Here is a 115,343-nt window from a genome sequence, read left to right on the forward strand (position 1 = left end):
GGGGTGCCCATTTCCTGGACGGCGCGCCTGGTTTCCTGGACGGGGGTGCCCATTTCCTGGACGACGCACCTGGGTTCCTGGACGGGGGTGCCCATTTCCTGGACGGCGCGCCTGGTTTCCTGGACGGGGGTGCCCATTTCCTGGACGACGCACCTGGGTTCCTGGACGGGGGTGCCCATTTCCTGGACGACGCGCCTGGGTTCCTGGACGGGGGTGCCCATTTCCTGGACGACGCGCCTGGGTTCCTGGACGACGCCGTGAACGTCCTGGACAGTATGACGCCCTCGCCGCCGCCGCATTCTTGCTCTCCTCGGGGCTCCCGGTCGAGCGCTCTTGCCGCTCGTCATTTCCGTCTGTTAGCCAGAAGGCTTGGGGAGAGGCCCTCTCCCCAGGAACAATCCCTCGGCACATCAGGAGATTCCGATGCCCAAAGCAAGGACCGATCTGGACCTGTGGATGAACGAGGCGCTCGCCTCTCCGGATACCAACGAACTCTCCCTCTCCGTGCCCCTTCATGTGCTGTTCGGTGAAGCGGTCGACGTCGCGAGGTTCCACAAGAGCTACTGGAAACCGGAGGTGAAGGACGGGAAGGTGGTGCGCCGCGGCCTCGAGATGGCGGCGAGCAAGAAGAAGAACGGGAACGCCCTGACCGCGAAGACCGGCGAGGAGATCCTCTCGCTCCAGCGCGCTGGCGTGGAGGCGGGCACGCTCTATCTGCTCGCCGTAGACCCGAAGAAGGCGAGCCCCTTCGAGCGCGGGCAGGTCGTCCTCGACGAGATCACCGCGACGCTCGAGTGGCTGTTCGATGATGGCGTCGAGGACGCGAACGACGCGAGGCTCACCAAGCTCGGACAGGCCCACGCGGGTGACCCCGCCACCGCCGACGCGCTCGCGCTGGCCCTGGACGACTATGCCGCCCTCGCAGCGCCCCACCGCGAGGCGATGGACGGCCTCGGCGGGTTCGACGTGGCCATGCTCGACGAGGCCAAGGAGCTCGCGGCCGCGCTCCGGGCGCGCCCCACCGAGAGCGCCGGGCTCGGCGAGAAGGCGCGCGAGGCGCTCATCCTCCGCAACAAGGTGATCGGGCTCCTGAACGCGCGAATGGCGACGGTGCGCGCGGCGGCGCGGTTCGTGTTCCGGGACCGGCCGGACATCGTGCGCGAGGTGACCAGCGCCTATGGGCGGCGGCGCCGGGCCGAGTCTGCGCGCCGGGCGAAGAAGAAGGCCGACGCGCCGCTGCCCCTTGTAAGCCCGATCTGAAGCGGCCGTAGCCCGCCGTCCCGCCCCGCGTTTCGTCCGCCTATCCCTCCTGCGGGAAGTTGCCCCCCGGTTTGCTGGTGAGCGTTCCGGGTCTGCTGGCGGGCCGCCCCTGGGGTCGCGGGGAAGCGGCTCCGGCCTGTCGGCGCGTTCCGCTCGGCGGCCGGGAAGCATGGCTCGACTCCAGTCAAGCCGCCGCGGCGCGCAGGGCGTCCTCTTCGTTCTGTCGAGAGCGTCTCGACGAGCCAAGGGGCGCAGGCCGATGAGCTGCTCGAAGCCTCCCACCCCAGAAAGACCGCATCTCCGCCGAACGCAGGTGTCCGGACGGCGCTTGACGTGCGCGACAGCTCCATGCGCTCCTTCCCGCGAGGGGAGGCCGCGATGGCGCTGTTGCTGCGAGGTGTCGTGCGGGCGTTGGTCCCGCTCTTGATGTTCTTGAGCTGCGTGCTGGCGGAGGCGGGGTGTACGTGTACACCGGAGCTGCCGCCGGTTCGTCCTCACAGCACCATCGCCTGCCGGACGCGCGATCCGAGCGACCCGCCAAGGGCCGGTCGCGCACCGGGGGTCAAGACCGTCGCTGCCGGCGCCATGGCGGGGACGTTCTCGATCACGAGCACGGGAGAGGCGACGTACGTCATGCCGCTCGTCTCGGTCCCGGGACGCGCGGGGGTGGAGCCGCGGCTCGCGCTCCAATTCGACAGCGCCGCCGGCGAAGGCGCCCTCGGGGCGGGGTTCTCCATCGCCGGGCTGTCGGCGATCACGCGGTGTCCGAAAAGCCTGGCCCAAGACGGGGAGATCCGCGGCGTCCGGTACGATGAGGAGGACGCGCTCTGCCTCGACAACAAGCGACTTGTCGCGGTGAAGCGAGCGCCCGGGACCATCGAGTACAGGACGTTTCCCGACACGAGGGTCAAGGTGGTCGGGCACTACGCTGCGGAAGGGGACGCGCCCGCGGAGGCGCTGTTCTTCGAGGCGATGATGCCGTCCGGGCTCGTCATCGAGTACGGCAGCGGCGACAGCGGCAAGCCGCTGGCGCTGGGCGGCGCCCCGCGCGCGTGGCTCGCCACCAGGGCGCGCGACGGGCGCGGCAATGCCATGACGTACGACTACTGCCTCGCCAACGCCGAGGAGGGCTTCACGGCGGAGTACGCGCTCGATGAGATCCGGTACACGAGCTTCGAGGGCGAGCCGGAGATCGAGCCCTCGCGGGCAGTGCGGTTTGTGTATGCGACGAAGGAGCCGGCCGAGGTCCGGGCGCATTACGCCGGCGGCATGGATCTCCAGAGCGCGCTGCGCCTCGACGAGATCCAGATGCTCGGGCCGGACAACACGCTTGTGCGGCGCTACGGGTTCACGTACGAGGTGAGCGAAACGACGCGGCGGACGCTCCTGACCGAAGTCGAGGAATGCGCGGGCGACGGCGTGTGCAAGCCCCCCACGCGATTTCAGTACAGCCGTGGCGAGGTGGGGTTTCAGCAGATCGCGACGGACGTCGCCAGGCCGACCTCGAAAAAGGCGAGCCCGATGCTCCTCGACATCGACGGCGACGGGCTCGACGACCTCGTGCTCCCGGACACGGTCGCGGGGCTGAGCACGCCCCGAAACCCCATCACCGGCTGGCTCGTCGCGCGCAATCGAGGGCCGGGCGCGGCGGTGCCGTACCCGGAGCCCGCGACCCTGGCGCTCTTCGAGGACTGGCCCGTTGTCGATCCTTCGTTCGAGGCCGCGGATCCGGCTTTCCTTCAGCCCGAGCTCGGGACGAGTATCGATTACAACCAGGATGGCAGGACAGATATCCTGCTGCACGACGTTCACGACGCCACCGACACCTGGCATGTGCTCCTGGCCCGGCCGGACCGCACCTTCGAGGTCCACGATACCGGTATCCGGCGGCCGTTCCCGCTCGGCGTCCGTCCCACGCCGCCGGGATTGAGCCTGCCCGAGGGCGCGATGCACCTCGCCGACGTGGACGGCGACGGCGTGCCCGATCTGATCCAGTGTGATGATCACAGCCGCGAGCTGACCCTGAACCCCTTCGAGGCGACGTGGCTCGTCCACCGCTGGAAGCCCGAGCGCGACGGGACGCCGGCGGGGTTCGACCGCGCGGGGGAGTCGCTCGAGCCGCTCAACGGGTTTCCCTGCGAGATGGAGATCCAGACGCTCGACCTCAACGCGGACAGCCAGGTCGATCTCGTCGTGGCGACCGTGCTGACGTTCAGCGATGGCGCGATGCTCCCCGCGTCGACGTGGGCCGCGCTCACCCGCCGGCACGACGGGAGCTGGGAAGTATTCGACACAAAGCTCCCTCAGATCGGGGGGCGCGTCGTATTTCTCGACGTGAACGGCGACGGCTTGCCCGACGCCGTGCAATCCGGCTTCAGCTACCACGGGCTCCGCACGTACCTCAACACGGGGGCGACCTTCGCCACGCCGGGGGTCGAGAGCCTCGGCCAGGTGGGCTTCATCGTGAGCCTTGACCCGGAGGACCTCGGTGACAGCCTCGCCCTTGACCCGGCGGAGCTCGGCGCACAGGACACGTTCTTCCAGCTCGCGACACCCCTGGACTACAACAACGATGGAATGCAGGATTTGCTGATGCCGGTGCCGCCGGGCATGCTGCCGGGCTCATCCCTCGCGCTGCCGTCCTGGGCCATCCTGCAGGCCACGGGCGCGCGCGACGGGCCGACGTTCGCGCTCGTCGATCCGAAGATCCCGTTCGAGGCGGCGGTCGGGGAGGCCGTCACCTTGGCCGAGCCGCACGGGCCGAGGGTCGGGGACATCAACGGCGACGGGGCCCAGGATGTGGTGCTGCCGATCGACGGCGTATTCACGATCTTCCAGAGCCGCGCGGCCGATCAGGACCTCCTCGTCGCCGTGTCCGACGGGATGAACGCGCACGAGCCGACCGAGGCGGGCTTCGTGCCGAACGTGAGCGTCGCGTATGGCCACCTCACCGACGCTTCGGTCACGAACGACACCGCCGCGGGAGATCCGGAGCGGGAGGGCATGCTCTACCTCTCTCGCGACGACGCGGCGAACGACTGCGCTTACCCCCGCCGCTGCGCGGTGGGGCCTCGGCGGGTCGTCAGCGGCTACGCCGTCAACAACGGCGCGGACCGGCCGCGGCGCTTCGAGGTGCGCTACCGCGACGGGCGCTACCACCGCCTCGGGCGGGGGTTTCTGGGGTTCGGGGAGCGTGTGGTCATCGATCTCGACACCCGCGCCGGGACGGCCGAGCGGTACGACAATGTCACGTTCGACGAGGAGCTCGAGGTCTTCCCGTTCGCCGGGCAGGTGAAGCAGCAACGGCGCTGGGCTCCGGGGCTGCCGGGCCAGCCGAGGCCGGACCGGATCGAGCTCTCGTTCCTCGACGTCGAGCGGACGCTCGTTCCGACGAGCGAGGGCGCGAGCTATTTCACGCTCCCGACCGAGCGCCGGATCCGGCAGGCGCAAGGGGTCTATCCGCCGGAGAGCGGCGCGGCGCCCACCGTGGAGGCGTACGTCGAGCTGGTCGACCGCGGCGGAGGCGGCGCGACGCTGCTGCGCGATTCGGTCGCGAGGGTGACCGAGTTCGATGCGTTCGGCAATGTGATCACCGAGGAGGTGTCGACCCGCGATGTCGACCTGACGCTCGACATCACGCGCACCTACAAGAACGACACAGAGCGCTGGGTGCTCGGCCAGCTGGCGACGGAGCAGGCGTGCAGCGCGGCCGCGGGGCGCTCGCAGTGTCGCCTGCTCACGCGCACGACGACGGACTATGGCGAGATTGACACCGAGTCCACGGACAGCGACGAAGGCATCCCGGATACGAAGCTCGATGTCGTGTACACGCGGGACGACTTCGGGAACGTCACGGGGGTGACGGTCGACGACGCGTTTGGCCACCACCGGGCGTGGAGCACGACGTACGACCCCGAGGGGATCTTCCCCGAGACGCACGTCAACGCGGCCGGCCATACCACGCGCGTGGAGCTCGATGAGGGGCTCGGCGTGCTCGTCGAGCGGGTCGATCCGAACGGGCTCGTGACCGAGTGGAGATACGACGGCTTCGGCCGCCTCGGGCTCGAGATTCGGCCCGATGGGACGCAGACGACGATCGAGCTGTCGCGCACAAAGGACGGCGGCTCGGACCAGGACGGTTGGCGCGTGACGCAGCGGACCACGACGCCCGGCGGCGTCGACGATACGGTCGAATACGACAGCCTGGGCCGTCCGATCCGGTGGTTGTGGCACGGACCTTCCGTGGAGGGCACCAGGGACGAGCTTCCGCGCTTGATGCAAGAGATCGCGTACGACGCGCGTGGTGAGCACATCGCGCGGCGCTCGGTGCCGGCTCGCGAGGGGACGCCGGAAGACGAGCTCCTGGTCGACGCCTACGAGCACGACGCGGCGGGGCGCGAGGTGCGGCACACGACGCCGTGGAACGCGGTCGTGGAGACCGACTACGACGCCTTGCGCGTCGAGGTCACCGATGCGCTCGGTCACGTGACCGCGGTCGAGAAGGACCCGCTGGGACGGCCGGTGGCCGTCACCGACGCGGCGCTGGGCGTCACGCGTTATGGGTACGGTCCATTCGGCGCGCTGCACGCCGTCACCGATCCGGGCGGCGCGGTTACGACCACGACCCACGACGCGTTCGGCCGCGTCCGCAAACGCGAGGATCCGGATCGGGGCACGACGGTGTCCACGAACGATGGCTTCGGGGAGCTCGTCACTTCGACGGACGCGCTCGGGCGGGTGATGACGCTCAGCTACGACGCGCTCGGCCGCACCACCTCGCGCCTGGACGAGGATGGCACCGAGCAGCGGACGACCACGTGGACGTGGGATACGGCGGCCCACGGCATCGGCAAGCTCGAGGCGCTCGAGAGCCCAGACGGAGCAAAGACGTACACCTACAACGAGGAGAGCAAGCTCGAGACGGTGACGCTCCGCATCGACGGGGAGGGCGCGCCCCTGGAGAGCAGGCTCGACTATGACGACCTGGGTCGCATCGCGACGATCACGTACCCCACGCCGGCCGGCGCGGCGCCGTTCGTCGTGGCTCACGACCGCGACGCTCATGGCCACGTGCTCGCGGTACGCGACGCCGCGACGCGCTCCCCCTACTGGCGCCTGACCGATGTGGACGACGCGGGACGCTTCCGCGAGGAGGCGTTCGGCAACGGCACCGTCACGGAGCGGAGCTACTTCGCCGACAAGCAACGCCTGGAGAGCCTCGTCACCCGGCGCGGCACGGGCGAGGTGCAAGACCTGTCGTACGACTACGACGCGCGGCTGAGCCTCACGCTCCGGACCGATGCGCTGCAGCCACAGCATCGGACCGAGCGCTTCCGCCATGACGCGCTCGATCGGCTGACCTGCGCGTACTTCAGCGAGACCGAGAGCGCGTCGGTGCCGTGCGCGCTCCGCTACGAGGTCGCGCCCGATGGCAATCTCACCTTCAAGTCCGACGTCGGCACGCTCTCCTACGACGACCCGCTGCACCCGCACGCCGTCACCGGCGCAGGCACGGACCGCTTCAGCTACGACGCCGTCGGCAACCAGATCGCGCGTCCGGGCGGCGTGACGGTGCGCTACACGCCGTTCGACCTGCCGGCGACGATCACGCAGGGCGCGAGCACCGTCTCGTTCGCCTACGACGGCGACCAGCAACGGATCCGCAAGACCACGCCGGACGAGGAGACGCTCTACTTCGGCGATCTGTACGAGCGGGTCACAGACGCGGCGACGGGAAGCGCCGAGCATCGGTACCACGTCCACTCGCCGGAGCGGCTTGTGGCGATCGTGACCCGAGGAGGCACAGGCGAAGGCACGCGCTACGTGCACGTCGACCACCTCGGCTCGGTCGATGCGCTCACCGGCGAGGACGGCGCCGTCGTCGAGCGGCGGAGCTACGATCCGTTCGGCCGGCGGAGAGACCCGGTGTGGGGGGAGCCCGTGCCGGCGTCGTTCTCCAGCGAGACGACGCGGGGGTTTACCGGGCACGAGGGCGATGACGAGCTCGGGCTCGTCAACATGAAGGGGAGGATGTTTGATCCGAGGATCGGGCGGTTCTTGACGACCGATCCGATCGTGCAAGCGCCGCTCTCTGGTCAGAGCTGGAACCCGTACAGCTATGTGCGCAACAGCCCGCTCAACTACGTGGATCCGAGCGGGTTTCAGGGAGAGCCGGAGCCGCCGCCGCTCCTGCCGATCTACTCGAAGGAGCACAAGCGCGAAAACCTCGTAGATATCCGCTACCAGCCGCGGGAGGGGAAGCAGCGCCAGGAAAAGCCGATCGAGGCCGCGGAGGTCGGCGCGACGACGGCGCCTGTCGACGTGGGCACGACCGGAACTTCGTCGGGCTACGTGCCGCAGCCGGTGACCGTCTCGCCGGAGCACGCCGGCGCCGGTGGCCCGGGCACCATCGTGGGCCAGACCTTGCTGGGCGCCGCGGAGGGCACGGGCGACCTCGGCTTCGGCATCGCACGGTCGCTGGTGCTCAATGCGCTGACGTTCGGGATCTACGGCGGATACGAACTGGGCGGCGCGCTCTGGCAGGGCTACGAGCAGGACGGGATCCTCGGCGCGCTCAACGCCGTGAACCCGCTCTTCCACATCGGGCAGGGCGCGGCGGACACGGCGCTCGCGATCGACCGAGGCGACTACCGGGCAGCGGGCGCGGCGGGGACGAGGTCGGTGATCCTCGCGGCGGCCACCGTCTTCGGGATGGGGAGGGGCCTTGGGGCGGCGGCGGAGGAGTCGGCGGTAGCAGGAGCCGCAAGGGGAGCGGCGCTGCGGCCATACGGAGGCCCTGGTGGTGGGCACCATGTTCCGGCCAAGAACGCGTTCGCAGGAGCACCTGGGTATGACGCGAATGCGGCGCTGGCAATTCCAAATGCGGAACTGACTCGACTCGGCGTGTCACACAGCGCGGTAACCGGCGCACAAATGACTGGCTACAGGGCCTTCGCGCGAACCGGTGCTCCGTTGACGTGGGAGACGGTAAGAACCATAGAAACAAACGCGCTCGTGCGTGGCGGAATGGCGCCAGACGTGGCACAGTCCGCCGTAAACACAGCAGTCAAGGCGCTACAAGAGGCCGGGGTCGCCAGGCCGACTCGCGTCCCCTGGGGAGGCTAAAATGTCGAATCCTGAAATCGAAGAGTTTGCTAAAACTTTAGTACGCCAAGTCAGAGACTCAGCGGTACGCAACTGCGACAGCATGCTTCGCCCCGACACCAGATCGCCAGTTGCAAAGAGATGGGCAGAGGCCAGAAAACATGGCACGTCACCAGACGTGGTGATTCCAGACGCCATCGATGAGACGATTTTCTGTCTTTTACAGGCAATCGATCAAGGGATCCTTCGGGTAAAATTCGTGACCAGCAGCGGGAAAGAAGTCGATCTGACGCAGGAAGGACTTGGCGAGCTGTCCGGCTGGTACATGGGCAGCGGTGGTTGGCGAGCGATGTACTCCCAGGAACGCTTCGTCGACGATTTCGCTGACCTTGACCAATGAGGCTTCCCGGGCTGTGAGAGGACACCCCTCGACCAGATTAGGCTCCGGAGATGCATCATGGGCGGGCACCTGCGCGGATTGAACAACGGTATATGACGCATGGCAAGCTCGAGACGGTGACGCTCCGCATCGGCGGGGAGCGCGCGGCCCTGGAGAGCAGGCTCGACTATGACGAGCTCGGCCGCGTCGAGACGATCACCTACCCCACGCCGGCCGGCGCGGCGCCGTTCGTCGTGGCTCACGAGCACGACGCGCATGGCCACGTGCTCGCCGTGCGCGACGCCGCGACGCGCTCCGCCTACTGGCGCCTGACCGGATGTGGACGACGCGGGACGCTTCCGCGAGGAGGCGTTCGGCAACGGCGCCGTCACGGAGCGGAGCTACTTCGCCGACAAGCAACGCCTGGAAAGCCTCGTCACCCGGCGCGGCACGGCCGAGGTGCAAGACCTGTCGTACGACTATGACGCGCGGCGGAGCCTCACGCTCCGGACCGATGCGCTCCAGCCGACGCACCGGACCGAGCGCTTCCGCCATGACGCGCTCGAGCGGCTGACCTGCGCGTACTTCAGCGCCACCGACAGCGCGTCGGTGCCGTGCGCGCTCCGCTACGAGGTCGCGCCCGACGGCAATCTCACCTTCAAGTCGGATGTCGGCACGCTCTCCTACGACGACCCGCTGCACCCGCACGCCGTCACCGGCGCAGGCACGGACCGCTTCAGCTACGACGCCGTCGGCAACCAGATCGCGCGTCCGGGCGGCGTGACGGTGCGCTACACGCCGTTCGACCTGCCGGCGACCATCACGCAGGGCGCGAGCACCGTCTCGTTCGCCTACGACGGCGACCAGCAGCGGATCCGCAAGACCACGCCGGACCAGGAGACGCTCTACTTCGGCGATCTGTACGAGCGGGTCACTGACGCGGCGACGGGAAGCGCCGAGCACCGGTACCACGTCCACTCCCCGGAGCGGCTGGTGGCCATCGTGACCCGAGGAGGCGCCGGGGATGGCACGCGCTACGTCCACGTCGACCACCTCGGCTCGGTCGACGCGCTCACCGGCGAGGACGGCGCCGTGCTCGAGCGGCGGAGCTACGATCCGTTCGGCCAGCGGGGAGACCCGGTGTGGGGGGAGCCCGTGCCGGCGTCGTTCTCCAGCGAGACGACGCGGGGGTTCACAGGGCACGAGGGCGACGAGGAGCTCGGCCTCGTCAACATGAAGGGGAGGATGTTTGACCCCGGGATCGGTCGGTTCTTGACGACCGATCCGATCGTGCGGGCACCGCTCTTCGGTCAGAGCTGGAACCCGTACAGCTACGTGAGCCATCGCCCGCTGAGCTACGTGGATCCGAGCGGGTTCCAGGAAGAGCTCCAAGCGCCTGTGGTGTCCCTAGCTCCAGGGGTGCTCGGGGATGACGGAGCCACTCCCTCCCGGTATCGAGATCAGGTCAGCATCATCGGCCCTCCGCCCCCGTGGCGCTCTCGCGAGCCTGCGAAGGCCCCGGAGGCCGCGGAGGTCGGCGCGACGACGGCGCCTGTCGACGTGGGCACGACCGGCACCTCGTCGGGCTACGTGCCGCAGCCGGTGACCGTCTCGCCGGAGCACGCCGGCGCCGGCGGCCCGGGCACCGTCGTGGGCCAGACCTTGCTGGGCGCCGCGGAGGGCACGGGCGACCTCGGCTTCGGCATCGCGCGGTCGCTGGTGCTCAATGCGCTGACGTTCGGGATCTACGGCGGATACGAGCTCGGCGGCGCGCTCTGGCAGGGCTACGAGCAGGACGGGCTCCTCGGCGCGCTCAACGCCGTGAACCCGCTCTTCCACATCGGGCAGGGCGCCGCGGACACGGCGCTCGCGATCGACCGGGGCGACTACCGGGCAGCGGGCGCGGCGGGGACAAAGTCGGTGATCCTCGCGGCGGCCACCGTCTTCGGCACGGGAAGAGGGTTGGGGGCGGCGGCGGAGAGGGCGGCGGCGGGAGTGGCAGGCGGGGGAGTGCGGGCGTACTCGGTCGCATACGAGACAACCATCCCCAAGTTCGGCGCCGGCACTCGACCGGCGCACTTCAAGGCAGCAAACGAAGCGCTCCTCGCCGATATGCGGGCGAGCCCGGAGCTGACCCAGGCCATGCGAGGGTTGAGTATCGAAGTGCCCGCTTCTGCTTCCGGTGCCGCCCAGGGCCTCTCTCCGTCTGGTTGGACATGGCACCACGTGCCCGAGAGTCCTGGTGTGCTACAGCTGGTCCCGCGTGGGCAGCACACGGCGGGAAGCGGCTTCTGCGAACTCATGCATCCCGAAAGCCGAGGCGGGTTCTTTCTCTGGGGAAAGGAATTCTAACATGGCGAAGCTACTGGACCTGATCGACAAGATCGATCAGATGGATCGTGAGGACGTGATCTGCGTGAAGCCGGAATGGCGCCCTGACTCAGAAGCGAGTGTCTTTCGGCTTACCGAGGACTACCGCGTTCCCGACGAAGCAAGGGCCCTCGGCTATGAGTACTTCCTTGAGGTTGATACTATTCGACAGATCCTCGAAGAGTTCCGCAGTCGTCCAGAGGCTTCGCTCAACGAAAAGTGCGAGCGGATCATTCATTACGCAACATACGATGCATAGACGCTTGCGTCGAGGTCACCGATGCGCTGGATCACGTGACTGTGGTCGAGAAGGATGCGCCGGGACGACTGGTGGCCGTCTCCGCCCGTCTCGACGAACGACGGCTTCGGCGAGCTGATCTCGTCGACCGACGCGCTCGGCCGAGGAATGACGCTGAGCTATGAAGCCGCAGAAGATTCCCAGGGGGCCGAGGGCGGCGTCCGAGGCGTCTGAGCAGCGCTGCGCATCCGACGGATCCCTTGCCCTGGGCCAAAGCACGGAGGTCGCGACCCTCGTGGCCCCGAGCATGAAACTGCTGCAACCCAGGCCGATGGGGCTCCACGGCTGCTGAGTCGCCGTGATGGGCTCGCCGCTCTCCTCCGCAACAGGGCGCGCCGCCGCCCTCGTGGTGAAGTTGACGTGCGGTACGCGAGCAGCTTCAAGGACCGATGTGCGGTCGCGCGGCGGCAAGCCCGCTTCCGAGAGCGTCGCCGAAGAAAATCAACGGGCGGGAGATCGCGTTCTTGCTCTGGAAGTTGACCGAAAGAGCGCACGGGCCCGGCAAGCGGCTGCGCGCGGGCCCTCCTTGACGGTCGTCCCATCCTCCTCCACCCTCGTGGCGGATGTTCCGCGTCCGGCGACCCCACCGTAACCGCAGCGCCATCCTTCGCTGGATCTGCGCCGCGCTCTCGGTGTTCCTCGTCGTCGGCCTCCTGGCCCAGGGACATACCCTCCAGGCGCTCGGCGTGGCGATCGCTTGCGAGCACCCGATGCTCGAGTCGTCCTCCGCCCATGACGCGGATGACGGGCATCCGGACAGCTCGCACGACGACTGTCCGCCCAGCTGCAACGACTGCGCTTGTGGCCGCATCCCCATGACGCTGTCCCTGGAGGAGGTGCTGCCCTACCACCTCCTCGAGGCGTACGAGATCGCCGCATCGACGCCGCCGGAAATGCCAGGGCGCTGCCCCACCTGCCGCCTCGAACGGCCACCCCGACGCCCGCGCGCTTGAGGCGCCCGCGTCAGGCATCGCATCCACGAGCACGGCAGCCGCGCTCGGGCGCGTGAGCGCCCCCGCGCCACGCCGCCCCGCGCTCGGCCCCCTCGCGCGATCCTGACCGGGCACAACCGCGGTTCTTCGCGCGAGCGCTCCACGCGCTCGAGGGCTGCCCGTCCATGCTCCGTCCCTGCGTGCGCCGTCCGTTCGTCGCCTCCTCGATCGCCCTTTGCCTCCTGCTCCTCCTGCTGCTCGCGCCTGCGGCGGTGTACGCCGCGGAGCCGCCCCTCACCCGCGCCCGCGTCGCCGACCTCGCCCGCGCAGCGCCGAGCGCGCGCGTGGCCACGGCCGAGGCCGGCGTCGCCCGCGCCGCGACCTCGGCGGCCGGCGTGCTCTCGCTCGAGAACCCCGTGCTCACCGGGATGGGCGGCGTCCGGCTCAACCCCGACGGGAGCAAGCCGGCCGCCGCCGAGGCGTCCCTCGAGTGGCCGATCGAGCTCGGCGGTCAACGAGGCGGGCGCATCACCGCGGCGAAGGCCGAGCAGCGCGCCGCCGAGATCCACGCAGAAGACGGCCGGCGCCGCGTCCTGCTCGCCGCCCTGCTCCAGCACGCCCTCGTGCTCCGGGACGAGCGGCACGTGCAGCTCGCCCGCGCGCGCGTCGCCCTCGCAGAGCGGCTCCACGCCGCGGCGGAGCGCCAGCGCAGGGCGGGCGAGGTGCCGGAGGTCGACGTCGCCCTGGCGCTGCTCCAGAAAGGACGCGACGTCGCAGCGGCGAAGGCGGCGGAAGGCACGCGGGACGCCGACAGGGCCGCGCTCCTCGCCCTGCTCGGCCTCACCTCGCCGGGAGCGCAGAGCCTCCCGGTGGAGGGGCCGCTCGTGCCTCCCGGCGAGCCGCCGGCGCTCGCGTCGAGCCTCGGCGAGGTCGAGCGGCGCCCCGATGTCGGCGCCGCCGAGGCGACGGTCGGTGCCGCGCGCGCCAAGGCGGAGCGAGAGCGCTCGGCCAGGTGGCCGACCGTCAGCGTCATCGCCCAGGTCGAGCACGACGACGGCGCGAACATCGGCATGCTCGGCCTCGCGGTCCCGCTACCGATCCTCAACGCCAACCGGGCCGGCGCCGCGACGGCCGCCGCGGAGATCGATGTCGCCCGGGCGCGCGCCGACGCCGCGCGGGCCGGCGCCGTGGGCCAGATTCACCAGCTGTACGCGCGCTACCGGGCGACGAAGGAGGCCCTCCAGGCCCTCGCACCGACCGCCACCCTCATGGAGCAGGCGGCCGCGATCTCGGCGCGAGGGTACGAGCTCGGCGAGAAGGATCTCGCGAGCGTCCTCCTGGTGCGCCGCGAGGTCATCGAGACCGAGGCGGCGCTGCTGGAAGCCGAGCACGCCCATGCGGCGGCCAAGATCGAGCTCCTGGTCGCGGCGGGGAGGGGGCTCCGATGAGCGCTCCCCGGCGGAAGATCGAGCTCTCGCCGAAGGCCCTCGCCGTGATCGCTGCCGCGGTGCTGGCGCTCGTCGTCGCGGCCGTCGCCCTCACGGTGCTCATCGAGCATCGACGCCACGGGCACGACCCCGAGGCCGGCCACGGCGACGAGGACGGGCACCACCACGGCAAGGGCGAGAGAGCGCACGCGCACGACGAGGGCAAGGAGCACGCGCACGACGAGGGCAAGGAGCACGCGCACGATGAGGGCAAGGAGCACGCGCACGAGGCCGGGGAAGCGCGCGCCCACGGCAGCGGCAGGGTCGAGCTCTCGCCCGCGATGATCCAGAACGCCGGGCTGGAGATCCTCACCGCCGGACCGGGCAAGGTCGCCGTGACGGTCACGCTGCCCGGCGAGGTGGCGCTCAACGCCGAGGCCATCGCGCACGTCACGCCGCGGGTGCCGGGGACGGCGCGGGAGGTGAAGAAGCAGCTCGGCGACAGGGTGAAGCGCGGAGAGGTGCTCGCCGTGCTCGACAGCCGCGAGCTGGCCGAGCTCCAGCGCGAGCTCCTGGCGGCCAAGGAGCGCCTCTCCCTCGCCGAGGCGAGCTTCACGCGTCACGAGGCGCTCTGGAAGGAGCGAATCTCGGCCGAAAAGGAGTACCTGGCGGCCAAGCAGGCGGTCGCCGAGGCGCGGATCGAGCACCGGAGCGCCGCCCAGAAGCTCAACGCCACCGCAGGCTCCGGCGCGACCCGGGGCACCGGCTACGCGCTGGTCGCCCCGATGGACGGCACCATCATCGAGAAGCACATCGCCATCGGCGAGGTCCTCAAGGAGGACACCCAGGTCTTCGTCATCGCCGACCTGTCCACGATCTGGGTCAACGTCACCGTCTACGCCAAGGATCTCAGCCGCGTGCAGGTCGGCCAGACGGCCTGGGTCAAGGCCGAGGGGATCGAGCACGCCGCGCAGGGCACGCTGGCGTACCTGGGGCAGGTCGTCGACGAGCAGAACCGCTCCGCCGTGGCCCGCGTCGTCCTCCAGAGCCCGGGCGCAGCCTGGCGCCCCGGGCTCTTCGCCACCGCCGACATCGCCGTCGAGGAGGTGGCCGCGCCGGTGGTCGTCTCGGACGAGGCCATCCAGCGGATCGAGGGCAGGGAAGCCGTCTTCGTCGAGGAGGGCGGCGGCTTCGAGGTCCGCCCGGTGAAGGTCGGACGCCGGGGCATGAGCCCGCCGGGGTTCGGGGCGAAGGGCGCCGACAGGCGACCCGGAGCCCCGAGCGTCGAACACGCGCCGGTCGTCGAGATCCTGGCGGGGGTCGCCGCCGGCGAGCGCTACGCGGGCAAGAACAGCTTCATTCTCAAGGCGGAGCTCGGCAAGTCCGAAGCCGGCCACCAGCACTGAGGAGCGCGCCGGCCCCATGCTCACCTTGCTCTCACGGCTCCTTGCGCTCTCGGTGCGCCATCGCTTCCTCGTCGTCGCCCTCACGATCGCGGTCGGCGCGCTCGGGGCCTACAACTTCACGCGCCTGCCGATCGACGCGGTCCCGGACATCACCAACGTCCAGGTGCAGATCAACACCTCGGTGAAGGCGCTCTCCCCCGTGGAGGTCGAGCGTCAGATCACCTTTCCCATCGAGTGGGCCATGGGCGGGATCCCGGGCGTCCAGCAGGTGCGCTCGCTCTCCCGCTACGGGCTCTCCCAGGTGACGGTGATCTTCGAGGACGACACCGACATCTACTGGGCCAGGCAGCTCGTGGCCGAGCGCCTCGGCGCCGCGAAGGAGAGCCTGCCGCCGGGGCTCGGCGAGCCGCAGCTCGGCCCGATCGCGACCGGCCTCGGCGAGATCTACATGTGGACGCTCGAGGCCGCGCCGGACGCCCGGCGGCCCGACGGGCAGCCGTACGACCTGACCGATCTACGCACGATCCAGGACTGGATCGTGCGGCCCCAGATCCGGACCGTGCCAGGGGTCACCGAGGTCAACTCGATCGGCGGCTATGAGCGGCTCTACCAGGTCTCGCCGGACCCGGCGAAGCTCGTCGGCTACGGGCTCTCGTTCCGCGATGTGCTCGAGGCGCTCGCGGCCAACAACGCCAACGCGGGCGGCGGGTACATCGAGCACAAGGGCGAGCAGTACCTCGTCCGCGCCACGGGCCTCGTGCAGAGCGAGGACGACATCCGGGGCATCATCGTCGGCGACCACGGCGAGGTGCCGATCCGGATCGAGGACATCGCCGAGGTCGGCGTCGGCCGGGAGCTGCGCACGGGGGCGGCGACCGAGGACGGCGAGGAAGCGGTCATCGGCACGGCCATCATGCTCGTCGGGGAGAACGGACGCGCCGTCTCCAGGCGCGTGGACGAGCAGATGAAGGCGGTCAACAAGTCACTGCCCGAGGGCGTGACGGTCAAGACCATCTACGACCGCACCTACCTCGTCGACGCCACCCTGAGCACCGTGCGAGACAGCCTGCTCGAAGGGGCCGCGCTGGTCGTCGTGGTGCTCTTTCTCCTGCTCGGGAACCTCCGGGCCGCGCTGATCGCCGCGCTGGCGATCCCGTTCTCGATGCTGATCGCCGTCACCGGCATGGTCGAGGGCAAGATCAGCGGCAACCTGATGAGCCTCGGCGCCATCGACTTCGGGCTCATCGTCGACGGCTCGGTGATCATCGTCGAGAACTGCGTGCGGCGCTTCGCCGAGGAGCAGCGCCGGCTCGGGCGCACGCTCACCCGGGACGAGCGGCTCGGCCTCGCCTACGACGCGTCCCAGGAGGTCCGCCAGGCGACGATCTTCGGTGAGCTCATCATCGCGATCGTCTACCTGCCCATCCTCACGCTGACGGGCATCGAGGGGAAGATGTTCCGGCCCATGGCGCAGACCGTCGTCCTGGCGCTCGCGGGGGCGACGATCCTGTCGATGACGTTCGTCCCGGCGCTCGTGGCGTTGCTCCTCACGGGCCGGGTGTCGGAGCAGGAGAACTTCCTCTTCCACCACGCGAAGCGCGCCTACGGCCGGGTGCTCGCCTGGGCGCTGTCCCACAAGCCGTTCGTCGTCGCCGCCGCCGGCGTCGTCCTCGTCGCCTCGGGCCTGGTCGCTGCGGGGCTCGGCCGCGAGTTCGCGCCCAGGCTGAGCGAGGGCGCGCTCGCGCTCCAGCCGGCCCGCATCCCCTCGATCAGCCTCACGACGAGCGTGGCGATGCAGGCGCAGCTCGAGCGCTTGCTCAAGGAGCGGTTCCCGGACGAGATCGAGCACATCTTCGCCCGCACCGGCACGGCCGAGGTCGCGACCGATCCGATGGGCCCGAACGTCTCCGACACCTACCTGATGCTGAGGCCCCGGAGCGGATGGACGAAGGCGGCGACGCAGGAGGAGCTCGCCGGGGCCATCGAGGAGGTGATCCGGGAGCTGCCGGGGCAAAACTACGAGTTCAGCCAGCCGATCGAGCTCCGGTTCAACGAGCTCATCAGCGGCGTGCGGAGCGACGTCGCGATCAAGGTCTTCGGCGACGACCTCGAGGTGATGCTGAAAGAGGCGAGCAAGATCGGCGCCCTCCTGCGGGCGACGCCGGGCGCGGCGGACGTGAAGGTGGAGCAGGTCACGGGGTTGCCGGTGCTGACCATCGACGTGGATCGGCGCATGGTGGCGCGCTACGGGCTCAACGTCGCCGACGTGCAGGCGGTCGTCGAGGCCGCGATCGGCGGCGTGAGCGCCGGCGAGGTCTTCGAGGGCGACAAGCGCTTCGATCTCGTGCTCCGGCTCCCCGACGTCATCCGCCGCGACATCGGGGCGCTCGAGCGCCTCCCGATCCCGCTCCGGGGCAAGCAGGCGCACGCGCCCGGCCCGAGCGGTCCGACCCTCGCCGCGTCGGCGCGGGCGCCCGGCCGGGCGGCGTTCGTGCCGCTCGGCGCGGTGGCGAGCCTCCGCGTGGAAGAGGGCCCCAACCAGGTCAGCCGGGAGAGCGGCAAGCGCCGCGTCGTCGTCCAGTGCAACGTGCGCGGCCGCGACCTCGGCGGCTTCGTCGCCGACGCCGAGGAGCGGATCGACGCCGAGATCAAGCTCCCGCCGGGCTACTGGATGTCCTGGGGCGGCCAGTTCGAGAACCTGCTCGCCGCCGAGCGGCGCCTTGCCGTGGTGGTCCCGCTGGCGCTCGGGCTGATCTTCGGCCTGCTCTTCCTCTCCGTCGGGACGCTCAGGAACGCCGCCCTGATCTTCACCGGCGTCCCGCTGGCGCTCACCGGCGGCATCCTCGCGCTGTGGGGCCGCGGGCTCCCGATCTCGATCTCGGCGGCCGTGGGCTTCATCGCGCTCTCGGGCGTCGCCGTGCTGAACGGGCTCGTGATGGTGACGTTCATCGAGAACCTGCGGCAGCGCGGCGAGGCGCTCGACGACGCGGTGCTCCACGGCTCGATCGCGCGGCTCCGCCCCGTGCTCATGACGGCGCTCGTCGCGGCGCTCGGCTTCGTCCCGATGGCGCTCGCCACCGGCACCGGCTCCGAGGTGCAGCGCCCGCTGGCGACGGTCGTCATCGGCGGGATCCTCTCCTCCACCACGCTCACGCTGGTCGTCCTGCCGGTCCTCTACCGGCTGACGCACCGCCAGGGAGCGCCGGGCGCCCCGGGGGAGCCCGCGGATGCGGGGACGGGCTCGGCGGGATGAGAGGACCGCGCGCGTCGGCGCGCGACGCGATGACGGGCGCTCAGCTCGCCAGGGGCAACGAGAAGTGGATCGTCGTCCCCTGGCCCGGGGTGCTCTCGACCGCCACCGTCCCGTGGTGCGCCTCGACGATGCCGCGCGCGATGTACAGGCCGAGCCCCGCGCCGGTGCGCGACTCCTGCGCGGCCTTCCAGTAGCGATCGAAGAGGTGAGGCTGATGCTCGGGCGGGATGCCCGGGCCCGTGTCGGCCACGGAGAAGCGCGCGAGATCGGCGACCCGGCAGAGCGACACGCTCACCACGCCGCCCTTCGGCGTGAACTTCAGCGCGTTGCCGAGCAGGTTCGAGAAGACCTGCAGCACCCGATCCCGGTCGGCGAGGACCTCCAGGCCCGCGTCGAGCGGCCCCTGCGTCACCCGGCAGCCCTTCGCCTCGGCGAGCGACGCGGCGGCCTCGAGCGCCTCGCGGACGAGCGCCCCGCCCCGCTCCACCCGCGGCGACACAACGAGCCGCCCCGCCTCGATGCGCGACGCGTCGAGCAGATCCTCGATGAGCCGCGTCATGCGCTGGATCCCGCGGTCCATCCGGTCGACGAGCTGGACGGCGTCGTCCTCCTCGCCGTCCTTCCGCTGGAGCAGATCGCTCCGCAGCAGCGACGCCGTGATCGCGATCGTGTTGAGCGGGTTCCGGAGGTCGTGCGACACGATCGCGAGCAGGTCGTCCCGGGCGCGCGTCGCGGCCTGCGCCTCGTTGTACAGCCGCGCGTTCTCGAGGGCGACGGACGCCGACTGCGCGAGCTGGGTGAGCAGCACCTCGTCGCTCTCCACGAACGGCCCGTCGCGCCGGTCGAGCAGCTGGAGGCTCCCGATGCACTGGCCGTCCCTCCCGCGCAGCGGCGCCGCGACGAGCGAGCGCGGGTAGAGCTCCGCCGGCGCGCGCGACAGCACGTCGGCGCACGTGGGATCGTTCGCGATCTCGTCGCCCGTCAGCCGGACGCTCGTGCTCCTCCGCTCGATCAGGCCGCACGCGATCTCGCGGATGGCGTCGCGGTCCTCCCGCGCGGCGTACTCCTCGGACATCGAGAGGCCCGTCAAAGGCCGCTGCGCCACGCCCCGCGAGGCCAGCCGCGCGACCGCCACGTTCGCGTCGAGCAGCACGCGCGCCTCGTCGGTGGTGCGCTGGATCAGCTCGTTCAGCGAGAGCGACCGGTGGATGCGCAGCGTCGCCTCGGTGAGCTGCGCGAGCTGGTTCGCGTGGCGAGCGAGCGCCCGGCGCGCCTCGTCCTCGCGGCGCTCCGCCTCGTTCAGCCGGAGGACGTAGCGCAGGCTCTGCACGAGCCGCTCGGGCGTCAGCAGGTTCTTCGGCACGTAGTCCGCCGCCCCCCGCTTCATCAGATCGACCGCCAGCGACTCGTCGCCCTGCCCGGTCAGCATGATGAACGGCGCCGTGAGCTTCGCCTTGCGCGCCGCCTCGATCACCGTGAGCCCGTCGCCCCCGGGCAGGTAGAAATCGAGGAGCACACAGTCGATCTGCTGCTCGTACAGCACCGCGAGCGCCGAATCGACGGAATCGGCCTCCCGGATCTCGGCGTCGACGCGGCCGCTCCGCAGCGCTCGCAAGATCGCGATCCGATCGACCGTGTCGTCGTCGACCACGAGGAGGCGAACCGACCTATGGCTCAAGGCATCTCCACGAGCGTCCAGTACCGGTTCAGCGCCGTCATGAGCTCGACAAAGCTCAGAAAAGTCACCGGCTTCAGCAGGTAGCCGGCGACGTTCAGATCGTAAGCGTCCACCTTGTCCCGATCGTCGTTCGAGGTGGTCAGCACGACGACAGGCGTCGCCCTCAGCGCGGCGTCGGACCGGAGCTCCCGGAGAAACTCGATGCCGTTCATCCTGGGCATATTCAGGTCGAGCAGGACGAGGCGCCGGTCTCTGGGCACCTGGGTGCCGCGCAGCAGATCGAGCCCCTCGACCCCGTCGCCCGCGACCCAGAGCGGGTTCGTGATCTTGCCCCTCTCGAACGCCCTCCGGACGTTCATCACGTCGACGGTGTCGTCCTCCACCAGAATAATGTTCAGGATTTTACCGTCCATCCTCGTCCTCGTTGAGGGGCAAAGCGCTGGCCCGTCGATAGCATGCGAGAGCAACGCTGCACGTATGCAGGGCGATGGCGGCGGAGCTGGAGGCCGGCTCACTCGTTTCCGGGGGACGGAGAAACCGCAACCGGCCTGCTTCGCGCGGCCAACGTTAACGTGGGCCTGCGGCGCCGGGAAGAGCCGAGTGGAGGTAACGTGGGCTCGGGTGCCCATGACGGCCGCCCGCGCACGTGCCATCGGCCGCGCGCGCAGGGCGCCCGCGCTGCCAGGGCGCCGCGCCCCGGGAGGCTACGGCCAGCTGCCGCGGGGGCCCGCGCGGCCGACGAGGTGCGCCACCGCCGTCACCAGGCTGCTCGGCTCGATGGGCTTGGCCAGGTGCATCTGGAAGCCGGAGGCGATCGCCTGACGGCGGTCCTCCATGCGCGTGTACGCGGTGAGCGCGAGCGCCGGTATGCCGCTCGCGGGGACCTCGGCCCCCAGCGCGCGCAGCCGCCGCATCATCGCGTAACCGTCCTCGCCCGGCATGCCGATGTCGCTCACGAGCACGTCGAACTCGTCCGCGCGGAGCGCCTCGAGCGCCTCGCCGGCCGAGGCCGCCTCGCTCACCGAGGCCCCGGCGCGCACGAAGATGATGCCGAGCAGCTCGCGCGCGTCGGTCTCGTCGTCGACCACGAGCACCCGGATGCCCTCGAGCATGCGGCGCGCGGCGCCCCCCGGCGAGTCGCTGCCCCGGCGCTGCGGCGACGGCAGCGACGAGTGCGCCTCGGCGCGGATCGGCAGCTGCACCCGGAAGCGCGCGCCCTTGCCCTCTCCGTCGCTCGCCGCGCTCACGCTGCCGCCCTGGGCCTCCGCCAGGTGCCGCACGATGGCCAGGCCGAGCCCCAGGCCGCCGTGGGCCCGGGTCACCCCCCCGTCCGCCTGCCGGAACCGCTCGAACAGGAACGGCAGGAAGCTCTTCGGGATCCCCTCGCCGTTGTCCTCCACCTCCACCTCGAGCATGGCGTCGACGCGCCGGGCCAAGGCCCGCACCTGCCCCCCCGAGGGCGTGAACTTCACCGCGTTCGTGAGCAGGTTCCACACGATCTGCTGGAGCCGATCGGCGTCGCCGAGGAAGATGCCCACGTCCTCGACGACCCAGGCGTTGACCGTGACGCCCTTCGCCAGCGCCGCCGGTCGCACGAGATCGAGCGCCGTGGCGAGCACCTGGCGCACATCGACCGGGTCGGTGCGGAGCTGCAGCTTCCCCGCGATGATCGTCGAGGCGTCGAGGACGTCCTCGATGAGCTGCGACTGCGCCTTGGCGTTGCGCTCGATCGTGGCGAGCCCCCGCTCGAGCGACTCGGTGTCCACCTCGCCCGTCCGGAGGATCCGCGCCCAGCCCAGGATCGACTGGAGCGGCGTCCTGAGCTCGTGCGACACCGTCGCGAGGAACTCGTCCTTGAGCTTGTTCAGCTGCTCGGCGTGCTGGCGCGCCTTCTGCTCCTGCTCGAGGAGCTGGGCGCGCTCGGCCTCCGAGCGCTTCTGCTCGGTGATGTCGTGGAACGAGACGCCCACCCCGTCGCCCAGCGCGACCGCGATGGCGCGGAACGTCTGCGGCGCCCCCTCGTGCGCGCAGAAGAGCTCGATCCGGGCAGGCTCCCCGTTCTCCACCACGTGCGCGTACGTGTCAAAGGCGCTCGCGAGCGAGCTGCCCGGCATCTCCACCAGCATTCGCTTGCCCTCGAGATCCTTGCCGCGGCCGCCGACGATCGGCCCCGTGGCTGGGTTCACGTAGACCCACTCGAAATCGGAGATCGCCCCGGACGCGTCGCGCACGCTGCGCAGGATCATGAACCCGTCGGGCGACGCCTCCTTCACCGTGCGGAACCTCGCCTCGCTCGCCCGCAGCGCCTGCTCGATCGACTTCCGCTCCGTGATGTCGGTCGCCGTGCAGGTGATGCCGACGATCTCGCCCGCGTCGTCGGTCAGCGGCTCGATCGAGATGTCGAGGTGCTGCGTGCGCCCGCCGGCGTGCAGGGCGATCTCGCGCCGCTGGCCGACCCCGCTGGACAGCACCTCGCGCTTCGCCCGGTCGAGCGCCCTCGCGGCGTCCGGGTCCTCCAGCACCTCCGCGTCGGTCTTCCCGAGCACCTCGCGCTCCGACTTGCCGAACGAGTTGTGCATCCACGTGTAGCGGAGGTCCCGGTCCTGGTTGAACACCATGACCGGCGACCCCCGGAGCGCCTTGCGGAAGCGCTCCTCGTTCACGCGGAGCGCCTGCTCCGCGCGCAGGCGCTGGGTCACGCTCTGCTGGAGCTCGAGCGCGAGGCGCTCCGCCTTGCGGCGCGCCCCGATCTGCTCGGTCACCTCGAACGCCGTCGCCACGACGCCCTCCACGGCGCCGCTCACGTCGTGGACCGGATTGCACAGGACGTTGTACAGCCGCTCCACCACCTCGCCGGTCCAGTGCATGAGCCGCAGCGGGATCTCGCTCGCCACGCTCGGCAAGCCGCTCGCCATGACGGCCTCGAGCTGCGCGTGCAGCGCCTGCCCGCGGAGCTCCGGGACCGCCTCGACGAGCGGCTTGCCGAGCAGATCGTCGCGGCCGACCATCTGGCAGAAGAGCGGGTTCGCGAGCTCGAACACGAGATCGGCGCCCTTGAGGAGACAGATCGGCGCGGGCGCCTGGGCGAGCAGCGAGCCGCTCCTGCCCCGCTCGAGCTCGGTGCGCTTGCGCTCGGTCTCGAGCGCCGCCAGCTGGAGCCGGGTATGCTCGCTGACCGCCTGGGCGATCCCCGCATCCACGCGCTCGGAGAGCGCCTCGACCTCGCTCAGGCTCGGCGTCATCCCCGCCTCCTGGAGCTCGCGGAGGATGGATCGCCGGAGAACGCCATACTCGCGGACCATCACGTCCAGGTTGAACCCGTTCTCCCAGCGCATCTCCCCGTGCTCGCGCGCGGCCTCGTCGCTGCCGCTCGTGGACGCCCCCTTCTCCAGGCTGGCGGCCACCTCGTCGAGGAAGCTCGGTAGCGAGTTGATGATCAGGGGCTTCGGCATGTCGCGCACCGTCGAGCTGCGCCTGCGCAGCTCCACGACGAACCGCTCGATGATGGCCTCGCGGCGGGTCCTGATGAGCGTGGAGAGCGGGATCGTCATGATCGGGTCGTTCGCGGCGTGGGGCCCATCCCGGCAGACATCGCCGTCAGGGGCCCGGGCAGCCAGCGGGGAGCGGCCCTGGGTGACCTGGGACGCGGGCGTCAGCGAGCACGACATATTCGGCGAGCTGGCCGAGCGCCACAAGGCGCCCCGCCAGCGCAGCCCGCGCGGCGGCGGGCAGGCGACCGCAGCCTTCACGGGACAGCCGCCCGCGGTCCTCCGTCGAGATCGACCTCGACGTGGGTGCTGAACCGAGCTCGATTTTCCACACGCGCGCACAAGCCAAGGCGTGAGCAAGCGCTGTGCCGAGCTCGGACGGCCGGTGTTCACGGTGATGTGCGGCGCGCGCCGTCACGAACGAGGCAATTTGCCGCAGCTCCTCCGTCCGCTCCGGCCGTGCGACGGCGCATGAAGCGGGCTGTGGGGCGTCGGGAGGATCAGCCGTCTTGATGGACGCGTGGGTCAACATGAGACGTCGCGGCACGGCGGCTGCAACACCGCTGGTTCGAGACCCTGGAACACCAATTCACCCGATCTGGAGGTTATCATGCTCAGTTGGAGTGTTGCGTTCTTTATCGTCGCGATCATCGCCGCCATCTTCGGTTTCGGCGGCATCGCCGCGAGCGCCGCGTCGGTGGCGAAGCTGCTCTTCGTGATCTTTCTCGTCCTGGCGGTCGTCTCCCTCGCGCTCGGCCGCCGCGCCCCGACCTGACGCCCCTGTGTCATCCATGTCGGCTTGCACGTGCTCGGAGGCCCCGATCGGGGCGATATGTCTCGCCTGGGGCGGGCGGTCTCCGCGGTTCTGCATGGCACGCCGGTCGCAATAGGCCCTGGAGAGACCCCATCCAGGGCGCCGAGAGATCGATCCCGGGCAGCTTTGATGGGGCTTTTCGTGTCGTGCCGGGCTCTTGCCCGGGCGCAAGGTCGGGCCAGAGCGGCAGACCGGAGGAGATCATCATGCTGACCGTCCGTACATTCCTTCCTATCGCCATCGTCATGAGCGTCTTCGCGGGCTGCGAGTCCCCAGCAGACGCGCGAGCCAAGGCCGAGCGCGCGCAGCGCGAGGCGGAGCAGAAGGCGGCGGAGGTCGCGACCGACCTCGACAAGAAGGTCGCCGAGATCGACCAGCGGGCCGAGCGGGAGACCGACAAGGCGCTCCGGGAGGCCGCGGAGAAGCTCAACAACGCTGCCCTGGAGGCCCAGGAAAAGACCGTGGAGGCCCAGGCGGAGCTCCTGAAGGCGCGCGAGGACGTGCGCGCGTCCACGACGCGCAAGATCGAGGGCCTCGAGAAGGACGTCGCCGAGCTCCGCGCCAAGGCCGAGAAGAAGCTGTCCAAGGACGAGGTCGACAGGATGGTGAGGGAGCTCCAGGACAAGTCGGAAGCCGTCCGCAGGAGCCTGCGCGACCTCGACGCCGCCACGAGCACGAACCTCGATCAGATGAAGAAGGGCGTCGACGAGCGCGTGCAGGAGCTCGATCGCGCGATCCAGGAGGCGAAGCGGCGCGTCTGATCGTGCCCTGCAGCCCCTGACCCCAGCAAAGTCAACACGAGGAGGACACGATGAATACCCAGAAGGCATCTCAGCAGAACCAGCCGGCGGACCTCGAAGGCGAGGGCAACCCCACGGCCGATCGGCGTTACCGGGAAGGCGTGGAGAGGTCGGTGAAGGGCGGCAAGATCGAGGAGCACGCGGAGGAGGCCGCCCAGGCGCTGGACGGTCCCGAAGGCGACGAGCTGCGCGCAGCCCAGGAGGCGGCCCGGCGCGGTCGACCCAGCTGAACCCGGCGAGCCAGCGATGATCCGCGAGCTCCGCTGCAATTCCTGTGGCCGCCGGTACATCTTCGTGTCGACGGCGGCCACTCCCTGCCGGGCCTGCGGCTCGGCCCTCGACGAGATGGAGCTCGAGCGCGGCGTCTACGAGCTCGCCTCGAACGACGCGCGGAGCGCCGCCTCGCCTGTCCCGTCGAGCCCGGCGGACACCATGGTCCCCGAGGATCTCGGCTACGGCGAGTCTCACGGGTACGGGCCCGCGCACGGCGGCCCGACCGGCCCCGGCGACGCGCCGGCGACCACCCCCTGAACCCACCTGCCTCTCGCTCTCCCTGCAAACCACGATGACCCCCGGGCCCCCCCGCCGGGGGCGCGAGCCGGGCAGCCGAGAATTTAACGCAAAGGCGCAAAGGCGCAAAGACGCAAAAAAGAAAGATAGAAAGACCTCGGGATTCCCCCCCTTTCAATCTCTGTCTCTTTGCGCCTTTGCGCCTTTGCGCCTTTGCGTTGAATTCTCCTCACTATAGGCCATCGCCCGTGGACGCGCGCCGCGCGCGCAGGACGCCCGCGGCGCGCCGCCGGGCGCGGGGCCTGCCCGCGGAGCGTTGGATTGAAGGATGGGAGAAGTGACGCAGCGAAGGGGCGCCGCCGTCAGGCCGCGGTCGCGGTGCGCTGGGCGGCGTGGCTCGAGCCGTGCGCGCGGCGGGAGTGGGCGATGAGCGCATCAAACAGCTCCAGCATCTGCTGGCCGAGCCGCTCGTTCGTCTCCTCGCAGAGCTCCGCCTCGATCCACGGCAAGAGCTCCCGCTCCTCCTCGTCGATGTGGCGCATGACGAGCTCCCTCAGGGTGGTGAGCTTGGCCTCGAAGCTCGGGTCCTCCGGCGCCGTGTTGACGACGCGCCGGATCTCGAACCGCGCTACCGTGTGCTCCTCGCAGGCCCCGCCGACGAGCTCCGGCTCGATCGCGAGCAGCTCCGGGAAGAGCACCACCTGCTCGGCGAGCATGTGCGCGAGCAGGTGCTTCGTGAGCTCGTCGATCACCCGCCCGACATCGCCGATACCCGAGAGCGCCAGATCGAACAGCCTCTCGGCTTCGCGGTGCTGCCCCTTCAAGAGCTGTGTCGCTTTCATGCATTCTCCTCCCGGACACCGAACGTGGTATTGTGGTTTATCGAGGTGAAACAGGGACCTTGTTGTTCTCGCTCTGCGACCGGCTCAGGCAGCGGCGCGGGCCGCCAGGTGCGCGAGGCCGCGCAGCGGCTCGCCCCGGGGGCCCTCGAGCGAGAAGGTGACGGCGCCGCTGCTGCCGAGCAGCTCGCGCATCGTCAGCGACAGGCCCGCCAGCTCGTGAACCGCAGGGGCCTGCGGGTCCGAGCCGGGGCAGAGGACAACGCGCCTGACGCCGGGGAGCGCGCCGAGAACGGCGCGCATGAGCGAGGACCGGACCGTGAGCTTGTTCGCGGTCGACCCCGCGACGAACACAGCCGTGCTCACCGCGCCGAGGAGCCGGAGCTTCTCTTGCAAGCGCGATTGAAATATCGAAGGGGGCTCGTTGGGCAGCTGGACCACCGTCTCGATGTCGCGCGTCTGGGTGCTCAGCCAGGCGGCGCATTCGGTCCAGGGCGCACCGGACTCAGCAACCAGCAGGCAGGTCTCCTCTCGACGCTCGACCCTTCCCCCCCTCCTGTTCTTCATGAGAACCCTTCAAGCAACCCTCGTGCCGATTGGGCATATTCCGGATGCGCGCATGTCCGGGGCGCCAGATGTAACCTGTCGATGTGGAATTTCGCCTCTCACCGGCAACTCGGACGGACTTGACGGAACCAGGGCAGTCGAGGTGCTCAGGCCAACGCCGGCACGCGGCGCCGGCGCGTGATCGGTGACAAAACAAGGGCTTATCGCCCCATCTCGCCCGGGCGCGCGGGTGTCCGTCGCAGGGAAGACCGCGAATTCCATTTTCTCCTCAAACGCCCTTTGTCCGCTTCGCCGATAGCGATGCTGCGCCGCCCAGCGCGCCGTACGCCCGAGCTCGCTGCCGACCACGGGCCTCGCGCGGCCTCGGCCTCGCGCGCGCGGCCGCCGCCTGCGCTGCATCTGCGCGGGACCCGATGCTTTGGTCGTGGCCGCGCTCGCCCTCGGAGCGGCGCCCTCCGCCGCGCCGCCTCCCCGCGCGCACCGGAGAGGCGCGCGATGTGCATCGCCGGGCGACGTGCTGTCAGCCTGTGGAAATCCAGGGAGCGGGTAACCCTGCCGGAAACGGCGGCCGAGAGCGCGGTCGCCCCGGGGAGCGAGCGCGGAGGAGGGAGCGCGTCGGCGCCGCGTCCACGGGGCGCGCACGCAGGGTTGAGGCAGGAAATCGCACCTGTGGCGAAACGTCACGCTCGATAACACCGGGGATAAGCGGCCTGGGCTTGATGGCGCGGTGTCTCCGTGGCACGTTCCCTGCAACTGCAGGCAGCGGTCGACCTAGTGAAGCTGCCGGGGAAGGACACGCGATGAGCGGCAGGATACTCGTCGTCGATGACGACGAAGCGACGTGCGATCTGGTCGAAGCCCTCCTCAAGAGGCAGGAATTCTCGGTGGCGGCGCGCACCTCCGCCAAGAGCGCGCTGGAGCTCGTGAGCGACGACGACTTCGACGTCGTATTGACCGACGTCGGCATGAGCGAGATGAGCGGCATCGAGCTGTGCGAGCGTATCCTCGGCGCCCGGCCCGACATGCTCGTCATCGTCATGACGGCGCTCGGGAGCATGGAGACGGCGATCTCCTCGATGCGCGCGGGGGCGTTCGATTTCGTCACGAAGCCGCTCGACGCGAACCTCCTCGGCCTGACGGTCTCGCGCGCCGTCCAGCACCGGCGCCTCCGGTCCGAGGTGAAGCGCCTGCGTGAGGCGGCCCACGACGTCCAGCAGACCAAGGGCCTCGTCGGGCGCAGCCCCGCGATGAAGCGCGTCTACGACCTCATCGGGCGCGTCGCGCGGAGCGACGCCTCGGTCCTCGTGCACGGCGAGACGGGCACCGGCAAGGAGCTCATCGCGCGGGCGATCCACGAGGCCAGCGGCCGCCCCGGCCCCTTCGTGGCCGTCAACTGCGCCGCGGTGCCCCAGGCGCTCCTCGAGAGCGAGCTCTTCGGCCACGCGCGCGGCGCCTTCACCGACGCGAAGACCCAGCGCACCGGCCTGTTCCTGGAGGCGAGCGGCGGCACCATCTTCCTCGACGAGATCGGCGAGATGCCGCTCGAGGTCCAGCCGAAGCTGCTCCGCGCGCTCCAGGAGCGGAAGGTGCGTCCGGTCGGCTCGAACGCCGAGATCCCCTTCGACGCGCGCATCGTGACGGCGACGAACCGCGACCTCGAGACCGAGGTGTACGAGAAGCGGTTCCGAGAGGACCTCTTCTACCGCGTCAACGTCGTGAAGATCGACCTGCCGCCCCTGCGCGAGCGCGGGACGGACGTGCTCCACCTCGCGATGCATTTCCTCGAGAAGTTCTCCTCCAGGAGCGGCAAGGGCGTGCTCTCCCTCTCGACGGCGGCCGCGGAGAAGCTCACCGCCTACAACTGGCCGGGCAACGTGCGCGAGCTCGAGAACAGCATCGAGCGCGCGGTGGCCCTCGCGCGCTTCGAGCAGATCACGGTCGAGGACCTGCCGGACAAGGTCCAGGCCTACCGGCCCGACCGCTTCGTCGTCGCCGTCGACGAGCCGGCGGAGATCATGACGATGGACGAGCTCGAGAAGCGCTACATCAAGCGCGTGCTCGCGCTCGTCGGCGGCAACAAGTCGCGCGCCGCCCAGATGCTCGGGTTCGACCGGCGCACGCTGTACCGCAAGCTGGAGCGCTACGGGGAGCAGGATGGCCTGGGCGGGGACGAAGGCCCAGACAAGGACAAGGCTGCCTCTTCGCCGGGGTCGGCGAGCTCGTCGCTGAGCTGAGTTGAGGCGCGAGGTAAGGCGGAAGGAATGACGGAAAAGGCGCTCTCCGAGTCGGTCTACAAGCTGTTCGCGCGCACGGGGCACGACGTCCGAGGGCCGGCCGGCGTCGTGGCCGGCGCCCTCGACGAGCTGGAGCGCGCCCTCGGCGGCGAGACCACGGCCCGGAACGCGGCGTTCTTCACCATGGCGCGCCGGGGGGTGCGCCGCCTGCTGCGCCTCGCCGACCGCTACACCGCCGCGTCGGAGCTGTCGCGGCAGCCGGACGCCCCGGTGCACTCGCTGGACCTCGAGGCGCTCGTCCGCCAGGCCGTCTCGGAGGCGTCGTTCGTCTATGGCAGGCGCCAGGTCACGGTGGCGCTCGACCTCGCGCCCCTGCGCGGCTCCGCGCACCCGGCCTCGATGACCGCGGCGCTCGCGGACGCGCTCATGCTCGCCCTGCGCGCCGCCCGCGCGCGGGTCGCCGTCGAGCTCTCGGCCCACGGCGACAAGGCGCGGGTGGTGCTCACGAGCGACGCGGACACGCCCTCGGTCGAGGAGCTCTTCCAGACCTCGCTCTCGCCGGACGCGGACCCGCTCGACGAGGGCGCGCTGCCCGTCCGCGTGATCGACGGCGTGCTCAGGGCGCACGGCGGCACGGCGCGGGTCGAGCGCGCGGGCGCGGAGACGCGCATCACCCTGGAATGGCCGCTGAACGAGGCGGGCGCCCGATGAGCGAGGAGCTGCCGCAGGTCCTCGTGCTGGACGACGACGACGACACGGCGTCGCTGCTCGGCATGGCGCTCCGCCGCCGGGGCTTCCGCGTGCTCGTGGCGCGCTCGTGCGAGGAGGGGCGCGCGATGCTCGCCGAGCACCCCGTCGACGCCCTGCTGACGGACGTGTCGCTGCCGGACGGCAGCGGCCTTGATCTGCTGGCGTCGCTCGCGAGCAAGCCGCGCGCGCTGGTCGTGGTGAGCGGCTTCGGCGGCGACGACGACCGCGAGAAGAGCCGGGTGGCCGGGGCGCACGTGCACCTGGTCAAGCCGGTCGATGTAGCCCGGCTCGTGTCGACGCTCAACGAGCTGCTCGGCCGGCCGGGCTGAGCGCGCGCTCAGCCGTCGCTCACTTGTCGACGGACGCGTAGAACGAGACGCCCCGCCGGTTCTCGTCGAGGCGCAGCGGGTGCTGCAGCGCCGGCAGCGCCCGCTGGGCGCAGTCGAGGCGCTCGCAGGTCCGGCACGTGACGCCGACAGGGACGGCCGCGCCGATGTTGTCGAGGTCGATCCCGTCGGCGTAGACGAGCTCGCGGGCGTAGCGCACGTCGCAGCCCATGCCGATCGACTGCACCGTGTGGGGGACGTGGTAGCCGCCGCGGTCGCTGCGCACGGTGCGCGCGATGCAGAAGTAGACCGCGCCGTCGGGCATCTGAGAGAGCTGGATCCGGATCATGCCGGGGGTCATCAGGGCGGCGTGCACGTTCCAGCGGGGGCACGCGCCGCTGAACCGCGCGAAGCGGATGCCGGAGCCGCTGAAGCGCTTGGAGATGTTGCCCGCGATGTCGATGCGGACCATGTGCATCGGCACCCCCTCGGCGCCGGGGCGGCGGAGCGTCGTCAGCCGGTGGCACACCTGCTCGAAGCTCGTGCCGAAGCGGTGCGCGAGGAGCTCGATGTCGTACCGCTCGGCGCGCGCCGCCTCCAGGAACGGCTGGTACGGCATGAGGATCGCGGCGGCGAAGTAGTTGGCCAGCGCGACGCGCGCGAGCGCGCGGGACTCGGGGGTCGTGAGGTTCTCGTCGCGCAGGATGCGGTCGATCGCCGCCGACTGCGTGAGCAGCCCGAGCTGGTGCGCGAGCTGGAACCGGCGGCTCCGGGGCGGCAGCACCTCGGAGATGCTGAGCACGCGCCTGTCGGGATCGTAGCGCCGCATCGCCTGGCGCTCGTCGGCGACCCGCACGATGCGCACCTCGATGCCGCGCGTCGCGTGGAGGTACCGGACGAGGCCGCGGTAGACGTCGTCCGCGTCGAGCTCCGCCTCGCGCCAGAGCGCCTCGGCGCCCTCCTCGACCTCCGGGAAGTAGTTCATCCGGCGCTGGATCAGGTCGCTCACCTCCTCGGACGGCAGGCGCGAGTTGTCGACCGCGACGAACCCGTCCCCCGCCAGCCGCTCCCCCAGCGTGTCCAGCGACTCCCGGGTCGTCGCGTACGTGCGGTAAAGCGTGAGCACCGCGCGCGCGACGTTCGGTGACGTCGCGACGAGCTCGCGCAGATCGGCGTTCGTCAGCCCGTGGCTCTCGAAGATGGGATCGCCGAACACCTCGTGGAGATCGGCTGTCAGCCGGACGTCCCCTTCCGATGCGAAGTTCTGGAGGTCGAGCTGGAATATCTGGGCTAACCGGATGAGAAGTGGCGCGGTCAACGGACGCCGGTTGTTCTCTATCAAGTTCAGATAACTCGCCGAGACACCGAGGCGCTCCGCCAGATCGACCTGCGTCATGTGCTCGCGACGCCGGAGCGCACGGACTTTGGCTCCGAGAAGAGGTGCATCGGCCATGAGAACCCTCCCGAACATAGCTGTACCGACTGAACCGACGTGTAGGCGCGGCGCGCTGCCGTCAGAAATTTACAATAGTTTACACGTTGACAGGCTGTAAAGGCCTTTTGTCGACATCGTTATCCGCCTGCATTTCAAAGCGAAGTTGACGTTGAAACCCATTCGACAAACATAGGTTCGTTGTAACGACGCGCAGCGTTGCAGGAGATGTGGATGAGCCAGAATCATGCGACCTCGAACCTGAGCTTGCTCGCCCCCCGTGTTGCGGGCGACGCGTCTGTCCTCACGCCAGAGGCCCTTCGCTTCCTCGCGGGTCTTGGACGTAAGTTCGCTGACCGGGTACCGGCCCTGCTCGAGCGGCGGCGCGGGGTGCAGGCGCGGCTCGACGCGGGCGAGCGGTTCGATTTCCTCCGCGAGACGCGCGACGTGCGCGAGGCGGACTGGACGGTGGCGCCCCTGCCCGAGGACCTGCTCGACCGGCGCGTGGAGATCACCGGCCCCGTCGATCCCAAGATGATCATCAATGCCTTGAACTCCGGCGCGAACGTGTTCATGGCGGACTTCGAGGACGCCACCTCGCCGACGTGGAAGAACCTCATCGAGGGGCAGGCGGCGCTGCGGCTCGCGGCGCGGCGCGAGCTCCGCCACGAGGACCCGGCCACGGGCAAGCGCTACGCCCTCGGCGAGAGGCCCGCGACCCTGCTCGTGCGCCCGCGCGGCTGGCACCTCTGGGAGAAGCACGTCGAGCTCGACGGAAAGCCGCTGCCGGGCGGGCTCTTCGATTTCGGGCTCTTCTTCTTTCACAACGCCCGTGAGCTCGTTCGCCGCGGTACCGGACCTTACTTCTACCTGCCGAAGATGGAGAGTCACCTGGAGGCGCGGCTCTGGAACGATGTGTTCCTGTTCGCGCAGGATGCGCTCGGCCTGCCCACCGGCACGATCAAGGCGACCGTCCTCATCGAGACGCTCCCCGCGGCGTTCGAGATGGACGAGATCCTCTATGAGCTCCGCCAGCACTCGGCCGGGCTCAACTGTGGTCGCTGGGACTACATCTTCAGCTTCATCAAGAAGCTCCGGAACGACCCGGCCTGCGTGATGCCGGACCGCTCGCAGGTGACGATGGAGCAGCACTTCCTGCGCTCGTACACCCAGCTGCTCGTGAAGACCTGCCACCGCCGCGGCGTGCACGCGATGGGCGGCATGGCGGCGCAGATCCCGATCAAGAACGATCCCGAGGCGAACCGCGCTGCGCTCGAGAAGGTGCGCGCCGACAAGCTGCGCGAGGTGAAGGACGGGCACGACGGCACCTGGGTGGCGCACCCGGCGCTCGTGCCGCTCGCGCGCGAGGTGTTCGACGCGCACATGCCCGCCGCGAACCAGATCGAGCGGAAGCGCGAGGACGTCCGCGTGACGGCGGCCGACCTCCTGCGCGTCCCGCCCGGCGCGCGCACCGAGGCCGGCCTGCGCCACAACATCCGCGTCGGCGTCCAGTACCTCGAGGCGTGGATCAGCGGCCTCGGCTGCGTCCCGCTCTACAACCTGATGGAGGACGCGGCCACCGCCGAGATCTCGCGCACCCAGGTCTGGCAGTGGATCCGCCACAGGGCGACGCTGGACGACGGCGCGCCGCTCACCGAGGAGCGCTTCCGCGCGGTCGTCGACGGCGAGATGGCCGCCCTGCGCGGCGCGCTCGGCGAGGCGCGCTTCGACGGCGGCCGCTTCGCCGACGCGCGCCGGCTCTTCGAGCGGCTGTCGGTCGGAGAGACGTTCGAGGAGTTCCTCACGCTGCCTGCTTACGAGCTCCTGATCTCGCGCGCCGGAGCGCAGAGCTCGTGACGCGCAGCCAGCTTGTTTTGACGTCGACACAGCGGCAGCTGCCGCCCGCAACCCCAACGCACTAGGAGCCCAGTCATGTCCGCTGCCTTCCCGCTCAACACGTCGATCTCCGCCGATTCCCTGCACGCGACGCCGAGCGACGTCGCCCCCGGCCGATGGAGCGGCATCGTGCGCCCGTACTCCGAGGCCGACGTCGCGCGCCTCCGCGGCACCGTCCGTATCGAGCACACGCTCGCCGCCCTCGGGGCCAAGCGGCTCTGGAACCTGATGCACAGCGAGCCCTACGTGGCGGCGCTCGGCGCCCTCACCGGCAACCAGGCGATGCAGCAGGTCCGGGCCGGGCTCAAGGCCATCTACCTGAGCGGGTGGCAGGTGGCGGCGGACAACAACGAGGCCGGGACCATGTACCCCGACCAGAGCCTGTATCCGGCGAACAGCGTCCCGACGCTCGTGCGCCGCATCAACCAGGCGCTCCTCCGCGCGGACCAGATCGAGAACGCCGAGGGCAAGGCGGGGCGCTACTGGCTCGCCCCCATCATGGCCGACGCCGAGGCCGGCTTCGGAGGGCCGCTGAACGCCTTCGAGCTCATGAAGTCCATGATCGAGGCGGGCGCCGCGGGCGTGCACTTCGAGGACCAGCTCGCCTCCGAGAAGAAGTGCGGGCACATGGGCGGCAAGGTCCTCGTCCCGACCAGCCAGTTCATCCGCACCCTCATCGCGGCCCGCCTCGCCAGCGACGTCATGGGCGTGCCGACCGTCCTCGTCGCCCGCACCGACGCCGATAGCGCCAAGCTCATCACCTCGGACGTCGACCCGCGCGACAAGCCGTTCATCAGCGGCGAGCGCACGCCGGAGGGCTTCTACGTGCTGAAGGGCGGCCTCGAGGCGGCCATCGCGCGCGGGCTCGCGTACGCGCCCTACGCCGACCTCGTCTGGTGCGAGACCTCGACGCCGGACCTCGACCAGGCGCGGCGCTTCGCGGAGGGGGTCCACAAGCAGTTCCCGGGCAAGCCGCTCGCCTACAACTGTTCTCCCTCGTTCAACTGGAAGAAGCACCTCGACGATGCGACCATCGCGCGCTTCCAGCGCGAGCTCGGCGCGATGGGGTACAAGTTCCAGTTCGTCACCCTCGCCGGGTTCCACGCGCTCAATCACAGCATGTTCGAGCTCGCCAGGCAGTACCAGCGCCGCGGGATGTCAGCGTACTCCGAGCTCCAGCAGGCCGAGTTCGCCGGCGAGCAGTTCGGCTACAGCGCCACGCGCCACCAGCGCGAGGTCGGGACGGGCTACTTCGACGAGGTCGCCCAGGTGATCTCGGGCGGCGCGGCGTCCACCCTGGCCCTGCACGAGTCCACCGAGGCCGCCCAGTTCTGAGCGCCCGCGCGGGCCGTCGCGCACGTCTGCGCGCCGCCCACGCCGTTCCCGGCCTGCCCGCGCTGCGCCGGCCGCGCCCGCCCCGAGGGGAGCGCCGCGCGCGGCGAGGGAGCGGGCCGCGCGGCGCCCTCTCGACGGTGGTCCAGGGGGGGCCGTTCGAGTAGGCTCCGCTCGGGCCGCGATACCCGGCTGCGCCCGGCCGCGTCGCCCGAGCCGAGGTGAAAACAGCTGTGACAACGCAGAGCCCCAGACCGAGCGACGCTGACAGCGGCGGCGCCGCGTCCAATTTCATCCGCAACATCATCGCCGAAGACCTCGCCGCAGGCAGGCACACGCGGGTCGTGACCCGGTTCCCGCCCGAGCCGAACGGATATCTGCACATCGGACATGCGAAGTCGATCCTGCTCAATTTCGGGCTGGCGGCCGACTTCGGGGGCGTGTGCCACATGCGGTTCGACGACACGAACCCTGCGGCCGAGGACCTGGAGTATGTCGAGGCCATCCAGCGCGACGTGCGCTGGCTAGGCGGCGACTGGGGCGACAAGCTCTTCTTCGCGTCGGACTATTTCGAGCGGCTGTACGCGTTCGCGGTGGAGCTCATCCGGAAGGGCAAGGCGTACGTGTGCAGCCTGAGCGAGGCGGAGACCCGCGAGATGCGCGGCACCGTCACCGAGCCCGGGCGAGACAGCCCCTACAGGAACAGGTCCGTCGAGGAGAACCTTGAGCTCTTCGCCCGGATGAGAGCAGGGGAGTTCCCGGAGGGCGCGCACGTGCTCCGGGCCAGGATCGACATGACCGCTCCCAACATGAAGATGCGCGATCCGCCGATCTACCGCATCAAGCGCGCGCGCCACTACCGGACGGGCGACGCCTGGTGCGTCTACCCGCTGTACGACTTCGCTCACAGCCTCTCCGACGCGATCGAGGGGATCACCCACTCGATCTGCACGCTGGAGTTCGAGAACAACCGGGAGCTCTACGACTGGTTCATCGAGAACCTCGACGTCCCGTCCCGCCCCCGGCAGTACGAGTTCGCGCGGCTCAACCTGAACTACACGGTGATGAGCAAGCGCAAGCTGCTCGGGCTCGTGAAGGGCGGCCATGTGAAGGGCTGGGACGACCCGCGCATGCCCACCATCGCCGGCCTCCGGCGCCGCGGCGTGACGCCCGAGGCCATCCGCTCCTTCTGCGAGGAGATCGGCGTCGCCAAGACGAACAGCATGGTGGACATCGCGAAGTTCGAGTCGTGCGTCCGCGACGACCTGAACCTCCGCGCCCCGCGCGTCATGGCGGTGCTGCGCCCGCTCCGCGTCGTCCTCGAGAACTACCCCGAGGGGCAGGTGGAGGAGATCGACGCGCCCTACTGGCCCGAGGACGTGCCGAAGCAGGGCTCTCGCAAGGTCCCCCTCTCCCGGGTGCTCTTCATCGAGCGCGACGACTTCCTCGAGGACCCGCCCAAGAAGTGGTTCCGGCTCGCGCCAGGGCAGCAGGTGCGACTCCGCTACGCCGGCTTCATCACCTGCCGCGAGGTGGTGAAAGATCCGACCACAGGAGAGGTGGTCGAGCTCCGGTGCACCTACGATCACCCCACGAAGGGCGGTGAGGCGCCCGACGGCCGCAAGCCGAAGGGGACGCTGCACTGGGTCTCGGCCGCCCACGCGATCCCCGTCGAGGTCCGGCTCTACGACCGGCTCTTCGCGGTCGAGCGGCCGGACGCGGTCGAGGAGGGAAAGGACTTCCTGGAGAACTTGAACCAGGGTTCGCTGGCTTCCCTGACCGGATGCCGGGTGGAACCGAGCCTGTCCACCGTCGAGCGGGGCAGCCATGTCCAGTTCGAGCGCCAGGGGTTCTTCTTCGTGGATCCGGTCGACTCCGCGCCCGGCGCGCCGGTCTTCAACCGCACGGTGGCGCTCAAGGACTCGTGGTCGAAGCTGGCCGGCGAGAAGCCCGCTCCGGCCGCGGCGCCCGAGGGCGCGGCCGCGAAGGCGCCGCCGCCGAGGCCGAAAGCCGAGCGCGCGACCTTCGAGGAGCGGCTCGCGCGGCTCGACCCGGCGCGCGCCGAGAGGGCCAGACGCCTCGTCGAGGCGCGCGGGATACCCGGCGACGACGCCCTCGTCCTGGCCGAGGACGACGGCCTCCTCCGGCTGTTCGAGGAGGCCGTGGCGGTCCACGACAACCCGAGGAGCGCCGCCAACTGGGTCATCCACTCGCTCTCGCGCGAGCTGAAGGACAGGAAGACAGGCGACCTGCCCTTCTCAGGTGCGCAGCTCGGCGAGCTCCTGGCGCTGATTGATGACGGGACGATTTCCGGAAAGATCGCGAAAGACGTCCTCGCTGAGATAATGCAGCAGGGCGGTAGCCCGCGGGCCATTGTGGAACGCAGAGGGCTCCGGCAGGTGGCCGACGAAGGCGCCCTGGAGCGCATCGTCGACCAGATCATCGCCGGGCACCCCGGCGAGGTTTCCCGCTTTCGCGCCGGGAATACGAAGCTGATCGGGTTCTTCGTCGGCCAGGTCCTGAAGGCCTCCGGCGGCAAAGCGAACCCCGACCTGGTCAATACGCTGCTGACCAGGAAACTGGCGTAAATCTCCCACCCACACGCCGCTTCGCTTCCCCCCCTGCTCGGGGTGCGCGGGAGTGCTGCGCTCTGCGTTGCCCCGCGCCCAACACCTGACTACGTGATGCCTGTCATGGCAGTGTGGAGAAAGATATCCCGCAAAATGTCCATAAAAAAATTGAATTTGAGAGCTGGAGTGATGTAGATGAGATTAGGACTATGGAATCTGCACGCCAGTTCGCTCTCATCGTCTGCGTGGCGGTATCGTCCTCGCAGGCTGCTTGTATCGCGTCGGCCGAGCTCGATGGGCTCGATGGCGAGGATGAGGCGGTAGCGGAGGTGCAGCAGGAGATCGTGGTCTACAACGCGCTGACCCGTAACGCGCTGACCCGCAACGCGCTGACCCGCAACGCGTTGACCCGCAACGCGTTGACCCGCAACGCGCTGACCCGCAACGCGCTGATGGGCAATTCGCTCACGAGCGAGGCGCTCCGTGACCCCGAGGCGAGGGAGCTCCTCAGCTTCATTGTGAGCTGCGCTCTCCCCGAGGACGAGAGCATCGAAGTCGACGTCGGCCGCAAGTCGTACACCTTCGCCGGGGAGCTCGGGCTCGCGTCCGAGTGGGGCAAGAGGAACGGCTCGTGTGACGAAAAGTGCCAGGAGTGGGTCTCGGCCTGCCTGCTCTCGCGCGTGAACTACTGGGGCGAGCACGTCACGATCTCGCTCCGCGGGAAGGACGACGCGCTCTCCTCCTCGAGGAAGGAGCGCGACAGGTACGACGCGCCGGAGGCGACCTACTACGGCAACGTCTTCCTGGACACCCAGCGCCGCTTCGCGTGCCTCGCGCCCGGGAAGAGGTCGATCCCGCGCGTCTGCGGGCCCTCGCTCGACGGCTGCGTGGTCGAGGTTGTGGGCGAATGTGAAGACGTGTGCGATGGGCCGCGGCGCGACGGCAGCTTCACGGACTGCCGCGACCGGGAGCCCGTCCTCACGCTCCCGTGCGGCACCGGCATCTTTCCGCGCGGCACCGACCGGTACAAGGCTTCGGTGAGCGTCTTCCTCGAGTAGCATCGCGCAGCGTGGAGTCCGGCGCCGTCCTCGCGAGCCGCTTCGTTGTCGAGCAGCAGGCTGCGGCCGGGGGGATGGGGACGGTCTACCGCGCCCACGACCGCCTCGACGGCCGCCCTGTCGCCCTCAAGCTCCTGCACAGCCGCGAGGCCTTCGACGTCGAGCGCTTCGAGCGCGAGTCGCAGATCCTGGCCGAGCTGAACCACCCGGGGATCGTGCGGTACGTCACCCACGGCCGGACGGGCGCCGGGGACCACTACCTCGCCATGGAGTGGCTGGAGGGCGAGGACCTCGCGGCGTGCCTCGCGCGCCGGAAGCTCTCGCTCGCCGAGAGCCTCGGGGTGCTGCGCAGGACGGCGGACGCGCTCGCCTTCGCGCACTCGCGCGGGATCATCCACCGCGACGTCAAGCCGAGCAACATCTTCCTCGTCGCCGGCGACGTCGGCCAGCTCAAGCTCGTCGACTTCGGGATCGCGCGGCCCGACGGGGAGTCGCGGCGGCTCACCTACACGGGCGGGATCCTCGGGACGCCGGGGTACATCTCGCCCGAGCAGATCGAGAGCGGCAGCCCCCTCGACGCGCGCGCGGACGTGTTCTCGCTCGCGTGCGTGTTCTACGAGTGCGTCGCGGGCCGCCCGGCCTTCGAGGGGGCGCACGTCATGGCGGCGCTCGCCAAGCTCCTGTTCCAGCAGACGCCCCGGCTGCGCGACGTCCGCGCGGACGTGCCGGAGCCGCTGGAGCTCCTCGTCGACCGGATGATGGCGAAGAACCCCGAGGAGCGGCCGCGCGACTGCGGCGACGTCGGGGTGCAGCTCGCGCAGATCGCGGAGGCGCTGGACGCCTGGGCGACGCCGCGGCCCACCACGCTGGCGTCCCAGCGCGACTCGACCATGCGCTCGGCGCGGCCCCCGGGCTTCCTCACGCGCAGCGAGCAGCGGCTCGTGTCCCTCGTGCTCGCCGGCGAGCCGGACGACGTCGAGATGAGCGTGGCGGCGGCCGGCGGCGTCCCGAGCGCCTCGGATGTCTCGAGCGTGCTGCAGGAGCTCTCGAACGAGGGCCCGGGCTCCGCGGTGCCGCGCTCGGAGGTGCGGGCGGCGGTGGAGCCCTACGGCGCCCACATCACCGAGATCTCGCGCGGGTCGCTCATCGCGATCCTCGCCGGCGCCGGGAGCGCCGTGGACCGGGCCGAGCGGGCGGCGCGGTGCGCGCTCGCCCTGCGCGCGCGGTTCCCGGGCATCCCGCTCGCGGTCGCGACGGGGCGCGGGGTGTCGTCGGCGAAGCTCATCGAGGGCGACGTGATCGACCGGGGGGTGCGCGCCCTGCGGGCGGCGCAGGGCGGGGTCGTCCGGCTCGACGACGTGACCGCCAGCGTCGTCGGCGGCCGGCTCAAGGTGGACTCGGACGAGAAGGGGCCGTTCCTCGCGAGCGAGACGGCGGCCGACGAGAGCACCCCCGTCCTCCTCGGCAAGCCGAGCCTGTGGGTCGGCCGCATCCGCGAGCTGTCGATGCTGGAGGGCGTGTTCTCCGGGTGCGTGAGCGAGTCGCTGGCGAGCGCGGTGCTCGTGCTCGGCGCGGCCGGGGCCGGCAAGTCGCGGCTTCGCCTGGAGTTTCTCACCCGGGTGCGGCGCCAGCTCGCGGGGCTGGAGATCCTCTCCGGCCGGGCCGAGTCGGTGGCCGCGGGGTCGCCGTTCGGCCTCATCGCGGACGCGATCCGCCGGACGGCGGGGATGCGCGAGGGCGAGCCGGTGGAGTCCCGGCGGCGCAAGCTGAAGCGCCGGCTGGCGCGCCACCTGAGAGGCGACGCGCTGAACCGGGTCGCGGCCTTCCTGGGCGAGCTCACGCGGACGCCGTTCCCCGACGCGGAGACGAGCGGGCTGCGCGCGGCGCGCGAGAACGCGATGCTGATGGCCGACGCGACGCGCGCGGCGTGGGAGGACTGGCTCGCCGCCGAGTGCGCGGCGCAGCCGGTGCTGCTCGTGCTCGAGGACCTGCAGTGGGGCGACCCGGCGACGGTGCGCCTCATCGACCAGACGCTCCGGAACCACCGGGACCTGCCGCTCATGCTGCTCGCGCTGGCCCGACCCGAGGTCAGCAAGCAGTTCCCCGGCCTGTGGACCGACCGCGAGGTGCAGACGATCAAGCTCGGGCCGCTGCCGGCCAAGGCGAGCGAGCGGATGGTGCGGAGCGCGCTCGGCGAGGACACGTCCGCCGAGATCGTGGCGCGGGTCGTGGAGCGGGCCGACGGCAATCCGTTCTACCTGGAGGAGCTCATCCGCGCGGTCGCGGACGGCAAGGGGGACGTGCTGCCCGACTCGGTGCTGGGCACGGTCGAGGCGCGGCTCGACGCCGAGGGGCACGAGGCGAAGCGGGTGCTGCGGGCGGCGAGCATCTTCGGCGATCGCTTCTCGAAGCTCGCGGTGGCGGCGCTGCTCGGCGGCGCCACGCGCGTGAGGGAGACCGAGACGTGGCTCGACGCGCTGGCGGCGCGCGAGCTCATCGCGCCGGCCTCGACGCCGGGGTGGCTCATCCCGACCGACTACGTGTTCCGGCATGCGATCGTGCGCGAGGCCGCGTACGCGATGCTGACGGAGCCGGACCGCGCCCTCGGGCACAAGCTGGCCGGCGAGTGGCTCGAGCGCAGCGGGCACACCGACGCGATGGCGATGGCGGAGCACTTCCGGCTCGGCGGCGAGCCGGAGCGCGCGGTGAAGTGGTACCGGCGGGCCGCGGAGCAGGCGCTGGAGGCGAACGATCTGGCGAGCGCGCTCGCGCGCGCCGAGATGGGCGTCAAGTGCGGGGCGGCCGACGAGGAGCTCGGGCGGCTGCGGCTGGTGGAGGCCGAGATCAGCCTGTGGCAGCAGGAGACGGCGCTCGCCGCGCAGCGCGGCACCGAGGCGGCGAGCCTCGTTCGGACCGGCAGCACGGCGTGGTTCCGCGCCATCGGGCAGGTGATCGTGGCGGAGGGGAAGCTCGGCCACTTCGATCGCGTCGAGGCGTGGGTGGCGCGGGCGGCCGAGGCCGCGGGCGCGATGAGCGCCCGGATCATGTGCCTGTGCGAGGCGGCGACGTACCTGATCTTCGGCGGCCGCTACGCGGCGGCCGACAAGCTGATCCAGATGCTCGACGCTGTCGCGAGCGAGCCCGCGGGGCTCGATCCGCAGGCGGCGGGGCTCTACCAGCAGGCGCGCGCGATCCGGGCGCAGACGAAGGGCGACATCGGGGCGGCGCTGAGTGGGCTCACGGCGGCGGTCGCGGCGTTCGAGCAGGCCGGCGACCGCCGGAACGCCTGCGCGGTGCGCGAGAACCTGGGCTTTCTGTACTGCGAGCTCGGCGATTTCGAGGTGGCCGAGTCGGCGCTCCGGACGGCGCTCGCGGCCGCGCAGCGCATGGGCCTCGACGATCTGGAGACGGCCGCGCTCCAGAACCTCGGCTACGTCATCGCCCACCTCGGGCAGCTCGACGAGGCGAAGCTCCTCGAGCAGCGCGCGGCCGCGGCGTTCCAGCAGCAGGGCGACCGGCGGATGGAGGGCGTGACGCTGACGTACCTGGCGAAGATCCTGCTGCTCTCGGGCGATCCCACGGCCGCCGAGCGCGAGGCGCGCGCCGCGGTCGAGGCGCTGACGGTGGCGCCGCCGCTCCGCGCCGCCGCCGTCGCGGTGCTCTCGCGCGCGCTGCTCGCGCAGGGCCGCCGGGAGGAGGCGCTGCCGGCCGCGCGCGAGGCGTTCGCGCAGCTCGAGGCGGCGGGCTCGCTCGAGGAGGGCGAGTCGCTGGTGCGGCTCGCCTACGCCGAGGCGCTCGCCGCCGCGGGGGCCGAGCTCGAGGCGGCGGCGGCGCTCGCCGCCGCGCGCGAGCACCTGCTCAGCCGCGCGGAGAAGATCAGCGACCCGAGCTTCCGTGAGCGCTTCTTGACGTGCGTGCCCGACAACGCGAGGACCCTGGCGCTCGCCGGGTGACGCCTCAGGGGGCCTCGCCCCCGGCCGCGTGGAGCCGGGCGGGCGCGCCGGAGGGCTCGTGCGGCTCGCCGTCGCCGGCCGCCTGCGGGCTCGTCCGGGAGCTCAGGAGGCGGAGGGCCTCGCGGTAGCCGTCGAGGGTCCCGATCTCGACGTACGCGTGCCCGGCGCGGACGCCGAGCGCCACGCCCCCGCGGGCGATGTACTCGTTGACGAGGGGGCCGATGTGCTCGTCGCGCCGGCTCCGCTCGCACCAGAGCTCGTGGAGCTCCTGGAGCACGGCGCCGGTCAGCTTGAAGGCGCCCCAGACCCAGCGCGAGGTGGCGTCGCGGCGCCTCGCCTGGATCTCGACGACGCGCCCCTCGCCGTCGGTGACGACGGCGTCGAAGCGCTCCGGGTGGTCGACCGGGAAGAGGAGGAACGAGAGCGCCTGAGCGTGGAGCGCGGACAGCCCGTCTTCGGGGAACCAGATCGTGTCCGGTAGGCCGACGTACACGAGATCTTTCGGCGCGATGAGCGGGAGCGCGCGGAAGACCGCGTCGCAGAGGCCGGCCGGCCGCGGCTGGACGACATACGACAGGCTTGCTTGCCCGAACGTGGCCCCGTAGTACTCGAGGAGGTCCGACCTGCCTGACGAGATGACGAAGCAGACCCGGGTCGCGCCGGCGAGCAGCATGCGATCGACGAGGTGCTCGCTCGCGGCGCGGGCCCGCTCGGCGCCCCGCTCGCCGCGGCTGCCGATCGGGAGCAGCTCTCTCGGGAAGGCGCGCGGCTGAAGCCGGCTCTCCCGGCCGGCCGCCGGGATGAGCCCCCACACGGTGGCATGTCGCCCTCTCACGTGCGCACCGCCTTCGAGCCTTCCCATGGCCCGCTCCAGAGGGCGCGGGCGACACCCGCATGTGGCAATTCCATCAATAATGTCCATTGTTTATATGAGCGACGCGCTCCGGGGTGGCCGCGCATGAATGGCTGACCGCTCCCGCCACGTCGCTCGTGTGAATTGGAGTCCAACATCGTGACTGCGAACCGCGAGATCAAGTCGAGCTCGAGACCCTCTTTGTCAAGCCGAGCTCGATGCAAGCCTGTCAATCCGTGATGAGCTCATGACATGTCAAGCTGGTCGAGCCTCTCGCTCGTCGAGCCGACGCCGGACTCGCGCGTTGCTGGCGCGCTCGGGCGAGTGGCAATCGCCGCGGGGTTGACGCTCTGGCAAAGGAGCATCCAGGACATCAAAGGACGGCGCTCGCTACAGCGAACCCCTTAGAGAGGATCAGGCGTTGACGTAGCGAGCGGCGGTGTGACGGCCGGCGTCAGCTTTCTGTCACGACGTCCGAGAACGACCCTGCGCGGGGGGGCGCATGCACCCCGTCGGCTGCCGAGGTGCGCTCACGCGGGCAGCGTCGGTCGATCCGAGGCGGCCTCTGCCGCTTCGCGCTCGGCGATGGCGGCGGCGTGGCGGCGCAGCCGGTCGGCCATCACGTTCGGGATGCGCTCCGCGGCCAGGAGCGCGGCGGCGAGCGCGCTGCGCGCGGCGGCGAGCCGGCCGCAGCGCAGCGCGGTGACCGCGCGGATCTCGAGCACCTCGATGTGCTCCTGGCCGACGGAGCTCTGCGCCGAGCGGTCCACGAGGGCGTCCCACGCGGCGTCGCTCCCGTCCCGCGTCGCCAGGTCGATCATGGCGCAGAGCACCTCCTCCGAGGGGCCCATCAGCGCGTCGGCGCGGCCCTCCGCGCGCGCCTGCTCCTGCATCTCGCGCATCCGCTCGAACAGCGCGCGGGCCTCGGCCTGCTCGCCGCAGTAGAAGAGGAAGCGGGCCTCGAGGAGCAGGGCGACCGGCCGGCACGTCCCGCAGAACCGGTGCTGCTCGATCTCGAGCGCGCGCTCGATGTGCGGCTTCGCCGCCGCGAGGTCGTCCATGAGGTAGAGGTACTCGCCGAGGTTGTACTCGCCGACCCGCTCCAGCCCGCTCTGGCCGAGCTCGCGCGCGAGCGAGAGCACCCGCTCGAGGTCGGCGATCATCCGGGTCTTGTCGCCGCGGCACGCCCAGAGGAGCGCGCGGTTGTTCGTCACCGAGCCGAGGTGCAGCGTGTCGTGGTGCGCCTCGCAGAGCGCGATCGCCTGGCCGAGCGCCTCCTCGGCCTCGTCGAGCCGGCCGAGCCCCTGGAAGACGAAGCCGAGCATGAGCAGCGAGATGACCCGCGTCTCGTAGCCGTCGTCGCCGAGGCATGAGGAGGCGGCCGCCGCCCGCTCGAGCGCGGCGGCCGCCTGCTCCTCGCGGCTGAAGCGGTGCAGCGAGCGCCCGACGCCGAGCGCGAGGCGCGCGGCGAGCGCCGGCGACAGCGCGATTCCGGCGGCGAGCGCGCCCGCCTCCTCGACGCGCTCCTCGGAGCTCTTGAACTCGTCCATCCAGTCGAGCGCCGTGGCCTCGTCGAGGAGGATGTCGATCTGCGCCGGGACGTCGCCCCGCGCGCGCGCGATGGTCCGCGCGCTGGCGAAGTCGGCGAGCGCGTCGTGGTAGCGGCCCAGGCGGTAGCGCATGAGGCCGCGGCCCCGGTGCGCGGCCGCGCGGTCGGGGCGCGCGCGGGCCGGCGCGCCGCCGTGCGCGGGGTGCGCCGGCCCGCGCGCGCCCGCGCTCGGCGCCGTCGGCTCGATCGGCTGCTCCAGCGCGCGGCTGTAGAACGTCTCCGCGTCGAGGTAGGCGTGCCGGGCGCGCGCGCGCTCGGCCAGGGTGAGGTAGGCGGCCTCGGCGATCTCGCCGAGGCCCGCCTGGGCCGCATGGTACGCGAACGGGATGAGGCGCGCGTCCTTGAGGTGCGGCGCGTCGCGCTCGCCCACCTCGTCCCCGGAGGCGTCGCGGTGGAGCTTGAAGGCCGCGAGGTGGACGCGCCGGCGGAGCGGCTCGGGCGCGCCGCGGGACACCGCCTCGCGGACCATCGCATGGCGGAAGCCGATGCGGCCTCGCCGGTCCTGGACGAGCAGGCCCGCGGTGAGCAGGCGCTTCACGGCGACCTCGGCGTCGAGGGGGAGATCGTCGGCCTCACCGTGCTCGTCGAGCCGCTGGAGCACGCCGGCCACCTCGGCGACGGCGACGTCGGGGCCGAGGAGCGCGATGAGGCGCGCGTGCGCCTGGAGCGCGGGCGGGAGCGCGTCGATCTCGCCGAGCGCGAGCCAGTCGAGGAGCGGCATGTCGGGGAGGCGATCGAGCTCGTCCGTGGCCAGGTACCAGGCGTCGCCCCTCGGGTGCCGGCGCACGATGCCCTCGCGCTTGAGGCCGCGCACGAGCTCGATGAGCAGGAGCGGGACGCCCTGCGCGCGCTCGACCAGGTGCGCGAGCGCCGGCTCGGGCACGTCCTCCGCGGGCAGGAGCAGCCGCCGGCAGAGGGCGATCGCGCTGTCGCGGTCGAGCGCCTCGAGGCGGTAGGTCTCGCGGCGCGCGGCGCGCTCGCCCCAGTCGGGGCGCGCGCTCTCGAAGCTGGGCCGCCCGAACGCGCAGATGAACAGGCGCGTCTGCGCCTCGGCGAGCGCCGCGTACTCGAGCGCGGCGAGCGCCGCGTCGTCCGCCGCGTGCGCGTCGTCGAGCACCACGAAGAGCGGCGTCCGGCGCGACCGCCGGCGGAGGGCCTCGCCGGCCGCCACGGTGAGCGCGGCGCGGAGCGCGCCGGGCGCCGCGGAGAGCGCGCGGAGCTCCGGGTAGCGCCCCTCGGCGACCGCGCCGTCGCTGATCCAGCCGAGCGCGAGCGCGACGGCGGCCCCGAGCCGCGCCTGCTGCGCGGCGCCGAGGCGGCGCCGGAGGAGCTCGCGGCCGCCGTCCGCCGGGGGGGACGACGGCAGCGAGAGCGCCTGCTGGAGGATCTCCCGGACGACGCGGTCGGCCCCGCCCGCGACCGGCTCGCCGGTCCGGAGCTCGATCACCTCGGCGCGGACGTCGAGCTCGCGCAGCCGCTGTACGAGGGCGCCGGCGAGGCGGCTCTTGCCGTGGCCGGCCACGCCGATGACGCTGGCGATGGTGGGCCTCGCGTTCTCCACGGCGTCGCGCGCGCCGGCGACCAGCGCGTCGAGGACCTCGCTCCGGCCGAAGAGCGGCTGGGAGCTCGTGTCGAACGCGGTGTCGGCGTCGGGCCGGGCGGAGGACGGCCCGGGCTGGACGGAGGTCGGCCCGGGCGGGGGGAGGGAGTCGCCCGGGGGCTGCGAGCCGCTGTCGCCGAGCGCCGCCACGGCGGCCGGCGACAGGGCGAGCCCCGGGGGACCGCCCGGCGAGGAGCGATCGTGACGGTGGAAGAGCGGGCTCAGGAACCGCCGCGAGCCGTCGGGCCGCGCCTGGACGGACACGGACGCGACGTCGAGCAGCCCGCGCGTGAGGACGCGCTGCTGCTCGAGCTCGCGGCCGGCGTGCATGGCGCGGCGCAGCGGGCTCGCGCCGTCCGCGTGGTCGAAGACGGCGACGAAGCGGCTGCCCGCGGCGTGGGCGAGCTCGCCGCCGAGCGCGCTGAGTCTCCGCTGGAGGGCCACGACGTCGAGCTCGGCCTCGAAGAAGAGGAGCGCGACGGCGCGCCGCTCGACGCGGCGTGCGCTCGGCGGCGGCGGCTCCGTGGTGAGGCGCCGGGGGCGCGAGGGGCGGCGCTCCTGATCGCGCTCGAAGCTCTCCAGGGCGGCGCCGAGCGCCGCGGCGCTCTCGAAGCGCTGGCTCCTGTCCTTGACGAGGCACTGGAGCACGATCTCCTCGAGCGAGCGCGAGATCGGCGCGAGCGAGGCGGGGCGCGGCGGGCGGCGGCCCAGGTGGTCCTGCCGCACCAGGGCGGGGGGGCCCCAGAACGGCGGCTTGCCGGTGAGCAGCTCGAACAGCACGACGCCGAGGGCATACAGGTCCGCGCGCGCGTCGACGTCGCCGCGGCCGTCGCACTGCTCGGGCGCCATGTACTCGGCGGTGCCGGGCGCGTCGCTGTCGGCGGTGATGTGGAGCGACGCGCCCGGCACCGCCGCGAGGCCGAGATCGATGATGGTGGCGCGGTGCCCGCCGTCCCGGGCGGCCGCGGTGGACGGCGCGCCGGACAGGATGAAGAGGTTCTCCGGCTTGATGTCGCGGTGCACGTAGCCGCGCGCGTGGACCGCCTGGAGGGCCCGGAGCGCGGCGCGGACGAGGGAGCACGCCGCGCGCGCCGGCATCTGGCCGGCGACGCCGGACGCGACCATGCGGTCGGCGAGCGTCGGGCCGTCGAGGTATTCCATGACGAAGTACGGCAGCCCGGAGGGGAGCTGGCCGCACGCATAGACGACGGGCACGTGGGGCGGGCCGATGTCGTGGAGGGCCCGCATCTCCTCGACGAGGCGGACGGCGGCGTCGGGCCGGTCGGCGCGCGCGACCTTGATCGCCACGGTCGGACCGCCGTCCTCCGGCTCGGCCGCGAACACGGCCCCGAACCCGCCCGCGCCGGCGAGCCGCAAGCCGCGGTAGCCCGCGATGCTGGGCGGCGGCGCCTCGAGGAGCCAGCCGGCGCTGGAGTCGTCCGCGCCGCTCGGCGCGCCCGGCTCCGGGCCGGCCTGCCGCACCACCGGGCCGTGCTGCGGACACCCGGGATCCGCGTGCGCGACCCGCCGGCCGCAGTCCCTGCACCGCGCGGCGAGCGCCCCGGCACGGGCAACGCGTCCGTCTCGACGAGCATCGGGCAACATGGGGGCCTCAGGGCAGGAACGTCGTAATCACCGCGGACGACGACTCGCCTCCATGGCTGGTGCAGCTCGGGCGATAGCCGCCGGCGGCGCTGAGCCCGCCGCACGCGAGATCGCATGAGCCCACGATGTGAATGTTCGGGCATTCCCGGACGTTGCCGTCGGCTCTGAGGAGCCCCGCGGCGCAGTCCCTGCCGAGGGCGCGAGAGCTCTCCGCGTTCGACTCGTTGTAGCAGGCATAGAAGCGGGGGGATCTCGTGAACAGGTTGCCCCAGAACGCGCCCTCCTCCCTGGGATACGACGTGACCTCGCTCCGGTCCGGGTACCTGAGGGCCACGTGTGGCCCGCGGGACGAGATCATCACCGAGACGCCAGCCCGGTTTGCGCGCGACGCCACGCAGGCCGAGATCCACTGCCTCCGGGAGGCGCTCAGCGGCTCGTCGCGCCAGCCCGGGGCGAGCCCGAGGTGCCCCGAGTAGGCCTCCTCATGCAGCTCGCCGAGCTCGTCGTGCCACGAGAAGCTGAGCGACTGCGATGGGGTCAGCGCGCAGCTGACAATGTATTGAAGGAGCTGCCTGGACATCGCGCCGAGCTCCCCTGGGTCGGTGATGGCGGTGAAGGCGGTCTCCGCCAGGCTGCTCCCCTCGAGTCTGTTCGGGGCGAGCGTGCTCGGGTCGAGCGCGTTCGGGTTGAGGGCGTTCGGGTTGAGGGCGTTCGGGTTGAGCGCGTTGTAATTCCGGAGCGCACTTGAGACTTCTTCGACCGACCCCGATTCCGCAGAAAATCCGTCGCTGCCACCGCAGCACGGCAATGAGACCAACAGAAACATGCGCAGGTGCCGCGCGTGAATTCGCCTCTTCATCTGTTCCCCCCATTCTGCTAGCAGATGGAATAGGCTACCGTCGGGATAACGATGGATTTACTGTACCACCAGGTGAAGCGACGTGTAGCGCCAACACGATCGTCCCGTGCTGGTAAAAACGTCGCTCGGGTGAGCCCTTAGTCGTATCGGGGGGGTTATGACATTGGATGCGATGGCAACGCGTGATAACGAGACGCGGGCATTCTCCCTAGAGGAGAGGTCGTTCTCCCGAGGCGAGCTGCCGTGCGGCGCGCGCGCGGGCAATTACAGTGTTGGGGCGCCCATCGCCCGGGGCGGATGTGGAGCTGTGTACGAGGCGAGACATCTCCAGACGGGCGCGCGTGTGGCGATGAAGGTGCTGCACGGGACGCTCGCCGCCTCGCCGAAGATGGTGAAGCGCTTCCTGCGCGAGATCGAGGTGGTGCGGCTGCTCAACCACCCTGGGATCGTCGAGATTCATGACGCCGGCGAGCTCCTGGACGGCCGGCCGTTCTACGTGATGGAGCACCTCGACGGGGTGACGCTCGACGTGCTCCTCCGGCAGGAGGGGAGGCTCTCGCCGGAACAGGCGCTCGACCTGCTCGAGCCGGTCTGTTCGGCGCTCGACGCGGCGCACGCCGCCGGCATCATTCATCGCGACGTGAAGGGCAGCAACATCTTCGTCTCGCGGGGCGCGCCGCGGGCGGTCAAGCTCCTCGATTTCGGGATCGCGAAGCTGATGGAGCCCGACGAGGGGCCGAGCGGCTTCACCACGGCGGGGAGGGCGCCCGGCACACTCACGATCATGGCGCCCGAGCAGATCCTCGGCGGCCCCCTCGACGCCCGCGTCGACGTGTATGCGCTCGGCGTCCTGCTCCACCGGCTCCTCACGGGCAAGCTCCCGTTCTACTCGCCGGATGCGGCCGAGCTGCTCCGGCAGCACCTGGAGGAGCCTGCGCCGCGCCCGAGCCGGCGCACCCCGTTGCCGCCCGCGCTCGACGCGGTCGTGCTGCGCTGCCTGGAGAAGCAGCCGGAGCACCGCTACCCGTCGGTGAAGAGCTTCCTCTGCACGCTCCGCGAGGCCGTGGGCGAGCCGACGTCGGGGCGGAGCAGCATGCCGGAGATCGAGGCCGACGCGATCGCGGTCTACCTCGACCTCCGGCTGCGAACCGACGCCGACGACATCGACGATACGCTCGCCGAGGAGCTCGGCCTCGTGCTCGACATCGCGGAGGAGCGCCTGCGCGATGCCGGGCTCACGCTGGTGTCCGTGACCGGCAGCGAGATCCTCGGCGTGCGGCTGCTCTCCGGCGACCCCGGGGAGGCGCTGCGGGAGCGCGCGGCGGTGATCGAGATCGCCGCCGCGCTCCACGAGGAGATCGGGCTGAGGAGCCGCCCGGACACGCTCGTGCACCCGAACCTGTGCCTGCACGCCGGGCGGGTCGTGGTGCGCTCGATGATCCACCCGGAGATCCTCGGCGGCGACCTGGCCCGGGTCGGCGCGTGGGCGCCGGTCGAGCCGGTGCACGGGCTCTGCGCGACGGAGGAGGCGGTCCGCGGGGTCGACGGACTCGATCTCTCCCCGGGGCCCGGCGGCCTCGCGCTCATCGGCGAGCTCTCGGCGCAGTGCTCATCGCCGGCGCCGACGCTGCGGAGCCCCGCGGTCTGAGGCGGCGGGCGCGTGGTCCTCGCCGCGCGGCTTGCCCGCGACGTGCGGTGTCAGGGAAGCGACGGGCGCGCGCCCGGCGTGGACCCCCTGGCGGACTCGGGAGCTCCCGGAGTCGATATGACGACGCAAAAACGATCATGAGGCGATTGCCGCTGGACGATAGATGCCATTATAAGGGCCGCCCGTGGGCGCCGGTCCGCGCCTCGCCGTTCCGGAAAGCTTTCATGTCCATGCGCCTCCAGCAAGCTCTCCAGACCCTCCTCGATTCCGCCCCTCTCCTCCGCGACGCATCGAGCAGCGGCAACGTCCGGGTGCTCGCGTCGCTCCTCGGGCCCGCCTTTCGCGGCTTCGTCCAGCGCCGCGGCAAGGGCGTGGGCTCGACCGATATCTCGGTTGGATACGAGGCCAGCTTTAACTGGAGTTACGGGCGGGACGACCCCGACATGGCGAGGCTCTACCACCTGGCCAAGACGTCCCAGTGGAACGCGACGACCGACCTCGACTGGTCTCGGGACGTCGACTGGTTCGATCCGGCAATGCCGCTCTTGCCCGACAGCTGGATGCCGCCGTCCAAGCTGCCGAGCTGGGGCAGGCTCTCCGCGCGGGAGCGGGCGACGCAGCGCCACGGCCTCCTCTCCTGGATGCTGAGCCAGTTCCTGCACGGCGAGCAGGGCGCCCTGTTCGCGGCGTCGCAGGTCACCGAGTGCGTGCCCTCGCTCGACGCCAAGCTCTACGGGAGCACGCAGGTCGCCGACGAGGGGCGCCACGTCGAGGTGTTCCACGCCTACCTCACGCAGAAGCTGGAGAAACTCTACGAGATCAACGACAACCTGTATGTCGTCATCGACGCGATCATGAGCGACGGGCGGTGGGACATGAAGTTCCTGGGGATGCAGATCATGATCGAGGGCCTCGCGCTCGGCGCGTTCGGCGCGATTCGCCAGGTGACGAGCGAGCCGCTCCTCAAGGACGTCCTGCGGTCGGTGATCACCGACGAGGCGCGCCACGTGCATTATGGAGTCCTCGCGCTGAGCAGGTTCTACCGCGAGGGCATAGGCGAGCGGGCGCGCAGGGAGCGGGAGGACTGGGCGTTCGAGCTGTCGCTCTTGCTCCGCAACCGGTTCCTGGCGCACGAGTTCTATGACGAGTTCTACGCACATCGCATGACGCGCTCCGCGTGGGATAAGCTCATGCTCGACAGCGACCTGATGGGGTTCTTCCGCCGGACGATGTTCAAGCGGATCGTCCCGAACCTGAAGCGGATCGGCCTGCTCTCCGGGCGGATCCGGCCGCGCTACGCCTCGATCGGGCTGCTCGAGTACGAGCACGGGCGGTCGGCCAGCGAGCTGACGGCCAAGGAGGTGCTCGACGACGCGTGAGACCGGGGCGAGCGAGGTCCGGGGGCGGCGCGGGCAGGGCGGACGCCCGCGCCGGCGCCGGCCTCCGGGGCGCGATCAGCAGGTGGCGCCGAGGCAGGCCGCGACCTCGACGGCGCACTGCTCCTGGATGCAGTCGAAGTCGCCGTTGCAGACGGGGAGCAACGGGAGGGCGCACGTCATGACCTGATCGACGAAGAACTGGACGTCGGCGCAGCCCCGCGACACGCAGCTCGAGACGCACGCCAGGCTGAAGGCCGGCGGCGACTGCGCGGTGTCGATGCACCGGGAGGCGCAGGCGATGACCTCCTGGCAGTCCGCGACCTCGCACGCGCCGCAGTCCGCCGGACAGACGCTGCACGTCTCGAAGCTCTCGCAGACGCCGTTCGGGCACACCGAGCATACGCCGCAGTCGCGCTGGCACGACGCGCACGTCTCCGTCCCCGAGCAGGCGCCGTCGCCGCAGGAGGCGCAGGCGCCGCAGTCCGCCGGGCACGAGAAGCAGCTCTCGATCCCGGCGTTGCACACCCCGTTGCCGCAGGGGGCGCAGGCGCCGCAGTCGGGGGCGCACGAGGAGCAGTCCTCCGACGCCGCGCAGAAGCCGTCGCCGCAGCCCGCGCACACGCCGCAGTCGGCCGGGCAGGTGAGGCACGTGTCGGCGCCGCTGCACGCGCCGTCGCCGCAGCTCGGACAGACGCCGCAGTCGAGCGGACAGCTCGAGCACGACTCGGGCCCCAGGTCGCAGGCGCCGTCGCCGCAGCTCGGACAGAGGCCGCAGTCCGAGGCGCAGTTACCGCAGTTCTCGGGGCCCGCGCAGGCGCCGTCGCCGCACGCCCCGCAGACGCCGCAGTCGCTCGGGCAGCTCGAGCATGTCTCGGCGCTGTCGCAGGCGTCGTCCCCGCACCCCTGGCAGCTGCCGCAGTCGGGGGCGCAGCTCCCGCAGTCCTCCGCGCCGTCGCAGACGCCGTTGCCGCACGCCCAGGGATCGGCGCCGGACGAGCCGAAATCTTCCCATGTCTCGGTGCGGCCGCAGCCCGCGCCGAGCCCGGCGACCGCAGCGGCAACGAGCGCGGTCCAGGCGAGGGCGCGCGCGGAGAAGAAGCCAGGGCGATGCCGCCCGGACCGCAGCAGGAAGCTCAGCCGGCTAGTGGTACCCATACGATCGGCTCCCGGGACATGAGAGATCGGGTTGTAAGGAGGCGCGGAAGCGGCTCGCGGGCCGCGGCTGCGCCGCGCCGAGCCGTCCACAGACGACGTGCGGACGGAACATACATGGAGAGCGTCGGCTGAAGGCGTCAAAGCACAGGCGCGCCGCCCTCGCCGTGCGGCCGGGGTGACGGGGGTGGGCGGCGAGCTGCCGGGATCGGCGTCGCGCTCCTCGGCGTCCGGTCGGAGAGGCGGGACGGAGCCGCAGGCACAAAATGAAAGAGGGCGACGCCTCCGGAGAGGCGCCGCCCAAAGCACTCCGCGGTGCGCGCTTCACCCAGGAAGCGGCGCGCCGCGCAGGAGGCTCACTGCGCCGGGGGGGCCGCGGGGGCCGCCGGGTCGGCCGCGGGGGCCGCCGGGTCAGCCGCGGGGGCCGCCGGGTCGGCCGCGGGGGCCGCCGGGTCGGCCGCGGGGGCCGCCGCCGGGTCGGTCGGCGCCGCCGACGGGTCGGTCGGCGCCGCAGGGCTGCCGCCGCAGGCGACGGCGAGAGACGAGACCGAGACGGCGACGAGCGCAAGAACGAGCTTGTTCATGGGAATCCTCCGAAATAGGGGGCGGCGAGGCCACCCCCAAACAGCAGACGTATGAGCCGCACGTCAAATCCGGCGGCCACCCACCCAGACGCCGCGGGGCGACAGAACGGCTCACAGTTTTTTCGATGAGCCACCCGGGCCCCACCAGGCGTCTAGAAAACTGTGGGAAGCTCGGGGCGCACCTGACTGTGCTCCGGACAGGAGCCCGGGACGCGAGGCTCCGCCTGGGCCGAGGGCCCGCTTCCCGCCGCGGCGTCTCGATCCCACCCCAGCGGCTCCTTCTTCAGGTACACGAACCCATGGCTCTGAGACCTCAGCGAGGGCGCCTGCGCCTTGTCGAACCGGTCGTCCCGGTCGCCCCGGTGGCGGAGGCTCAGGCGGAGGTGGGTGAGGCAGGGTCCGCCTTCGCCCCGGAGGAGCGCGGCCGGAGCGATGTCCAGCCCGGAAGCGCGCGCGGAGGGAACGCCGGGGACAGGCGGAGCGCCGTCGCGGGCGTGCCGGCGGAGCGGGGGGGAGGCCTTACGGAGCTGCCGGACGCGCAGCTCGTGGTGCTCGGCGCGCGGGGGGACGTGAACGCGCTCGAGCAGCTCTACCGGCGGCACGCGCCCTTCGCCATCCACCTCGCGACGCGCATCGAGGGCTCGGCGCGCGACGTGGAGGACATCGCGCACGACGCGTTCCTCCGCGCCTTCGAGCGCCTCGGCGACCTCGTGGATCCCGCCGCCTTCCGCGCCTGGCTCGGCTCGATCGTCGTCCACAAGGTCCGCTCGCGGATGCGGCGCGCGCGGCTGCTCGGCGTGCTCGGGATGGGCAAGTCGAGCGAGCCGGTCGATCTCGACGCGCTCGCGAGCCCGGCCGCCTCTCCCCACGCGCGCGCGCAGATCGCGCAGATCTACGCCCTGCTCCAGACGCTGCCGGCCGACGACCGGATCGCGTGGATCCTCCGCTCGGTGGAGGGGCACGATCTCGAGACGGTCGCGCAGATGACCGACTGCTCGCTGGCCACCGTCAAGCGGCGGATTTCTCGGGCGCAACACTTCCTTGACGGTCACTTTGTGGATCCAACCCACAGCGAGGCGTCATCATGAGCCGGCGAGCGCTACCCCGGATTGCCCCGGCAGATCTGCGTGACCACGCGACCGAAGAGCGGATCGCGCGCGTCTGGGGCCGCATCGAGCACGACCTGGCGGCGCGCGAGCCGTCGTCGCCCCGCCGCGCGGGCGTGGCCGCGCTGCTCGCGGCGGCGACGTTCTCGGCGTTCGCCGGCGGCCTGTGGCTCGGCAAGGCGATCTGGAGCGAGGGGCAGGCGGCGTCGGCGCTCACCGCCGTGGCGCCGGCCGACGACGCGCTGTCGCAGGTCGACGTGTTCGCCGCGGGCTCGCGGGGGCGCACCTTCCAGCTGCCGGGCGGCGGCACGATCTCGCTCACGGCGGGCACCACCGTCGAGGTCGTGCAGGCGGACGGCGGCGCGCTGACGCTGCGGCTCGTGCAGGGCGAGGCGTGGCTCGACACCGTGAGCGGGACGCGCACGGCGGCGCTCTCGATCGTCGCCGGGGAGGCCCGGCTCGCCGCGGCGGCGGGCAGCGTGCTGCGCGTGAGGCACAACGTCGACGACATCGACGTCAACGTCGCGGACGGCTCGGTCAAGCTCACGTCGCCGGCCGGCTCGCGGGAGCTCGGGCGCGGCGACGCCGAGGAGGGCGTGCCGATCCGGCCGCCCACGGTGGTCGTGGCGCCGCCGGAGCCCCGGCGAGCCCGCGTCGCGTCGCTGCCGCGCTCGAGCGCGGAGGTGGCGCCCATCGCCCCGCCGGTCGACGCGCCGGCCGCCGCGGCGGTCGCGGCGGTTGCGGCGCCGGACTGGCGCGCGCGGTACAACGCGGGCAACGTCGCCGAGGCGCTGCAGAGCCTGAAGCAGCAGAGCGGCGGCATCGACGGCGCCATCGCCTCCGCGAAGACGGCGAGGGAGCTGATGGACCTCAGCGATCTCCTGCGCGCGAAGGGCGGCGACCGCGCCGCCGCGATGCGCGCCTTCGCGCGCGTCGTCGAGGGGTTCCCGACCGACGCGTACGCGCCGATCGCGGCCTACAAGCTCGGCGACATCTACGCCAGCATGGGCGAGCAGGCGCTGGCGGCGAAGTATTTCGAGCAGGCGCGCTCGCTGTCCCCCGAGGGCAACCTCGCGGAGGACTCGTTCTGCAAGCGCATCCGCACCGAGGTCGCCGCCGGGCACAAGGACGAGGCCTCGCAGATGGCCAAGGAGTACGTGGCCACGTACCCGGACGGCCGGTGCGAGGACGTCCAGCGGATCGTCTCGGGCGAGGTGGAGGCCGAGGAGGGGGAGGAGGCCGCGCCGCCCCAGCCGCAGCCGGCCCCCGACGCGGCCCCCGCGCCGTGATCTGTCCGCGCCCCGCCTCGTCGCAATTCACATCCTGCTGAGCCCGGTGGACAGCCTTGACATCCCGCAGCGGTTCTGTGCTTGCTTGCCGAGCCGGAGAACCGCTGAGGATGACCACCGCCGTCCGCACCAGCTCCCTACCCGCTCGCAACGACGCTCAGGCCCTCCCGCCGTGGAAGCTTGTGTTGCCGAGAGGTGGCTATGTCTCCTCGATGGAGGCGTTCACCACGGCCATGGGCGTCCCGGGGTTCGTGCTGCTCGACCTGGGCACGCTGGCCGGCGGCCAGGACGCGCACCGCCTCCTCGGGCTGCGGTATCTGATCGCCAACGGCGAGGTGTGGAGAGCGCACTTCGGCTGGCAGCGCGCGCTGGAGGCGGCGCTGCGCAGGGAGCGGCTCGGCGAGGAGCGGGTGCAGGAGCTCCTGTCGGCGGCGGAGGGCCTCCTGTCGCGGATCCGGGAGGCGCGCGCGTCGATCACGCCCGCGGACCGGGACGGGTTCGCGCGGTACCTCGAGGGCGGGCTGCTCCGGGCGCTGAAGCGCCGTGACTTCGAGGAGGAGCGCTTCCTCAAGTTCCTGATCCTGGAGCAGGACGTGCCCGCGCTCCGCGATCAGGCGGCGGAGCTCCTGCGCTCCCGGGCCGGCGAGCTCCTGCGGGACGACGCGCAGGTGCTGGATCTCCTCTACGCCGCGGTGCACCGGCTGGACAGCTATCCCGCCACGACGGTGAGCGCGGGCCAGCTCAGGTACGTCCTCGTGGCGGACAAGGGGGAGATGGGCGTGCGGGCCACGCGCGAGGCGATCGCCCTCGGCAAGATCCCCGTGGTCCTCTACAGCCTGAAGGACGACGACAACGCGCTGCAGGTGCGGATCGCGCGGGAGGGCGGCGGGTTCGCGGTGGGCCTCGAGGGGAGCTTCCGCGAGAGCTACGCGAACACCACCCAGATCGCGGACAAGGTGAGGGCCGAGTTCGAGCGGCGCTTCGAGGACGGGTGGCAGGACGAGCTGTCGCGCGCGGGCCTCTACCCGGGATACGGCCCGCTCGCGGAGAACGCCGGGGCGATCCGGCACTTCCGGCAGAACAACATCGTCTTCATCGGTCCGATGCAGGACGTCGTGGAGAACGCCGGCGACAAGCGCAAATTCCGCCTGATGGCCCAGGACTTCGACGCGACGGCGGTGACGCCCGGGCTCGTCATCGACAGCAATGATCCCGACGAGATCCAGCGGATCATCCTGGAGGCGCACGAGGCCGGGCGCTTCACCTTCCCGGGGCGGCTGAAGGCCGCCAACGGCGGCGGCGGGCGCGGGCAGGCGGTCATCCCGACCGCGGAGCAGGTGCCCCAGGCCATCCAGAAGGTCCTCGGCGAGATCAAGGCGTACAACTGGCAGCCTGGCGTGATGTTCGAGCAGAACATCCCGGAGACGATCCACCTGGAGGTGCAGGTGCTGCGGGATCGCTACGGCAACACGCGGCACTTCGGCATGCGCGACTGCAGCGAGCAGCGCGCGAGCCAGAAGATCCAGGAAGAGGCGCCGCCGGCCCTGCTCCGGCGGTATCCCGGCCTGGAAGACCGGATCTGCGGGCTCGCCGTGCAGATCGCAGAGCGCGTGGGCTACGTGGGCGCGGGCACCGTGGAGCTGATGTTCAAGGACGGGAAGTTCTACTTCCTGGAGATGAACACGCGTATCCAGGTGGAGCACCCCGTCAGCGAGGAGAGCTACGCCATCAAGCGGAAGCGGAGCCGCGTCCCGGTGAACCTCGTCGCGTGGCAGATCCGCATCGCGGACGGGCAGGCCATCGACTTCGAGCAGCAGCACGTGGTGCAGACGCACTGCAGCCGCGAGTTCCGCATCAACGCGGAGAGCTGGAATCCGGCTCTCAGGGACTCCCGGGACGGCGGGAAGGGGATGTTCCTGCCCAACGCCGGCGTCTTCGATCGCATCGCGCTCCCCGACGCCGGCCCGATCCGCGAGGCGCTCGAGGACAAGGGCCTCACCGACCTGAAGATCCGCTTCGACTGCGGCTTCGAGGCGGGAGACGTCCTGGTCAACAAGGACCCCACGTTTGGCAAGCTCATTGTCTCCGTGAGCAGCAAGGACCCGGACAGGGCCTATGAGCTGCTGCGCCTCGCGTCTCTCGAGGTGCTGAAGAAGATGAAGATCGAGGGGCGGCAGGTGCGATCCGACGGGACGCCGATCGCGGGCTCGCCCTTCAAGACGAACCTCCAGGATCACGTGCGCATCCTGAGGATGCCGCTGTTCAAGCGTCATTCGAGCAACGATGGTCGAGGCCGCCACGTGAACTGGGTCGTGGCCGCGTTCCGCGAAGAGGCGTAGCCGGGGGAGATCGCCGCGCTCGGCGCGTGGCGCTCGTGAGGAGAGCGCTGACAGCGAAATATTACGGGGGCGCGCGGTCGCTCTCGCTCGAGGGAGCGCCGTCGGGCAAGCGCAGCCCTGGCGAGGGGGTCACGGGCGACAAGAAAGAGGCAATTCCGACGGCAACGGGGTATGTGGCCAAGTACCCCGATGGCCGGTGCGAGGATGCCCAGCGGATCATCTCCGGCGTGGACGCGGCTGCAGAGGGAGGGCCTCCGCCGCCTGCCCCCGACGCGCGCCCGGCGCCGAGATCCATCCGCGCCCGCCCTCGTCGCGGCCGTCCTCCTGCTGGGCTCCGCCGCCCCCGTCGCGGCGGCCGAGCCGCGGGCGCTCGTGGCGGGCAGCGGCGGCGCCCCCGCGCCGAGCGCGCCGCCGCTGCCCGCCGCGACGGCGCCCATCGAGGTGCGCGTCGCGCTGTCGCGCGGCGCGGCGGAGGAGGTCTCGAGCCTTCGCGTGCGGCGCCTGCTCGAGATCGAGCTCCCGGACGGCGCGGCGCTCGCCACCGAGCCGGTCGGTCCGCTCGGCGACCGCGTGGCGAACGTGTGGATCGACCGGCCCACCGCGGCCCGCCTCGAGATCCAGGTGCGCCTCGACGGCCGCGCGGTCGTGCGGCGGCAGATCGCCGTCTCCGGCCTCACCTCGGACGTGGCCGCGCGCCTCGTCGCGATCGCCGCCTCCGAGATGATCCGCGCCGAGGTGCGCCGGGCGCGCTCCCCGCGGCGGCCGCCGTCGCCGCGGCGCCCCACCCCGGATGAGGTCGAGCTCGCCTCGCGCGATCTCGACGCGCTGTCCGTCTCGGCCGGACCCTACGCGGCGGTCGTCACGGGCGGGCCGCAGGTGCTCGGCGGCGCCGGCCTGACGCTCGGCCTGCGGCGCCTGCGGCTCACCGAGTCGCTCTTTGCCCGCCTGCTGGCCACCCCGTCCGGCGGCGAGACGCTGCGCTGGCTCGAGGGCGGCCTCTCGGGCGATTACCGCTTCTGGCTCGCCGCCTCGTGGCGCCTGTCGATCGGCGCCACCGCGTCGATCGCCTCGGTCAGGCTGCCTGCCGCCGCTTCCGTCGACGGCATCGCGGGCGAGCACGATACGTGGTCCGCCCGCGCCGGCCTCGGGCTTGGCGTGGAGACCCGGCTGGGCGGCCCCGTGTGGCTCGGGCTCACGCTGGACCCCGGGGTGGTGCTCCGGCCGGCGCCGTACGAGGCCGCCGACGGCACGGCGGGCGCCGTCGATGGGGTCTGGCTGGGGGTCGGCCTCTCCCTCGCCACGGAGCGGCGCTCCTCGCCGCCGCGGTGAGGAGCGGGGCGCGGCGCCGCCGCTGCGAGCGGCGAGGCGCGGCGCCGCCCGCGGGCGCGGATCCGCGGTATCGTGCTCGCTGATGGATGACGAGATCCTGGAGCAGCTGCGCGAGCGCTACGCGGCAGAGAACCTGATCGTCTTCGCGGGCGCGGGCGTGTCGGCCGCGGCGGGCATGCCCACCTGGAAACAGCTCGCCGAGAAGCTGCGCGACCGCGCGCGGAAGCGGAGCGCCGACCCCGCGGTCATCGACGAGATCCAGCAGTACATCGCCTCGAACCAGCTCATCAACGCGCTCTCCGCCGCGAAGCTCGCGCTCGGGCCGCAGGACTTCAACTGGACGGTCGACAAGGAGCTCGACGACACCGGCCGCGACGTGCCCGAGGTGGCGCAGGCGATCGCCGCGCTCAAGCCGAAGCTCAAGGCGGTGCTCACCACCAACATCGACCGCTTCCTCGAGCGCGCGTTCCAGGGCGAGTGGCGCGTGATCGACCGGCCGGCGGCCGACGTCGTCATGGACAGGCGCTTCATCCTGAAGCTGCACGGCACGCTGCGCGCGTGGGACACCTGGGTGTTCTCGCGCGACCAGTACGACCGGGCGATCTTCGGCTCGCCCCTCCTCCAGGACGCGTTCGGCGCCCTCTACCGCGCGCATTCCATCCTGTTCGTGGGCTTCGGCCTCGCCGACGACAACATCGACCAGACGCTCGCCCGCGTGCGCGCGCTCGCGGGCGGGCAGCCACCCATGCACTTCGCGCTGCTCCCGCAGGGCGTGCCGCCGTTCCGCCGCCGGCTGCTCGAGGAGTCGGGCATCCGCCTCATCCTCTACGAGAACCAGGCCGGCGATCACGCGGAGGTCGCGCAGGTCCTCCTCGGCCTGGAGCCGACCGCCGCGCCGCCGCCGCCGCCCCCCCCGGCGCCGCGCGTCGCGACGCCGGCGCCGCACCCGGCGGTGAGCGCGCGCCCGACCGCGGCTCCGCCGGCGAACGCGCTCCCGGCCGCGGCGCGGCCGGTGCGCGTCTTCTTCTCCTACGCGTCGCGCGACGAGGAGCTCCTCGCGCGCCTCGAGGCGCACCTGAGCCCGCTCAAGCGCGAGGGGCTGATCGCGCCGTGGCACAGCGGGAAGATCGGCGCGGGCGAGGACCTGGAGCGCGCGATCGGCGAGCAGCTCGAGGCGGCCGATCTCGTCCTGCTCCTCGTGAGCGCCAGCTTCCTCGCGTCCGAGCAGGGCGACGCGCAGGTGACGCGCGCCATGGAGCGGCGCGCCGCGGGGCAGGCCGCGGTCGTGCCGATCCTGCTCCGCCCCTGCGACTGGGAGACGACGCGCTTCGCCGAGCTCCAGGCGGTGCCGCGGGACGGGAAGCCCGTGACCAAGTGGTCCGACGAGGACGAGGCGCTCCTCCAGGTGGTGCGGGAGATCCGCGCGGTCGTGACGAAGCTGCGCGCCTCGCTCAGGTGAGCTCGGGCGCCCTCGCCGGGGCGGCGGCTCCGCCGCGCAGCGCGCGTATTCCTCACTCTTCCGCCTCCCCGGCTCGTGAGGGATTGCCGCGGCCGGCGCCCGAGCGATGGGGGTCGGGCGGCCTCGTTAGCCCGGAGATCTCTCGCGCTTTTCTCGGGCTCTTCTGAGCCTCTGGCCTTGCCGCGCTGCGGCCGGCAGCGGGCGCGAATGCACATCGAGGCGCGCATGCGGCTTGCTTGGCCCGCTGGGCGGACAACGCGAACGAGCGGAGAGGTGGCCATCGTGAGCCCATTGCACAGAGAGCGGATGGTGACGGCGCGCGAGAGCAGCCAGCCCGAGGCACGGATCGCCGAAGAGGAGCTCCCGCCGGAGTCGGGCCGGCAGCCGGCGGCCTACACGGCGCGGGGCGGTCCGACCGGAGAGCCCTGGCCGGAGCGCGCGCCCGCGCTCACGCCGGACGAGGCGCGCGAGCTGTCCGAGCGCTGGAGCGCGATCCAGGCGGGCTTCATCGAGGCGCCGCGGCTGGCGGTCGAGCAGGCCGACGCGCTCGTGACCGAGGTGATCCAGCGGGTCGTGCAGAGCTTCCGGGAGGAGCGCAGCGCGCTGCAACGCCTGCTCGACGGCGAGCCCGGGCGACCGGAGGTGTCGACGGAGGAGCTCCGGCTCGCCCTGCGCAGGTACAGGTCGCTGCTCGGGCGCCTGCTCGCCTTCTGAGTGACGCAGCGCGGGCGTGCGACGTCCAGCGCAGCGCGGGCGTGCGACCGGGGCGTGCGCCCCGCCCGCGGGTGGCGCCCTGTAGCGGGGGCTCTTCGCTTCTGGCATGGTCGCCGCCATGCTCGTCCGCAGTGCTCTCCCCTCGGTTCGACGCGGCCCGCAGCGCGACGCAGGCCGGCTGACCGGCGCCGCGCTCCGGTGCCGCGCTCCGGCGCTGCTCGGCGCCGCGCTCGCGCTGCTGCTCGGGTGCTCCGGCGCAGCGCAGGCCCCCGCAGCGCGCCCGGCGCGCGTCGTGAAGACGCCGCCCGGACAGCCGAAGGCGCCGGAGGGGCCGCCGCTCCTGCCGGCCCAGGTGGTCGCGGAGCTCGAGGGCGAGGACGCGGCGCCCTACTTCGCCCGGCGAGGCGACGAGGCGCTCCTGCTCTACGCGGCGGGAGGCCGGTTGAGGACCCGTGTCATCGGCGCGGACGGGGCGCCGCGCGGGGACCTCGTCGACGCCGGGCCGGTCGCCGCCGACGTGCCGGTCGCCGCGCTCCGCGCCGGGCCGCAGGGCTACATCGCCGCGTGGATCGAGCAGATCGGGGGGAGCCGCGCGGTGCGCGTGCTCGCGCTCGACCCGGCCGGCAAGCCGGTCGCCCCGGCGAGCCCGGTCGCGCAGACGGCCGAGGAGATCACGTGGCTCGACGTGCTCCCGAACGCGAAGGGGGCGCTCGTGCTGTGGGAGATGCCGCGCGAGGCCCAGGGCGACGTGGACCAGGGCGACGTCGACCGCGTCGACGTGGTCATGACGGTCGTGGCGCAGGACAAGGGCGCCGCGATCAAGCCGACGGCGCCCGCGTCGGTCGCGCGCGATGTGCTGGGGTGGCACGCGGTCGCCACCGAGCGCGGCGCGGCGGTCGCCCTGGTGCTCCCGCCGGCCGCGCCGCCGCCGAGGGCCCAGGGCAAGCCCGCGCGCAAGGCGGAAGCGGAGGACGCCGCCGACACCGAGAAGCTCGGATCCATCGCGCTTCTGGAGATCGACGCGACCGGCAAGGTCTCGGCGCCGGTGGCCGTCAGCCCCGAGCCGACCGCGCAGATCGATCTCGAGATCGCCGCCGTGGGCGGGCGTTACCTGCTCACGTGGACCGACGAGCGGGACATCGACGGCGCCGTGTACCTCGCGGCGGTCGAGCCGGGCGGCAAGGTGGTCGTGGCGCCGCGGCAGGCGACGCCGCCGTCCGGCGAGCAGGCGCTTGTGTCGCTTGTCGCGCCCTCCGCCGGGGGCGGCCGGGCGCTGCTCGCATGGGAGGACCTGCTGCGCCCGCGCGACGGCGAGCGCGACGGCGGCGCGGAGCCCGGCGGGGCGGGGCGTCTCATCCACCTCGCGTCGGTCGGTCCCGACGGCGCGCTCGGCGCGGAGCGGGCGGCGCTCGTCTTCAGCGCGAGCGGGCCGCCCGACCTCGCGGCGGACGGCGACGGCTTCGCGGCGGTGACGCTCGCGCCCGCGAGGCTCAAGGCGCCCCGCGACCCGGCGGCCGCGCCGCCGGTCTGGCCGACGTTCGTGCGCTTCGGCCCGGACCTCTCGGTGCGGGCGGCGGAGCCGGTGCGCGCCGCGCCGTTCGCGGCGACCGACGGCGTGCCGTACCTCGTGCGCGGGCTGAGCTGCCACAAGGGCGCGTGCGTGACGCTGGCGAGCGCGGCGGCCGGGGCCGGCCCGCAGCAGGGCGGCGCGGGCAAGGCGTCGAGCGCGGCGGGCGCGCGGGCGCCGCTCGCGCTTGTGTCGCTGCCGGTGCGCGAGAGCGCGTGGCGCGCGCCCGCGTTCCGGGAGGACAAGGCGCCGCCGCCGCGCGCGACCGCGGTGCGCGCGCTCGCCGAGGGCGACCACCTCGCCAGGGTGGCGGCCGCCGAGCTCGACGGCGGCGCGGCGCTCGTGGCGTGGGTCACGTACTTCGTGGAGGGGGCGTCGGACGCGGCGCCGCGCGGGCAGGACCTCTCGGCGACGCTGGCGGTGCGCGCCGCGTCGCCGGGCGGCCTCGGCAAGCTGAACGTCCTCACGCAGAAGGCGTCGTCGCTCGGCGGCGTCGCGATCGCGACGGCGCCGCCGCCCCCGGCCGATCCGAAGGGCAAGGGCGGCGCGTCTCCGGGCGAGAGCGTGATCGCGTGGGTCGCGCGCGAGCGGGGCGAGACGCAGGTCTACGTGACCCGGGTCGACGCGACGGGCGCGAAGCTCGCGCAGAAGAAGCTCACCACGGCGCCGCGGAAGAAGCAGGGCGGCGCCGCGAGCGAGGCGTCCGACGTGGCGATCGCCTACGACGGCGCGGGCGGCTTCATCGTCGCGTGGGTCGACACGCGCGACGGCAACGCCGAGGTGTACGCGGCGCGGGTGGACCGCGCGCTGAACAGGACGGTGCCGGACCGGCGCATCACGAACGCGCCGCTCGACGCGGCCGAGGTGCAGATCGCGGTGCGCGGCCAGGAGGCGTGGCTCGTGTGGTCGGACGCGCGGCCGGCCGGCGACGCGGCCGCGGGCGGCGGCGCGGCCGGCGCGGGCGGCGAGGCCGCCGGCGACGTGTTCTTCGCGCGGCTCGACGCGAAGACGCTGCAGCGGATCGGCGACGAGTCGCGCCTCCACGCGTCGCCCGAGCACTCGCGCAGCCCGGTGCTCGCGCCGCACGAGGGCGGGGTCCTCGTCGGCTGGGTCGACGAGCCGGCCGGGGAGGACGCGGCGGCCGGAGGGGGCTCGGCGGCCCGCGGGGGCGCGGCGGCCGGCGGCTCGGGCGGGCGCGCGTGGCTCGTGGGGCTCGACAACGGCGGCGCGGTGCAGGGCCCGCCGGTGGCGGTGGCCGGCCCGGACGGCACCCCGGTGTCGTCGATCGCGCTCGCGTGCGACAAGGCCTGCCGCGGCGTCCTCGCGTCGGCGCCTGGAGACTCGGTGGTGCTGAGCGCCTTCTCGCTGGCGCCCGGCGAGGCGGCGGCGCCCGCGCTGAAGCAGCTGGCGTGGCTGACGGGCAGCGCGTCGCAGGACGTGTCGCCGGTGTTCGCGGGGCGCTCCGGCGGGTCGCTGTTCTTTGCGGACGACGCGGTGAGCGGCTCGGGGCGCGTCCGGTGGATGACGATCGCGTGGCCGTGAGCGGCGCGGGTCGCGCTCGTCGTCGGCGCGCTGCACCTGCGCGCGCGGGCGCGCTCCTCCTGGGGGTGCTCGCCTCGGCGCTCGGCTGCCCGGGGCCGCCGGAGGTGCCGGTCGCGCCGTCGGGCCGGCCGGCAGGCGCGGGCGTCTTGCCGGCCTGCAAGGGGAGCGGCTGCTCGCAGGCCGGGGCGCTGCTCGCGGCCGCGCGGGCGTTCAGCGACGTGCGGCACGACTACCTGCTCGACACGTCGAGCGCGATGGTGCCGGGCCGCGGGCTGTCGCGGAGCGCGGCGGGCGTGTTCTCGCCGGTCGGCCTCGCCTGCGCCCAGCCGAAGGCGGCGACGGGAGCGACGCCGATCGCGGGAGCGACGGCGGTGACGGGCGCGACGGCATCCGCGGCGGCGCAGGGCGGGCCCGCGCCTGGGCAGGGCGAGCGCGCGATCGACTTCCGCTATGTCGGCATCGCGGTCGATTCGGTCCTCGTGGGCGCCGACGTCGATCTGCCGGCGTACTTCAGCGCCGGAGGCACGCTCGACAAGCGCCGGCTGCGGCTGGTCGCGATGGCGCTTGTCGCGGACGAGGATCCGCAGTTCTTCGACCCGACCGAGAGCGTCGTTCCGGCGCCGGGCGGCGGCTGCGCCTGCGGTCGCGCGACGCATTTCATCGGGGCCGTGAAGCGCGGCGCGATGGTCGCCTACGAGACGGACGTGACGGCCGGCGAGGCGCACGGCACGGCGATCGGCCTGTTCAAGGCCCGGATCGAGGCGGGGGACCGCCGCGTGACGATGACCTCGGTCGGCGAGCTGGCCATCGAGGGCGTCGAGGGCGCGCCGGTGGCGGGCGGACCGGGCGGCGCCAAGGGCGGTGGGCAGGCGTTCGGCGCGCTGCGGATCGAGGTGAAGAAGGCGGTGCCGCTGGCGTACGCGATCTACCCGGTGGCGGACGTGTGCCGCTTCTCGCTCGCCGAGCCGGAGATCGCGCCGCTGCCGGTCGACCTCGGCGTGGTGCCGTACGGCGCCACCGGGACGGCGCAGGCGCTCATCACGAACCGGGCGCAGGTCGACGTCCGGGTGACGCACGGCGAGCGCACGGTCGAGGTGCCTGCGCACGGGAGCGCGGAGCTCACGTTCTCGTGGACGCCGGAGGGCGCGACGGCCGGCTGCGAGCGGCAGACGCGGCGGGACACGTTCGTGGTGCAGCCGAAGGACGCGGCCTCCCCGGTGGTGCCGCGCGAGCGGGCGGTCGTGGTGCCGCTGCAGGTCACGACGGGGATGCCGACCTTCTCGAAGCACGAGCCGCTCGCGACCGAGACGGGGCGGTCGCCGGACTACGGGCGGGCGAGCGCCGACTGGACGTGCCCGGCCGGCTACGTGGTGGAGCAGTGCGAGCCGCAGCTGTCGAGCTGCCTGTCGTCGACCGGCAGCTGCAACGCGGAGGGCTACCGGCTGACGGCGGAGGCGACCGCGGACGGGCGCGGGTGCGCGTTCCGGTGCACGGGGCCGAGCTCGTCGATATGGGGCGACCACGGGTGCGCCTACACGGCGGCCATGGTGTGCCGGCTGGGGTGCAGCAAGTAGGGGCGGGCGGCGCGGTGGGCCGTGCGCGCTCCGCGGCGGCTTCGGCCTGGCGCGATCCGTTGTCATGAGCCGACCCAGCTTTGCGCGGCTTCGTCGCGGCGGCCGCGAAGAGAAGCGTCTCGCGGCGTTCAGCTGCAAAGGACGTGGGTTTCTGCCCCTCGTGCCCATGGGGTGCCATAATTCCCTCCGATCCGGTGAAGACGACGCTGCTTGCGAGCACCCACTGGCTGATGGAGGAGGACGGCGACGGGCGCGTCGTGTGGCTCGCGCGCCAGCCGGTGCCCTTCGCCTCCATCGCGGAGCTCACGAGCGCCAACGCGGTAGTGCTGCGGTTGATCGCATCGCGACACCGGAGCGCCGGCATCGTCGTCGACATGCGCCAGGCGTCCTCGCGCAACGACGCCGAGTTCGAGAAGGCGATGCACGGCATGCGGGCACAGATCACGTCGAGCTTCGCGCGGACGGCGGTATTGGTTGGGACGCAGGCGGGCCTGCTGCAGGTGAGCCGCCTCACGCGCCAGGACGGCGCGACCAGCTTCGCGACCACGAGCGAGGCGGAGGCGCTCCACTTCGCCCGCGGCGAGTGGACCGAACCGTCGAGGGGTTGAGGACTCGAACGGTTACTTGACGAGCGATATCGTCCCTCGGCGGGGCCAGCCCACAGCGGCGTTCTTGCGCGGTGGCAACCTGGAGCTCGTGACGAGCTCGGGGGACGCGTTCGAGGCGCTACTACCTTCGTTGGAGGCGGGTCCACGGGCAACATGTCGAACGTCGCCTGGAAGCTCGGCCTCGCCAGAATCGAGGGATAGGCGCTACTTCGAAGAAGCGGGCGATTCCCCCGCAGCCCGCGGGCTTCCTTCGACGAACTCGAGCGCCTCCGCGACGATCTCCCGAGGTTTGGCGGCAGCCAGTGCCCGATGCGGCCGAGGCTCAGGTAGCGTGCGGGCAGGCCGGCCGCGTCGAGGGTGTGCGCCGCGCGCTGCATGACCGGCCGAGCCTGGTCGTGCTCGCCGGCGGCGAGGACCACGCGCTCCACGCCGGCGGCCCTGAGCCGCGCCGGATCAGGGGTCATGCTCGCGCCCATCAGGACCAGCGCGCGAAACCGGCCCGGCCGGAATCGCGCCATGGAGCTTCCCCATTGCGGCGCACGCGCCGCGGTACGGGACCGGCGTCAGGGCGCGGCGCGTGCCGGGCTTGAACGCGGGCGTGGTCGAAGCGGGCGCGCCGCAGGCCCGGCGCGCTCGTCAACGCCGAGGGCTACCGGCTCACGGCAGAGGCGACCGCGGACGGGCGCGGGTGCGCGTTCCGGTGCACGGGGCCGAACTCGTCGCTGTGGGTGACCACGGGTGCTCCTGCACGGCGGCCATGGTGTGCCGGCTGGGGTGCAAGTAGGGCGGGACAGGGAGCCGCGCTCGTTCCCACCCGGGGGGTGCCCGGAGCGCGATCGCGCCTGGAGTGCGCCGGGCTTGACCGGAGGTGGTGGAGGACGTCCCTGGAAGTGCGCCGGGCTTGACCGGAGGTGGTGGAGGACGTCCCTGGAAGTGCGCCGGGCTTGACCGGAGGTGGTGGAGGACGTCCTTGGAAGTGCGCCGGGCTTGACCGGAGGTGGTGGAGGACGTCCTTGGAAGTGCGCCGGGCTTGACCGGAGGTGGTGGAGGACGTCCTTGGAAGTGCGCCGGGCTTGACCGGAGGTGGTGGAGGACGTCGCGGGAAGCGGTCAGCGCTTCGTCGAGGAGGGGCGCCGGTCGCGCGGCCGGGCGGGCACGCTCGACGGCAGGTCGCTCAACCCATAGTCTTTCCGTATGTCCGATAGAGCTCTCGGGGAGTTGCTGGAGCCTCACAACGAGATGTTGAAGGACATGGCACAGAGCCTCGCTGCGGGGGATCGCGCCAAGCTCATCGGTACCAGCGCGGGCCTGGTCGCCGCGCTCGCCACGGGCAACCCTCAGGTCGCACTGCTCGCGTCGTTCGCGGAGAAGGCCGTCGCCCGCGCGTTCGGCAATGCCGCCGACGACATGTTCCGCCGCGAGCTCGCCGCCATGGAGAAAGAAGAGGACCGGCAGGCGTTCATCGCCCAGATCGGCGATGCCGTCGAGGCGCTGATCGGCCAGGCGCTCATCCAGATCGTACGCAGTCAGCACCGGGTCAAGGAGGAGGTGCTCGAAGCGCTCGGGGGCGTGCGCGAGGATCTAGCCGCGTTCCGGGAGCGATTCGGCGCGGAGCTCGGGGGCGCTGCGGCCCGCGTTGACCTGCAGGTGGTCACCGCCGGCGCCATCGGGGTGCGCGTGCGGGCCACGACGCGAAAACGCGTCTTCATCGCTCGCCAGGAGGTCTCCGGAGCCGGGAGCGTCGGCATTGACCTCGAGTGACGCCGGCTCGCGCCGCCCGTCGGTCACCGTCGGCACGCAGCTCGTCGGCGACGGCGGCACGGGGGTGCGGGTGAATGTCGTCGCGGAGCCGGATGCGCCGCGAAGCACGCTGCCGAACTACAAGGCAGCCGCTGGTTTTGTGGGGCGAGCCGCCGAGCTCGCGGCGATCGACGACGCCCTTTCCGAGCGCGAAACGCCGCAAGTGCTCGTGCTTCACGGCCCGCCCGGCGTGGGCAAGACCTGGCTCGCCGTCGAGTACGCGAGCCGCTGCCATGCGAGCTACCCCGGCGGCACCTTCTTCGTCCGATGCGATCAGGCCCCTCCGCCGGATCTCGCGCGCCTGCTGGGAATCCTCGGCCTGCACCGCTTTGCGGACGAGCCGATCGAGGACCAGTGCCGGCGCGTGCTCGCGCATCTCGGGGCCAGGCCGACGTTGCTCGTCTACGACAACGTACCCGACGAGCGAGCCCTCGCGGATTGGCTTCCGCCGGGGGCCCTCGCGTGCCACGTCCTCGCCACCTCGACGCTCGCCTACTGGCCCCGGCCCTGGAACACCTTGCCGGTCGGCCTGCTCGCCGACGGCGACGCGCGTCTCCTCGTCGGAGCGCTCGTGACGGATCCGCGCGCAGCGCAGCGCTATGCGGACGCGATCATCGCCAAGGGGCGTGGGGTTACCGTGGAGCTGTGCGCCGCGGCCAGGAGCGTCGACTACGAGACGCGCCACGGCCGGGCCGGGGCCGTCCGCGCCGGGCTCGCCAGCGGCACCGAGTCGAGCTTCGGCGCTGCGTTCCGGATCCTCTCGGGCGATGCCCGGCTGGTGCTCCGCGTCGCCTGTCTTTTCGAGATCGGGCGTATCCCGGCCGATGCGCTCCGCGCGCTCTTCGCTGGAGAGGGCTGGACAGATGAGCGGTTCGACCTTGCCCTGGACGCGGTGCACGACCGGACCCTGATCGTCGCCACAGCCGATGTGCTCGATGTGCACCAGTGCGTCGCGCAATTCGTCCGCGGGCAGCGTGCGCCGGAGATCCCGTTGTCCCTTCTGAAGCATCACTTCGAGGCTTTCACCGAGGCAGCGAGGCGGTTCGACGAGCAGCCCGGGCAGCCGCAGCGGAGCGCGCGGCTCCTCGCCTATCCGGCGGACCTGCCCTTCTGGACCGGGCTGCTGGCGGAGAGCTCGTTGCTGGAGTCGCTCGCTGACATGGCCGGTCGTGCACTCTGTACGGGTGGGCGGTTCGACGAGGCCCTGCCGTGGTGCGAGCGAGCTGTCGAAGCGAAGAAGAAGGGCGATGTCCACGGTCGCGTCGACCACGCAAGCCTGGGCAAAAGCCTTCACCTAGTGGGCGACTGTCATTCGAGCGCTGGCCGGTTCAACCAGGCGCTGCCGTGGTACGAGCGAGCCATCGAAGCTGCGGAGAAGGGCGATGTCCACGGTCGCGTCGACCACGTAAACCTGGGCAGCAGCCTTCACCAGGTGGGCGGCTGTCACTCGAGCGCGGGGCGGTTCGACCAGGCGCTGCTGTGGTACGAGCGAGCCGTCGAAGCTGCGGAGAAGGGCGATGTCCACGGCCGCGTCGACCACGCAAGCCTGGGCAGCAGCCTTCACCAGGTGGGCTACTGTTACTCGAGCGCGGGGCGGTTCGACCAGGCGCTGCCGTGGTACGAGCGAGCCATCGAAGCGAAGAAGAAGGGCGATGTCCACGGCCGTGTCGATCACGAAAGCCTGGGCAAAAGCCTTCACCAGGTGGGCGACTGTTACTCGAGCGCGGGGCGATTCGACCAGGCGCTGCTGTGGTACGAGCGAGCCGTCGAAGCTGCGGAGAAGGGCGATGTCCACGGCCGCGTCGACCATGAAAGCTTAGGCAAGAGCCTTCACCGGGTGGGCTCCTGTCACTCGAGTGCTGCGCGGTTCGACCAGGCGCTGCCGTGGTACGAGCGAGCCGTCGAAGAGAAGAAGAAGGGCGATGTCCACGGCCGCGTCGACCACGGAAACCTGGGCAGAAGCCTTCACCGGGTGGGCGACTGTCACTCGGGCGCGGGGAGATTCGACCAGGCGTTGCCGTGGTACGAGCGAGCCGCCGAAGCGAAGAAGAAGGGCGATGTTCACGGCCGCGTCGACCATGAAATCTTAGGCAAAAGCCTTCACCGGGTGGGCGACTGTCACTCGATTGCTGGGCGGCTCGACCAGGCGCTACCGTGGTACGAGCGAGCTGTCGAAGAGAAGAAGAAGGGCGATGTCCACGGCCGCGTCGACCACGGAAGCTTGGGCAAAAGCCTTCGCCAGGTAGGCCACTGTCACTCGAGCGCGGGTCGGTTCGACTAGTCTCGACTTGGGCACTTTTTGTGCCTCGCGGACGCCCTTGTTTCGTAGGGGTTCCCGTGCATTCGCAGGGTTTCGTGGGTCCACGGCGTCTCCGGGGACCGTGTGAAAGTGCGCGACGCCTTCAGATCCAGGCCCTTCCGCGCAGCCCGGCCGACAAAAAGTGCCCAAGTCGAGACTAGTTCCACCCTCCAGGAGTCCGGCCAGGGATCCGGAGAGAGATTTCAACGCAAAGTCGCAAAGTCGCAAAGTCGCAAAAAGAATAATTATCGTTCATTTTTGCGTCTTTGCGCTCTTGGCGTCTTTGCGTTGAAATCTCTCTCCGCTCGCGAGGCAGATCCCTGGCAGGATTTCTGACCCGCGGTACTAGGCCCTGCCGTGGTACGAGCGAGCCGTCGAGGCCGCGGAAGAGCGGTAATCTTCACCGCCGCACCGATCAAAGTACTCGCTCGGCCTTGCGCGCGACCCTGCGGTCTTTGGAAGGCTCTTGCCGGGGCGAGGGTTGCGCGCGCCGTGATCCTGCCTCCGACCGCAGCTGCCCGGAGCACACCTGCGCTGTTGTGGCAGCCATGATGTGCCGGCTGGGGTGCACGTAGGAGCGCACGGTGCGCTGCGGGCCTACCTTTCCGCCTGCATGATCAGATCAGAGGCAGCTGTTCGCCGCGCCCGGGGTCGCCGGCGCGGGCGCGACGAACGCACCCGTGCCGTCGGGGCAGCGGCTCGCCGTATCGACGTGGCCTGTCCAGGTGTGCTCGTCGACGGCGACGCCGTCAGGCATGTAGAGGATGGCCGAGTCCGCCGAGCCCAGCCCGAAGGTGAGCATGAGCGGCTCGCCGCTGTTCTCTCCGCGGATCAGCAGGTATCCCCCCGCGGGGACCGTCGTGCCCGCGGGAAGGACGATCTCGTGGGAAGGATCGCTGTCCGTGATCCTCCAGCCGCCGACGTCGACCGCCGAGGTGCCGTGGTTGTACAGCTCGACGAAATCCTCGCCGGCCGAGCGCACCTCGTTGATGACGACGGTAGCTTGGCCCGGGTCGCCCGGATCGCCCGGATCCTCCGGATCGCCCGGATCACCGTCTCCCCCGTGGACGCCCAGTACCGACGCGTCGAGCCGGAGGAAGAAGTTGAGCGCCTCACCGCCGTCGTTGTCGTTCGTGACCCACAGGCCGCCGGCGCCGAGCGCGAGCCCTTCGATCTTCTCTTGATCGAAGCGGAACGGATGCTCGAGCAGATCATAAGAGAGCACCTTGTCCACCGGATCAGCGATGTCGTTCGGCGTGCCGCTCGAGAGCGCGAAGGTGTGGATCGTCTTGTTCCCCGCCTCGCCCGCCCAGCCCTGGTCGCGCTCGACCACCGCGAACGTGTCGCCGTCCACGTGAATGAGCTCGCTCAGGAACGTGTTGCCGCGGGGCCCGCCGGGGTTCGGATCGAGCGGGTAGAAGTACCAGCTCCAGGCGCCGGTATCGACGTCGTACTCGCCGATGCGGGTGTTCTGGCCTTCCGTCATGAGCGCCCGCTGCATGGCCACATAGACCTTGAGGCCGCCGGACGCAGACGGCGTGCTGTCGACCGCTGCGATTCCCTCGAAGCCGTTGGCGCGCACCGTCGACCAATCGATCGCGTTCGCCTCGCCGCCGCACGGGAGATCCACGATGCCTCCGTCGCCGTAACCAGGATCGAGGCGACCGCGCTCGTCGAAGAACAGGATACGGTTGCTGAGCACCGAGCCGACGCAGGCGGCGCTGCCGCCGTTGCCGGCGCCGCCCTCGCTGGCGAGGATGTAGCCCCCCTCGGGGTTCACCGCGATGCCCTCGGGATCGTAGCCCACGAGCGCTGCGCCGGCGCTGTCCTTCAGGATCAGCTCCCGGACGAGCTGCATGCGCCGCTCGCCGTGGTCGGGCCAGAACGACCAGATGCGCTGGCGCGCGAAGGCGTTGTCGGGCGTCGCGAGCAGGAAGCCGGTGGCCGGCTCGTACGCGAGGGCGCCGAGCGCGCTGAAGCCGGGGCCGCCCGAGCGCGCCTCGTAGACGTCGTGGCCATGGCCGACCTCGGAAAGATCCGCGACCGAGCGGTACAGCCAGATGCCGCCGCCCACCCCGTCGTCGCCTTCACCGCTCACGGCCACGAGGTTGCGCGATGGGATCGCGACCGCGCCCTCGGGCCGCATCGGGGCGCCGAGCAGCTGCTTGAGCACCGGCGCCGAGGGGGCGCTCATGTCGACGACGAGCAGCGTCGCGTTGCGCTCGCCCAGCAGGAAGGCGTAGTCCGTGCCCCCGAACACCCCGGTCGCGCAGCCCTCAATCTCGATCCCGCGGTTCGCGGAGCGCCCCTCCGGGTAGGCGCCGGCGCGCGCCGCGAGCTGCTCGACGGCGTCGCCGCTGTCGTACACGCGCGTGCCCTCGAGGTTGAACACCGAGAAGCCCCTTCCGCCCGACCACAGGCCCGCGGCGAGCGCCCCGTTCGGGGTGTCTCCCTCGTTGGCGCTCACGAAGTGCTTGCCGTCCGCGAGCAGACATACCGAGTCCGGCTCGAGCAGCCCGGTGAAGCTCGATTGGGCAAGATCGATCTCGCCGTTCGACGCGATATCGGCGCGGGCGTGGGTGGACGTGCCGGCCTCGATATAACGGGTGACCGTCGCAGAGGCGAGATCGATGACCGCGATGAGGTTGTTCTCCTGCAGCGACACGATCGCCGTCCTGCCGTCCGCGGTGATGTCGACGAACTCCGGCTGCGGATCGCCCGGGAAGTTCCCGCTCTCCGGCGTGAGCGCGATCGTGGCCACGGTCGACGCCGCGGGATCGTCGTAATCGATGGTGACGATCTGGACGCTGCCGGGGCGCGCCTGAGCGACGGCGTTGTCGTCCGCGTTCTCCTCGTCCTCGATGGCCACCACGACCCGGGCGCCGTCCGGCGTGATCTTCAAGCTGTCCGGGCCGACGCCGACCGCCACGGAGCCGGCGATCGTCCGGGTCGCGAGCTCGATGAAGACCAGCGCGCCGGGATCGGCGTTGTGGATCGGATCGGTCGTGTCCTTGACCGCCGCGATCGCGTATTGGCCGTCCGGCGTGATCGCCACGGCGGTGGCTTCACCGCTGTTGCCGCTCACGGTGGCGGCGATGTCGACGGCGCCGAGGAGCGCGGGGCGGCTCGGGTCGAAGATGTCCACGAACCCCACGGTCTGCGCGACGCTGCTCGTGTAAGCCAGCACGTTGCCGTCCGGAGAGGCCACCACGATCTCGGCGATCGGCCCATGAGGCGCCGTGTACTTGGACACGAGCTGGAAGCCAGCAACACCGCGCCCACCGTCCTCACCCTGGCAGACATAGGCGGTGTCGGAGACCTCGCCCTCATCGAGCATCCCGTTGTCGTTGGCGTCGAGCCCGCTGGTCACCTCCTGCCCGCCGCTCGCGCAGTTCGGTCCGCTCGGCTCGGGCGCGATGTCGATCAGCACCCGCAAGGCGCCTTTGCCGTCAGCGCCGATGTCGCCGCGATCGCCTTTGAGGCCGTCGGCTCCCGGCCCGCCGTCGAGCCCGTCGCACACGTACGTCGTGGCCTCGATCTCGGCCTCATCGATCCTGCCGTTTTCGTCGAGATCGCGCCCGGAGTCGACCCGGGTGCCGCCATTCTCGCAGTGATCGCCGGCCGGCTCGTCGCTGAAGCCCAGGATGGCGCCGCCCTTGTGGCCGTCGTCCGGTATCTCGTTCCCATCGTCGGAGCACCCCGACAGCGCCAGCGCCGCGGCGCCGAGGCTGATCCAGGTGAGACTGCGCAGCGTCACGTCACGTTCTCCTTGTTGAAGCCTCCCACAGTGCCCGAGGCGACCGCCGGAGACGCGACAGGAGCTTGAATATTCCATTGCAGACCCGTGTACTTCGGTGTGCCCGACGGAGGCGCCGTGCCTCTCTCGCCGGCGTCGTGCCCGCGCCTTCCGGCGACCGGCCCGGAAGCACACTGCCCTCCGGCCGCTCGGGCTCTCCCGCCGGCCCCACCGACCGCGCGACGTGCCGGCGCGGCGCTCCCGCCGGCCGCGCTACCCACGGTGTCCGTGTGGCAAACTGCCCCGCTCCCGCGACCCCGCGCGGCATGGCCTCCTGGCTGCGAGTGCTATATTTGCCGCCAACCATGCTCGACAAGCTCGACATCGCCCGCGCCCTCCGCGAGATGGCCATGCTCCTCCAGATCAAGGGAGAGAACCCCTACCGAGCGCGCGCCTACGAGACCGGCGCCGAGGCCCTCGAGGAGCTCACGGACGACCTCGGCGAGCTCATCAACGAAAAGCGACTCACCGAGCTCAAGGGCATCGGCGCCGCGCTCGCCGCCCAGATCGCCGAGCTCTACAAGACAGGGCGCTCCGTGCAGCTCGAGCAGCTCCGCGCCGAGCTGCCCCGCGGCGTCCTCGAGCTCTCCCAGGTGCCGGGCATGACCCTCAAGCGGATGAAGGCGCTCCACGACGCGCTCGGCATCGGCAGCGTGGAGGAGCTCAAGCAGGCCTGTCTCACCGGGAAGGTCCGCGCCGTGAAGGGCTTCGGGGCGAAGATCGAGTCGAGCTTCCTCGAGGGCATCCACCGCCACGAGACGCGCGACGAGCGCATCCTCCTCGTCGACGCCCTGGAGCTCGCCGAGCCGCTCCTCGCCCACGTGCGCGGGTGCGAGGCCGCCGAGCAGGCCGACGTCGCGGGCGCGATCCGGCGCTGGGAAGAGACGGTGGCCGAGGTCGAACTCGTGGCCGCGGCGGACGACGCCGCGCAGGTGGTCGACTGGTTCGCCCGGTTCCCGCGCATCGCCGAGGTCGAGGAGCGCGGCGAGGCGCGGTGCAAGGTGAGGTTCTCGGGCGGCCTCAGGGGCGAGCTCCTCTGCGTGCCGCCCCGGTACTACGCCGCCGCGCTCCACCACAGGACGGGCGCGCCCGCGTACCTCGAGGCGCTCGGGGCGCTCGCGCGCGAGCTGGGGCTCACCCTCGACGAGCGAGGGCTCCTCCGCGGCAAACAGCGCCTCTCGGCGAAGACGGAAGAGGAGATCTACCGGCACCTCGGCCTCCCGTACATCGCGCCCGAGCTCCGCGAGGGCGCGGAGGACATCCTCGCCGCCGTCGCGCGCGACAGCAGCGAGGACGAGCTCATCGTGGAGGGCGAACTCCAGGGCATGGTGCACTGCCACACGGTGTACTCCGACGGCAAGAACACGATAGAGGAGATGGCCGTGGAGGCCGAGGCGATGGGGATGAAATACCTCACCATCACCGATCACTCGCCCGCCGCCCACTACGCCGGCGGCGTCGGCCTCGACCGGCTGAAGCAGCAATGGGACGAGATCGCCCGCGTGCAGGAGCGCGTGCGCGTGAAGCTCCTCCGGGGCACCGAGTCCGATATCCTGGAGTCGGGGAAGCTCGATTATCCGGACGCGATCCTCGAGCAGCTCGACGTGATCATCGCGAGCATCCACTCGCGCATGAAGATGGACGCGGACCAGATGACGCGCCGGCTCGTGAGCGCGATGAAGCTGCCGGTCTTCAAGATCTGGGGGCACGCGCTCGGCCGGCTCATCCAGCGGCGCGAGCCGTTCGCGTGCCACGTCGAGGAGGTGCTCGACGCCGTGGCCGAGTCGAGGGCCGCCGTCGAGGTGAACGGGGACCCGTACCGCCTCGACATGGAGCCCCGGTGGATCAAGGAGGCGCGCAAGCGCGGTATCCGCTTCGTGATCTCGACCGACGCGCACTCGACGAGCGCGCTCCACAACCTGCGCTTCGGCGTGGGGACCGCACGGCGAGGCGGCCTCCGCCGGGGCGAGGTGCTGAACGCGCTCGGCCCGGCCGCGTTCAAGAAGGCCGTGCGGCCCGCCGCCTGACGCGCGCTGCGCCGCCGGCCTTTGGCCCGCCCGATCGCGACCCCCTCGCCGATGCCGCGGCTGGCCCCGTGACGCGCGGCGCCGCGACGCCGCGAGCGGTCGAGACATAAGAAACACTATTTACATTGTCGCGGCGTACACTCCCCCCGCGCGCCACAAGGGACAATCCATCCTAGCGGACCTCTGTCCGTTTTCCAGGGCTGCCCGCGTTGACCCGCGCGATGGCCGGCCGAGCGCCTCGACAGACGGTGCGCGTCGTGTGACCGTTGAGCTGCCATGACGACGCCGATGCCGACCCCCCCGCCCGCCGAGAACATCGTCTCTCTCATCGGCCGCACCCCGATGATCCAGGTCACTCAGCTCGACACCGGCCCGTGCGAGCTCTTCCTCAAGATGGAGAGCCAGAACCCCGGCGGCAGCATCAAGGATCGCATCGGCCTGTCGATGATCGAGGCGGCCGAGCGCGACGGCCAGCTCGGCGGCGAGCGGCGGCATGTGGTCGAGGCGACGGCGGGCAACACGGGCCTCGGCCTCGCGCTCGTCGCGGCGCGGAAGGGCTACCGGCTGACGCTCGTCATCCCCGACAAGATGAGCCAGGAGAAGATCTTTCACCTGAAGGCGCTCGGCGCGCACGTGGTGATGACGCGCTCCGACGTCGAGAAGGGCCACCCGAGCTACTACCAGGACCTCGCGGCCCGCATCGCGCGCGAAGAGGGCGCGTTCTACGTGAACCAGTTCGAGAACCCCGCGAACGCGCTCGCGCACGAGACCGGGACCGGCCCCGAGATCGACGCGCAGCTCGACCGCAGGATCGACGCGATGGTGTGCGGCGTCGGCTCCGGCGGCACCCTGACCGGGCTCTCGCGCTACTTCGCGGCGGCGCAGCCGCGCTGCGACATGGTGCTCGCCGACCCGGAGGGCTCGGTGCTGGCGGGCTACGTCAAGACGGGCAAGCTCGGCAAGGCAGGCTCGTGGCTCGTCGAGGGCATCGGCGAGGACTTCCTCCCCCCGATCCTGGACCTCTCCCGGGTCAAGCACGCGTACACGATCTCCGACCGCGAGAGCCTGGAGACGGCGCGGCTGCTCCTCTCCAGGACGGGCATCCTCGCCGGCTCGTCCTCCGGGACGCTCCTCGCGGCGGCGCTGCGCTACTGCCGCGAGCAGTCGTCGCCCAAGCGGGTCTGCACGCTCGTGTGCGACAGCGGCAACAAGTACCTGTCGAAGATGTACAACGATTTCTGGATGGCCGATCAGGGCTTCACCGATCGCGAGCCGACAGGGGACCTGCGCGACGTGATCACGCGCCGCCACGCCGACAGGGCGGTGGTCACGGTGCAGCGGGCGGACGCGCTCCTCGTCGCCTATGCGAGGATGAAGCTCTACGACGTGTCGCAGCTCCCCGTCCTGGAGGACGGCAAGATCGTCGGCCTTGTGGACGAGTCCGACCTCCTCCTCGCGGCCGTCGACGACGTGACGCGCTTCCGCCAGCCCGTGGAGACGGCGATGACGACGCGGCTCAAGACGGTCGACGTGCGGACGCCGATCCGGGATCTCCTCCCGATGTTCGACGCGGGGCTCGTGCCGATCGTGACCGACGGCGACGAGTTCGTCGGGCTCGTCACCCGCATCGATCTGCTCAACTACCTGCGACGCCGGGTGAAGCTGCACGAGGTCTGAGCCGGCCTGACGCGACGGCCCGGCCGTGCGTCTTGTGGCGGGAGCGGGCCTGTGGTGACATGTGCGCCATGCAGAAGGCGCATGGAACCGGCGTGGTCAGCTTCCTTCAAGCGGGGGCCAGGGGGGCCGCGGCGTACGCGCTGTGCCCGGCGGCGCTCGCCCTGTCGGCGTGCGCGCCCGCCGCGGGGTCGCCGCCCGCCGCGGCGCCGCCGTCCGCGGCGCAGGCGGAGGGGGCGGCGACCCCGTCCGCGGCGCAGGCGGCGCCCGCGCTCCTCGACATCGCCACGGCGCGGGTGGTCGACCTGACGCACCCGATCACGCCGGTGATGCCGCTGTATCCCGGCAACAAGCCCTATGCGTCGGAGACGCTCAGCAGCGTCGAGAAGGACGCGTATTACTCGAGCCGGTTCTCGATGGACGAGCACGCCGGCACGCACGTGGACGCGCCGGCGCACTTCAAGGCCGGGGCGCCGACCGTCGAGCAGATCGCGCCGGAGCAGCTCGTGGGGCCGGCGGCGGTCGTGGACGTGACGGCGAAGGTCGCGACCAGCCCCGACCATCAGGTCACCGTGGACGATCTCCGGGGCTGGGAGGCGCGGCACGGCGCGCTCGGCGCGAGGCACATCGTGCTGATCCGGACGGGGTGGGGGGCCCGCTGGTCCGATCCGGCGAAGTACCTGAACCAGGACGCGCAGGGCGTGATGCACTTTCCCGGGGTCTCCGTGGAGGCGAGCCGCTATCTGCGCGAGCGCGGCGTGCGCTGCGTCGGCATCGACACGCTGTCGACCGATCCGGGGCCGAGCCAGTCGTTCGACCAGCACAAGGCGTTCCTCGGCGCCGGCGGCTACCACATCGAGAACCTGGCCAACCTGGAGCAGCTCCCCGAGGCCGGGGCGGTCGTGGTGGTCGCGCCGCTCCCGCTCACGCGCGGCAGCGGCGCGCCCGCCCGGGTGCTGGCGCTTGTGCCGGCCTCCGGCGCCCCGGGGAAGTAGGCGCGAGGCCGAGCGCCGGCGGCGCCGGGCGCTCTAAGGGAGGAAGACGGTGATCACGCGCGTGCTCGACTCCGGGCTGCCGGTGAGGTTGTTGACGCAGCTCGGGTAGTACATGCCGCGCAGGTTGAGCTGCTGGCAGTAGCTGCCGCAGGTCCCGCGGACGCTGATCATCCCGCATGGCAAGGCGGCTCCGCTGCCGTCGAGGTGCCCGGCGGCGCACTCTCGGGCGAGCGACCGCGCGTGGTCACGGTTGGCCTCGTTGAAGCAGGCGTTCAGATACGGGGAGGGGGCGAAGAGGTTGCCCCAGAAGGCGCCTTCCATTCGCGTGTAGGTGGAGAGCTCGGGTGAATCGGTCTTGTCGATGGCCGAGTGGCTGCCCCGCGACGAGATCGTCACGGAGGCGCCGTACCAGTTCGTCCGCGACGCGAGGCACGCCGAGATCCACTGCTGGTCGGTCTGGCCGAGCGGCTTGTCGCTCCAGCTGGGCACGAGACCGATGAGCCCCCAGTAGACCTCGTTACGGACCGTGCCCGAGCCGTCGGTCCACGAGAAGCTGAACGACTGCGCGGGAGTGAACGCACAGCCGACCACATAGCTGAGGAGCTGGCGCGAGAGATCCCCCGCCTCCCCCGGGGCCTGGATCGCGCTCAGGGCGGCTGGGCTGAGGGCGCCGGGGTTGAGGGCGTTGGGATTGAGGGCATTGGGATTGAGGGCGTTGGGATTGAGGGCGTTGGGGTTGAGAGCGTTGGGGTTGAGGGCGTTGAGGTACTCAAGCGCATTAGGGGCAATTCCTACGAACCCCTCCTGCTCTTCCTGGTCCGTGACGCAGGACACAAGAAACACGAGCGCCAGCGCTGCGAAGTCAGCGGTGCTGATTCGGTACATGGTCATCCCCCCCTGTTCGTTCCTTCGCGGTCCCGTCGAAGGTCGAATTGGTTGTACCGAAGAATGACCATCGATGTCCAGTGTTCAATAGAGCATCCGTGTGGAATCAGTGAATCGTTGATTGCGAGTCTGCTCTGTCCAGAGCGTGGAGAGCGAGCGTGAAGCTGTGTGTCGCGTCGCGCGCCGCTGCTCGTCGCGCTTCGCCTCGAATCGAGCGAAGCGAGCGAAGCGCGATTGATGATCGAAATCTCACATCCCATGAAGGGGCAACAGGACGAGGGCGAGCTGGCTGTGTGTTGTTGCCACGCGCTGTGCGACGGCATGCGCGCGCACGGAGCGGAGGAGCGACGGCGTGGGGCACAACGCTTACGAGCGCGCGCCGAAGCGGTCTTCAATCTGCGTTATCGGGAAGGCACGTACGCGGGGGCGGGGTGGGCGGTCGTCGAGGGGATCGGGCTTTCGCCCCGGCTCAACCGGGTCCGACCTCGCCTCCGCCGCCGTGCGGGCCCTGCGCCGGCGGCGCGCCGGTCGGGTGAGGCTGCGGGCCCTGCGCCGGCGGCGCGCCGGTCGGAGGAGGAGGATAAGGATGCATGGGGCCCGCCTGGAAGAGCGGACGGAAGGTCGCCGCGGCGCGCCGCTGCTGCCGCCGGACGAGGGCGCGGAGGGTGTAGAACAGCGCCCCGCCGAGCGCCGCGAGGAGCAGCAAGGTGGGACCGGCCGCCGCCAGCAAGACCACGGTGCTCACGACGACAGCGCCCGCGTTCTCGACTCCCTCCCTGGCCGCGCGGGCGATCCTGCCGCCTGCGCCCACGGTCGGCTCCTCGCGGCGCGTCGTGATCGAGATCTTCACGGTCGCATAGGCGATCTGCCCCTCCAGCAACCGCTCCTGCGCCTCGATCTGCTCGATCGTCTCGCGCACGCTCCCGAGCTGCTTCTCGACGGCGACCACGTCCGCGAGGCTCCCGGTCCTGTCCGACAGGAGGTCGAGCAACCGCTTCTCCTGGGCGCGGGCGTTGCGCAGCCGCGCGCCGATGTCCGCGCGCTGCTCGGTCACGTCCTCGGCCTTCTCCGCGTCGGCGACCACCTCGCCGGCCGAGGCCACCACGGCGCGGAAGGCGCCGACCTTCGCCGAGGGGACCCGCGCCTCGAGCGACGCGCTGCGGTGCGGGCCTCCGTGCACCCTGGCCTCGCTCACGTAGCCGCCGTGCTCCTCGACCGCGGTCCGGAGCCGCTGCATCGCCGGGTCGAAGGCGTCGACAAGGATCGTGGTATCGACGGTGATCCGCATCGCCCGCTGGGCGAGCGGAGGCACCCCGGGCGCAGGCGCCTGCGCTTGCAGGTTGAGCGCCGCCGCCTGCACGGGCGCAGGCGCGGACTCCCTCGGCGCCGAGCTCGAACGATCCGATCTGGCGCACGCGCCGGTCAGGGTCACAGCCGAGAGCAACGCGACGGACAGGCTCGTTCGCAGGCGCATGCGGCCAGCGTAGCGGTCAAGGGCAAGCGCGGCGAATGACGCGCACGGAACCGCCTCCGGGACGCGCGCCGAGCGGCCGCGGGCCCACCCCGGGTGGGTCGCGGGCGCGAGGCGCGCGAGGGGGGCCCGGCGCGCTCATTGCGAGGCGGCCGCGGACCCATGTCGACCAGCAGAGCGGATGTCCGGGGATACGACGTGATCATCATCGGCGGAGGGCCAGCCGGCCTCAGCGCGGCGCTCATCCTGGGGCGGTGCCGGAGGCGGGTCCTCGTGTGCGACTCGGGGCGGTACCGCAACCACGCCGCGCACGCGATGCACGGCTTCCTGTCGCGCGACGGGATCGCACCGTCCGAGCTCAGACGGATAGGGCGCGAGCAGCTTCAGCCCTATGGCGTCGAGATCCGGGAGGCGGCCGTCGCCGACGTCCGCCGCGAGGCGGCGCGGTTCGAGGTCACGATGGAAGGAGGCGAGCGGCTGCTCTGCCGCAAGCTGCTGCTCGCCACGGGGCTCGTCGACCGGCTGCCGGACCTTCCGGGCCTGCCCGCCATGTACGGCAAGAGCGTGCACCACTGCCCCTACTGCGACGGCTGGGAGGCGCGCGAGCAGGCGATAGGCGTCTACGGACAGGGATGTACGGGAGTCTCGCTGGCCCTCAACATGAAGACGTGGAGCGATGACGTGATCCTGTTCACGGACGGTCCAGCGTCGCTGTCCAGGTCCGACGCGGCCCGGCTCGCGCGGCACGGGATCGGCGTGCGCGAGGAGCGGATCGCGCGGCTCGAGGGCAGGGACGGCATGCTCGAGCGCGTGGTGCTCGAGGACGGCAGCTCCGTGGAGCGCCGCTCGCTCTTCCTGAAGACGAAGCAGGAGCAGGGGGCGGATCTGGCCAGGAAGCTCCGCTGCAAGATCACCGAGGAACACGGCGTGGAGACGGCGGACAAGCACGAGGAGACGACCTGCGAAGGGGTCTTCGTGGCCGGAGATGCGTCGAAGGACGTGCTGCTCGCCATCATGGCCGCCGCCGAGGGCGCCGACGCGGCGTTCGGGGTCAATTGCGCCCTGCAGGAGGAGGATCTCGCGTAGCGAAGCCTGCAGTCGCAGCGCGTGTGGCATTTTGCCTCGGGGTGTGATCCGTGGGGCGCCACGCGAGCGGCCGCCGGCACGCCGGCGATCTCTGGGCGATCAGCTCCCCCGACCTGCAGCCCTCAATCGCCCCGGCCGCCCGGCCCGCGGCCGCGACCGGGGTGCCCCGGCCCGTGCGGCGGCGGGCCCGGACGCCGCCGCCGCTCTGCCTCGAACTCCTCGTAGCGGGTGAGCTGGTCGGGCGTGAGCACGCCTTTCACGCGGGCATCGGTGCTGTCGCGGAGGGCGTCGAGCGCGGGGCGGCACTCGGAGAGGAGCCGGTCCCGCTCGGTCTCGGCCTCGGCCAGGGTGGACCGGAGCTCGCGCACCTGGCGGTCCGTGAGGTCGAGGTGGCGGCGCATCGCCCGGAGGCGAAACTGGGCGCGCGCCTCGGCCGGAGGACCCCGGAAGGTGGCCTCGAGGTCGCGCAGGGCCATGCCGCGGCCGAGCGCCATGCCGGCGACGCCGCCGAAGAGGAACACGGCGGCCAGCACGGCCAGGGGCTTCCAGCGCGCAGGGGAGGGCGGGGGCGCGGGGGGCAGGGGCGGGGGCACGGTCATTCGATCGCCTCGAGGGTCTCCACGGAGGCCAGGATCGCGGTGTCGACGTCGCGCTGCGTCCGCAGGAAGAAGAGCACGCTCGCGGCCGCCGCGAGGGCGGTGACCACGATGGCGGCGCGACCGGAGCGGACGATGCCGTCGGCCATCGCGGGGCGCGCGGGCGGGGGAGCGGCCGTCGCGGCGCGGAGGACGGCCTCGGTGAAGGCCGCGTCCGGCGCGAGGTCGTCGGTCGCGCGGGCGACGCGGGCCAGCGGGTCGTCGGCCGCCGCGGCGGCGCGCAGAACGGCCTCCGTGAAGCGGTCGTCGGCGTCGAGGCGGGCGGTCGCGGCCGCGAGGCGCGCGAGGTCCCGATCGAGCTCGGTCCGTTCGTCGTCGCGGTCAGGCATGCGGCGCCTCCTCCTCGGTCTGTCGCGCGCGGAGCGCCGCGCGGGCGCGCACCAAACGTTGCTCGACGGCGCCCTCGGAGCAACCGAGCGCGGCCGCTGCCTCCTTCGCGGGCAGCCCCTCGACGGCGACGAGGACGAGCGCGGCGCGGTCCTGGGGCGGCAGCGCGGCGAGCAGGGCGTCGAGCTCGCGCAGCGCGACGCGCGCCTCGGCGGACACGAGGCCGTCGAAGCGCGGCTCGGTCGGCGCCTCGCGCGGGGTGTCGCGGCGGCGCCGGAGGGCGTCGAGGCAGGCGTTCGTCACGATGCGGTACAGCCAGGTCTCCACCTTCGATCTCCCGTCGTAGCGCCCTTCGCGCAGGGCGCGGTAGGCGTCGACGAACGCCTCCTGCAGGGCGTCCTCGGCCTCGGCGAGATCGCCCACGAGGCGCGCGGCGAGGCGGTACATCGGCGCGCGCGTGTGCTCGACGATCTGCCGGAAGGCCGCGTCATCGCCCCCGGCGACGCGCGCTGCGACGAGCCTGAGGTCGACGATCACGTTCCCCCGCGATTCTGCGCCCATGGCTCCGCGCGCGCCACCGGGACCGGCGCTCAGCGGCGCTCGGGGCCGCGCTCGCCGCCGCGGTCACCGCGGAAAGGGCCGCGCTCGTCGCGGAAGTGGCCGCGCTCGCCGCGCTCGGGCCTGCCCGCGGCCGGGCCCTTCTCGAGGCGGTCGGCGAGCTCGTTGCGCTGCGCCTCGTCGAGGAGCGGGACGATCGCGGCCAGCGCGTCGATCCTGCGGTCGAGGTGCGCCCGCGGGCCCATCTTCGCGTCCGCGGCCGGCAGGAACGCGCTCGCGTCGAAGCGATCGGCGGCGAACGTCTCGAGCCGCGCGCGCATCTCGGCGCGCTTCGCCGCGTGATCCTCGACCCGCGCGCTCCGGTCGGCGTCGCTCGGGCGCATGCCCTCGAGGGCCTCGTCGATCTGCGCGCGCTGCTCGTCGCGCAGGTCGAGGCCGCGGAGGAGGTGGCCCAGCGGACCGCCCATCATGCCGGGACCGCCCATCATGCCGGGGCCGCCCATCATGCCGGGGCCGCCCATCATGCCGCGTTCGCCGTCCGGGCCGCCGTGGTGCTGGCCATCCCGCCCGCCGCGCCGGCCGCGCTCGCCCTTCTCTCCGCGCTCGTCCATCCTCGCGGCGATCGCGTCGACGAGCTGTCGGCGCTGCTCCTTCGTGAGCGTGGCGTGCAGGGTGCTGAGCGCCCCGGCGACGCGCGCGCGGCGCTCCTCGGCCGCGCGGCCGGCGTCGGGCAGCTTCGCCTCGATCGCCGCCCGATCGATCTTGCCCGCGCGCACGCCCTCGGCGAGCGCCGCGAAGGCGGCCCCGTCCTTCGGGCGCGCCTTCGCGCCGTCGTGCAGGCCCTCGAAGGCGCCCTTGATCGTCGTCTTCTGCGCGTCCGAGAGATCGAGCTCGTGGAGCGCTGCGCGCAGGAGGTGCTCCGGGCCGCCGCGGTGGCCGCCGAAGCCCTTCCGGTGGCCGCCGTCCTCCCCGTGGCGGTCGCCCTTCGACGGCCCCTGGGCGAGCGCCGCCTCGGCGGCCTCCTCGCTCGGGGACGTGTCGCTCTGGCCCGTCTCCGCGGTGCAACCGGCCGCACCGACGAGCGCGCCGACGAGCGGCAAGATCCCACCAAGCCTCCACCAACGAGACTGCATCATGGACTCTTCTCCTGGGTCGCCCGCGTCGTGCCGAGCGGGTCGTTCATCCCTGGGACGCCGCCGGGCAGGGGCTCCCTACGAAGGTCCGCTTCTTTTTCCTGGAGGCGGGCCCGGCAGCCGGCGACGCGCCCGTCGCCGCGGGGCCGCGCGGCCCGGCCTCACCGCACGCTGGTGATCAGGTAGGTGCGCATCCCCTGCGGCGTGGAGACCTCGGCCTCGTCGCCCTCGGACAGGCCCAGCAGGGACGCGCCGAGCGGGCTCGTCGTGGCGAGGGTCTGCACCTCGACCCCCTCGAACTGCATGCGCTCGCCGCCGGCGGCCGGCAGCAGGAAGTAAAGAGAGCGCCGTTTCCCGCTCTCCAGCTCCACGAGCGCCGAGCTCTCGATGCCGGCGCCCGGGCCGAAATCGCGCGCCGCGAGGGCGCCGAGCTTCGCGAGCGCCTGCTCGAGCTGGAGCACGCGCTCGCTGTGGCCCCGCGCGACGTACGACGCCTCGGTGGCGCGCATGTCCTTGTCGCCCTCGGCGCGGTTCTCCTCGTGCGTCACGGCGCTGGCGGCGTCGCGCGCCCGCCCGGTCGAGCGCTCGAGCTCGCGAGCGAGCTGGTCCTTGATGGCCGCGAGCAGCGCGCGCTTGTCGATGGCCGGGAGCATGGAACACCCTACCAGACCGGGTCGCGGCGGTCACTCCGCCGTCAGCCAGGAGCGCTGCTCTCGACGGCAAGGGGCTGGCGCGCTCCCGAGCGCCCGTCGCCCCTGGACGGCCGGTGTTCCCTTCCCGCCTGGGCGGCCCGCCGGCCGCGCCCCCACGCACCGCGCGCCCCCACCCGGAGATCCCGCGGTCCGCGGCGCGCTCTCGTGCGCATCGCATGGTGGGCCATCGTGCACGGGCACAAGGCCCGAGGCCAGCCGAGCGCCATCGAGGTGCCTCTTTCGAATCTGCAATGCGTGCCTTTCTTGCGGAGCAGAGTTGAAATCACGCGCTTCTTGCAGACATGCAATCCATGAGCGCAGGCCTGCAGATGCTCTTATCTTTCGCGTGAATTGAGTGTTTCAGAACAGTGAACTGTGAACATGCCCGCCGGGATGCCCGCCGTGATGATCGACGATAAGCTCATGAATCGCTTTACCGGGGTGGGGCGATGGTGTAGATTCCTAATCTGCCCATGCCGCTGCTCCGCGCTGGAACGTATCGGCACGAGGGCGCGAGGCCGCGGCGCGGTTTCATCGCGAGACGTCGCTCCGGCGCGCGACCCGAGCGCGCGTACAGGACATGACGCGAGGGCTCACCGGGGGCGCTCGCCAGGTCAGCGTTCAGTCCCCTTACGAGCACACAAGAGGAGTATCGTGAGCCTGTATGCCCAGGAGAGGTTGCGCGTGCTCGTCGTCGACGACGAGCAGAGGATGCTGGACAGCATCGCGGCGATCCTCTCCGATGACGCCGACGTCACGACCAGCAGGTCCGCCCACCGGGCGCTCGAGCTGCTGCACACAGGCCAGTTCCACGTGGTCTGCTCCGATTACAAGATGCCGGGAATGAACGGCGAAGAGCTCCTGATGCGGGTCACCAGCCTGCCGCTCTACACGAGCTGCCTGCTGATCACCGGCGCCGAGGAGTACATCCGCTCCAGCGAGGGCGGCCGCCACTACGTCATCCTCAAGCCGTTCGAGCCCGCCCGGATCACCCGGCTCGTCCTGGAGCTCGCGCGCCTCGCCAGCGCGAGGCGGTCCGTCGACGCCCTCGCGAGCTCGTCCACGGCGCGCGAGGCGAGCTCGTCTCCCTCGATGCGGGGCGCGCCGCCGCACAGGTCGCCGGAGCCCCGCGACATGCCGGAGTCCTCGCAGCGCACCAGGGTGAGCTCGTACCCGCCCCCGTCCTCCCGCACGTCGAGCTGCGTCGGGGCGACGCGGCTCATCGACGCCGGGCTCCCGGCCCGATTCCTCAAGTGACGGCCCGCCGAGGCGAGCGCGGCGCCGAGGGAGCCGAGGGAGGTGAAGCCCCACGATGATGAGCCGAGATCCGCTCGGCGCGGCGGAGCAGATCGCGACGGCCGAGGAGATCGTCGCGACGCTGCGCCACGATCTGCGCAATTGCGTCGGGACGATCCGCAACGCGGCGTTCTTCCTCAGGCGCAAGGTCGCCCGGGAGCAGGTCTTCCAGGACGATCCGCGGGTGGAGCAGTTCCTCCACGTCATCGACGAGGAGGCGATCGCGGCGAGCGCGCTCGTCGACGGCGTCGTCGACGCGAAGGCGCACCTCCGGCGGGAGCCGGTGAGCGCGAGCGCCCTCGAGTGCGTCCGCCTGGCCGCGGCGTGCGCGCGCATCGCCGATCCGGGGACCCGCGTCGACGTCGACGCGACGGACGGGCTGGTCGAGGTCGATCCGGACGAGCTGTCCCTGGCGGTGCGGTGCCTCGTGGAGAACGCGGCGGAGGCGATGGCCGGCGGCGGGGTGGTCGCGCTGCGCGGGAGCGTGATCGGCGCGCGCTACCGCATCGAGGTCGGCGACACAGGGGCCGGCGTGCCCGAGGCGGAGCGCGAGGCGATCACGCGCCCGTTCTACACCACCAAGCCCGGCCGCCTCGGCCTCGGGCTCAACATCGCCGGGCGCGTGGCGCGCCGCTATTTCGGGACGCTCACCCTCGGCAGCGCCGCGCCCTGCGGCACGCGGGCCTGCATCGAGCTGCCCCTCGCGGCCACGCCCGAGCCGCCCACCGCCGGCCCCGCGGAGCCGCCGCCGTGACGGCGGGCGCGGCGGAGGCGCCGTGATGAGCATCCGGACCGCCCTCGCGCTGATCTTCGCCGTGGCCGCGGCGGTCGTCCTGCTCGCCACCGGCGCGCTCACCGTGACGTCCGCCCGGCTGGCGCTGCTCCAGCGGCGCTCCGAGCTGTCGTACGAGGCGCTCACCCGCCACATCACGCTCGCCAACCACGCCGGCCGCGCCATGCGGGAAGCCGCGGAGATCTCCCTCGGCGGCGGCGACACCGAGGAGCTCCGCCACCTGACCGAGCTCGTCGCGCGGGACCTCTCCGCGGTGGAGGCGCTCGAGCGGGCGTGGGTCGAGGACCCGCGCCTCCGCGAGGAGCCGGGCGAGGCCCAGGAAGCGGACGAGCGCCTGCGAAAGATGCGCGCGAGCCTCGCGAAGATCGCCGGGGACGTCGGCGAGGTGTCCCGCATGGCGAGCGCCGGGGAGCGGCTGGCCGCCCACCGGCGGTTCGTGGAGCGCCCCGAGGCCGAGTACGAGCGCGGGTTCGTGCCCCACATCGACGCGGCCATCCGCGACGCGCGGCGCGACGTCGCGCGAAACGCCGCGGCGGCGGGCCGCGCGAGCGCGAGGATCAGGATCGCGAGCATGGCCCTGATGACGGCGGCGCTCCTGCTCCTCGTCGTGCTCCTCGGCGGCCTCCTGCGCTCGATGGCGCGGGGGTTCAGCGCGCTCGCCGAGTGCTCGCGGCGCATCGCCGGAGGCGACCTCGACCACCGCGTGCCCGACCTGGGAAAGCACGAGTTCGGGCGTATCGGCGTCGCGCTCCGCCACATGGCCGAGAGCCTGCGCGAGGCCCAGGAGTCGCGGCTGCGCGTCGAGCGGCTCGCCGCGATAGGGCAGCTCGCGGCGAGCGTCGGCCACGAGCTCCGCAATCCGCTCGGCGCCGTCAGGAACGCGGCGTACTACCTCACGAAGCGCCTCGCCGGCACCGAGCTCGGCGCCGACCCGCGCGTCGCCCAGTTCCTCGGCCTCATGGAGAAGGAGCTCCTCGCGTGCACCAGGATCATCGGCGATCTCCTGGACTTCGCGCGGGAGCGCAGGCTCTGCCGCTCCGCGTGCCCGCTCGCGCCCCTCGTGGACGACGCGATCTCGGTCGTCGCGGCGCCCGCGCACGTGCGCCTCGTGAACCAGGTGTCCGCCGCGCTGCCGGTGCCGAGCCTCGACAAGGACCAGTTCCGCCAGGTGCTCGTGAACCTGATCCAGAACGCGGCCGAGGCGATCCCGGCCGGGCGCGAGGGGCGTGTGCTCGTGTCCGTGACGGTGTGCGACGACGCGCTGAACCTGTCGGTGGCCGATAACGGGGCCGGGATCGAGAAGGAGGACCTCGCGAAGATCTTCGAGCCGCTCTTCAGCACGAAGCTGAAGGGGACGGGCCTCGGGCTCGCCATCACCGCCGGCGTCGTCCGGATGCACGGCGGCACGATCGCGGTGGAGAGCGAGCTCGGCGCAGGGACGACGGTCACCCTCCGGCTCCCGCGCGCGGCGGCGCCCGAGGTACACTCCACACAGCCCGCGTGACAGGGGAAGGGGGACAGCCGTCGATGCAAGCGACAAGACGGGTGCTCGTGGTGGACGACGAGGAGGGGATGCGCGCCACGGTCGCCGCGAACCTCGAGCTCGAAGGGTACGAGGTCGTCGAGGCGCGGGACGGCGCGCACGCGCTCGAGCTCGTGCGGCAGCAGCGCTTCGCGCTCGTGCTGAGCGACGTGAAGATGCCCGGCCTCAACGGGGTCGAGACGTTCCGGGAGCTCCGGCGGATCCAGCCGGATCTTACGGTGGTGCTGATGACCGCGTTCGCGATCGAGCAGCTCATCGAGGAGGGCATCGGCGAGGGGGTTTACGCGATCATCTACAAGCCGTTCTCGATGGATCATCTCATGCGGATCGTGGCGCGGGCGATCGGGTCGTGCGGCGTGCTGGTGGTGGACGATCTCCCCGATGTGGCGGAGTCGATCGTGGCGGGGCTGAAGGCGGCGGGGCTGCGCGCCGAGGCCGTGTACGACGGGCACACGGCGATCCAGCGCGCGCGCGACGAGGCGGTCGACGTGTGCGTGCTCGACCTGGCGATGCCCTCCCTGGACGGCGTGAAGACGTACGAGCAGCTCCGGCGGATGAGCAGGCAGATCACGGTGATCGCGATGACCGGCCACGCGGCGCCGGAGATGATCCACGCGTTCACGAGCCGGGGCGGGTACGCCTGCCTGCACAAGCCGTTCGATGTGCGCGAGCTGATGCACACGATCGCGCGCGCCCGGAGCGATCCAGGGACATGCTGAGGGCCGTGGGACATCGCCCGGCGCGGCGGAGGCGGGCGCCGCGCCGTGCCCGGCCGGGAGCGCGCCGGCCGCGGCGGCGCCGGGGGGCGGCATGCGCCTGACGGTGCTGCTCGTGGACGACGACGCGTCGTCGCGGCTCGTGCTCGCGACGCTGCTCGAGGACGAGGGCTTCCAGGTCGACCTGGCGGGCTCGTTCGCCGAGGCCAGCCGGAAGCTCGCGGCGGAGGGCGCGGCGTACGACCTCGCGCTCCTCGATCAGAACCTCGGCGACGGCCGCGGCACCGACCTCCTTCCGGCGCTGCGGGCGCGCCTGCCGCGCGCGAAGGCGGTGCTGCTCAGCGGGAGCAGCGACGACGACCTCGGCGGCGCGCCGCCGCCCGACGCGGTGCTCTCCAAGGGGATCGACTTCCCGGAGCTGCTCGAGCGGCTCCGGCGGCTCGCCGGCTGAGGCGCCGCGCTCGTCGGCGGGGCGCCGCGCCCGCTCGTCCGGCGGCGCCCGCTACTGTCTGTCGGTCGCCTGCACGTCGCGCGGGTGGAGCGGGGCCGCCCCGGTCTCGGCGCAGTCGCAGACCTGGCAGCCGTTCTTGTCGGTCACGCAGCGGGTGTCGAGGCCCGGGCACAGGGGGCGATACTCGGTCGGGCAGGTGCCCGCTGCGGCCGTCGAGCTCGGCACCGAAGTCGCGGGGGACACCGCCGGGCACGGCGAGAAGCCGTGGTTGCAGGCGTGGCCGCACCCGAGGGCGCCGCCCGCGGCGAGCGCGACGAGCGCGGCGAGGAGCACGAGCAGCATGTCGGACCGGACGGCGCGCGCCGTGACGCAGCGCCGCGCGGGGGCCGCCTTGATGCGGCCCTCGCTGGGCGGGGCGGCGTCGCGCGGACCGGCGAGCCGCTCCCGCTCTCGACGGGCCGCCGGGCGCGCCTCGGCGCCGGTCAGGGAGAGGTCTTCCAGCGCGCCTGTCTGTGCTTGTTCGATCTTAAGCATGATCCGCCCGTTCCAGCGAAGCGCGGAGCCTCCGCGCGCTCGCAACCGTTCATGCTATGAAGGTCCTGGCTCGCTGGCAAGCAGGCGTATTTTTCCGCCTTGGGCGCCGCCGGAGGCGCTGTGCGGTGGTCGATGTGGGTGAGCTTGGGGGCAGCGCAGCGGTAGGGCGCCTCGATCCCTCGAACGCTTTGATTCCTTGATTCCATGCCTCACGCCTGGGCGCGCTGATAAAACGGATGTCCGGGCACGTTGAGGTTCAGGAAGGTGGTCTTCTCGGTCAACCAGTGATCCCGCCGGGCGGCGTCGCCGCGCTCCTCGTGATAGCGCGCGAGCAGGTCATAGCTCGACAGGGGACCCAGATCGTGATCGTGGAACACCTTCCGGAACAGGTCCTCTGCGGCGCTCTGGTGTCCGCCGCTCACCAGCGCGTCGGCGGCGCGGCAGAGCTCCGCGAAGCGCTCCTCCGAGAGCCAGGGCTTGTCCCGCAGCGCGTCCGGGTGGAGGAACTCCCGGGAGATGAGCTCTTCCAGGGTTCCGTTCATGTAGCAGTCGAGGATCAGATGGATACGGTCCTCGGAGCCGCGGTTGCAGGCGCCATGGCGCGTCTGGTGAGGAGACAGCTTCCAGAGAAAGCCGCTCTTCATGTGGACCGAGCGCGAGGGCAGGACGATGAGCGCGTCCGGGTTGGTCTTCAGGGGAACGTGGAGCCGCAGCCGGGGAACGCGGCTCAGGTTGTGAGCCCCGTAGTCCGTGTGCTCCCACAGGAACGCGTCCGGGTCGAGCCGGAGCAGCCTGACCCACATCAGCTTGAGGCCTGACCCCTCGACGAAGGCGCGGACCCGGGGCAGCCGCGGGACGACCTCGGTCGGGACGGGCGCGCAGTCGGCGAGGTCGTTCTCCTGCGAGTCCCCGCTCGCGTTGTAGAGCGCGGCCGTCTTCCACCCGCCGGACTGATACCGCGAGTAGTTCTCGGACCACGGGATGTCGGCGCGCGCGACGTCTTCGAGCATGCCGCCGATGACGTCGCGGGGGATCTCTCGGAGCTGGGACGTGTACTTCAGCATGAGGCCTCCATTCGGCGGCGCCTGGCAGAGGGCGAGATGGCGGGCGAGCCCTGCCCATCGACGTCGATGGGCCGCCGCGGCGCGCGGCGACCGGGCTTGATCCCGGGCGCGCCCACCCCTGATACTACTAATGTAACTTGATTGCAAATGAAATGAGGTCCACGGAGACGCGATCGCGTGCTGACCCGAGATCGTGGTCCCCGGAGCCACCTGCGCGCGTCGTGACCAGGATGGAGGTCCGAGCGGTGAGGATCAAATGCAAATTGGTTGCATTTAATCGACTCCCGTTGTAGATGGCGATCGAGGAGAGGACAGGTGAGCATCTCGGCAGCTTCTCCCGCGGCGGCCTTCCCGGCCTCGACCCCCCTGGCCGAGGCCGCCCGGGAGCTCGTGGAGGCGGGTCGATTCCTGAGCCTGCGCGACGCCGTGCCGGCCACGAGCGGCAATCTCTCGCGCCGGCTCGACGCGCGCACGGCGGCGGTCACGCGCTCCGGTGTGGACAAGGGCGAGCTGACCGATGCCGACATCTTGGTGGTGGACATCCATGCACCGCCGCCGCCGGGCTCCTCGGCGGAGACGCCGCTGCACCTCCACCTTTACCGCGAGCGCCCCGGGGTGGCCGCCGTGCTGCACACCCACTCGGTCGTCAGCGCGCTCCTGTCCTCGCTGCGCGAGGCCGAGGGTGGGATCGTGCTGCGCGGCTTCGAGCTGCTCAAGGCGCTCGGCGACACGCGCACCCACGAGGCGACCGTCGTGGTGCCTGTCTTCCCCAACGATCAGGACGTCCCGCGGCTCGCCGAGCGCGTGTCCGCGGAGCTGGCCCGCCGCCCGGAGGCGGTGGGCTATCTCATCGCGGGTCACGGTCTCTATGCCTGGGGCCGCTCCATGCGCGAGGCGCGCCGCCACACGGTGGCGCTGGAACACCTGCTCACCTACGAGCTCGAGAAGATGAGGTTGCGGCGATGAGTCATCTGACCATCTATCCCGAGGACCAGCCGGGTCAGCCGTCGGGTATGTTCACCGATCTCGACGACATCCGCCGCGAGCTCGGCGCCGTCGGCGTCCGCTTCGAGCGCGTGGACGCGTCCATCCCGCTGCCGGACGGCGCCGGGCAGGTGGAGGTGCTCGTCGCCTACCGCCACGTGGTGGAGGCCGAGCGAGCGGCGCACGGCTACGAGATCGTCGACGTGGTGCGCATGAAGCCGGACGCGCCGGCCGCGGAGCAAGCGCGGAAGAAGTTCCTCTCCGAGCACACGCACACCGAGGACGAGTCCCGCATCATGGTGGAGGGCAGCGGCTGCTTTTATCTGCACTCCGGGCAGCAGGTGTTCCAGATCGTGTGCACGCGCGGCGACCTCATCAGCGTGCCCGCCGGGATGCGGCACTGGTTCGATATGGGACCTCGGCCCCTGTTCGCGGCCATCCGCTTCTTCGAGCGGCCGGAGGGCTGGGTGGGTGACTTCACCGGGAGCAACATCGCGGACCTGTTCCCCAGGTACGCGCCGTGAGCGGGGTGCGGGCGGTCGTCACCGACATCGAGGGGACGACGAGCCCCATCGCCTTCGTGAAAGACGTCCTGTTCCCCTGTTGCAGCGTTCCAACCCGCTCAGCGCTCCCGGAGCCTCACCATGTCCCGTTCCCCCACACCCGTGCTCGGCGTCCTCGGCGGCAGCGGCCTGTACCAGATCGACGGCCTGAGCGACGTCACCTGGCGCAAGGTGTCCTCGCCCTTCGGCGACCCCTCGGATGAGCTGTGCTTCGGCACGCTGCACGGCCACCGCGTAGTGTTCCTGCCGCGGCACGGCCGCGGCCACCGCGTCCCGCCGTCGGAGATCAACTTCAGGGCGAACATCGACGCGCTCAAGCGCAGCGGCGTCACGGACGTCCTCTCGCTGTCCGCGGTGGGCAGCCTGCGCGAGGACCTGCCGCCGGGCACCTTCGTGGTGGTAGACCAGTTCATCGATCGCACGTTCGCGCGTCACAAGAGCTTCTTCTCCACGGGCATGGTGGCGCACGTATCCATGGCGAGGCCGGTGTGCCCGCGGCTGGGCGACGCGGTGATGGCCGCCTGCGAGGGCCTCGACATCACGGTGCGGCGCGGCGGCAAGTACCTGGTGATGGAAGGGCCGCAGTTCTCGTCGCTCGCCGAGAGCGAGCTGTACCGGGGCTGGGGCTGCGACGTCATCGGCATGACCAACATGCCCGAGGCCAAGCTCGCCCGGGAGGCGGAGCTCTGTTACGCGACGGTGGCCATGGTGACGGACTTCGATTGCTGGCACCCGGACCACGACGCCGTCAGCGTGGATCAGGTGGTCTCCGTGCTGCTGCGCAACGCCGACAGGGCGCGCGCGCTGGTGAAGAACGTGGTGCCTCTCCTGGGCAGCCATCAGGGCCCCTGCCGTCACGGCTGCCAGACGGCGCTGGACAGCGCGATCATCACCGCTCCGGAGGCGCGCGACCCCGCGCTCGTCGACAAGCTCGCCGCCGTGGCCGGCCGGGTGCTGCGTCCATGAAGGTCCTCGGGAAGCCCATGCGCTCCATCTGGGTCGAGGCCGACGGCTGGTCCGTCGGTGTCATCGACCAGACCCGACTGCCGCACCACGTCACGACAGCGCGGCTGGCCACGGCGGACGAAGCCGCGCGCGCGATCCGCGGCATGCTGGTGCGCGGGGCGCCCCTCATCGGCGCCACGGCCGCGTACGGGATGTGCCTCGCGCTGCGGCAGGATGCGTCGGACGGGGCGCTGGAACGGGCGTACGCGCTCCTCGGCAGCGCGCGCCCCACGGCCGTGAACCTGCGCTGGGCGCTCGACGAGGTGCGGCGCGCGGTGGCGCCGCTGCCGCCGCCGGAGCGCGCGGCCGCCGCCTACCGGCGCGCGGCGGCGCTGTGCGAAGAGGATGTCGCCATCAACCGCGCCATCGGCGAGCACGGGCTGCAGCTCCTTCACGAGGCCTGGGCGCGCAGAGGGCGCGAGGGGCGCGTCAACGTGCTCACCCACTGCAATGCGGGGTGGCTGGCCACCGTGGACTGGGGCACGGCGCTCGCGCCCATCTACATGGCGCACGACGCGGGTATCCCCGTTCACGTCTGGGTGGACGAGACGCGACCGCGCAACCAGGGCGCCGGCCTCACGGCGTGGGAGCTGGGCCAGCACGGCGTGCCGCACACCGTCATCGCCGACAACGCGGGGGGCCACCTCATGCAGCACGGCCTGGTGGACCTGTGCATCGTGGGCACGGACCGCACGACGGCGCGCGGCGACGTGGCGAACAAGATAGGCACCTACCTCAAGGCGCTCGCGGCCAAGGACAACGGCGTGCCCTTCTATGTGGCGCTCCCGTCGCCCACCATCGACTGGGCCCTTCAGGACGGCGTGCGCGAGATCCCCATCGAGCAGCGCGACGGCGCGGAGCTCTGCGACGTCACCGGGCGGCTACCGTCCGGCGAGCTCGCGACGGTGCGCATCACCCCGCCGGGGAGCCCGGCGGCCAACCACGCCTTCGACGTGACGCCCGCGCGGCTGGTCACGGCGCTCATCACCGAGCGCGGGGTGTGCGAGGCCTCCCCGGACGGGCTGCGGTCGCTCTTCCCGGAGCGGGCGCCGGTGGGCGCCTGAAGGGCTCGGGGCGCGGTCGCGGCGGCGCTCCCTCAGACCCGGCGTAGCCGCTCCGCCGCGCGTTCCAGCGTCTCGTCCCGCTTGGCGAAGCAGAACCGCAGGACGGGCCCGGGCTCCACACCGGAGAGGAACGGCGAGATCGGGATCGAGGCGACGCCGTGCTCGCGGAGGAGGCGCAGCGCGAAGTCGGCGTCTCGCTCGGTCGTGATCGCGGAGGTGTCGACCAGCTGGAAATACGTGCCCTCGCACGGCAGCGGACGGAACCGCGAGCCCTCGATGAGCCTCAGGAACAGGTCCCGCTTCGCCTGGTAGAAGGGCGCGAGATCGGCCGCGAGCGGGTCGCGCGACACGACCTCGGCATACGCGTGCTGGATGGCCGCATTCACCGCGAACGTCACGAACTGGTGCACCCGCTGGATCTCGGCCGAGAGCGGCTGCGGCGCCGCGCAATAGCCCACCTTCCAGCCGGTCGTGTGGTACGTCTTGCCGAAGGAGCTGATGACGACGGAGCGGTCGGAGAGCTCCGGGTACCGCGCGAGGCTCTCGTGCCGGCGCCCGTCGAAGAGGATGTGCTCGTACACCTCGTCGCTGACGACGATGACGTCCCGCCCGTCCACGACCCGCGCGAGCTCGCGCATGTCGTCGGCGGACAGCGCCGTTCCGGTCGGGTTGTGCGGCGAGTTGATGAGCAGGAGCCGCGTGCGCGGCGTGAGCGCGCGCCGCACCTCGTCCCAGTCGACGCGGTACTCCGGAAACCGGAGCGTGACGAACACGGGCGTTCCGCCGTTCAGCTGCACGGCCGGCGCGTACGAGTCGTAACAGGGCTGGAACAGGATGACCTCGTCCCCGGGGCGGACGAACGCGGTGATCGTGCTGAAGATGCCCTCGGTCGCGCCCGAGGTGATCGTGATCTCGGTCGCCGGATCGTAGCGGCGGCCATAGAGCCGCTCGATCTTCAGGGCCAGCGCCTCGCGCAGGGCCAGCACCCCCTGCATCGGGGCATACTGGTTGTGGCCGGCGCGCATGTGGCGGGCCACGGCCTCGCAGAGCTCCGGCGCGCAGTCGAAATCCGGAAAGCCCTGCGACAGGTTGATGGCGCCGTGCTCGTTCGCCAGGCGCGACATCACCGTGAAGATGCTGACGCCGGTCGACGGCAGCTTCGATGGGAACGCAGGCGTGGTCATGATGGGCTCCTCGGCCGGGTCCTGACAGGCCGGGATCGTAGCATGCGACCCCCTCAGCCGGCGCCCCGGTCGTGCCCCGGCCGCTCGGCGATGATCACCGAGTTGATCACCTCGTCGTGCGGATGGATCTCCAGGAGCGGCTCGAACGGCGCCATTCCATGGATGTCGACCTCGGGGTAAAGGAGCGTGCGGAGGCGCTGCGAGCTGCGGACGAGGAGCAGCGCGCCCGGGCGCATCACGCCGTGGAGGTGGTGGAGCAGGCGGCTCTTCTCGCGCCGGTTCATGCCGACGAGCGCGGCCAGGAACACGCAGTCGAACTCCGAGAGGTCGGTGCAGGACAGCGCGTCGGCGCAGGCGAACTCGAGCCTGTCCGAGAGCCCGAGCCGCCGCGCGATCGCGCGGGCGGCGGCGCACGCCTCCTCGTCGACGTCGATGTTGCTGACCGCGAGGCCGTGGCGCTCCGCGAGCAGGATCGAGGTGAAGGGGAGCGGCCCGGAGCCGATGAACAGCACGCGCCGCGGCAGCTCGTCGCGCACGCCCCGCAGGCTGGAGAGCTCGAGCCGGGTCAGCTTCTCGTAGTTGACGGCGTAGGGGAAGCTCCGGAGCTCGGCCGCCGGGTCGTCCGCCGCGACGATGCGCCGCGCCCAGTGGCGCTCCAGCTCGAACTCACCGCGTGAGCAGACGCGCCACAGGCCCTCCCGGATCGTGCTCACGACCGGATCTCCGAGCACCTCGTCGGCCTCGCCGCGCGATCGGGACATGGAGATGCTCACGAGCTCGCCGAACAGGTGGTTCACCCGCTGGCTCGGCTCGAGGGAGCCCATGGTCGCGAGCTCCTGGTAGATGAGGTGAATGCGTGTCGAAAGCGAAGGATCGGTGATCGTGTTCATGGGGCCCTCCAGATCAGCGGAGCCGTTCGTCAGGGTCGGTGTGCCAGGGCAAGGGCGTGACGCTCCCGTCGTAAGCCGCCGGCAAAAGCGCGCGGAGCCGCGCCGCGGCGTCGTCGGGCCAGTCCGCCGGCACGTACGGCAGCCGCTCATCCACCCCCGTCCGGAGCGTGAAGCGGGCGCGGACGCACTCGGGTAGATCGCGACAGGCCGGGATGTACCAGAGGCTCAGCGCGGTGCGCTCCGCGTCGCTGTCGTTCGCGTGGGTGGCGTGCAGGAGGCGCACGTCGACGACGACCAGATCGCCCGCCTTGACCGCGATCGTAATCTCGTCGGGATAGCTGCGGAAGGCGGGCGAGCCCGGATCCCGCATGCGCTCCAGATCCGGGATGCTGGCCCCGCGCAGCGGCTCATGGAGCGGGTGGCGTCTCCTGTGGCTGCCCGGGATCACGCGGAGACAGCCGTTGTGGGGGGTCGTGTCGACGAGGTAGTAGATGAGGATCAGCTCGTGCGGCTCCGGCTCGTACGCGACCGCGTGGTTCCAGATCGTGCAGTCCTGGTGCCAGAAGGTCCGCGGTGTCCTCGGCAGCTTGTTGAAGACGATGCCGTGCTCGTAGCGCGGCTCGTCGAGCTCGAGGCGACGGAGCTCGGCGAGGGCCCGCGGGTGCGCGATGAGGTCGACGAACCCCGGCTCTCGCAGGATATCGAGCAGGCTGCCGATCGCGGCGTGCTTCTCCTGGTAGTCCCTGGCCTGCTGCGGGGCGAGGATCCGCCTCGCGAGCGCGTGGTACCGGCGCACCTCGTCGAGACCGAGGACGCCGGGGACCACGGTGTATCCCTCGGCGAGGAGGCGCGCCCGGTCCGTCCTCCATGGCGGTGTGCCCGGAGGAGGGCTCGCGACCGGCTCATCCATCACATTCATAAGGACTCCCTTCCCAAGCAACGTGCCTCTTCGAACCACAGCGCCGCTGCCGCAGGCGGCAGGGCGCGCAACGTCATGGCGCCGAGGGCGCGCAGGCGGTTGACGGGAGATCAGGCGCGAGATCGTCGGGCGTACCGTGTGATCTCGAGACCTGGCGCGCCGCGCGCGGGGTCTTCGCCGCACGGCTCCAGACGTCCCTTCGCCGCAGGCATGATGGGACCGCCGGCGGTCTTGTTGCCGCCGGCAGGCTCCTTATGTGCCAGCGGAAACAAAAAGTCAATTGCAAATGAGTTGCGATTATTGCGGGCCTCGCCCATGGGACGTCGTCTACCGGTCGCGACGCGCCCCGGATCATGCGGCCCGCGACGGCGAGAGGTGCGGCGCCTGGCGCCGGAGGATGCCCTCCGCGGTGTACAGGCGGGAGAACAGGTTGCGCGTGGCCGGGTCCGGGTCCTCCCAGAGCCTCTTCAGGTACCTCCGATCGATGAGGCCGGTGCTGCTCAGCACACAACCAGGGTCGAACAGGATGGCTGCCCTCTCCACGAACGGCCTCGAGAACCACATCTCTCCGGGGATGGGGAACCCTTGCTTCTTGCGCGAGGCGATGACCGGGGGAACGAGATCCGCGAGGGCCTGCTTGTAGATTCCCTTCTCGTGACCGCCGAGCTGCTTCAGCCGGCTATGGAAATCGAAGGCGCTGCGGACGACCCCGGCGCTCGCGAGGGGCGAGCGGGCCTCGACGCTGTGGCGCATGCTGATGAGATCCATCTGCCGGAACTCGTAGACGGCGAGCCGGCCGTGGAAGTGCAGGAGCTGCACGGCCTGCAGGCTGTCGAGCGGCCAGTCGCGGTAGAGCGAGAGGATCTCGCGGTATTTGCCGGTCGTCAGGCGCGCGGCGTCGTGGTGAGGCATGAGCTGCCCGAGGTCGGTCGTCCCGGACCAGCGGAAGGTCGCGTAGTAGCGCTCGGCGAGCTCGGAGAGGGGCACGTCCGCCATCGCCTGGCCGTAGGAGTAGCCGTCGAAGATCTCGTCAGGTCCGCTCCCGGAGAAGATGACGCGCGTCTCTCGGCCGGCCTCCTCGAAGAGCCGGATGAGGCAGGGCGCCTCCTGGGAGCCGAGCGGCTCGCCGGCGATCGCGATCCACCGGTCGAGGTAAGCGCAGTAGTCGGCGTCCGACAGCGTGATCTCGGTGTGCTCCGTCGAGAGCTCCCGGGCCAGCTCTCTCGAGTAGGCGAACTCGTCGAAGACGCTGGTGCTCCGAGGGAGGAGCTGACCCGTCGGCCGAAAGCCGATAGAGAACGTTTTCATGGGGAGGCCCGCCCGTCGCGCCGCTGCGAGGACGGCCGTGGAGTCGATACCGCCGCTCAGCAGGAGGCCGTAGGGGACCTCCAGATCGAACGTGTTGCGGCAGCCGTCGACGACGGCGTCCCTGATCTCCTGCTGGACCGCGGGGACGTCGATCCTCGACAGGTCGCCGCGCGGGATCCTGTAGAAGCGCCCTGCCTCCTGCCGCTCGGGCGTCCTCTTGAGCCAGGTGCCGGACTCGAGCTTCCGGATCTGCCGGATGTGCGTCGCGCTGCCGAGGATGAAGCGGTGCGCGGTGAACTCCGCGAGACCTTCGAGGTCCCAGTCCTTCCTCCGGTAGGGGTTCTTGACGAGCGGGTCGATCTCCGAGGCGAAGACCAGCGCGTCGTCGTCCTCCCATAGATAGACGGTCTTCTGCCCGGTGGGGTCGCAGGCGATGACCCCCGTCTGCGTCGCATTGTCGAAGAGGGCGAAGGCGAACATGCCCTCGAGCCGCTCCAGGCAGGCGAGCCCCCAGGCCTCGTACGCCGCGAGGATGACCTCGGTGTCCGAGGCGGTCCTGAACCGGAAGCCCGACAGCCGCCTTCGCAGGTCGCGGTGGTTGTAGATCTCGCCGTTATAGACGATGGCGAGGCGCCCATCGATCGAGGTGAGCGGCATGTCCGCGCCCGGGTTCCCGGCGTCGGTGATGCGCAGCCGGTTGCTCCCGAGGAGAGCCCAGCTCGCGCACTGCAGGGCGCCCCGCGCGTCGGGCCCGCGGTGGTGCATCGCGTCGAGGAGCAACGCCATCTCGTCGTGCTGCGCGGCGGCGATGGGCCGCTTCTTGTTGAAGATGCCGGCGATGGAACACATCGAGCATTCTCCTGGAAGTGAGGGGACGACGGCCCGCGGGGAGCGGGCGTCAGGCGGCGACGGGCTCTCGAGAGCGCGCCGGGAACGCCAGCGGCACGAGCCTCGGGAGCGCCAGCTGGAGATAGAGAGAGCGCGTCAGGCTGAACAGGAGGAAGGCCATCCAGAGCCCGTGGTTGCCCCAGCGGGCCGAGAAGACGGGCCAGGTGACGAAGAAGACCACGGTGGCGGCGAGCAGCGAGTTGCGGACGGGGCCAGCCCGGGTCGCGCCCGTGAAGACGCACTCGAGGATCATGCTCCAGAAGATCGCGACCGGGAACAGGACCATCCAGACGTAGTAGCGGCCCGTCGTCTGCACGATGGACTCCACCGGGGTGAACAGCCCGAGGAGGGCCGGCTGCGCGACGAGGCACCCGAGGCTGATGGCCAGCGCGGACAGCGAGGCAGTCCAGAACGAGAGCCGGAGGGTGTCGTGGAAGCGCTGCCGGGACTGAGCCCCGATCGCCTGGCCAGCGAGCATCCCCGCGGTGTTGCCGAGCCCGCCGAGCGCGCTGGAGATGACGATCTGCATGTGCATGAGGATCGCGTTGACGGCCAGGACCTCGGGGCCGAGCAGCGCGCTCTGGCGCGTGATCCAGCCGAAGACGCCGAGGAGGCAGGTGGTGCGCACCAGCACGTCGCCGTTCACCCGCCACATGCGGGTGATCGCGTGGACATCGACGAAGTGCTGCCCTCGGAGATGGACGCCCCGCAGGTGGCCTCTGCGCCAGATCACAAGGAAACCGGCCAGGACCTTCGTCACCTCGGCCAGCACGGTGGCCCAGGCGACGCCGCTCACCCCGAGGCCGAGCACCTTCACGAAGGTGACGGTCAGGACGAGGTTGAGGAGGTCCATCCCGACATAAAGGAGCATGGCCCAGCGCACCTCGGCCATGCCGATGAGCCAGCCTGCGACCACGTAGCCCATCAGCACCGCAGGCGCCCCCCAGATGCGCGCCTCGTAGTAGGCTGCCGCGTGAGACGCGATCGCTCCGTGGGCGCCCATCAGATCGAGGCCGGCGGCCCCCAGAGGCGCCTTCAGCAGCAGAAAGACGCAGCCGACCAGACCGGCGAAGACCAGCGGGCGAAACAGCTGCAAGGCGGCTTCCTGGCGATCGTCGGCGCCGCGCGCCTGGGCGGCGAAGCCGCTCGTGCTGGTCCGGAAGAAGCCGAGGAGCCAGTAGAGCGTGTTGAAGATCTGACTGCCGACGGCGACTCCGCCCATCGTGGTCGCGTCGCCGAAGTGCCCCATGACGGCGGTGTCGGTGGCGTTCATGATAGGCCCCGACAGGCCGGCGAGGGTCAGGGGAAGCGCGAGCTTCCAGTACGACCCGAAGCTCAAGGGCGGCTCGCCGGGCTGGGTTCGGTGCTGGGCCATCGGTCGATCCCTCGTCAGCGCTCGTCCAGCGTGAAGGAGAGGAGGTGTGTCAGGATCTTGTCGTAGGGAGCGGACCAGGTCTTCCGTCTCACGATCTCGAGCCTGAAGCCCCGCCGCAGGGCGTGCGCCACGATGCCCCGCAGGTCGCTCGCGTTGGACAGCACGGTGACGACCCTGCCGCCCGGCGCGAGCAGCGCTCGCGAGGCGATCTCGTCGAAGAAGCGCACCATGATCGCGGAGCCCGAGAAGTTCACCCGGGTGAGATCGGGATCGTCCGAGCGCAGCGGGTTCGCGGGCGGGTTGAAGACGATCACGTCGGCGCGCTCGCCGCGCGGCAGCGCGGAGAAGAGATCCGAGATCACGAAGTGATGCCGTTCGGGGTCGCGCGGCCCCGTGTGCCGCTCGAAGCTCGCGAGGCTCGACGCGACGCTCGCTTCATGGATGTCCATGGCGTGGATCTCCCGCGCGCCGCGCCGTCGCGCGAGGACGGGCTCGACGCCCGCCCCGCACCCCATCACGATGACCGCGGCGCCCTGCGTCTCGACGAGCCCGTCGTGCAGGGCGTCGAAGATCACCTCGCTCGTCCCGCCCGGCACGAGGACGCCGGACGGGACCGCGAAATTCAACCCGCGATAGACGTAGTCGCCCCCCGCGACCTGGGTGCCCCGGTTGACCCGCTCGATCTCCTCGGCGGAGAGCGTGGGCGGCAGCGAGAGATAGAGGGTCCTGAGCGGTTCGGCGAGCGCAGCGAGCTCATCCGGGGTGAAGAGCAGACCGTCGATGTCCTCGATCCGCGGCGTTCGATCATCCATGGCTCACGTCTCCCGCGCGTTCCCGTCGCGCGTCATCAATCCGTGGCGGCGACTCGGGGGCTCCTGGCCGGCGGCCGGCCGGAGAGAGCTCCTCTTTCGCGACGGTCGCCTCCTCCGGCCGCGGGGTCGCGTCGATGCGGCGAACGGCCCGCGGGAGCATGACGCCGAGCAGCCCGAGGACGCCGACGAGCCCCGCGAGCGCGGAGAGCGGCGCCGGCTGCCCGGCGCCCGCGAATCGATGGCGCGGGACGGCGTCGATGTCGAACGCCGCGAGGCCCTCGTAGTTGAAGACGAGCGGATAGAAATACTGCTTCAGCTGGCCATGGTAGGCGGCGATGCTGTCCCGGAAGGCGAGCTCCGTGGCCATGTCCGTGCCCGCGATCCGGTCGAGCAGGAGCTGGAGCGCGAGGGGCGGCAGGGCGAGGGCGGCCCGCTCGGTCCAGCGCTCTCGGCGCGCGAGCGCCGCGTGATACGCATCGACCTGCCGGGCGACGTGCGCGTCGCCCATCTCGTGCATGGCGTAGTACCAGGGCCAGGAGAAGCGGTCCTCGGGCACGGGGGTAGAGGCCCACTCGGGGCGCCGCGCGAAGAACGGATCGAGGGTGGCGCGCTTCGGCCGGTCCCAGCCCGCGTTCATCTCCTGACGCTGCGCGAGCGTGAGCTCGACGCCGCCGCGGGCGGGAGAGGCCGTGAGGATCGCGAGGTTGACGAGCGCGGGCAGGAGGACGCACCAGGCCATCCAGGCGCCCACGAGCGTGATGGCGTTCCACGCCGACGAGCGGCGCAACGAGGCCACGAGGAAGACCAGGGCGAACCAGAGCGCGATGTACGCGAGCGAGGCGAGCGCGAAGGCGCCGGCGCGCGCGTCGAGCGGCAGGCCGAGCCAGGCGACGGCGAAGGCGAACAGCGCGAGCGCCACGGCGGCGACGAGCGCGGCGCGCAGCCCGAGCCGGACCGCGAGCAGGCGCGACAGGCGCGTCGGCTGGGAGCAGACGAGCGCTTCCGTGCCGAGGTCGTCGTCGCGCGAGCGGACATCGTAGCTCACGCCGATGATGAAGAGCGGGACGAGGAAGATGAGGACGAACCCGTAATCGAAGCTGCCGGCGAGCTGCTTGAGCGGATTGGCGATGTCCGTCTGGTAGAGCTGGGGCACGAGGCCGATGAAGCGCAGGTGCCGGCTGTACGGGTGCACGTCGCGCAGCCCGGTCGACAGCGCCGTCCATTCGTTCGGCTCGTGCGCGATCGGCATCGCGAGGTAGTAGAGGACGAGGCCGAGGTCGTCGTGCGGCGCGTGGGTCTCGCGGAGATAGCTCTCCTCCTCCCTGAGCGCAGGCTCGAGCGCCGCGATGATCTCGCGCTCCGCGGCGACGCGGGCCGCGCCGTCCACGATGGCGGCGACACCGGCCGCGAGCAGGAGCGAGGCGGTGACGAGGAGCACCCGCGCGCGGAGGAGCTGGCGGAGCTCGAGGCGAGCCCATGCGACAAACGGGTTCACGATGCCTCTCCGTGGCGGCGGGTGAAGAGCGCGACCCCGAGCGAGAGCGCCGCCGCCCACGCGAGCACGGCGAGGCCCGCGGGCGCGACGCGGGACAGCGCCCATCCGGCGGCAGGCCGCCTGTGCTCGAAGGGGGAGAGCTCGCTCCACTCGGCCCGATCGACCCGCTGCGCCTTGTCGTTGTGCCAGCGGATCCTGGTGATGTGCAGGTGGTTCAGGCGCTGGATGAAGGCGTAGCGGTGCGCCTCGGCCTGCTGCTCGAAGTCGACGAGGTGGTGGGCGTCGGTGCCGGCGAGCCCCATCGAGAACGACCGGATCGCGAGCAGCGGCGTGAACAGGCCCGCCTTTAGCGCGAGCCCGTTCTGGGCGCGATGCGCGTCGAACAGGCGCGTATAGTAGTCGTTGAACAGCGCGGTCGTGACCTTCTCCCCCTCGCGCATCACGACGCCGCCGTAGTTGACCGGGAGGTCCTCGACCCGCGACGCGCCGTGCTCGGCCAGGGTGCGGCGCTGCAGCTCCTGGAAATGCGGATTCCCGGGATCGTGGCTGTCGCCGACGTCGCGGATCGCCCGCGCGAGATCGAGCTCGACCTGGGCCCGCGAGGGCGTCGGGTGGAGGCGGCTCGCGGCCTGGGTGGCGAGCCGCGGCACGACGATCCAGAGCGCGACCCACAGGCCGAGCAGCGTCAGGAGGGCGCCCTGCGCGCGGCGGTGGAAGGACGAGACGAGCACGCCGAGCGCCGTGCAGGCGGTCAGATAGACGGCATAGCCGCCCGCGAGGAGCGCGGCGCGGACGAGCGTGTCCCCGGAGGCGTCGAGGACGCCCGTGAGCAGCGCGCCGGCGAGCGCGAGCGCGAGGAGCGGCGCGAGCCACAGCGCGACCGCGAGCAGCGTCCCGAGGGCCTTGCCGGCGATGAGGGCGCGCGCGTCCACGCCCTGGGAGATGGCGAGAGCCCATGTCCCTGCCTCGCGCTCGCCGGCGACGCTGGCGAAGGTCATGCAGAAGATGAGCAGCGGGAGCAGGATTTGGAGGACGAAGGCGGCGCTCGGGGTCCCGAAGCGCGCGAGCTCGCTCGACTGCGCGGCCTCGCTGAAGCTCAGCGCGTTGCGCTGGTGCGGCTCGAGGAAGAGGGAGGTGCCGGCGAAGGACTCGAGTCCTGGGTCGAAGAAGCCGAGCGGGCTCGGTGGCCGGAAGGCGAAGGATCCGTAATGGGCGGCGCGGTGCGGGTGGCGATCGGGCTGGTCGACCCACTGGCGGTGGACGAGCTCCTGGAGGGCCGCGCGCTGGCGGGCCTCCCCGGTGTGGCGCGCGGCCTCGAGCAGGAACGCCGCGACGAGGAGCGCCGCGACGAGCGCGGCGGCGATGCGGAAGGTGCGGTTGCGGAACGCGCGGATCGCCTCGTGCCGCGCCGCTGTGAAGAGGGCTCTCATGCGCTGACTCCCTGAGGGGCTCGTCGGACCGCGGCGGTCTCAGAAGCGCAAGGTGCCAGTCACGTACGCCGAGCGAGCGTTGCCCGGGTTGTGCTGGGCCCCTGCGGCGCCGAAGTCCTTGTACCAGATGGACGTGTCGTACGACGGGTCGAGCAGGTTGTTCACCTCGACGCCGACCGAGAGAGCCTCGCTCACGTCGTAGGCCGCGCTCGCGTTGACGACGACGTAATCGCCGACCTTCCGCGCGCCGTGCTCCGGCGTGTTGTTCTCCTTGTTCAGGTAGTAATCGCCCTGCGCGTAGCAGAAGAGCGAGACGAGCAGCTCCTGCACGGGGCGCACGTCGATCCCACCCTTGGCGCTGAAGCTCGGGACGTGATCGAGCTCCTTGCCCTGGTTCGCGGCGAGCGCAGGCCCGGGCTCGACCTGCTCCGAGATGGCGCGACTGAACGCGCCCCACACCGAGAGGAACTCGAACGGTTGCAGCGTGAGCTCGACGTCGAAGCCGCGCCGCAGCGTCTCGCCGACGTTCTCGGCGTCGCCGGAGCCGTCGCCCTTGTCCCGCACCTCGCCGCTCGCGCGCTGCTCCCAGTAGGCGATGTGGCTCGTGACCCACGGGAAGACGCTCGACCTATAGCCGATCTCCCATCCGTCGTTGATCGACGGATCGAGGGGGGTGCCCTGAACGGCATAGGCGCCCTTGCCGGTGCCGATCTGGAACGTGCGCCCGTAGTTGGCGTACAGGCTCTGTCCCTTCACCGGCGTGACCATGACGCTCGCCTTCGGCTGCCAGATGAAGCCGTAATCGTTGAGAGCGTGATCGACCCTGCGGGCCGCCTCGCCCTCGGGCTGCTCCAGGAAGCTGCCGGCGCCGGCCAGGCGGTCGGCCCGCAGCGCGGCCACCAGCTTGATCGGCTTGATCGGGCTCGCGCTCGCCTGCACGTAGGAGCCGGCGGCGTGAAGGGCGAAGTCCTCGTCGCGGAACGCGGCGCCTTGCCGCTGGCGATCGACCGTGGGGATGCGCTGGTATCGGTTGTCCTGCAGCTGGTAGTCGACCCCCCACTCGACGGTGAGGCCGAGCGCCCGGGGGTCGCGCGCGCGGTACGTGAGCACCGAGATCGCGCCGTACTGCCTGTCGTTCTCGACCCGCTGCTGCTGGTCGAGGTCGGGATCGAACTTCACCCACCGGTCCCGCAGGAACGCCTGCCCGTAGCCCTTGAGTTGCCACGAGAGGCCCTGGGTGAGCTCGTGATCCAGGTGGACGCTCGCGTGGAGGGTCGTCTGCCGGCCGCCGTCGGTCGCCGAATGGGCAGGCGACACCGTGGGGCGCGCGCGCGCGTCCTCTTCCGACAGGTAGCCGGGGGCGTCCGCGTCGAGGAGCATGCCGCGCAGGATGAGCCCGACCCGGAGCTCCCTGGACGGCTCATAGAACCACTTGGCCGAGCCCGCGACCCTGTCGGCCCTCGCGTGATCGCGGTAGTTGTCCGAGCCGCGGTACCCGGCGAAGTAGGTCTGGCTCAGGGCGTCGTGCTCGGTCGCGACGAGCACCTGGGGCTCGACGGTCCAGAAGCTCCCGGCGAGGAGCCGGGCGATGCGCTCGCTCCCCGTCTTGCGGGTGATGACATGGATGTTGCCAGCGACGTTGTTCAGGCCATAGCGCGGGTCGTTCGTGCCCTTGACGACCTCCATCCGCTCGATCTCGAGCGGAAAGACGGCCTTCATGTCGGGGAGGCCGACGTGGTGGTTGCTGGGGATGCCGTCGATGAGGAGCTTCGTGTGGGCGACGTCGCCCTGCGTGTTGAAGCCGCGGAGCCCCACGTCGGCGTTGATGATGCCCTGGTTGAAGGACTCGACGTAGACCGCGGGGACGCGCCGGAGCAGCTCGAGCGGCTCGGCCGTGCTCTGCCCCTGGATCTCCTCGCCGCCGAGGATATCGACCGAGGTCACGACGTCGGCGCTGTCGAGCGGGCCGACTCGCTGGCCGATGACGACGACCTCCTCGCCGAGCGCGACGGAGGCGTCGAGCGCCGCGGTCTCTGGGGCGCCGGCCGGCGCGGCGCCTCCCGGGGGCGCCGCCGCAGCGGCGGGGGTCGAGAGGAGCGCGGCGAGCGCGGTGGCGAGGCCGGAGGTGCGCGCGCGCGGGGTCATGACAGGGCCTGCGGCACAGGCGCGGCGGGAGCGGCGGGCGCGCCGCCGCGCGGGGGGAGCGGCGGAGCCGCGTCGCCGGGGGGGTCGAAGTGCCGGCGATACAGCGAGAGGACCTCGGCCTCGGACAGGCCGGCGGCGCTCGTGATCTCGACGAGCCGGCCGGCCTTCATGACGCCGATCCGGTGCGCGATGCTCGCGACGGCGCCGAGGTCGTGGGTCACCATCAGCACGGCGGCGCCGCGGTCGCCCTCGCGCCGGATCGCGGCGCAGAGCTCGCGGACGGCGCCCGGATCCAGCCCGGAGGTCGGCTCGTCGAGGAGCAGGGCGCTGGCGCTCTTCGCCTGCGAGAGGGCGAGGACGACCTTCTGCCGCATGCCCTTCGAGTAACCGCTCGCCGGGCGGCGCACGGCGCCCTCGGGCAGCCCGGCCGCGGTGAGCAGCCGCGAGAGCTCCGCCGAGGGGGGCACGCGCGCCTGCGACAGGCCGAGGAAATAAGCGAGGTTCTCGCAGCCGGTGAGGTGCGGATAGAGCTGCACCTGCTCAGGGACGTAGGCGATCCGCCGCCGCGCCCCGATGGGATCGGGCTCCACGTGAGCGGAGCCCACGTAGGCGGCGCCGGAGGAAGGCCTCGTGAAGCCGAGGAAGAGGCTCAGCGTGGTGGTCTTGCCCGCCCCGTTGGGGCCGAGGAGACAGAACACCTCTCCGGCCGGGACCTCGAGATCGAGCGCGTCGAGCGCGGGGACGCCCCCGTAGGTTTTCGAAAGCTTGTTCGCCGTGAGCATGACTGGGCAGCCGGGGCCATCGCCGCCGGCGCGCACCTTATGCGAGCGTAACAAATGAAAGTCAAATGCAAATGTGATGCATTTGCATTTGAGACGCTTCTTCGTCTCCTGGTCGACGCGGGGCGGCCATCAAGGTGAGCGCCGTCTGCCCGGGCGGCGTCGAGACCCACTTCGCGCTCGGCGACGGGCGCACCGCGGGCTCGGGGCGCATGCAGGGCTCCTCCACCGCGGAGGACGTGGCTGAGGCCGGGGTGCTCGCCGCGCTGCCGCGGGACCGCTCGCGCATCGTGCAGATCGTGATGCGGCCCATGAACGAGGCCACCTGGCGCGGGGCCCGGAGGCGGCGATCACCTCGCCCGTGTCATCGATCCCGGTGCAGGGGCGGGGCGGGCAGGTGGCGGCTCGAATGCGGGAACGGCTTCGTCCCGCACACGATGTAGCCGACGCTGCCGCCGGCGCTCGCGTACGTCCCCCGGGCGATCGCCTCGGCATTTCTGTGCGCCGCGGCCAGCGCCGCCGCCCAGCACGCCTCGAACTCGTGCTCCTCGCCGCCGCCGGCGAGGAAATAGCGATGCGTGTCGGACCGGCTCCAGATCCAGAAGTCGCGCCGGGCGAAGCCGGAGATCTCCTCCACGGTCGCGCGCTGCTCCGCCGACGCATAGGGCGGCAGGACCACGCTCGCCTTGTCGTTGAGATAGACCTGGATATCGAGGAGACCGTGCCTGGCGAAGAGCTCGGGGACGAGCTCGCCCAGCGAGCTGTGCCCTTCGCCCAGGGCCGCCTTGCCCCGCTCGCACAGGAGCTGGAAGCGCACGAGGGTGAGGGTCTGCTCCACCGGCGCGCTCAGCACGGCCGCGTCGAGCAGGGCGCCGGCCAGGTTGTTCGGCTCGGCGGCGGCCACGAGCCCGCCCGGCCTGGCGACGCGGACCATCTCGGCGATCATCGCGGCCGGATCCGCGGCGTGGATCAGCACCGTCTGGCACGTCACGAGATCGAACGTGTCGCCCTCGAACGGCAGCTGCTCGGCGATCCCGACCTGATAACGAAACCGCTCCGCCTCCCCGCGCGCCGCCGCGCGCTCGGCCGCCTTCTCGACCCAGATGGGATCGCGGTCGACGCCGGTGATGCGCGCCGCCCTGGGCAGGACGCCGCCGAGCACGCGCCCCCAGTGCCCCACGCCGCACCCGACGTCGAGCACCTCGCGCACCCGGCTCAGGCCCCACCTCCGCGCGAGGAGCTCGACGTAATCGTGATTCCACCAGCTGTCGCGCGTGTCGCCGAAGTACTCGGCCGAGTGCGAGGGGTGCTCGGAGAATTCATTTCCCATGACAAGGCACCTCGGGCGGACCTCACGAGAAGGCGTGGTCTCAACGTATCGCCTCCGGTGCGCTCTCCGCAACTCACGCTCGGTGGGAGAGCTCGTGCCGGCGAGCCGGATCGGCTCGGCAGCGCGGGCCTCAGGATGCCGTCAGAGCGACTCCAGGTAGGCGACAAGGGCTCGCCGATCCTGGGCGGACAGATGGGCGGTGTGTCCCATGGTTCCGTCCACGCCGTCGAGTAGCGCGAGCAGCGTCGGGTAGCGGCCGTCGTGGTAGTACGGCGCCGACCTGCCGATGAAGCGCAGCGAGGGCGTATCGAAGGCGCGCGCCGCCTCGAAGCGGGTCGCGCTCCGCACGTCGTGGCGCGCGCCGTCAGTGGTCAGCTCATCGCCCACGTGGCAGCTCGAGCAGCCCGCCTCGCGGGCGTTGAACAGCGCCTCGCCGCGGGCGGCGAGGGCCGCGTGGGCGCCTGCCTCCGCGGCGCCGGCCGGCGGCGGCGCGACGATCGCGGCGCGCTCCTCGGCCGTGAGGTCCGCCGCGCCGACGGGCGGCTCCATGGCGCGGAGATAGGCGAAGATCGCGTCGCGCTCCTCCGCGGTCAGGCCGGCGCCTCCGAGCCGCGACAGGGTCCGGGCGAAGTGGCCCTCCAGGTCCTTCTTGTCGCCTTCCCAGCCGTACGGCGCGGTGCCGTCGAGCCGCCCCATCAGCACCGGCGTCTGGCGCGGCCCCTCGGGCGTCGACCACGTGAGCGCGTCGTCGCGACCGTCGGGGTGGCAGCTGGCGCAGGCGCGGCCGTCGAACGCGATGCGCCGCCCGCCGGCCGCGTGGAAGAGCCGCTGGCCCTCCGCGCGCTGCTCGTCGAGGCGCGACGCGCGGGGCAGGACCACGACCGGCAGCTCGCCCGAAAGCTCCTTGCGGGGGCCACGGATCACGGCCGACGTCGGGGCGCGGGCGGCGGGCAGGATCGTCAGCTCGCCGTCGAACCGGGTGAAGACCACGGCGCGCCCGCGCGCGCTGTCGACGGCGATGGCGGTGGGCCCGGAGCCCACGCGGGCGCGGTAGAGCTCGCGATCCCGCGCCGACCCGGCCGCCTTCGTCTGGCCTGGGATCCGGGCGCGGGCGTCGTAGGCGATCACCTCGTCGCGGCCGAGGCAGGTGACGAGCAAGACCTCCTCCGCGGGCGCGATCGCGGCCGCGCGCGGCAGCTGGCAGCCCTGGGTCCCGAGGTGGGTCGACACCGGCGGGACGTCCGCGCGCTCGCCCATCGGGTCGACGACCGCGATGTGGTCGATCGCGGTCTGGGCGCGCGCGGCCCCGTAGCCGCCGCTGTTCGTCCCGGGCCCCGGATCCACGAGCGCGATGGGCGCGAAGACCGCGCCGTTCGCCGCGCGCGCCAGCGCGAAGCCCTGCGAGCCGCGGCGGTCGACGCGCACCGGCGCGGGCGCCTGGACCGCCCGGAGGCCCTTCCGCCCGGCGGGCGCGCTTCGAGCGGCCCCGCTCGGCACGGGAGGGGCAACCCAGCTCGATATCTTCGACAGTGCAGCCCGTGGGCGCCACTCCACCCCGTCGGTCGGGAGCTCCCGCGCCGAGGTCGGCGCCCCGCCATCGCCGAGCGCCACGACGCTGATGCGGCCGCCCACGGCGTGGGCGACGAACGCGCGCCGGCCGTCGGCGGATGCGACGACCGCGCCGGGATCCCGCGCGAGCGGGAGCTCGCCGAGCCGCCGGAGGTCTGCGGTCGCGAAGCTGGTGAGCGCGGGGGCCCACCGGCTCGCGACGAGCAGGGTCGCGCGGTCCGGCGTCATCGCCAGCCCCACCGGCTCGCTCGCCACGGGCACCAGGCAGAGGCGTGCGAGCGGCGCGGCGGCGCCGGTCGGCTCGAGCACCTCGAGCAGGCCGCGGTCGCGCAGCGAGGCCACGACGCGACCGTCGCCCAGCACGATCACCTGGGCGGGCCGGCCCGCGAGCGGGGTGCGCGCGAGCGGGGCGCGGGCGTCGAGGTCGACGGTGTGGAGAGCGCGATCGTCCTCGTCGGCGACGAAGGCGAGGGTACGGCCGTCGAGGTCCGCGAGGGCGACGCCGGAGCCGGCGTGGGTCGGATCGAGCGGCGCCGGCGCGGGGCCCGCGGTGCGCCGTGCGCAGGACGGCGGCGGCGTCGGTCCGGCGGCTGCGATGATCGGCGGCGTCGGTCCGGCGGCGGCGACGCTCGGCGCCGGCGGGGCCGCGTCGCGCGGGGCGGGGGTGCAGGAGATCAGGAGGGCGAGGGCGGTCGGGGCGGCGGCTCTCATGCCTGGACCATCGGGCGAGCGGGCGAGTGTGTGACGGGCGCGTCCCCGAGGAGGGACCGTCTCCTCGGGTCGCCGTATCGATCGCGAGGATCCCCCTGTTCTTCAGGATCAACAGCGCCTCCTCGGCGTGCTGACGCCGCGGAGAGCGCGAAGTAGGCGAGCGCAAGAGCAGGCTATCTCCGCTTTCTGTGTTTCCCTCTCTCGCTTCCAGGGCGAAGCTCCGGCAGTGAGGCGTCTGGGTGCCGGGTGGGCGTCCATGCGCCCCCGCCGGAGCGGTCGAGCTCCGGAGCGATGAGAGGAGCGCCATCATGCATCGATCGTGGCTCGCGGTGGTCGAATCGTTGGTTCCCGTCCTGGCGTCGGTGCTCCTCGCGTGCGCCGACGCAGGCACGGATCCGGGCGGAGCAGGGGGTACGAGCCGAGACGCGCCCGGCGGATCGAGCTCGCCGGCGGCGTCGACGTCCGCCTCGTCGACGTCCGCCGGAGGGGACCCCGACCTCTGGATCCCGGCGCTGGAGACGTCGTGGCACTGGATGATCGACCACCCCTTGGATGTGAACGACCCCAGGGACATGGGCTTGGTCGATCCCGCCGGAGCACCCCTCGATACGCCGCCCCCCTCGGTCTACGACATCGACTGGGAGTTCACGCCGGCCGAGACGGTCGCCGCGCTCCACGCGATGGGCGCCAAGGTCATCTGCTACGTCGACGTCGGCGCGTTCGAGGACTACCGGCCGGACGCCGGCGACTTCCCGGAGTCGGTCAAGGGCAACCCGGACTACCACTGGGAAGGCTCGTTCTGGCTCGATATCCGGCAGATCGACGTCCTCGGGCCGATCATGCGGGCCCGGTTCCAGGCCTGCAAGGACAAGGGCTTCGACGCCATCGAGCCCGACGAGGTTGACGGCTACGCCAACGACTCAGGGTTCCCACTCACCTACGAAGACCAGATCGCCTACAACCGATTCATCGCGGAGCTCGCCCACGGCATGGGCATGTCCGTCGGGCTCAAGGGCGACATCGAGCAGGCGGAGGACCTGTGGCCGTACTTTGACTGGACGCTGAACGAGCAGTGCTTCGAGTACGACGAGTGCGAGATCCTCGTCGATACGTTCCTGGCGAACGGCAAGGCCGTGTTCGAGGTGGAATACGACGATCCGTTCTCGGGTCACATGACCGATGGATCGCTCTTCTGCCCGCGTGCGAACGCGTGGAATTTCAATAGCATGGAGATGCCGCTCGACCTCGACGGCGGTCGGTGGCCCTGCCGGTGAGCTCCGGCCTTTGACGTGTACATCGTACGCCTACGGTGCGCGTGCAGGAGAAGGGAAGGTTCGATGTCCAAGCGATTGAGACCCGGCGCCGTCGTCGCCGGACGCGATCTTGTGAGCGTCACCGGCGCGCCTGTCCGCATCCCGGATCCCGCGCGGTTGACCCACCTTCAGTTCCGGCGCTTCGCGGGCTGCCCTGTCTGCAACCTGCACCTGCGCTCCTTTGCCCGTCGTCACGACGAGGTGGTCGCTGCGGGCGTTCGCGAGGTGGTGCTGTTCCACTCGCCCGCCGGCGAGCTGCGCGAGCACGTGGCCGGCCTGCCGTTCGCGGTG

At 71.6% G+C, this 115,343-nt stretch carries 83 protein-coding genes (1 of these 83 only partly in view); 50 read left to right on the forward strand and 33 right to left on the reverse strand.

Translation table 11 applies throughout. The features are described 5' to 3' along the window. The first annotated feature begins 423 nt into the window (after window positions 1–423). The 10 genes from WMF36_RS44810 to WMF36_RS44855 all read left to right on the forward strand — a co-directional run bounded on the left by WMF36_RS44810 (window position 424) and on the right by WMF36_RS44855 (window position 18,429). Complete coding sequence (locus WMF36_RS44810) at window positions 424–1,260, forward strand: hypothetical protein (protein WP_437576986.1); 837 nt, start codon at window positions 424–426, stop codon at window positions 1,258–1,260. A 378-nt stretch (window positions 1,261–1,638) separates the two neighbouring features. Next, window positions 1,639–8,385: an RHS repeat-associated core domain-containing protein gene (locus WMF36_RS44815; RefSeq protein ID WP_437576987.1), complete on the forward strand. Its 6,747-nt coding sequence runs from the start codon at window positions 1,639–1,641 to the stop codon at window positions 8,383–8,385. A gap of 1 nt (window position 8,386) precedes the next feature. Beyond that, a complete protein-coding gene (locus tag WMF36_RS44820; RefSeq protein ID WP_437576988.1) occupies window positions 8,387–8,764 on the forward strand; it encodes a hypothetical protein in 378 nt (125 codons plus the stop codon). A gap of 318 nt (window positions 8,765–9,082) precedes the next feature. Then, window positions 9,083–11,095 (forward strand): RHS repeat-associated core domain-containing protein, encoded by a 2,013-nt coding sequence (locus tag WMF36_RS44825; protein WP_437576989.1) that lies wholly within the window; start codon window positions 9,083–9,085, stop codon window positions 11,093–11,095. 1 nt (window position 11,096) lies between these two features. After that, entirely contained in the window at window positions 11,097–11,372 is a 276-nt protein-coding gene (locus WMF36_RS44830) for a DUF7716 domain-containing protein (RefSeq protein WP_437576990.1), read from the forward strand. Between the two features lie 54 nt (window positions 11,373–11,426). Next, window positions 11,427–11,585 (forward strand): hypothetical protein, encoded by a 159-nt coding sequence (locus tag WMF36_RS44835; protein ID WP_437576991.1) that lies wholly within the window; start codon window positions 11,427–11,429, stop codon window positions 11,583–11,585. Window positions 11,586–11,974: 389 nt separating this feature from the next. Further along, the gene (locus tag WMF36_RS44840; protein ID WP_437576992.1) at window positions 11,975–12,364 is read left to right on the forward strand and encodes a hypothetical protein; all 390 of its coding nucleotides are present in this window, start codon (window positions 11,975–11,977) and stop codon (window positions 12,362–12,364) included. Window positions 12,365–12,528: 164 nt separating this feature from the next. After that, window positions 12,529–13,791, forward strand: coding sequence for a TolC family protein (locus tag WMF36_RS44845; RefSeq protein WP_437576993.1), 1,263 nt, complete (start codon window positions 12,529–12,531; stop codon window positions 13,789–13,791). Beyond that, window positions 13,788–15,176 (forward strand): efflux RND transporter periplasmic adaptor subunit, encoded by a 1,389-nt coding sequence (locus WMF36_RS44850; RefSeq protein ID WP_437576994.1) that lies wholly within the window; start codon window positions 13,788–13,790, stop codon window positions 15,174–15,176. Before WMF36_RS44845 ends, WMF36_RS44850 begins: the two co-directional genes overlap by 4 nt. A gap of 16 nt (window positions 15,177–15,192) precedes the next feature. Further along, window positions 15,193–18,429 carry an efflux RND transporter permease subunit gene (locus tag WMF36_RS44855; protein ID WP_437576995.1) on the forward strand — a complete coding sequence of 1,079 codons (3,237 nt, stop codon included), beginning with the start codon at window positions 15,193–15,195 and terminating at the stop codon, window positions 18,427–18,429. Between the two features lie 40 nt (window positions 18,430–18,469). Here WMF36_RS44855 and WMF36_RS44860 read toward each other — a convergent pair whose 3' ends face one another. The 3 genes from WMF36_RS44860 to WMF36_RS44870 all read right to left on the reverse strand — a co-directional run bounded on the left by WMF36_RS44860 (window position 18,470) and on the right by WMF36_RS44870 (window position 23,658). After that, complete coding sequence (locus WMF36_RS44860; protein ID WP_437576996.1) at window positions 18,470–20,107, reverse strand: ATP-binding protein; 1,638 nt, start codon at window positions 20,105–20,107, stop codon at window positions 18,470–18,472. Beyond that, a complete protein-coding gene (locus tag WMF36_RS44865) occupies window positions 20,104–20,520 on the reverse strand; it encodes a response regulator (protein ID WP_437484126.1) in 417 nt (138 codons plus the stop codon). The genes WMF36_RS44860 and WMF36_RS44865 overlap by 4 nt, the downstream gene beginning before the upstream one ends. A gap of 291 nt (window positions 20,521–20,811) precedes the next feature. Beyond that, window positions 20,812–23,658: a PAS domain-containing protein gene (locus WMF36_RS44870; RefSeq protein WP_437576997.1), complete on the reverse strand. Its 2,847-nt coding sequence runs from the start codon at window positions 23,656–23,658 to the stop codon at window positions 20,812–20,814. Between the two features lie 547 nt (window positions 23,659–24,205). On the opposite strand from WMF36_RS44870, the gene WMF36_RS44875 reads away from it, so the two are divergent. The 4 genes from WMF36_RS44875 to WMF36_RS44890 all read left to right on the forward strand — a co-directional run bounded on the left by WMF36_RS44875 (window position 24,206) and on the right by WMF36_RS44890 (window position 25,740). Beyond that, entirely contained in the window at window positions 24,206–24,370 is a 165-nt protein-coding gene (locus WMF36_RS44875) for a DUF1328 domain-containing protein (RefSeq protein ID WP_437582044.1), read from the forward strand. Between the two features lie 245 nt (window positions 24,371–24,615). After that, window positions 24,616–25,170 carry a hypothetical protein gene (locus WMF36_RS44880; protein ID WP_437576998.1) on the forward strand — a complete coding sequence of 185 codons (555 nt, stop codon included), beginning with the start codon at window positions 24,616–24,618 and terminating at the stop codon, window positions 25,168–25,170. Window positions 25,171–25,220: 50 nt separating this feature from the next. Then, complete coding sequence (locus WMF36_RS44885; protein WP_437576999.1) at window positions 25,221–25,439, forward strand: hypothetical protein; 219 nt, start codon at window positions 25,221–25,223, stop codon at window positions 25,437–25,439. Window positions 25,440–25,455: 16 nt separating this feature from the next. After that, window positions 25,456–25,740 (forward strand): hypothetical protein, encoded by a 285-nt coding sequence (locus WMF36_RS44890; protein ID WP_437577000.1) that lies wholly within the window; start codon window positions 25,456–25,458, stop codon window positions 25,738–25,740. Window positions 25,741–26,081: 341 nt separating this feature from the next. Here the strand turns inward: WMF36_RS44890 and WMF36_RS44895 are convergent, their stop codons facing one another. Further along, entirely contained in the window at window positions 26,082–26,561 is a 480-nt protein-coding gene (locus WMF36_RS44895) for a hemerythrin domain-containing protein (protein ID WP_437577001.1), read from the reverse strand. Between the two features lie 84 nt (window positions 26,562–26,645). Next, window positions 26,646–27,125 (reverse strand): hypothetical protein, encoded by a 480-nt coding sequence (locus WMF36_RS44900; protein WP_437577002.1) that lies wholly within the window; start codon window positions 27,123–27,125, stop codon window positions 26,646–26,648. 800 nt (window positions 27,126–27,925) lie between these two features. On the opposite strand from WMF36_RS44900, the gene WMF36_RS44905 reads away from it, so the two are divergent. From WMF36_RS44905 to WMF36_RS44915, 3 genes are read left to right on the forward strand one after another with little or no spacing between them, the layout of a single operon-like run. Further along, window positions 27,926–29,359 (forward strand): sigma-54-dependent transcriptional regulator, encoded by a 1,434-nt coding sequence (locus WMF36_RS44905; RefSeq protein ID WP_437577003.1) that lies wholly within the window; start codon window positions 27,926–27,928, stop codon window positions 29,357–29,359. A gap of 27 nt (window positions 29,360–29,386) precedes the next feature. Beyond that, the gene (locus tag WMF36_RS44910; protein WP_437577004.1) at window positions 29,387–30,070 is read left to right on the forward strand and encodes a histidine kinase; all 684 of its coding nucleotides are present in this window, start codon (window positions 29,387–29,389) and stop codon (window positions 30,068–30,070) included. Beyond that, the gene (locus WMF36_RS44915) at window positions 30,067–30,438 is read left to right on the forward strand and encodes a response regulator (protein ID WP_437577005.1); all 372 of its coding nucleotides are present in this window, start codon (window positions 30,067–30,069) and stop codon (window positions 30,436–30,438) included. Before WMF36_RS44910 ends, WMF36_RS44915 begins: the two co-directional genes overlap by 4 nt. Window positions 30,439–30,457: 19 nt before the next feature. On the opposite strand, the gene WMF36_RS44920 is transcribed toward WMF36_RS44915, so the two are convergent. Beyond that, the gene (locus WMF36_RS44920) at window positions 30,458–31,888 is read right to left on the reverse strand and encodes a helix-turn-helix domain-containing protein (RefSeq protein ID WP_437484148.1); all 1,431 of its coding nucleotides are present in this window, start codon (window positions 31,886–31,888) and stop codon (window positions 30,458–30,460) included. A 213-nt stretch (window positions 31,889–32,101) separates the two neighbouring features. Between WMF36_RS44920 and aceB the strand changes: the two genes are divergently transcribed. The 5 genes from aceB (at window position 32,102) to WMF36_RS44945 (ending at window position 42,676) form a co-directional block, all read left to right on the forward strand. Continuing rightward, window positions 32,102–33,724, forward strand: a complete 1,623-nt coding sequence (gene aceB, locus WMF36_RS44925; protein ID WP_437577006.1) for a malate synthase A — start codon at window positions 32,102–32,104, stop codon at window positions 33,722–33,724. A 75-nt stretch (window positions 33,725–33,799) separates the two neighbouring features. Beyond that, window positions 33,800–35,098: an isocitrate lyase gene (gene aceA, locus WMF36_RS44930; RefSeq protein WP_437577007.1), complete on the forward strand. Its 1,299-nt coding sequence runs from the start codon at window positions 33,800–33,802 to the stop codon at window positions 35,096–35,098. Between the two features lie 230 nt (window positions 35,099–35,328). After that, window positions 35,329–37,683, forward strand: coding sequence for a glutamine--tRNA ligase/YqeY domain fusion protein (locus tag WMF36_RS44935; RefSeq protein WP_437577008.1), 2,355 nt, complete (start codon window positions 35,329–35,331; stop codon window positions 37,681–37,683). A 191-nt stretch (window positions 37,684–37,874) separates the two neighbouring features. Further along, window positions 37,875–38,723 carry a hypothetical protein gene (locus WMF36_RS44940; RefSeq protein ID WP_437577009.1) on the forward strand — a complete coding sequence of 283 codons (849 nt, stop codon included), beginning with the start codon at window positions 37,875–37,877 and terminating at the stop codon, window positions 38,721–38,723. An 11-nt stretch (window positions 38,724–38,734) separates the two neighbouring features. Next, the gene (locus tag WMF36_RS44945; RefSeq protein WP_437577010.1) at window positions 38,735–42,676 is read left to right on the forward strand and encodes a serine/threonine-protein kinase; all 3,942 of its coding nucleotides are present in this window, start codon (window positions 38,735–38,737) and stop codon (window positions 42,674–42,676) included. Between the two features lie 4 nt (window positions 42,677–42,680). On the opposite strand, the gene WMF36_RS44950 is transcribed toward WMF36_RS44945, so the two are convergent. The 3 genes from WMF36_RS44950 to WMF36_RS44960 form a co-directional block, all read right to left on the reverse strand. Next, window positions 42,681–43,490, reverse strand: coding sequence for a sugar phosphate nucleotidyltransferase (locus WMF36_RS44950; protein WP_437582045.1), 810 nt, complete (start codon window positions 43,488–43,490; stop codon window positions 42,681–42,683). Between the two features lie 569 nt (window positions 43,491–44,059). After that, complete coding sequence (locus tag WMF36_RS44955) at window positions 44,060–48,343, reverse strand: serine/threonine-protein kinase (protein ID WP_437577011.1); 4,284 nt, start codon at window positions 48,341–48,343, stop codon at window positions 44,060–44,062. 7 nt (window positions 48,344–48,350) lie between these two features. Then, window positions 48,351–49,202, reverse strand: coding sequence for a hypothetical protein (locus WMF36_RS44960; RefSeq protein WP_437577012.1), 852 nt, complete (start codon window positions 49,200–49,202; stop codon window positions 48,351–48,353). A 172-nt stretch (window positions 49,203–49,374) separates the two neighbouring features. Between WMF36_RS44960 and WMF36_RS44965 the strand changes: the two genes are divergently transcribed. Then, on the forward strand, window positions 49,375–50,850 hold the full coding sequence (locus WMF36_RS44965) for a serine/threonine-protein kinase (protein ID WP_437577013.1): 1,476 nt from the start codon (window positions 49,375–49,377) through the stop codon (window positions 50,848–50,850). A gap of 224 nt (window positions 50,851–51,074) precedes the next feature. Further along, a complete protein-coding gene (locus WMF36_RS44970) occupies window positions 51,075–52,229 on the forward strand; it encodes a ferritin-like domain-containing protein (protein ID WP_437577014.1) in 1,155 nt (384 codons plus the stop codon). A gap of 75 nt (window positions 52,230–52,304) precedes the next feature. On the opposite strand, the gene WMF36_RS44975 is transcribed toward WMF36_RS44970, so the two are convergent. Beyond that, on the reverse strand, window positions 52,305–53,384 hold the full coding sequence (locus WMF36_RS44975; RefSeq protein WP_437577015.1) for a hypothetical protein: 1,080 nt from the start codon (window positions 53,382–53,384) through the stop codon (window positions 52,305–52,307). Between the two features lie 353 nt (window positions 53,385–53,737). After that, window positions 53,738–53,965, reverse strand: coding sequence for a hypothetical protein (locus WMF36_RS44980; protein ID WP_437577016.1), 228 nt, complete (start codon window positions 53,963–53,965; stop codon window positions 53,738–53,740). A 299-nt stretch (window positions 53,966–54,264) separates the two neighbouring features. Between WMF36_RS44980 and WMF36_RS44985 the strand changes: the two genes are divergently transcribed. From WMF36_RS44985 to WMF36_RS45035, 11 genes are all read left to right on the forward strand, one after another. After that, a complete protein-coding gene (locus WMF36_RS44985; protein ID WP_437577017.1) occupies window positions 54,265–55,053 on the forward strand; it encodes an RNA polymerase sigma factor in 789 nt (262 codons plus the stop codon). After that, entirely contained in the window at window positions 55,050–56,360 is a 1,311-nt protein-coding gene (locus WMF36_RS44990) for a FecR domain-containing protein (RefSeq protein WP_437577018.1), read from the forward strand. The genes WMF36_RS44985 and WMF36_RS44990 overlap by 4 nt, the downstream gene beginning before the upstream one ends. Window positions 56,361–56,572: 212 nt before the next feature. After that, window positions 56,573–58,699 (forward strand): biotin carboxylase N-terminal domain-containing protein, encoded by a 2,127-nt coding sequence (locus tag WMF36_RS44995; RefSeq protein WP_437577019.1) that lies wholly within the window; start codon window positions 56,573–56,575, stop codon window positions 58,697–58,699. Window positions 58,700–58,903: 204 nt separating this feature from the next. Then, window positions 58,904–60,028, forward strand: a complete 1,125-nt coding sequence (locus WMF36_RS45000; protein WP_437577020.1) for a hypothetical protein — start codon at window positions 58,904–58,906, stop codon at window positions 60,026–60,028. A gap of 82 nt (window positions 60,029–60,110) precedes the next feature. Continuing rightward, window positions 60,111–61,487, forward strand: a complete 1,377-nt coding sequence (locus tag WMF36_RS45005) for an SIR2 family protein (protein ID WP_437577021.1) — start codon at window positions 60,111–60,113, stop codon at window positions 61,485–61,487. Between the two features lie 282 nt (window positions 61,488–61,769). Next, on the forward strand, window positions 61,770–62,201 hold the full coding sequence (locus WMF36_RS45010) for a hypothetical protein (RefSeq protein WP_437577022.1): 432 nt from the start codon (window positions 61,770–61,772) through the stop codon (window positions 62,199–62,201). 118 nt (window positions 62,202–62,319) lie between these two features. Then, window positions 62,320–65,310, forward strand: coding sequence for a hypothetical protein (locus WMF36_RS45015; protein WP_437577023.1), 2,991 nt, complete (start codon window positions 62,320–62,322; stop codon window positions 65,308–65,310). After that, the gene (locus tag WMF36_RS45020; RefSeq protein WP_437577024.1) at window positions 65,286–66,884 is read left to right on the forward strand and encodes a hypothetical protein; all 1,599 of its coding nucleotides are present in this window, start codon (window positions 65,286–65,288) and stop codon (window positions 66,882–66,884) included. The genes WMF36_RS45015 and WMF36_RS45020 overlap by 25 nt, the downstream gene beginning before the upstream one ends. Window positions 66,885–66,964: 80 nt before the next feature. After that, window positions 66,965–67,492 carry a hypothetical protein gene (locus WMF36_RS45025; RefSeq protein WP_437577025.1) on the forward strand — a complete coding sequence of 176 codons (528 nt, stop codon included), beginning with the start codon at window positions 66,965–66,967 and terminating at the stop codon, window positions 67,490–67,492. Between the two features lie 1,239 nt (window positions 67,493–68,731). Next, window positions 68,732–69,253, forward strand: coding sequence for a hypothetical protein (locus WMF36_RS45030; protein ID WP_437577026.1), 522 nt, complete (start codon window positions 68,732–68,734; stop codon window positions 69,251–69,253). After that, window positions 69,240–71,573, forward strand: coding sequence for a tetratricopeptide repeat protein (locus WMF36_RS45035; protein WP_437577027.1), 2,334 nt, complete (start codon window positions 69,240–69,242; stop codon window positions 71,571–71,573). Before WMF36_RS45030 ends, WMF36_RS45035 begins: the two co-directional genes overlap by 14 nt. 640 nt (window positions 71,574–72,213) lie before the next feature. Here the strand turns inward: WMF36_RS45035 and WMF36_RS45040 are convergent. Then, window positions 72,214–75,348 carry an esterase-like activity of phytase family protein gene (locus tag WMF36_RS45040; RefSeq protein ID WP_437577028.1) on the reverse strand — a complete coding sequence of 1,045 codons (3,135 nt, stop codon included), beginning with the start codon at window positions 75,346–75,348 and terminating at the stop codon, window positions 72,214–72,216. A gap of 344 nt (window positions 75,349–75,692) precedes the next feature. Between WMF36_RS45040 and WMF36_RS45045 the strand changes: the two genes are divergently transcribed. The 3 genes from WMF36_RS45045 (at window position 75,693) to WMF36_RS45055 (ending at window position 80,083) form a co-directional block, all read left to right on the forward strand. Next, window positions 75,693–77,414, forward strand: coding sequence for a helix-hairpin-helix domain-containing protein (locus tag WMF36_RS45045; RefSeq protein ID WP_437577029.1), 1,722 nt, complete (start codon window positions 75,693–75,695; stop codon window positions 77,412–77,414). A 276-nt stretch (window positions 77,415–77,690) separates the two neighbouring features. Beyond that, window positions 77,691–79,091, forward strand: a complete 1,401-nt coding sequence (locus WMF36_RS45050; protein WP_437577030.1) for a pyridoxal-phosphate dependent enzyme — start codon at window positions 77,691–77,693, stop codon at window positions 79,089–79,091. 68 nt (window positions 79,092–79,159) lie between these two features. Continuing rightward, window positions 79,160–80,083 carry a cyclase family protein gene (locus tag WMF36_RS45055; protein WP_437577031.1) on the forward strand — a complete coding sequence of 308 codons (924 nt, stop codon included), beginning with the start codon at window positions 79,160–79,162 and terminating at the stop codon, window positions 80,081–80,083. 33 nt (window positions 80,084–80,116) lie between these two features. Here the strand turns inward: WMF36_RS45055 and WMF36_RS45060 are convergent, their stop codons facing one another. Together WMF36_RS45060 and WMF36_RS45065 are read right to left on the reverse strand one after the other, a co-directional pair. Next, window positions 80,117–80,974 carry a hypothetical protein gene (locus tag WMF36_RS45060; protein ID WP_437577032.1) on the reverse strand — a complete coding sequence of 286 codons (858 nt, stop codon included), beginning with the start codon at window positions 80,972–80,974 and terminating at the stop codon, window positions 80,117–80,119. 463 nt (window positions 80,975–81,437) lie between these two features. After that, on the reverse strand, window positions 81,438–82,442 hold the full coding sequence (locus WMF36_RS45065; protein ID WP_437577033.1) for a DUF4349 domain-containing protein: 1,005 nt from the start codon (window positions 82,440–82,442) through the stop codon (window positions 81,438–81,440). 195 nt (window positions 82,443–82,637) lie between these two features. Between WMF36_RS45065 and WMF36_RS45070 the strand changes: the two genes are divergently transcribed. Beyond that, window positions 82,638–83,525, forward strand: a complete 888-nt coding sequence (locus WMF36_RS45070) for an NAD(P)/FAD-dependent oxidoreductase (protein ID WP_437577034.1) — start codon at window positions 82,638–82,640, stop codon at window positions 83,523–83,525. 122 nt (window positions 83,526–83,647) lie between these two features. On the opposite strand, the gene WMF36_RS45075 is transcribed toward WMF36_RS45070, so the two are convergent. From WMF36_RS45075 to WMF36_RS45095, 5 genes are all read right to left on the reverse strand, one after another. After that, entirely contained in the window at window positions 83,648–84,124 is a 477-nt protein-coding gene (locus WMF36_RS45075; RefSeq protein ID WP_437577035.1) for a hypothetical protein, read from the reverse strand. After that, window positions 84,121–84,510: a hypothetical protein gene (locus WMF36_RS45080; RefSeq protein ID WP_437577036.1), complete on the reverse strand. Its 390-nt coding sequence runs from the start codon at window positions 84,508–84,510 to the stop codon at window positions 84,121–84,123. The genes WMF36_RS45075 and WMF36_RS45080 overlap by 4 nt, the downstream gene beginning before the upstream one ends. Continuing rightward, on the reverse strand, window positions 84,503–85,069 hold the full coding sequence (locus WMF36_RS45085) for an RNA polymerase sigma factor (protein ID WP_437577037.1): 567 nt from the start codon (window positions 85,067–85,069) through the stop codon (window positions 84,503–84,505). Before WMF36_RS45085 ends, WMF36_RS45080 begins: the two co-directional genes overlap by 8 nt. 29 nt (window positions 85,070–85,098) lie before the next feature. Continuing rightward, window positions 85,099–86,202, reverse strand: coding sequence for a Spy/CpxP family protein refolding chaperone (locus tag WMF36_RS45090; protein ID WP_437577038.1), 1,104 nt, complete (start codon window positions 86,200–86,202; stop codon window positions 85,099–85,101). Window positions 86,203–86,360: 158 nt separating this feature from the next. Next, window positions 86,361–86,852, reverse strand: coding sequence for a GreA/GreB family elongation factor (locus WMF36_RS45095; protein ID WP_437577039.1), 492 nt, complete (start codon window positions 86,850–86,852; stop codon window positions 86,361–86,363). 693 nt (window positions 86,853–87,545) lie between these two features. Between WMF36_RS45095 and WMF36_RS45100 the strand changes: the two genes are divergently transcribed. The 5 genes from WMF36_RS45100 to WMF36_RS45120 all read left to right on the forward strand — a co-directional run bounded on the left by WMF36_RS45100 (window position 87,546) and on the right by WMF36_RS45120 (window position 91,690). Beyond that, the gene (locus WMF36_RS45100) at window positions 87,546–88,148 is read left to right on the forward strand and encodes a response regulator (RefSeq protein ID WP_437577040.1); all 603 of its coding nucleotides are present in this window, start codon (window positions 87,546–87,548) and stop codon (window positions 88,146–88,148) included. 55 nt (window positions 88,149–88,203) lie between these two features. Further along, on the forward strand, window positions 88,204–88,941 hold the full coding sequence (locus WMF36_RS45105) for an ATP-binding protein (RefSeq protein WP_437577041.1): 738 nt from the start codon (window positions 88,204–88,206) through the stop codon (window positions 88,939–88,941). 25 nt (window positions 88,942–88,966) lie between these two features. After that, window positions 88,967–90,484, forward strand: coding sequence for a sensor histidine kinase (locus WMF36_RS45110; protein WP_437577042.1), 1,518 nt, complete (start codon window positions 88,967–88,969; stop codon window positions 90,482–90,484). 23 nt (window positions 90,485–90,507) lie between these two features. Continuing rightward, entirely contained in the window at window positions 90,508–91,242 is a 735-nt protein-coding gene (locus WMF36_RS45115; protein WP_437577043.1) for a response regulator, read from the forward strand. 91 nt (window positions 91,243–91,333) lie between these two features. Next, window positions 91,334–91,690 (forward strand): response regulator, encoded by a 357-nt coding sequence (locus WMF36_RS45120; RefSeq protein WP_437577044.1) that lies wholly within the window; start codon window positions 91,334–91,336, stop codon window positions 91,688–91,690. Window positions 91,691–91,741: 51 nt separating this feature from the next. Here the strand turns inward: WMF36_RS45120 and WMF36_RS45125 are convergent, their stop codons facing one another. Together WMF36_RS45125 and WMF36_RS45130 are read right to left on the reverse strand one after the other, a co-directional pair. After that, on the reverse strand, window positions 91,742–92,224 hold the full coding sequence (locus WMF36_RS45125; protein ID WP_437577045.1) for a hypothetical protein: 483 nt from the start codon (window positions 92,222–92,224) through the stop codon (window positions 91,742–91,744). Between the two features lie 209 nt (window positions 92,225–92,433). Further along, window positions 92,434–93,288, reverse strand: coding sequence for an aspartyl/asparaginyl beta-hydroxylase domain-containing protein (locus WMF36_RS45130; protein WP_437577046.1), 855 nt, complete (start codon window positions 93,286–93,288; stop codon window positions 92,434–92,436). 321 nt (window positions 93,289–93,609) lie between these two features. Here WMF36_RS45130 and WMF36_RS45135 point away from each other — a divergent pair, with 321 nt between their 5' ends. The 4 genes from WMF36_RS45135 (at window position 93,610) to mtnA (ending at window position 96,904) form a co-directional block, all read left to right on the forward strand. Further along, the gene (locus WMF36_RS45135; protein WP_437582046.1) at window positions 93,610–94,254 is read left to right on the forward strand and encodes a methylthioribulose 1-phosphate dehydratase; all 645 of its coding nucleotides are present in this window, start codon (window positions 93,610–93,612) and stop codon (window positions 94,252–94,254) included. Next, window positions 94,251–94,796 carry a 1,2-dihydroxy-3-keto-5-methylthiopentene dioxygenase gene (locus WMF36_RS45140; protein WP_437577047.1) on the forward strand — a complete coding sequence of 182 codons (546 nt, stop codon included), beginning with the start codon at window positions 94,251–94,253 and terminating at the stop codon, window positions 94,794–94,796. Before WMF36_RS45135 ends, WMF36_RS45140 begins: the two co-directional genes overlap by 4 nt. 120 nt (window positions 94,797–94,916) lie before the next feature. After that, window positions 94,917–95,801, forward strand: coding sequence for an S-methyl-5'-thioadenosine phosphorylase (locus tag WMF36_RS45145; RefSeq protein ID WP_437577048.1), 885 nt, complete (start codon window positions 94,917–94,919; stop codon window positions 95,799–95,801). Continuing rightward, on the forward strand, window positions 95,798–96,904 hold the full coding sequence (gene mtnA / locus WMF36_RS45150; protein WP_437577049.1) for an S-methyl-5-thioribose-1-phosphate isomerase: 1,107 nt from the start codon (window positions 95,798–95,800) through the stop codon (window positions 96,902–96,904). Before WMF36_RS45145 ends, mtnA begins: the two co-directional genes overlap by 4 nt. 32 nt (window positions 96,905–96,936) lie before the next feature. On the opposite strand, the gene WMF36_RS45155 is transcribed toward mtnA, so the two are convergent. The 12 genes from WMF36_RS45155 to WMF36_RS45210 all read right to left on the reverse strand — a co-directional run bounded on the left by WMF36_RS45155 (window position 96,937) and on the right by WMF36_RS45210 (window position 113,739). Then, a complete protein-coding gene (locus WMF36_RS45155; RefSeq protein ID WP_437577050.1) occupies window positions 96,937–98,088 on the reverse strand; it encodes a methionine aminotransferase in 1,152 nt (383 codons plus the stop codon). A gap of 53 nt (window positions 98,089–98,141) precedes the next feature. Continuing rightward, window positions 98,142–98,978 (reverse strand): nicotianamine synthase family protein, encoded by an 837-nt coding sequence (locus WMF36_RS45160; protein WP_437577051.1) that lies wholly within the window; start codon window positions 98,976–98,978, stop codon window positions 98,142–98,144. Between the two features lie 13 nt (window positions 98,979–98,991). Then, entirely contained in the window at window positions 98,992–99,897 is a 906-nt protein-coding gene (locus WMF36_RS45165; RefSeq protein WP_437577052.1) for a phytanoyl-CoA dioxygenase family protein, read from the reverse strand. A 351-nt stretch (window positions 99,898–100,248) separates the two neighbouring features. Further along, window positions 100,249–102,054 (reverse strand): asparagine synthase (glutamine-hydrolyzing), encoded by a 1,806-nt coding sequence (gene asnB / locus WMF36_RS45170; RefSeq protein ID WP_437577053.1) that lies wholly within the window; start codon window positions 102,052–102,054, stop codon window positions 100,249–100,251. 49 nt (window positions 102,055–102,103) lie between these two features. Next, the gene (locus tag WMF36_RS45175; protein WP_437577054.1) at window positions 102,104–103,468 is read right to left on the reverse strand and encodes an MATE family efflux transporter; all 1,365 of its coding nucleotides are present in this window, start codon (window positions 103,466–103,468) and stop codon (window positions 102,104–102,106) included. Between the two features lie 14 nt (window positions 103,469–103,482). Further along, window positions 103,483–104,280 (reverse strand): methyltransferase, encoded by a 798-nt coding sequence (locus WMF36_RS45180; RefSeq protein WP_437577055.1) that lies wholly within the window; start codon window positions 104,278–104,280, stop codon window positions 103,483–103,485. Continuing rightward, a complete protein-coding gene (locus WMF36_RS45185) occupies window positions 104,273–105,775 on the reverse strand; it encodes a DUF3526 domain-containing protein (RefSeq protein ID WP_437577056.1) in 1,503 nt (500 codons plus the stop codon). Before WMF36_RS45185 ends, WMF36_RS45180 begins: the two co-directional genes overlap by 8 nt. Next, window positions 105,772–107,205, reverse strand: coding sequence for a DUF3526 domain-containing protein (locus WMF36_RS45190; RefSeq protein ID WP_437577057.1), 1,434 nt, complete (start codon window positions 107,203–107,205; stop codon window positions 105,772–105,774). Before WMF36_RS45190 ends, WMF36_RS45185 begins: the two co-directional genes overlap by 4 nt. Before the next feature lie 39 nt (window positions 107,206–107,244). Further along, a complete protein-coding gene (locus WMF36_RS45195; RefSeq protein ID WP_437577058.1) occupies window positions 107,245–109,350 on the reverse strand; it encodes a TonB-dependent receptor in 2,106 nt (701 codons plus the stop codon). Beyond that, entirely contained in the window at window positions 109,347–110,132 is a 786-nt protein-coding gene (locus WMF36_RS45200) for an ABC transporter ATP-binding protein (protein ID WP_437577059.1), read from the reverse strand. Before WMF36_RS45200 ends, WMF36_RS45195 begins: the two co-directional genes overlap by 4 nt. Before the next feature lie 361 nt (window positions 110,133–110,493). Next, window positions 110,494–111,459: a class I SAM-dependent methyltransferase gene (locus WMF36_RS45205; protein WP_437577060.1), complete on the reverse strand. Its 966-nt coding sequence runs from the start codon at window positions 111,457–111,459 to the stop codon at window positions 110,494–110,496. A gap of 141 nt (window positions 111,460–111,600) precedes the next feature. After that, window positions 111,601–113,739, reverse strand: coding sequence for a cytochrome C peroxidase (locus WMF36_RS45210; protein WP_437577061.1), 2,139 nt, complete (start codon window positions 113,737–113,739; stop codon window positions 111,601–111,603). Between the two features lie 308 nt (window positions 113,740–114,047). On the opposite strand from WMF36_RS45210, the gene WMF36_RS45215 reads away from it, so the two are divergent. Next, window positions 114,048–115,013, forward strand: a complete 966-nt coding sequence (locus WMF36_RS45215) for an endo alpha-1,4 polygalactosaminidase (protein WP_437577062.1) — start codon at window positions 114,048–114,050, stop codon at window positions 115,011–115,013. Between the two features lie 63 nt (window positions 115,014–115,076). Beyond that, a protein-coding gene (locus tag WMF36_RS45220) for a peroxiredoxin-like family protein (protein WP_437577063.1) crosses the window boundary here: on the forward strand, window positions 115,077–115,343 show its 5' end (the start). Its footprint extends 342 nt past the window's final position; only the first 267 of its 609 coding nucleotides appear in the window; its start codon is at window positions 115,077–115,079; the stop codon falls past the right edge of the window.

Origin of the sequence: Sorangium sp. So ce887, assembly GCF_051521455.1 — a bacterium.
GTDB lineage: Bacteria > Myxococcota_A > Polyangia > Polyangiales > Polyangiaceae > Sorangium.

Excerpts from the sequence above, each read along its gene's own strand:
- WMF36_RS45075 (WP_437577035.1), bottom strand. The coding sequence starts at position 84,124 with ATGACCGTGCCCCCGCCCCTGCCCCCCGCGCCCCCGCCCTCCCCTGCG.
- WMF36_RS45015 (WP_437577023.1), top strand. The coding sequence starts at position 62,320 with ATGCTCGTCCGCAGTGCTCTCCCCTCGGTTCGACGCGGCCCGCAGCGC.
- WMF36_RS45180 (WP_437577055.1), bottom strand. The coding sequence starts at position 104,280 with ATGGATGATCGAACGCCGCGGATCGAGGACATCGACGGTCTGCTCTTC.
- WMF36_RS44875 (WP_437582044.1), top strand. The coding sequence starts at position 24,206 with ATGCTCAGTTGGAGTGTTGCGTTCTTTATCGTCGCGATCATCGCCGCC.
- WMF36_RS45080 (WP_437577036.1), bottom strand. The coding sequence starts at position 84,510 with ATGCCTGACCGCGACGACGAACGGACCGAGCTCGATCGGGACCTCGCG.
- WMF36_RS44840 (WP_437576992.1), top strand. The coding sequence starts at position 11,975 with ATGTTCCGCGTCCGGCGACCCCACCGTAACCGCAGCGCCATCCTTCGC.
- WMF36_RS44830 (WP_437576990.1), top strand. The coding sequence starts at position 11,097 with ATGGCGAAGCTACTGGACCTGATCGACAAGATCGATCAGATGGATCGT.
- aceB (WP_437577006.1), top strand. The coding sequence starts at position 32,102 with ATGAGCCAGAATCATGCGACCTCGAACCTGAGCTTGCTCGCCCCCCGT.
- WMF36_RS45055 (WP_437577031.1), top strand. The coding sequence starts at position 79,160 with ATGCAGAAGGCGCATGGAACCGGCGTGGTCAGCTTCCTTCAAGCGGGG.
- WMF36_RS45160 (WP_437577051.1), bottom strand. The coding sequence starts at position 98,978 with ATGAACACGATCACCGATCCTTCGCTTTCGACACGCATTCACCTCATC.
- WMF36_RS45050 (WP_437577030.1), top strand. The coding sequence starts at position 77,691 with ATGACGACGCCGATGCCGACCCCCCCGCCCGCCGAGAACATCGTCTCT.
- WMF36_RS44905 (WP_437577003.1), top strand. The coding sequence starts at position 27,926 with ATGAGCGGCAGGATACTCGTCGTCGATGACGACGAAGCGACGTGCGAT.
- WMF36_RS44815 (WP_437576987.1), top strand. The coding sequence starts at position 1,639 with ATGGCGCTGTTGCTGCGAGGTGTCGTGCGGGCGTTGGTCCCGCTCTTG.
- WMF36_RS45175 (WP_437577054.1), bottom strand. The coding sequence starts at position 103,468 with ATGGCCCAGCACCGAACCCAGCCCGGCGAGCCGCCCTTGAGCTTCGGG.
- WMF36_RS45165 (WP_437577052.1), bottom strand. The coding sequence starts at position 99,897 with ATGAATGTGATGGATGAGCCGGTCGCGAGCCCTCCTCCGGGCACACCG.
- WMF36_RS44845 (WP_437576993.1), top strand. The coding sequence starts at position 12,529 with ATGCTCCGTCCCTGCGTGCGCCGTCCGTTCGTCGCCTCCTCGATCGCC.
- WMF36_RS45005 (WP_437577021.1), top strand. The coding sequence starts at position 60,111 with ATGGATGACGAGATCCTGGAGCAGCTGCGCGAGCGCTACGCGGCAGAG.
- WMF36_RS45145 (WP_437577048.1), top strand. The coding sequence starts at position 94,917 with ATGTCCCGTTCCCCCACACCCGTGCTCGGCGTCCTCGGCGGCAGCGGC.
- WMF36_RS45060 (WP_437577032.1), bottom strand. The coding sequence starts at position 80,974 with ATGACCATGTACCGAATCAGCACCGCTGACTTCGCAGCGCTGGCGCTC.
- WMF36_RS44955 (WP_437577011.1), bottom strand. The coding sequence starts at position 48,343 with ATGTTGCCCGATGCTCGTCGAGACGGACGCGTTGCCCGTGCCGGGGCG.
- WMF36_RS45000 (WP_437577020.1), top strand. The coding sequence starts at position 58,904 with ATGCCCAGCGGATCATCTCCGGCGTGGACGCGGCTGCAGAGGGAGGGC.
- WMF36_RS45115 (WP_437577043.1), top strand. The coding sequence starts at position 90,508 with ATGCAAGCGACAAGACGGGTGCTCGTGGTGGACGACGAGGAGGGGATG.
- WMF36_RS45105 (WP_437577041.1), top strand. The coding sequence starts at position 88,204 with ATGATGAGCCGAGATCCGCTCGGCGCGGCGGAGCAGATCGCGACGGCC.
- WMF36_RS44855 (WP_437576995.1), top strand. The coding sequence starts at position 15,193 with ATGCTCACCTTGCTCTCACGGCTCCTTGCGCTCTCGGTGCGCCATCGC.
- WMF36_RS44975 (WP_437577015.1), bottom strand. The coding sequence starts at position 53,384 with ATGGGTACCACTAGCCGGCTGAGCTTCCTGCTGCGGTCCGGGCGGCAT.
- WMF36_RS45195 (WP_437577058.1), bottom strand. The coding sequence starts at position 109,350 with ATGACCCCGCGCGCGCGCACCTCCGGCCTCGCCACCGCGCTCGCCGCG.
- WMF36_RS45190 (WP_437577057.1), bottom strand. The coding sequence starts at position 107,205 with ATGAGAGCCCTCTTCACAGCGGCGCGGCACGAGGCGATCCGCGCGTTC.
- WMF36_RS45090 (WP_437577038.1), bottom strand. The coding sequence starts at position 86,202 with ATGATGCAGTCTCGTTGGTGGAGGCTTGGTGGGATCTTGCCGCTCGTC.
- WMF36_RS45095 (WP_437577039.1), bottom strand. The coding sequence starts at position 86,852 with ATGCTCCCGGCCATCGACAAGCGCGCGCTGCTCGCGGCCATCAAGGAC.
- WMF36_RS44985 (WP_437577017.1), top strand. The coding sequence starts at position 54,265 with ATGGCTCTGAGACCTCAGCGAGGGCGCCTGCGCCTTGTCGAACCGGTC.
- WMF36_RS45120 (WP_437577044.1), top strand. The coding sequence starts at position 91,334 with ATGCGCCTGACGGTGCTGCTCGTGGACGACGACGCGTCGTCGCGGCTC.
- WMF36_RS45210 (WP_437577061.1), bottom strand. The coding sequence starts at position 113,739 with ATGAGAGCCGCCGCCCCGACCGCCCTCGCCCTCCTGATCTCCTGCACC.
- WMF36_RS44835 (WP_437576991.1), top strand. The coding sequence starts at position 11,427 with ATGCGCCGGGACGACTGGTGGCCGTCTCCGCCCGTCTCGACGAACGAC.
- WMF36_RS44915 (WP_437577005.1), top strand. The coding sequence starts at position 30,067 with ATGAGCGAGGAGCTGCCGCAGGTCCTCGTGCTGGACGACGACGACGAC.
- WMF36_RS44990 (WP_437577018.1), top strand. The coding sequence starts at position 55,050 with ATGAGCCGGCGAGCGCTACCCCGGATTGCCCCGGCAGATCTGCGTGAC.
- asnB (WP_437577053.1), bottom strand. The coding sequence starts at position 102,054 with ATGTGTTCCATCGCCGGCATCTTCAACAAGAAGCGGCCCATCGCCGCC.
- WMF36_RS45155 (WP_437577050.1), bottom strand. The coding sequence starts at position 98,088 with ATGACCACGCCTGCGTTCCCATCGAAGCTGCCGTCGACCGGCGTCAGC.
- WMF36_RS44980 (WP_437577016.1), bottom strand. The coding sequence starts at position 53,965 with ATGAACAAGCTCGTTCTTGCGCTCGTCGCCGTCTCGGTCTCGTCTCTC.
- WMF36_RS45130 (WP_437577046.1), bottom strand. The coding sequence starts at position 93,288 with ATGCTGAAGTACACGTCCCAGCTCCGAGAGATCCCCCGCGACGTCATC.
- WMF36_RS44970 (WP_437577014.1), top strand. The coding sequence starts at position 51,075 with ATGTCCATGCGCCTCCAGCAAGCTCTCCAGACCCTCCTCGATTCCGCC.
- WMF36_RS45065 (WP_437577033.1), bottom strand. The coding sequence starts at position 82,442 with ATGCGCCTGCGAACGAGCCTGTCCGTCGCGTTGCTCTCGGCTGTGACC.
- WMF36_RS44995 (WP_437577019.1), top strand. The coding sequence starts at position 56,573 with ATGGAGGCGTTCACCACGGCCATGGGCGTCCCGGGGTTCGTGCTGCTC.
- WMF36_RS45085 (WP_437577037.1), bottom strand. The coding sequence starts at position 85,069 with ATGGGCGCAGAATCGCGGGGGAACGTGATCGTCGACCTCAGGCTCGTC.
- WMF36_RS45140 (WP_437577047.1), top strand. The coding sequence starts at position 94,251 with ATGAGTCATCTGACCATCTATCCCGAGGACCAGCCGGGTCAGCCGTCG.
- aceA (WP_437577007.1), top strand. The coding sequence starts at position 33,800 with ATGTCCGCTGCCTTCCCGCTCAACACGTCGATCTCCGCCGATTCCCTG.
- WMF36_RS44910 (WP_437577004.1), top strand. The coding sequence starts at position 29,387 with ATGACGGAAAAGGCGCTCTCCGAGTCGGTCTACAAGCTGTTCGCGCGC.
- WMF36_RS44885 (WP_437576999.1), top strand. The coding sequence starts at position 25,221 with ATGAATACCCAGAAGGCATCTCAGCAGAACCAGCCGGCGGACCTCGAA.
- WMF36_RS45125 (WP_437577045.1), bottom strand. The coding sequence starts at position 92,224 with ATGCTTAAGATCGAACAAGCACAGACAGGCGCGCTGGAAGACCTCTCC.
- WMF36_RS45030 (WP_437577026.1), top strand. The coding sequence starts at position 68,732 with ATGTTGAAGGACATGGCACAGAGCCTCGCTGCGGGGGATCGCGCCAAG.
- WMF36_RS45045 (WP_437577029.1), top strand. The coding sequence starts at position 75,693 with ATGCTCGACAAGCTCGACATCGCCCGCGCCCTCCGCGAGATGGCCATG.
- WMF36_RS44940 (WP_437577009.1), top strand. The coding sequence starts at position 37,875 with ATGGAATCTGCACGCCAGTTCGCTCTCATCGTCTGCGTGGCGGTATCG.
- WMF36_RS44920 (WP_437484148.1), bottom strand. The coding sequence starts at position 31,888 with ATGGCCGATGCACCTCTTCTCGGAGCCAAAGTCCGTGCGCTCCGGCGT.
- WMF36_RS44820 (WP_437576988.1), top strand. The coding sequence starts at position 8,387 with ATGTCGAATCCTGAAATCGAAGAGTTTGCTAAAACTTTAGTACGCCAA.
- WMF36_RS44810 (WP_437576986.1), top strand. The coding sequence starts at position 424 with ATGCCCAAAGCAAGGACCGATCTGGACCTGTGGATGAACGAGGCGCTC.
- WMF36_RS45110 (WP_437577042.1), top strand. The coding sequence starts at position 88,967 with ATGAGCATCCGGACCGCCCTCGCGCTGATCTTCGCCGTGGCCGCGGCG.
- WMF36_RS45200 (WP_437577059.1), bottom strand. The coding sequence starts at position 110,132 with ATGCTCACGGCGAACAAGCTTTCGAAAACCTACGGGGGCGTCCCCGCG.
- WMF36_RS44850 (WP_437576994.1), top strand. The coding sequence starts at position 13,788 with ATGAGCGCTCCCCGGCGGAAGATCGAGCTCTCGCCGAAGGCCCTCGCC.
- WMF36_RS44900 (WP_437577002.1), bottom strand. The coding sequence starts at position 27,125 with ATGAAGAACAGGAGGGGGGGAAGGGTCGAGCGTCGAGAGGAGACCTGC.
- WMF36_RS44870 (WP_437576997.1), bottom strand. The coding sequence starts at position 23,658 with ATGACGATCCCGCTCTCCACGCTCATCAGGACCCGCCGCGAGGCCATC.
- WMF36_RS44880 (WP_437576998.1), top strand. The coding sequence starts at position 24,616 with ATGCTGACCGTCCGTACATTCCTTCCTATCGCCATCGTCATGAGCGTC.
- WMF36_RS44865 (WP_437484126.1), bottom strand. The coding sequence starts at position 20,520 with ATGGACGGTAAAATCCTGAACATTATTCTGGTGGAGGACGACACCGTC.
- WMF36_RS44895 (WP_437577001.1), bottom strand. The coding sequence starts at position 26,561 with ATGAAAGCGACACAGCTCTTGAAGGGGCAGCACCGCGAAGCCGAGAGG.
- WMF36_RS45205 (WP_437577060.1), bottom strand. The coding sequence starts at position 111,459 with ATGGGAAATGAATTCTCCGAGCACCCCTCGCACTCGGCCGAGTACTTC.
- mtnA (WP_437577049.1), top strand. The coding sequence starts at position 95,798 with ATGAAGGTCCTCGGGAAGCCCATGCGCTCCATCTGGGTCGAGGCCGAC.
- WMF36_RS45215 (WP_437577062.1), top strand. The coding sequence starts at position 114,048 with ATGCATCGATCGTGGCTCGCGGTGGTCGAATCGTTGGTTCCCGTCCTG.
- WMF36_RS44960 (WP_437577012.1), bottom strand. The coding sequence starts at position 49,202 with ATGAAGAGGCGAATTCACGCGCGGCACCTGCGCATGTTTCTGTTGGTC.
- WMF36_RS44965 (WP_437577013.1), top strand. The coding sequence starts at position 49,375 with ATGGCAACGCGTGATAACGAGACGCGGGCATTCTCCCTAGAGGAGAGG.
- WMF36_RS44890 (WP_437577000.1), top strand. The coding sequence starts at position 25,456 with ATGATCCGCGAGCTCCGCTGCAATTCCTGTGGCCGCCGGTACATCTTC.